Annotated in this window: 93 protein-coding genes, 1 tRNA gene and 5 pseudogenes; 59 read left to right on the top strand and 40 right to left on the bottom strand. The window is 41.0% G+C overall.

The window, feature by feature from the left end; translation table 11 throughout:
• The first annotated feature begins 244 nt into the window (after nucleotides 1-244).
• Nucleotides 245-889 carry a hypothetical protein gene (locus RMZ43_RS14490; RefSeq protein ID WP_322656271.1) on the top strand — a complete coding sequence of 215 codons (645 nt, stop codon included), beginning with the start codon at nucleotides 245-247 and terminating at the stop codon, nucleotides 887-889.
• 179 nt (nucleotides 890-1,068) lie between these two features.
• Entirely contained in the window at nucleotides 1,069-2,025 is a 957-nt protein-coding gene (gene uvsE, locus RMZ43_RS14485; RefSeq protein WP_322656270.1) for a UV DNA damage repair endonuclease UvsE, read from the top strand.
• 185 nt (nucleotides 2,026-2,210) lie between these two features.
• Here the strand turns inward: uvsE and RMZ43_RS14480 are convergent, their stop codons facing one another.
• Nucleotides 2,211-3,506, bottom strand: coding sequence for a chloride channel protein (locus tag RMZ43_RS14480; protein ID WP_322656269.1), 1,296 nt, complete (start codon nucleotides 3,504-3,506; stop codon nucleotides 2,211-2,213).
• Between the two features lie 202 nt (nucleotides 3,507-3,708).
• Between RMZ43_RS14480 and RMZ43_RS14475 the strand changes: the two genes are divergently transcribed.
• The 8 genes from RMZ43_RS14475 to RMZ43_RS14440 all read left to right on the top strand — a co-directional run bounded on the left by RMZ43_RS14475 (nucleotide 3,709) and on the right by RMZ43_RS14440 (nucleotide 17,756).
• Nucleotides 3,709-3,906: a hypothetical protein gene (locus RMZ43_RS14475; protein ID WP_118166258.1), complete on the top strand. Its 198-nt coding sequence runs from the start codon at nucleotides 3,709-3,711 to the stop codon at nucleotides 3,904-3,906.
• A gap of 383 nt (nucleotides 3,907-4,289) precedes the next feature.
• The gene (locus RMZ43_RS14470) at nucleotides 4,290-5,510 is read left to right on the top strand and encodes an ABC transporter substrate-binding protein (RefSeq protein WP_322656281.1); all 1,221 of its coding nucleotides are present in this window, start codon (nucleotides 4,290-4,292) and stop codon (nucleotides 5,508-5,510) included.
• Nucleotides 5,511-5,548: 38 nt separating this feature from the next.
• On the top strand, nucleotides 5,549-6,418 hold the full coding sequence (locus RMZ43_RS14465; protein WP_322656268.1) for a proline iminopeptidase-family hydrolase: 870 nt from the start codon (nucleotides 5,549-5,551) through the stop codon (nucleotides 6,416-6,418).
• 225 nt (nucleotides 6,419-6,643) lie between these two features.
• Entirely contained in the window at nucleotides 6,644-6,904 is a 261-nt protein-coding gene (locus RMZ43_RS14460; protein ID WP_322656267.1) for a hypothetical protein, read from the top strand.
• Entirely contained in the window at nucleotides 6,873-9,701 is a 2,829-nt protein-coding gene (locus RMZ43_RS14455; RefSeq protein ID WP_322656266.1) for a P-loop NTPase fold protein, read from the top strand. The genes RMZ43_RS14460 and RMZ43_RS14455 overlap by 32 nt, the downstream gene beginning before the upstream one ends.
• A gap of 205 nt (nucleotides 9,702-9,906) precedes the next feature.
• Nucleotides 9,907-10,815: a carbohydrate ABC transporter permease gene (locus tag RMZ43_RS14450; RefSeq protein WP_322656265.1), complete on the top strand. Its 909-nt coding sequence runs from the start codon at nucleotides 9,907-9,909 to the stop codon at nucleotides 10,813-10,815.
• Nucleotides 10,812-11,648, top strand: a complete 837-nt coding sequence (locus RMZ43_RS14445) for a carbohydrate ABC transporter permease (RefSeq protein ID WP_322656264.1) — start codon at nucleotides 10,812-10,814, stop codon at nucleotides 11,646-11,648. Before RMZ43_RS14450 ends, RMZ43_RS14445 begins: the two co-directional genes overlap by 4 nt.
• A 708-nt stretch (nucleotides 11,649-12,356) precedes the next feature.
• The gene (locus RMZ43_RS14440) at nucleotides 12,357-17,756 is read left to right on the top strand and encodes a translocation/assembly module TamB domain-containing protein (RefSeq protein ID WP_322656280.1); all 5,400 of its coding nucleotides are present in this window, start codon (nucleotides 12,357-12,359) and stop codon (nucleotides 17,754-17,756) included.
• Here the strand turns inward: RMZ43_RS14440 and RMZ43_RS14435 are convergent.
• Nucleotides 17,746-17,907 (bottom strand): hypothetical protein, encoded by a 162-nt coding sequence (locus RMZ43_RS14435; protein ID WP_322650831.1) that lies wholly within the window; start codon nucleotides 17,905-17,907, stop codon nucleotides 17,746-17,748. The genes RMZ43_RS14440 and RMZ43_RS14435 overlap by 11 nt on opposite strands.
• A gap of 102 nt (nucleotides 17,908-18,009) precedes the next feature.
• Nucleotides 18,010-18,918 (bottom strand): nucleotidyl transferase AbiEii/AbiGii toxin family protein, encoded by a 909-nt coding sequence (locus tag RMZ43_RS14430; RefSeq protein ID WP_322650830.1) that lies wholly within the window; start codon nucleotides 18,916-18,918, stop codon nucleotides 18,010-18,012.
• A gap of 518 nt (nucleotides 18,919-19,436) precedes the next feature.
• Here RMZ43_RS14430 and RMZ43_RS14425 point away from each other — a divergent pair.
• Nucleotides 19,437-20,024: a prolyl hydroxylase family protein gene (locus RMZ43_RS14425; protein ID WP_322650829.1), complete on the top strand. Its 588-nt coding sequence runs from the start codon at nucleotides 19,437-19,439 to the stop codon at nucleotides 20,022-20,024.
• 209 nt (nucleotides 20,025-20,233) lie between these two features.
• On the opposite strand, the gene RMZ43_RS14420 is transcribed toward RMZ43_RS14425, so the two are convergent.
• Complete coding sequence (locus RMZ43_RS14420) at nucleotides 20,234-21,151, bottom strand: polysaccharide deacetylase family protein (protein ID WP_322656263.1); 918 nt, start codon at nucleotides 21,149-21,151, stop codon at nucleotides 20,234-20,236.
• Nucleotides 21,152-21,628: 477 nt separating this feature from the next.
• On the opposite strand from RMZ43_RS14420, the gene RMZ43_RS14415 reads away from it, so the two are divergent.
• A complete protein-coding gene (locus tag RMZ43_RS14415; RefSeq protein WP_322656262.1) occupies nucleotides 21,629-22,141 on the top strand; it encodes a DUF3122 domain-containing protein in 513 nt (170 codons plus the stop codon).
• 148 nt (nucleotides 22,142-22,289) lie between these two features.
• Here the strand turns inward: RMZ43_RS14415 and RMZ43_RS14410 are convergent, their stop codons facing one another.
• Nucleotides 22,290-22,580: a hypothetical protein gene (locus tag RMZ43_RS14410; protein ID WP_322656261.1), complete on the bottom strand. Its 291-nt coding sequence runs from the start codon at nucleotides 22,578-22,580 to the stop codon at nucleotides 22,290-22,292.
• Nucleotides 22,581-22,699: 119 nt separating this feature from the next.
• Complete coding sequence (locus tag RMZ43_RS14405) at nucleotides 22,700-23,539, bottom strand: prephenate/arogenate dehydrogenase (RefSeq protein WP_322656279.1); 840 nt, start codon at nucleotides 23,537-23,539, stop codon at nucleotides 22,700-22,702.
• A 67-nt stretch (nucleotides 23,540-23,606) separates the two neighbouring features.
• Here RMZ43_RS14405 and RMZ43_RS14400 point away from each other — a divergent pair, with 67 nt between their 5' ends.
• From RMZ43_RS14400 to RMZ43_RS14390, 3 genes are all read left to right on the top strand, one after another.
• The gene (locus RMZ43_RS14400) at nucleotides 23,607-25,181 is read left to right on the top strand and encodes a pentapeptide repeat-containing protein (RefSeq protein WP_322656278.1); all 1,575 of its coding nucleotides are present in this window, start codon (nucleotides 23,607-23,609) and stop codon (nucleotides 25,179-25,181) included.
• Nucleotides 25,182-25,226: 45 nt separating this feature from the next.
• Nucleotides 25,227-25,817 carry a DUF1517 domain-containing protein gene (locus tag RMZ43_RS14395; protein WP_322650825.1) on the top strand — a complete coding sequence of 197 codons (591 nt, stop codon included), beginning with the start codon at nucleotides 25,227-25,229 and terminating at the stop codon, nucleotides 25,815-25,817.
• Between the two features lie 70 nt (nucleotides 25,818-25,887).
• Complete coding sequence (locus RMZ43_RS14390) at nucleotides 25,888-26,772, top strand: hypothetical protein (protein ID WP_322650824.1); 885 nt, start codon at nucleotides 25,888-25,890, stop codon at nucleotides 26,770-26,772.
• A gap of 515 nt (nucleotides 26,773-27,287) precedes the next feature.
• Here the strand turns inward: RMZ43_RS14390 and RMZ43_RS14385 are convergent.
• The 5 genes and pseudogenes from RMZ43_RS14385 to RMZ43_RS14365 form a co-directional block, all read right to left on the bottom strand.
• Nucleotides 27,288-30,107: an ATP-binding protein gene (locus tag RMZ43_RS14385; RefSeq protein ID WP_322656260.1), complete on the bottom strand. Its 2,820-nt coding sequence runs from the start codon at nucleotides 30,105-30,107 to the stop codon at nucleotides 27,288-27,290.
• 250 nt (nucleotides 30,108-30,357) lie between these two features.
• Entirely contained in the window at nucleotides 30,358-31,470 is a 1,113-nt protein-coding gene (locus tag RMZ43_RS14380; RefSeq protein ID WP_322650822.1) for a histidine decarboxylase, read from the bottom strand.
• Nucleotides 31,471-31,829: 359 nt separating this feature from the next.
• On the bottom strand, nucleotides 31,830-32,000 hold the full coding sequence (locus RMZ43_RS14375; RefSeq protein WP_322650877.1) for a CopG family transcriptional regulator: 171 nt from the start codon (nucleotides 31,998-32,000) through the stop codon (nucleotides 31,830-31,832).
• Nucleotides 32,001-32,559: 559 nt separating this feature from the next.
• The gene (locus RMZ43_RS14370; protein ID WP_322650821.1) at nucleotides 32,560-34,506 is read right to left on the bottom strand and encodes an amino acid transporter; all 1,947 of its coding nucleotides are present in this window, start codon (nucleotides 34,504-34,506) and stop codon (nucleotides 32,560-32,562) included.
• A 581-nt stretch (nucleotides 34,507-35,087) separates the two neighbouring features.
• Nucleotides 35,088-35,198, bottom strand: a pseudogene (locus RMZ43_RS14365) (Uma2 family endonuclease); the annotation flags it as partial.
• Nucleotides 35,199-35,296: 98 nt separating this feature from the next.
• Between RMZ43_RS14365 and RMZ43_RS14360 the strand changes: the two are divergent.
• Nucleotides 35,297-35,924, top strand: a pseudogene (locus RMZ43_RS14360) (ISKra4 family transposase); the annotation flags it as partial.
• A gap of 24 nt (nucleotides 35,925-35,948) precedes the next feature.
• Here RMZ43_RS14360 and RMZ43_RS14355 read toward each other — a convergent pair.
• Nucleotides 35,949-36,377: pseudogene (locus RMZ43_RS14355) on the bottom strand (ISKra4 family transposase); the annotation flags it as partial.
• Between the two features lie 101 nt (nucleotides 36,378-36,478).
• A pseudogene (locus RMZ43_RS14350) lies at nucleotides 36,479-36,949 on the bottom strand (Uma2 family endonuclease); the annotation flags it as partial.
• Nucleotides 36,950-37,159: 210 nt separating this feature from the next.
• On the opposite strand from RMZ43_RS14350, the gene RMZ43_RS14345 reads away from it, so the two are divergent.
• Together RMZ43_RS14345 and recR are read left to right on the top strand one after the other, a co-directional pair.
• A complete protein-coding gene (locus tag RMZ43_RS14345; protein ID WP_229497609.1) occupies nucleotides 37,160-37,510 on the top strand; it encodes a histidine triad nucleotide-binding protein in 351 nt (116 codons plus the stop codon).
• A gap of 165 nt (nucleotides 37,511-37,675) precedes the next feature.
• A complete protein-coding gene (recR, locus tag RMZ43_RS14340; RefSeq protein ID WP_244919309.1) occupies nucleotides 37,676-38,233 on the top strand; it encodes a recombination mediator RecR in 558 nt (185 codons plus the stop codon).
• Nucleotides 38,234-38,475: 242 nt separating this feature from the next.
• Here recR and RMZ43_RS14335 read toward each other — a convergent pair whose 3' ends face one another.
• Both RMZ43_RS14335 and RMZ43_RS14330 read right to left on the bottom strand, forming a co-directional pair.
• On the bottom strand, nucleotides 38,476-42,330 hold the full coding sequence (locus tag RMZ43_RS14335; protein WP_322654186.1) for a CHAT domain-containing protein: 3,855 nt from the start codon (nucleotides 42,328-42,330) through the stop codon (nucleotides 38,476-38,478).
• 188 nt (nucleotides 42,331-42,518) lie between these two features.
• Nucleotides 42,519-43,214, bottom strand: a complete 696-nt coding sequence (locus RMZ43_RS14330; protein ID WP_416212113.1) for a hypothetical protein — start codon at nucleotides 43,212-43,214, stop codon at nucleotides 42,519-42,521.
• Nucleotides 43,215-43,662: 448 nt separating this feature from the next.
• Between RMZ43_RS14330 and RMZ43_RS14325 the strand changes: the two genes are divergently transcribed.
• The 3 genes from RMZ43_RS14325 to RMZ43_RS14315 all read left to right on the top strand — a co-directional run bounded on the left by RMZ43_RS14325 (nucleotide 43,663) and on the right by RMZ43_RS14315 (nucleotide 46,855).
• Nucleotides 43,663-43,944: a hypothetical protein gene (locus RMZ43_RS14325; RefSeq protein WP_322654185.1), complete on the top strand. Its 282-nt coding sequence runs from the start codon at nucleotides 43,663-43,665 to the stop codon at nucleotides 43,942-43,944.
• A 325-nt stretch (nucleotides 43,945-44,269) separates the two neighbouring features.
• On the top strand, nucleotides 44,270-44,410 hold the full coding sequence (locus RMZ43_RS14320) for a hypothetical protein (RefSeq protein WP_322654748.1): 141 nt from the start codon (nucleotides 44,270-44,272) through the stop codon (nucleotides 44,408-44,410).
• Nucleotides 44,411-44,800: 390 nt separating this feature from the next.
• Nucleotides 44,801-46,855, top strand: a complete 2,055-nt coding sequence (locus RMZ43_RS14315; RefSeq protein WP_322654749.1) for a DNA polymerase III subunit gamma/tau — start codon at nucleotides 44,801-44,803, stop codon at nucleotides 46,853-46,855.
• A gap of 73 nt (nucleotides 46,856-46,928) precedes the next feature.
• On the opposite strand, the gene RMZ43_RS14310 is transcribed toward RMZ43_RS14315, so the two are convergent.
• The gene (locus RMZ43_RS14310) at nucleotides 46,929-48,335 is read right to left on the bottom strand and encodes a glycosyltransferase (protein WP_322654750.1); all 1,407 of its coding nucleotides are present in this window, start codon (nucleotides 48,333-48,335) and stop codon (nucleotides 46,929-46,931) included.
• Between the two features lie 626 nt (nucleotides 48,336-48,961).
• On the opposite strand from RMZ43_RS14310, the gene ebsA reads away from it, so the two are divergent.
• On the top strand, nucleotides 48,962-49,342 hold the full coding sequence (gene ebsA, locus RMZ43_RS14305) for a type IV pilus biogenesis protein EbsA (RefSeq protein WP_322647860.1): 381 nt from the start codon (nucleotides 48,962-48,964) through the stop codon (nucleotides 49,340-49,342).
• Nucleotides 49,343-49,441: 99 nt separating this feature from the next.
• Here the strand turns inward: ebsA and RMZ43_RS14300 are convergent, their stop codons facing one another.
• On the bottom strand, nucleotides 49,442-50,074 hold the full coding sequence (locus RMZ43_RS14300) for an RloB family protein (protein ID WP_322654751.1): 633 nt from the start codon (nucleotides 50,072-50,074) through the stop codon (nucleotides 49,442-49,444).
• Complete coding sequence (locus tag RMZ43_RS14295; RefSeq protein WP_322654752.1) at nucleotides 50,074-51,375, bottom strand: AAA family ATPase; 1,302 nt, start codon at nucleotides 51,373-51,375, stop codon at nucleotides 50,074-50,076. Before RMZ43_RS14295 ends, RMZ43_RS14300 begins: the two co-directional genes overlap by 1 nt.
• A 215-nt stretch (nucleotides 51,376-51,590) precedes the next feature.
• Here RMZ43_RS14295 and RMZ43_RS14290 point away from each other — a divergent pair, with 215 nt between their 5' ends.
• The 3 genes from RMZ43_RS14290 to RMZ43_RS14280 all read left to right on the top strand — a co-directional run bounded on the left by RMZ43_RS14290 (nucleotide 51,591) and on the right by RMZ43_RS14280 (nucleotide 56,530).
• The gene (locus RMZ43_RS14290) at nucleotides 51,591-53,510 is read left to right on the top strand and encodes a GTPase family protein (RefSeq protein ID WP_322654753.1); all 1,920 of its coding nucleotides are present in this window, start codon (nucleotides 51,591-51,593) and stop codon (nucleotides 53,508-53,510) included.
• A 279-nt stretch (nucleotides 53,511-53,789) separates the two neighbouring features.
• Entirely contained in the window at nucleotides 53,790-55,469 is a 1,680-nt protein-coding gene (locus RMZ43_RS14285; protein ID WP_322654754.1) for a hybrid sensor histidine kinase/response regulator, read from the top strand.
• Between the two features lie 176 nt (nucleotides 55,470-55,645).
• The gene (locus RMZ43_RS14280; protein WP_322654755.1) at nucleotides 55,646-56,530 is read left to right on the top strand and encodes a hypothetical protein; all 885 of its coding nucleotides are present in this window, start codon (nucleotides 55,646-55,648) and stop codon (nucleotides 56,528-56,530) included.
• A gap of 71 nt (nucleotides 56,531-56,601) precedes the next feature.
• Here the strand turns inward: RMZ43_RS14280 and RMZ43_RS14275 are convergent, their stop codons facing one another.
• Nucleotides 56,602-56,751 (bottom strand): hypothetical protein, encoded by a 150-nt coding sequence (locus tag RMZ43_RS14275; RefSeq protein ID WP_322647865.1) that lies wholly within the window; start codon nucleotides 56,749-56,751, stop codon nucleotides 56,602-56,604.
• Nucleotides 56,752-57,042: 291 nt separating this feature from the next.
• Here RMZ43_RS14275 and RMZ43_RS14270 point away from each other — a divergent pair, with 291 nt between their 5' ends.
• Nucleotides 57,043-57,414: a DUF2237 family protein gene (locus RMZ43_RS14270; RefSeq protein WP_322654756.1), complete on the top strand. Its 372-nt coding sequence runs from the start codon at nucleotides 57,043-57,045 to the stop codon at nucleotides 57,412-57,414.
• A 133-nt stretch (nucleotides 57,415-57,547) separates the two neighbouring features.
• Here RMZ43_RS14270 and RMZ43_RS14265 read toward each other — a convergent pair whose 3' ends face one another.
• Together RMZ43_RS14265 and RMZ43_RS14260 are read right to left on the bottom strand one after the other, a co-directional pair.
• Nucleotides 57,548-59,593: a hybrid sensor histidine kinase/response regulator gene (locus RMZ43_RS14265; RefSeq protein ID WP_322654757.1), complete on the bottom strand. Its 2,046-nt coding sequence runs from the start codon at nucleotides 59,591-59,593 to the stop codon at nucleotides 57,548-57,550.
• Nucleotides 59,594-59,610: 17 nt separating this feature from the next.
• Entirely contained in the window at nucleotides 59,611-60,171 is a 561-nt protein-coding gene (locus RMZ43_RS14260) for a chemotaxis protein CheB (RefSeq protein WP_322648100.1), read from the bottom strand.
• A gap of 704 nt (nucleotides 60,172-60,875) precedes the next feature.
• On the opposite strand from RMZ43_RS14260, the gene RMZ43_RS14255 reads away from it, so the two are divergent.
• The 5 genes from RMZ43_RS14255 to RMZ43_RS14235 all read left to right on the top strand — a co-directional run bounded on the left by RMZ43_RS14255 (nucleotide 60,876) and on the right by RMZ43_RS14235 (nucleotide 65,405).
• A complete protein-coding gene (locus RMZ43_RS14255; RefSeq protein WP_322647868.1) occupies nucleotides 60,876-61,376 on the top strand; it encodes a DUF2231 domain-containing protein in 501 nt (166 codons plus the stop codon).
• The gene (locus RMZ43_RS14250; RefSeq protein WP_322654758.1) at nucleotides 61,373-61,990 is read left to right on the top strand and encodes a DUF2231 domain-containing protein; all 618 of its coding nucleotides are present in this window, start codon (nucleotides 61,373-61,375) and stop codon (nucleotides 61,988-61,990) included. Before RMZ43_RS14255 ends, RMZ43_RS14250 begins: the two co-directional genes overlap by 4 nt.
• A 114-nt stretch (nucleotides 61,991-62,104) precedes the next feature.
• The gene (locus tag RMZ43_RS14245) at nucleotides 62,105-63,031 is read left to right on the top strand and encodes a cytochrome c oxidase subunit II (RefSeq protein WP_322654944.1); all 927 of its coding nucleotides are present in this window, start codon (nucleotides 62,105-62,107) and stop codon (nucleotides 63,029-63,031) included.
• A 13-nt stretch (nucleotides 63,032-63,044) separates the two neighbouring features.
• Nucleotides 63,045-64,706 carry a cytochrome c oxidase subunit I gene (gene ctaD, locus RMZ43_RS14240; protein WP_322654759.1) on the top strand — a complete coding sequence of 554 codons (1,662 nt, stop codon included), beginning with the start codon at nucleotides 63,045-63,047 and terminating at the stop codon, nucleotides 64,704-64,706.
• 96 nt (nucleotides 64,707-64,802) lie between these two features.
• On the top strand, nucleotides 64,803-65,405 hold the full coding sequence (locus RMZ43_RS14235; protein ID WP_322647871.1) for a cytochrome c oxidase subunit 3: 603 nt from the start codon (nucleotides 64,803-64,805) through the stop codon (nucleotides 65,403-65,405).
• Nucleotides 65,406-65,537: 132 nt separating this feature from the next.
• Here RMZ43_RS14235 and RMZ43_RS14230 read toward each other — a convergent pair whose 3' ends face one another.
• The 4 genes from RMZ43_RS14230 to RMZ43_RS14215 all read right to left on the bottom strand — a co-directional run bounded on the left by RMZ43_RS14230 (nucleotide 65,538) and on the right by RMZ43_RS14215 (nucleotide 69,088).
• Nucleotides 65,538-66,317 carry a hypothetical protein gene (locus RMZ43_RS14230; RefSeq protein WP_322654760.1) on the bottom strand — a complete coding sequence of 260 codons (780 nt, stop codon included), beginning with the start codon at nucleotides 66,315-66,317 and terminating at the stop codon, nucleotides 65,538-65,540.
• A 202-nt stretch (nucleotides 66,318-66,519) separates the two neighbouring features.
• A complete protein-coding gene (locus RMZ43_RS14225; protein WP_322647873.1) occupies nucleotides 66,520-67,356 on the bottom strand; it encodes a CheR family methyltransferase in 837 nt (278 codons plus the stop codon).
• A 234-nt stretch (nucleotides 67,357-67,590) separates the two neighbouring features.
• Nucleotides 67,591-68,121, bottom strand: coding sequence for a hypothetical protein (locus tag RMZ43_RS14220; protein WP_322654761.1), 531 nt, complete (start codon nucleotides 68,119-68,121; stop codon nucleotides 67,591-67,593).
• A gap of 400 nt (nucleotides 68,122-68,521) precedes the next feature.
• Nucleotides 68,522-69,088, bottom strand: coding sequence for an HD domain-containing protein (locus tag RMZ43_RS14215; protein ID WP_322654762.1), 567 nt, complete (start codon nucleotides 69,086-69,088; stop codon nucleotides 68,522-68,524).
• Nucleotides 69,089-69,256: 168 nt separating this feature from the next.
• Between RMZ43_RS14215 and RMZ43_RS14210 the strand changes: the two genes are divergently transcribed.
• The 5 genes from RMZ43_RS14210 to RMZ43_RS14190 all read left to right on the top strand — a co-directional run bounded on the left by RMZ43_RS14210 (nucleotide 69,257) and on the right by RMZ43_RS14190 (nucleotide 72,368).
• Nucleotides 69,257-69,832 carry a Uma2 family endonuclease gene (locus RMZ43_RS14210; RefSeq protein ID WP_322654763.1) on the top strand — a complete coding sequence of 192 codons (576 nt, stop codon included), beginning with the start codon at nucleotides 69,257-69,259 and terminating at the stop codon, nucleotides 69,830-69,832.
• Between the two features lie 369 nt (nucleotides 69,833-70,201).
• Nucleotides 70,202-70,942 carry an LmeA family phospholipid-binding protein gene (locus tag RMZ43_RS14205; RefSeq protein ID WP_322647877.1) on the top strand — a complete coding sequence of 247 codons (741 nt, stop codon included), beginning with the start codon at nucleotides 70,202-70,204 and terminating at the stop codon, nucleotides 70,940-70,942.
• Nucleotides 70,943-70,978: 36 nt separating this feature from the next.
• On the top strand, nucleotides 70,979-71,530 hold the full coding sequence (locus RMZ43_RS14200) for a DUF2231 domain-containing protein (protein WP_322647878.1): 552 nt from the start codon (nucleotides 70,979-70,981) through the stop codon (nucleotides 71,528-71,530).
• A 219-nt stretch (nucleotides 71,531-71,749) separates the two neighbouring features.
• Nucleotides 71,750-72,166: a DUF2809 domain-containing protein gene (locus tag RMZ43_RS14195; RefSeq protein ID WP_322647879.1), complete on the top strand. Its 417-nt coding sequence runs from the start codon at nucleotides 71,750-71,752 to the stop codon at nucleotides 72,164-72,166.
• Nucleotides 72,144-72,368: a DUF167 domain-containing protein gene (locus RMZ43_RS14190; RefSeq protein ID WP_322647880.1), complete on the top strand. Its 225-nt coding sequence runs from the start codon at nucleotides 72,144-72,146 to the stop codon at nucleotides 72,366-72,368. Before RMZ43_RS14195 ends, RMZ43_RS14190 begins: the two co-directional genes overlap by 23 nt.
• A 127-nt stretch (nucleotides 72,369-72,495) precedes the next feature.
• On the opposite strand, the gene RMZ43_RS14185 is transcribed toward RMZ43_RS14190, so the two are convergent.
• On the bottom strand, nucleotides 72,496-73,107 hold the full coding sequence (locus RMZ43_RS14185) for a glutathione S-transferase family protein (protein ID WP_322647881.1): 612 nt from the start codon (nucleotides 73,105-73,107) through the stop codon (nucleotides 72,496-72,498).
• A 196-nt stretch (nucleotides 73,108-73,303) separates the two neighbouring features.
• Here RMZ43_RS14185 and RMZ43_RS14180 point away from each other — a divergent pair, with 196 nt between their 5' ends.
• The 5 genes from RMZ43_RS14180 (at nucleotide 73,304) to RMZ43_RS14160 (ending at nucleotide 77,527) form a co-directional block, all read left to right on the top strand.
• The gene (locus RMZ43_RS14180) at nucleotides 73,304-74,008 is read left to right on the top strand and encodes an SOS response-associated peptidase (RefSeq protein WP_322654764.1); all 705 of its coding nucleotides are present in this window, start codon (nucleotides 73,304-73,306) and stop codon (nucleotides 74,006-74,008) included.
• A gap of 90 nt (nucleotides 74,009-74,098) precedes the next feature.
• Nucleotides 74,099-74,620, top strand: coding sequence for a photosystem I assembly protein Ycf3 (locus RMZ43_RS14175; protein ID WP_322647883.1), 522 nt, complete (start codon nucleotides 74,099-74,101; stop codon nucleotides 74,618-74,620).
• Nucleotides 74,621-74,751: 131 nt separating this feature from the next.
• Complete coding sequence (gene gatC, locus RMZ43_RS14170; protein ID WP_100899001.1) at nucleotides 74,752-75,042, top strand: Asp-tRNA(Asn)/Glu-tRNA(Gln) amidotransferase subunit GatC; 291 nt, start codon at nucleotides 74,752-74,754, stop codon at nucleotides 75,040-75,042.
• A 194-nt stretch (nucleotides 75,043-75,236) separates the two neighbouring features.
• Nucleotides 75,237-76,205, top strand: a complete 969-nt coding sequence (locus RMZ43_RS14165) for a glutathione S-transferase family protein (protein WP_322654765.1) — start codon at nucleotides 75,237-75,239, stop codon at nucleotides 76,203-76,205.
• 809 nt (nucleotides 76,206-77,014) lie between these two features.
• Complete coding sequence (locus RMZ43_RS14160; RefSeq protein WP_322654766.1) at nucleotides 77,015-77,527, top strand: hypothetical protein; 513 nt, start codon at nucleotides 77,015-77,017, stop codon at nucleotides 77,525-77,527.
• A gap of 80 nt (nucleotides 77,528-77,607) precedes the next feature.
• On the opposite strand, the gene RMZ43_RS14155 is transcribed toward RMZ43_RS14160, so the two are convergent.
• On the bottom strand, nucleotides 77,608-78,189 hold the full coding sequence (locus RMZ43_RS14155; RefSeq protein ID WP_322654767.1) for a thioredoxin family protein: 582 nt from the start codon (nucleotides 78,187-78,189) through the stop codon (nucleotides 77,608-77,610).
• A 142-nt stretch (nucleotides 78,190-78,331) separates the two neighbouring features.
• Nucleotides 78,332-78,547: a chlorophyll a/b-binding protein gene (locus RMZ43_RS14150; RefSeq protein WP_099101899.1), complete on the bottom strand. Its 216-nt coding sequence runs from the start codon at nucleotides 78,545-78,547 to the stop codon at nucleotides 78,332-78,334.
• Nucleotides 78,548-78,739: 192 nt separating this feature from the next.
• Here RMZ43_RS14150 and RMZ43_RS14145 point away from each other — a divergent pair, with 192 nt between their 5' ends.
• From RMZ43_RS14145 to RMZ43_RS14130, 4 genes are all read left to right on the top strand, one after another.
• Nucleotides 78,740-80,233 carry a thymidylate synthase gene (locus RMZ43_RS14145; RefSeq protein ID WP_322654768.1) on the top strand — a complete coding sequence of 498 codons (1,494 nt, stop codon included), beginning with the start codon at nucleotides 78,740-78,742 and terminating at the stop codon, nucleotides 80,231-80,233.
• A gap of 242 nt (nucleotides 80,234-80,475) precedes the next feature.
• Complete coding sequence (locus RMZ43_RS14140) at nucleotides 80,476-81,240, top strand: dCTP deaminase domain-containing protein (protein ID WP_322654769.1); 765 nt, start codon at nucleotides 80,476-80,478, stop codon at nucleotides 81,238-81,240.
• A gap of 60 nt (nucleotides 81,241-81,300) precedes the next feature.
• Nucleotides 81,301-81,759 carry a nucleoside 2-deoxyribosyltransferase gene (locus RMZ43_RS14135; RefSeq protein WP_322654770.1) on the top strand — a complete coding sequence of 153 codons (459 nt, stop codon included), beginning with the start codon at nucleotides 81,301-81,303 and terminating at the stop codon, nucleotides 81,757-81,759.
• Between the two features lie 24 nt (nucleotides 81,760-81,783).
• The gene (locus tag RMZ43_RS14130; protein ID WP_322654771.1) at nucleotides 81,784-82,356 is read left to right on the top strand and encodes a deoxycytidylate deaminase; all 573 of its coding nucleotides are present in this window, start codon (nucleotides 81,784-81,786) and stop codon (nucleotides 82,354-82,356) included.
• 53 nt (nucleotides 82,357-82,409) lie between these two features.
• Here the strand turns inward: RMZ43_RS14130 and RMZ43_RS14125 are convergent, their stop codons facing one another.
• Complete coding sequence (locus RMZ43_RS14125; protein WP_322654772.1) at nucleotides 82,410-82,946, bottom strand: P-loop NTPase family protein; 537 nt, start codon at nucleotides 82,944-82,946, stop codon at nucleotides 82,410-82,412.
• Nucleotides 82,947-83,291: 345 nt separating this feature from the next.
• Here RMZ43_RS14125 and RMZ43_RS14120 point away from each other — a divergent pair, with 345 nt between their 5' ends.
• The 6 genes from RMZ43_RS14120 (at nucleotide 83,292) to RMZ43_RS14095 (ending at nucleotide 88,297) form a co-directional block, all read left to right on the top strand.
• The gene (locus RMZ43_RS14120; protein WP_322654773.1) at nucleotides 83,292-83,915 is read left to right on the top strand and encodes an adenylate kinase family protein; all 624 of its coding nucleotides are present in this window, start codon (nucleotides 83,292-83,294) and stop codon (nucleotides 83,913-83,915) included.
• 297 nt (nucleotides 83,916-84,212) lie between these two features.
• Nucleotides 84,213-84,956: a ribonuclease PH gene (rph, locus tag RMZ43_RS14115; protein WP_322654774.1), complete on the top strand. Its 744-nt coding sequence runs from the start codon at nucleotides 84,213-84,215 to the stop codon at nucleotides 84,954-84,956.
• A gap of 255 nt (nucleotides 84,957-85,211) precedes the next feature.
• Complete coding sequence (pgl, locus tag RMZ43_RS14110) at nucleotides 85,212-85,934, top strand: 6-phosphogluconolactonase (protein ID WP_322654775.1); 723 nt, start codon at nucleotides 85,212-85,214, stop codon at nucleotides 85,932-85,934.
• Nucleotides 85,935-86,155: 221 nt separating this feature from the next.
• Nucleotides 86,156-87,019, top strand: coding sequence for an FHA domain-containing protein (locus RMZ43_RS14105; RefSeq protein ID WP_322654776.1), 864 nt, complete (start codon nucleotides 86,156-86,158; stop codon nucleotides 87,017-87,019).
• 277 nt (nucleotides 87,020-87,296) lie between these two features.
• Complete coding sequence (locus tag RMZ43_RS14100) at nucleotides 87,297-88,040, top strand: M50 family metallopeptidase (RefSeq protein WP_322654777.1); 744 nt, start codon at nucleotides 87,297-87,299, stop codon at nucleotides 88,038-88,040.
• Nucleotides 88,037-88,297 carry a hypothetical protein gene (locus RMZ43_RS14095; RefSeq protein WP_322654778.1) on the top strand — a complete coding sequence of 87 codons (261 nt, stop codon included), beginning with the start codon at nucleotides 88,037-88,039 and terminating at the stop codon, nucleotides 88,295-88,297. Before RMZ43_RS14100 ends, RMZ43_RS14095 begins: the two co-directional genes overlap by 4 nt.
• A gap of 43 nt (nucleotides 88,298-88,340) precedes the next feature.
• Here the strand turns inward: RMZ43_RS14095 and RMZ43_RS14090 are convergent, their stop codons facing one another.
• On the bottom strand, nucleotides 88,341-89,345 hold the full coding sequence (locus RMZ43_RS14090) for a 2-hydroxyacid dehydrogenase (protein WP_322647895.1): 1,005 nt from the start codon (nucleotides 89,343-89,345) through the stop codon (nucleotides 88,341-88,343).
• 119 nt (nucleotides 89,346-89,464) lie between these two features.
• Nucleotides 89,465-90,487, bottom strand: a complete 1,023-nt coding sequence (locus tag RMZ43_RS14085; protein ID WP_322654779.1) for a serine hydrolase — start codon at nucleotides 90,485-90,487, stop codon at nucleotides 89,465-89,467.
• Nucleotides 90,488-91,383: 896 nt separating this feature from the next.
• Between RMZ43_RS14085 and RMZ43_RS14080 the strand changes: the two genes are divergently transcribed.
• Nucleotides 91,384-91,468 (top strand) — tRNA-Ser (locus tag RMZ43_RS14080).
• Nucleotides 91,469-91,856: 388 nt separating this feature from the next.
• Here RMZ43_RS14080 and RMZ43_RS14075 read toward each other — a convergent pair.
• Nucleotides 91,857-92,219, bottom strand: coding sequence for a hypothetical protein (locus tag RMZ43_RS14075; protein WP_322654780.1), 363 nt, complete (start codon nucleotides 92,217-92,219; stop codon nucleotides 91,857-91,859).
• Between the two features lie 240 nt (nucleotides 92,220-92,459).
• Nucleotides 92,460-93,302, bottom strand: a complete 843-nt coding sequence (locus RMZ43_RS14070) for a hypothetical protein (RefSeq protein ID WP_322654781.1) — start codon at nucleotides 93,300-93,302, stop codon at nucleotides 92,460-92,462.
• Nucleotides 93,303-94,235: 933 nt separating this feature from the next.
• Here RMZ43_RS14070 and RMZ43_RS14065 point away from each other — a divergent pair.
• Nucleotides 94,236-95,399: pseudogene (locus tag RMZ43_RS14065) on the top strand (CapA family protein); the annotation flags it as partial.
• A gap of 893 nt (nucleotides 95,400-96,292) precedes the next feature.
• On the opposite strand, the gene RMZ43_RS14060 reads toward RMZ43_RS14065, so the two are convergent.
• Nucleotides 96,293-96,565 carry a hypothetical protein gene (locus RMZ43_RS14060; RefSeq protein WP_322647898.1) on the bottom strand — a complete coding sequence of 91 codons (273 nt, stop codon included), beginning with the start codon at nucleotides 96,563-96,565 and terminating at the stop codon, nucleotides 96,293-96,295.
• A 339-nt stretch (nucleotides 96,566-96,904) separates the two neighbouring features.
• Here RMZ43_RS14060 and RMZ43_RS14055 point away from each other — a divergent pair, with 339 nt between their 5' ends.
• Together RMZ43_RS14055 and RMZ43_RS14050 are read left to right on the top strand one after the other, a co-directional pair.
• Entirely contained in the window at nucleotides 96,905-97,867 is a 963-nt protein-coding gene (locus RMZ43_RS14055; RefSeq protein ID WP_322654783.1) for a glycosyltransferase, read from the top strand.
• Between the two features lie 118 nt (nucleotides 97,868-97,985).
• On the top strand, nucleotides 97,986-100,199 hold the full coding sequence (locus RMZ43_RS14050; protein ID WP_322654784.1) for an Ig-like domain-containing protein: 2,214 nt from the start codon (nucleotides 97,986-97,988) through the stop codon (nucleotides 100,197-100,199).
• Nucleotides 100,200-100,708: 509 nt separating this feature from the next.
• Here RMZ43_RS14050 and RMZ43_RS14045 read toward each other — a convergent pair.
• Nucleotides 100,709-102,331, bottom strand: coding sequence for a serine/threonine-protein kinase (locus RMZ43_RS14045; protein WP_322647902.1), 1,623 nt, complete (start codon nucleotides 102,329-102,331; stop codon nucleotides 100,709-100,711).
• Between the two features lie 339 nt (nucleotides 102,332-102,670).
• Here RMZ43_RS14045 and RMZ43_RS14040 point away from each other — a divergent pair, with 339 nt between their 5' ends.
• Nucleotides 102,671-103,525 (top strand): Rpn family recombination-promoting nuclease/putative transposase, encoded by an 855-nt coding sequence (locus RMZ43_RS14040; RefSeq protein WP_322654786.1) that lies wholly within the window; start codon nucleotides 102,671-102,673, stop codon nucleotides 103,523-103,525.
• A 25-nt stretch (nucleotides 103,526-103,550) separates the two neighbouring features.
• On the opposite strand, the gene RMZ43_RS14035 is transcribed toward RMZ43_RS14040, so the two are convergent.
• Nucleotides 103,551-105,626 (bottom strand): outer membrane protein assembly factor, encoded by a 2,076-nt coding sequence (locus RMZ43_RS14035; protein WP_322654787.1) that lies wholly within the window; start codon nucleotides 105,624-105,626, stop codon nucleotides 103,551-103,553.
• 771 nt (nucleotides 105,627-106,397) lie between these two features.
• A complete protein-coding gene (locus tag RMZ43_RS14030; protein ID WP_322654788.1) occupies nucleotides 106,398-107,111 on the bottom strand; it encodes a type 1 glutamine amidotransferase domain-containing protein in 714 nt (237 codons plus the stop codon).
• A gap of 450 nt (nucleotides 107,112-107,561) precedes the next feature.
• On the opposite strand from RMZ43_RS14030, the gene RMZ43_RS14025 reads away from it, so the two are divergent.
• Nucleotides 107,562-108,923 carry a lipid-A-disaccharide synthase-related protein gene (locus RMZ43_RS14025; RefSeq protein WP_322654789.1) on the top strand — a complete coding sequence of 454 codons (1,362 nt, stop codon included), beginning with the start codon at nucleotides 107,562-107,564 and terminating at the stop codon, nucleotides 108,921-108,923.
• 93 nt (nucleotides 108,924-109,016) lie between these two features.
• Here RMZ43_RS14025 and RMZ43_RS14020 read toward each other — a convergent pair whose 3' ends face one another.
• Entirely contained in the window at nucleotides 109,017-109,742 is a 726-nt protein-coding gene (locus tag RMZ43_RS14020) for a response regulator transcription factor (protein ID WP_322647907.1), read from the bottom strand.
• A 433-nt stretch (nucleotides 109,743-110,175) separates the two neighbouring features.
• Entirely contained in the window at nucleotides 110,176-110,301 is a 126-nt protein-coding gene (locus RMZ43_RS14015) for a hypothetical protein (protein ID WP_322647908.1), read from the bottom strand.
• A gap of 537 nt (nucleotides 110,302-110,838) precedes the next feature.
• On the opposite strand from RMZ43_RS14015, the gene RMZ43_RS14010 reads away from it, so the two are divergent.
• Both RMZ43_RS14010 and RMZ43_RS14005 read left to right on the top strand, forming a co-directional pair.
• Nucleotides 110,839-112,167, top strand: coding sequence for an ATP-binding response regulator (locus RMZ43_RS14010; protein WP_322647909.1), 1,329 nt, complete (start codon nucleotides 110,839-110,841; stop codon nucleotides 112,165-112,167).
• A gap of 35 nt (nucleotides 112,168-112,202) precedes the next feature.
• Nucleotides 112,203-113,327: a hybrid sensor histidine kinase/response regulator gene (locus RMZ43_RS14005; RefSeq protein WP_322647910.1), complete on the top strand. Its 1,125-nt coding sequence runs from the start codon at nucleotides 112,203-112,205 to the stop codon at nucleotides 113,325-113,327.
• A gap of 38 nt (nucleotides 113,328-113,365) precedes the next feature.
• On the opposite strand, the gene RMZ43_RS14000 is transcribed toward RMZ43_RS14005, so the two are convergent.
• Complete coding sequence (locus RMZ43_RS14000) at nucleotides 113,366-113,821, bottom strand: response regulator (RefSeq protein WP_322647911.1); 456 nt, start codon at nucleotides 113,819-113,821, stop codon at nucleotides 113,366-113,368.
• Nucleotides 113,822-115,343: the final 1,522 nt, after the last annotated feature.

Genomic DNA, 115,343 nt, shown 5'->3' with positions numbered 1-115,343 from the left:
AAAAAATTGACAAGTTGATCAAAAGATTATTCATTGCAACTGCACTTTAAATTCTCTAACCTTTAATCCCGTAGGGTCAATTGATATTAATTTTTTAATTTCAAAATCTTTAGATTGTCCCCTGTAGACAACAATTTACACAATTGACCCAAATTGAAAGACTTTTGTAAAAGTCGCATATTTCCGAAAATTAAATATTCGACTTATTGTCAAAATCAATAGTTTTTGAGGTTAGAAGTTTGAAATGATACTTCGCTCACTTCAGGTGTGGCTAGTTCCATTAGTTCTCACTTTCACTAGCATAAGCTCAGATGCAATGAGAGCTACAGCACAAACCATATATCCATTTACTGGCAACTATCGCACAACAGTTAACATTAAGCCGATCTCAGGCAACATTTCACAGGTATTTGAGGTAGGTTTGAGTGATGATGCCCCGTATGATTTAGGACTATATGAGGGTTTAACATATTCCGTGCTTGATGCCAATGGAAATCTGACTTTTAATAACAATCCAGAGGTATTCGGCGTCCAAGGTTTCCCACAGGGATATATTGTATTTGGTAGTAATATTAACAAGTTATTTGGAACAAGTGATGCTAGTGCTTCAGTGAATTTTGGAAATCTAACAGCGAAAGGCTCTGGCGTCGTAAATATCACCGATGGTGAAGGTATATTCAAAAATGCTACAAGCACACTATTATTCTCTGAAGAAGACATAGTTAACCTGGACTCAACTACTACCTTAAAGGGTCAGGCTTTAGTAAGCGGTTCTATCGAAGTTCCCCAAGAAGTTCCAGAACCAAAAACTATGATGCCACTGATTAGCATAGGTCTGATTGGAGCCAGTTTTATCGTGCGTAGGCGCTACCATCAATTCGCTGGATAAAGCGTGGTCTAATAAATGCAATAATTATGGCGAGACGATTGGCATAAAATTTTACCCCTTATAACTTTTCAAACATCCTCTAAGCCTTAAGACTTCATTCTTTAGGTACTTGTGAGCTAATGGTAAAACTTGTTTAAATCAAAAAATGGCTCAAAACAGGCAACAGTTAGTATTAGTTAATGACCGTAATCGAGTTTCCAAATTTACCTAATGCACAGCAGTGTCATAAAAGTACACTGCCTCATTTAGGGCTAGTTTGTATCACTTCTGACAAACAAGTGCGCTTTCGGACAATGACACGCACCCGATACTTAAAACTTTCCCAAAGCGATCGCAAAATTGCTCTAAGTGAACTGTATCGGCATAACTTACAGCGTTTGCATGACGCCCTTTCCTTTTGTGAACAGAATCAAATTCAGCTTTACCGGATGTCTTCAGCAATATTCCCTCTAAGTGACTTAGAGGACGAAATCGGCGCAAATATATTAGAAACAATGAGGGCTGATTTAGCAACAATCGGTGAACGAGCAAATGCATTAAACATAAGAGTGGTGTTGCATCCAGATCAATATGTAGTGCTGAGTTCTGATTCTCCCGAAGTGGTACAAGCAAGCATCAATAATTTAGCATGGCATGCACGTATATTTGACTTACTAGGCTTACCGCGATCGCCTTGGTCATTGATGAATATTCATGGTGGCAAATCTCAACGTCCTGAACAACTAGTAAAAGTAATTTCCGAGCTACCAGAAAACATCAAAAGCCGCTTGACGCTAGAAAACGATGAATACGCTTATAGCGCCGACGAAATCTTAGCAGTATGTCAGCAAGCTGGCGTACCGATGGTATTTGATGCCCATCACCATATTTGCCACGAAAATTTAGATAGCTACGATCATCCAAGCGTAGCATCCATGTTTTATGCAGCGCGAGAAACTTGGACAAATCCAGATTGGCAATTAGTCCATATTTCTAACGGTGAGCAAGCTTTCAATGACAGAAAACACAGCAACTTGATTACCGATATGCCCAACGTCTACCATCAAGCACCGTGGATCGAAGTCGAAGCCAAACAAAAAGAAGAAGCGATCGCACATTTGCGCTCTTGGTGGCTAATGAACAATAATTGTACCTAAATTAACCCAATACTTAGCTAGTTTTGAAGGTTTGTAGTAAGCACTTTAGTGCTTAGAAAATTAGGACTAAAGTCCTTACTACGAACTTACTCATCAACTTCCCTTCTTCCTTTGCGCTCTTTGCGTCCTTTGCGGTTCGTTCCTTTACCTTTTAAGCTTCCCTGACTAGACTACTGGCTACTCTTTCATTCAGTAGCTTCTCTCTGGGACTTCAATTGAGCTGCAATTAGGGGAACTTTGGGCGCAAGAAAAAACCCAATCAAACTGGCAAAAAGAATTGGTGTAAAAGGACTCAAATTAGCTAGTTTTGATAGTAACAAAGTCGTACTTATGGGTGTACGCGTTACAGCTGCATTGATAGCCGCCATTGTACAAATCATTGCAAGGGACGGATTAATCCCCGGAATTAAAACTGCTACTGCTTTACCAATACAAGCACCAGTGAAAAACAAAGGGATGATGAATCCACCGCGCCACCCACCTGTTACTGTAATGCTAATGGCAGCGATTTTACCAAGAGCAAGAATTAGGAGAAAAATAGCAGGAAAGTTAGTATTGAGGACTGACTCTAATTCTTCATGTCCAAAATAACGGGTTAGGGGTAATAAAGCTGCTAAAGTGCCAAGCCCGAACCCTGCTAGTGTTGTGTGTACATAAATGGGGCCGGGAATTCGGGCAAACAAATAATCGCAGCTCCGAAAAATGCCCATGAAAATCCATCCTACCACCGCCCCGATGATGCCGAACATGATAGCGATCGCAAAATCATCAATATTGTCTAGGTGGTACTGGGGAAACTGCCAAGTCGGCGCAATTCCTAAATGTGTAATTGCTGCAAATACCAAATAACTAGCACAACTTGAAACAATGGCTGGCATCAAGGCTTCGTAATATTCCACAATATGCTGATGGTGTAAAATCTCTAGGGCGAACATTGCACCGCCAAGAGGTGCGCCAAACAAGGCAGTGAAGCCAGCCGCCATCGCCGCTAAACTCATGGTTCTAAGGTCTTCACCCTGGAGTTTTAGGCGATCGGCAACCCAAGTACCAAAAGAACCTGTTACCTGTACCAGTGGTGCTTCAGGGCCAGCACTACCGCCTGCCGATATGCTGATTAGAGAAGCAAGAATCATTGAGGGATTCTTACGAGGATCTAGGCGTCCGCCACGAAAATGGATATTATCAACAATCACGGCGATTTCACCGGGATTTCCTAAAAAATGAATCACCAGCCCGATAACTAAACCAGCTAGTGGCATTACTATCAGAAGGCTAAAACCCTCAACTTTTTGCAACTGGTGAGTTAAAAGTTCTAAAACATTCCAGTACAACGCAGCAAATAGACCACCAGCAATACCTACAACAACCCAGCAGATCACCCACCGCGAAATCATCAAGGGATTACGTTTTACCAGTCCAAAAAGTTGAGCAAATGTCCAGCGTTGAGTTTGATTGCTAGCGGGAGGCTTTTTTGGTAACACTGCTTATTTCCTACTTATGAAACAGAGAATACAGAATATTTATGTTTTTTATAGTAGAGGCTATTTAGTTTAGTGAATCATCTTTGGTCTACAAGGGGCTATCGCTTTTTTCACTTATTGCTGTGTGAAATTAAGTCTCCAGATAGTGTGAAGCTGACTACAAAAGAACTTAAGCTTGGCGTATAAGTTTGGGGAAATAGTGATGAATAAGGAAACAGTTCCTAGTCAAGCTGAAAAGTCTAGTCCAGAAGGCGATCCATCGCAACTAGATCCAGAGGTACTAGACAAAATCAAACACCCGGCCAGAATAGACGATGTTATTCGGGAGCAATCACCAGAAGAACGTAAAAGTAACCCAGCTTTAGTACCAGAAATGATCGATGATCCAACTGATGATTGATTGGGTTTGCAAAAGAGTAATCGAAATGCTCTGATTCCCGACTTCTTAGAGAAGCCGGGAATCTTGTTAGTAATGTGTATCACTTGCCTTCAGTAATGAATCATTTGAAATTTCTGCGGCAAAAGCTAATTTTATTTTTTGTCAGTCCTTAAGTAAATATCACTCTCAATACTGCACGCTTTGTGCATTTTCAATTCGGCATTGGGTTTGGGGAAAAGGTTAAAGGGTAAAGGTTAAAGGTTTTTTCTTTCCCCTTCCCCTTTTCCCCTTAACCGACAAGTATTGATATCACTCTTTAGCAACAGAAGGTATAAGTTAAGAAAAAAGAGACTATTGGCTGTCTTGTGATCAAAAAAAGGTTGTTTAATTTTTTGGGACTGGTAATGGCGATCGCGATCGCTATTATTGCTTGTCAAAGCCTACAATTACCAAGGAAACCGCTAGCATCTACCGCAGTCACCATTAAACTCAGTGGTTGGGGAGGCTCTCCTGTTGAACAAAAACTCTTAAAGCAAGTACTGCAAGACTTTGAAGCCCAACATCCAACTATTAAGGTCAAATATGAAGTAATCTCCGACCAATATATGGATGTAATTAAAACTCGTCTGGTTGGGGAAGCCGCGCCAGATGTCTTTTATCTAGATGCGCTGGAAGCTCCTTTTTTAATGAGTCAAAATGTCCTGCAACCCTTAGATGCTTACATTACCCCCAAATTTGACCTATCGGATTTTGAAGATACCCTACTCGATAGTTTCAAATACAAGAATCAAATTTATGGACTACCCAAAGATTATTTTACCCTTGCTCTGTTTTATAACAAAAAAGCCTTCGCTGTCGCAGGCTTGAGTAGTCCACCAGCTACTTGGGGTGAATTACGTAACTACTCAAAACAATTGACAGGCAAACTTAACAAATACGGCTTTGGAGAAATTCCAGAATTAGCGCGTCAGGCTTATAAAATTAAAGCTTTTGGGGGACAACTCGTTGATCAAAATGGTTATGCTACCTTTGCCAGTGCAGCAGGTTTACAGGGTTTAGAGTTAGTGGTAGACCAGTATCAAAAAGACCGTTCCTCTGCTCAAAAATCTGATGTAGGGACAAACTCAGGTAGTGAAATGTTTGGTCAAAGTAAAGTGGCAATGGTGATTGAGGGAAATTGGGCAATTCCCTATTTAACTGAAACCTTTCCCCAAGTAGAGTTTGCTACCGCACCAGTGCCTACTATTAATGGCAAAAAAGGCACGATGGTTTTTACAGTTGCCTATGTGATGAATCATCTTACACAGCATAAAACCGAAGCCTGGGAGTTGATTGAGTATCTCACGGGTAAAGAAGGGATGCAAAAATGGACAAAAACAGGGTTTGCTTTGCCAACACGTAAATCAGTAGCAAAGAATTTGGGCTACGATCAAGACCAGATGCGATCGCCATTAGTAGCGGGTGTTGATTATGCTACACCGTGGCAAGTAGGTCAGTATTCATCTGCGATCGTCAATAACTTTGATAACCAATTTGTCAGCGCCTTATTGGGACAACAATCATTAAAGCAGGCGATGGTACAAGCACAAAAAGAAGCTAATCAGCAGGTTAAAACAATGGAGTAATTACGTATACTTGTTTAAAAAGTAAAAATATTAACTCCATGATGACAATTTCTGCGGTTGAAGACTCTATCTCGTTTCATGGTCATCAGGTATGGTATCGGATTGTTAAACCAGACCAAGAAGATTCTAAAAAGCTACCACTGCTATGTGTTCACGGAGGGCCAGGAGTACCCCATGACTATTTAGAACCATTAGAAGCGATCGCCACAACCGGACGTAGAGTGATTTTTTACGATCAATTAGGGTGTGGTAATAGCGATCGCCCTACAGATCCAAAATTGTATTCCATTGATTTATTCAAAGAAGAACTCTTCGCCATCCGCCGCGCCTTAGATTTAGACCAAATTCATCTTTTTGGGCAATCATGGGGTGGTTGTTTAGCACTCGAACATGCCCTTTCTCAACCCACTGGATTAGTTAGTCTGATTCTCGCTAGCACGCCTTCTAGCATTCAACAATTTGTAACTGAAGCTTATAGCCTAATGAATGAGCTACCAATCGAAGTACAACAGATCATTCGTAAGCATGAAGCTGATGGTAGCACTCAAGACCCCGAATACAAACAGGCAATGGAGGTGTTCAATCATTCTTTTCTTTGCCGAATAGACCCTTGGCCTAGCTGCTTGACTAGTGCTTACAGCAAAGTCGGTACAGAGTTTCGAGGTGCTGGCAAAATTATCGACTGGAATATTGAAGATCGTCTAAGTGAAATTATTGTGCCTACACTGCTGCTCTCAGGTCGCTACGATGAAGTTACACCCACTTGTGTCGAAACAGTTCATCGGGGTATTTCTGGCTCCGAGTGGGTACTATTTGAAAACAGTTCACACATGCCTCATCTAGAAGAGACAGAAAGATTTTTGCAAGTCTTGAGCGAATTTTTGAATCGTATCGAAACTGCCCTTTGAAGGAGGCAAGAGACAGCAGGCAGCTATGCTGGAGGAGCTTTGCAGATGGAGATTCGACTCCAACTGATTTGAAGCCAGTAGACTCTCGTTCAATGGGGGTCTTAAACTAGCCCGTCGGAGACATCGACAAACATTACACTACTTACTACAATTGGGTGTAAACTTGTATACTTTCAGTAGAAATTAATATAATTTTATAATTTTGATTAAATATTACGCATATTTATGGTTAACACAGCTAATTTAACAGGCAAAAACCAGCCAATTTTCCTCAAAAAGCAAGGTAATACTAAGATTTACGTATTCCGAACAGATAGCCCTTGGGATCTACCCTTTGATACTTTAGTCATCCCAGCTAGCCCTAGAGCAGATTTTCGAGGGAGCTTCGCACAAGCATATCTTAAATATTTAGGAGCTAAAAGCTATGAATCGCTCCTACAAGAGACGGTGGAAAATGCTAAAAAGTCACAAAATCTGGCTGGATAGAATCACACCTGATAAACCACTGCTAGTTCCCTTACCATCTCAGATTGTCAATCTCTTACCCCACAAAAGTGTAACTGAGCGCTTTCTGATCTTGACAACAGTAGAACCTGAACCCACTGTTGCCAATGCTTTTATCGCTGCTGAGGCAGTTATTGAAATGGCTGCAAAGCAAGGGCTTACTCTTTTAGTTATTCCCCTAATTGGTGCTGGAGTCAATGGTCTCGATCCTCCAGAGGTTGCTGTTGCTTTACTACAAGCCATACAAAAAGCACTGGTAGCCAAACAACCTGAGAGCCAAAAAATTCAAGAAATTACGATAGTAGCTCAACAACAAGCTCCTATTGAAGCCGCACGTCGCCTATTTCCAGAAAATTATAATTATTTAGCTCAAAGGCCATACAACGACTTAGCCCAAGGACAAGACCTCCTCAATATTCAAACCGAGGTTCATGCTTTAGCCGAGGTGTTGTTAATGCGTGATGTTGAACCACCACTAGCTGTTGGGATTCTGGGTGGCTGGGGTAGCGGTAAATCGTTTGTCATGCATCTCATGCAGCAAAAAATGAACGAGATTCGCAGTTTACGTGTGAATGCAGACAAAGCATGGGATAAACAAACTGATTCTAATAGTAGTGAGCTTTTTCCCTACGTAGGACACATCTACCAAATTAAGTTTGATGCTTGGACTTATGCAAAATCAAACTTGTGGGCAAGTTTGATGGAAACCATTTTCTTTGAATTAAACCGCCAATTAACACTAGAAAAACAACTAGAAGATGTAGGAATTAACCCTTTAAATGGAGGACAAATTTGGGAAGTATTGAATGATATGTCAGATGAAGAGAGACAGTCTTTGATTACAAAGGAGGTTGGTTCGTCCAACTGGGACAAAATTTTGTCTAATACAGAGCTAGAAGATCAACTTTTTCAAACTTTAGACAATGTAAAAGAAAAAGAGCAGAAAGATTTAACAACGAAAGAAAAAGTTCTAAGTAATGAGCAATTAGAATTAGAAAAAACAAAAAAACAAATTAAAAAAGAAGTAGCTGAACAGGTTTATAAAGATGATGCTCTCAAACCTGTCGCAGAAGAAATTAAAAAAATATTGGGTGCAAAATTTGATGATTTACAAGAACAATTACAAAAATCAGATGGTAATCAAATAGAAATAGATTATGACAATATTGATTGGCTCAAATCTAAAATTGATAAAATAAAGTTAACCCAACTAATAAATATAAAGACTTTAATAAAATGGGCACGGACAAACTGGAAGCTTATTTTTGCTTGCTTTCTGTTTATTATGCTCTCAATCTTGGCTCCCGTCGCACTTTCCAAAATAACAATTACAAATAATCTAGTTTCTAAGTTAACAGCTACGTTTGCATCTCTTATTCCAGCTATTATCACAGCACAAAGTTTATTAAAAACACTGCGAAATTGGTATGAACTTCTTGAAAATAGCTTTGATAGATACCGAAAAAGGTTAGAGGAACTGAGAGAAGAAAAACTTAAAGAAAAACTGAATAATCCCAAAATAAAGCAAGCTGAAGAAAGGATTAGGCAACTCAAAATTCAAGTTGAAGGACAACGCCAACGTTTAACTGCTATTCAAGATTTGTCATTTGGTGATTTTGTTAATGCCCAATTGGAGAAGGGATTATATGGTAAGCGGTTGGGGTTGATGCAGCAAGTGAAAAGTGATTTAGCAAATCTATCTCAACAACTATCACTACCACCTAAAACAAATTGTGAAAGATATACTAAAAAAGTAGAAAAACTAAAACCTATTTTTCCTAGAGGCCCAGCGCGGGTTGTACTTTATATTGATGACCTAGACCGCTGTCCACCAAAACGAGTAGTAGAGGTGCTGGAAGCAGTACAACTTCTAGTAAAAACACCTTTGTTCGTTGCAGTATTGGCAATAGATGTCCGCTATATTACAAGAGCTTTAGAGAAAGTTTACGCGGGTATTTTAAACCGAAATGGCGAACCTTCGGGTATGCACTACATTGAAAAAATTATTCAGATTCCTTATCAAGTAAAACCTATAGAATCATCAGCTTTAGCAGGTTATTTACGTGAGCAGATGCAAATAGATTTTGAAGGTGAAATTCTAGGTAATCAGGTCGAGACTTGGGAAAATGAATCACCATATTATAACAGTTGGGGTAATGAAAACTCTAGAGTGGTAAATGTCCAACTTCCAAACATAGTAAACCCATTTATTCAAGAGTATGAGTCAGAAGCATTACCACCACAGGCAATTAAATTTTCCCAAGCAGAGTTTGATATCGTACTAAAATGTTGTAAGTATATTGATTTGTCACCCAGAAGTCTTAAGCGACTGGTGAATGTTTATAAGCTAATAAAAATTATCTGGTTTCGCTCTAATCAACAGATACAAGCAGAGCAAAATCAGGATTTAATTACCCTGGTTATCTCATTCCTTGCAATGTCAGGTAGATATCCAGACATAATGCGTAGTGTTTTTTGCGAACTCAAGATCCACATAGAAGAACTAGAGACACAAAAGGAACAAAAAGCAAATACAACGTTTCAAGATTTCTTTACCAAATATTTAGATAATTATCTTTCCTCATACCAGAATAACTATTTGCGGCAAGAATATAAAAGGTTTCGTGATGATATGAATATACTACTAATACCAGTTAACCTAACGCTAAACCAGTCGGTATTGGAAACATTTAATATTATACGTTCATTCTGTTTTATTGGTGATATTGGCTATGATCCGCGTGATTTTATTTCAACTGCTGCATCTAATCACGAGTAAAACTCTATTTTCTTAGTAGTTGATAAACTTTTTGAAAGTCATGATTCAGAATAACTTTACCGAAACACTGCTGAGTAAGCAGCTAGAGTGTTGAGTAAAATCTCATTTAATGAGGTTAAATATTTTTTTACAGGAGTACGATAAATAATCATGCACAACCCATCGCTACAGTCGGGTTAGTGCGGGATTAAGTGGAGGTTCAGTAGTGTTTGAAATTAACAGGCGGCGCAGAAACCCCAGGTGGAACATCACCGAAGACTTTGCTGGGTACATGTTCATGATGCCCACTATCCTAGTTTTAGCGACTTTTGTAGTCTTACCCATTCTCTTAGCCGTTTTTCTTTCCTTGCAAAAAGTTCAACTCCTTGGCGGTATTGAGTACGAGTTCATCGGTTTTCGGAACTTCACGCGATTAGCTGAAGATGAAAGAGTTGGGATTGCTTTGAGAAACACAGCAGAATATGTCGCCATTGTTGTGCCAGTTCAAACTGTCCTAGCTTTAATTCTGGCAGTAACTCTAAATTCAGGGATTCGCGGTAAAAACTGGTGGCGTATCCTCTACTTTTTGCCTACAGTCACTTCTTCAGCAGTGCTGACGCTCATCTTCATGTGGATTTATAACACTGATGGGCTACTAAACGATTTTCTCGCTTTTGCAGGGCTACCCACTTATAACTGGTTGGGTAATCCAGAAGTTGCGCTCAAAGGGATTATGATCATGAACATTTGGTCAACTGCGCCCTTTTTCATGGTGATTTATCTAGCGGCGTTGCAGGATATACCCCAAACACTTTATGAGGCGGCGGAACTTGATGGTGCTAATGGGTGGCAGCAATTTGTCTACATTACTCTTCCCTTACTGAAACCTATAACCTTCTTTGTGGTAGCAGTGGGGGTAATTGGCACTTTTCAACTTTTTGACCAGTCTTACATCTTTTCTGGTGGTACTGGTGGGCCAAACAACGCTACTTTAACTGTGGTGCTGCTAATTTACCAAGCTGTGTTTCGGAATTTACAAATGGGATATGCAGCTGCGATCGCATTTTTATTAGCAGCAGTGATCATTACCATCACTTTAATTCAGCGACGACTTTTTGGAGGTGAACGGATTTGACTAACATCTCTGGCTTATCCTGGCTCAAAGTCTTGTTATACGTCTTGCTGATACTCTATGCGATCATTACTTTAATTCCTTTTCTCTGGGCAATTTCAGCATCATTTAAGCCGCTATCAGAGATTGTCAGTGGTGAATCCAACTTTCTCCCCAAGAATTTTACTTTTGACAACTACAGGCAAATCTTTCTCCAAGAACCGCTATTTTGGCGCTGGTTGTTCAACAGTGTAGTGATTGCCATCAGCGTCACGCTTTTAAATTTGTTGTTAAATTCAATGGCTGGTTATGCCTTGGCAAGACTGCGTTTTGTGGGTAAGCGCTTTTGGTTCTTCCTAATCTTGGCAATACTAGCAGTCCCAGCGCAAATCACCCTAATTCCCACATTTTTGATTTTAAAAGCGATCGGCTGGCTGAATTCTTACCAAGGCATGATTGTGCCCAGCATGGTTAATGCCACTTTTATCTTCATGATGCGGCAGTTTTTCGTTAATTTTCCTAAAGAACTAGAAGAAGCAGCTCAACTCGATGGCTTAAATACTTTTGGAATTTTCCGGCATATTGTCTTACCTTTAGCAAAACCAGCATTAGCAGCACAGGCAGTTTTTGTGTTCATGGGCAGTTGGAATAATTTTTTACTGCCTATAGTTATCCTATTTGACCCAGAAATGTTTACCCTTCCTTTGGGGCTGAACACCTTCAAAGGTCAATATATCAGCTATTGGAATTACATTATGGCGGCTTCTATGGTCTTCACTCTGCCAGCTTTAGGCATTTACGCTTTTTTTAATCGTTACTTTATTCAAAGCGTCACCTTTACCGGAGGAAAAGGTTAAACCAATTCGCAATGATGCTCCTACGGACGCTCGTTCCGACGTTCGTTCCTCACTAACGCTGCGCTATCGCTACCGCTTCGCTAACGCTAACGCAATTACGTCTTGTAACGGGGATTTTACCTAAACACAAAACGATAATAAAGTCATCACTACTTGGTAAGATTATACAAAGTTGAATTTTATAACCATCGCAGTATATACAAGAGTTCTCACGGAGTAGTTTAATATTCAATGTTTTCTTGTCTAAACTCTGAGAAATAATCTTTAAACAAATAAAATCTATCTTAAGATATTAATTATTCGTACAAAAGATAGTTGTTGGCAATATATATATTGTGAGAAAAAACATACTAATCATCTACTTTGCCTAACAGAAAGGAGGCAGAATTTGTCAGACAACTATTTGGATGACTATAGACTTTCAAAAGGTGAAGCAGAAAATAGCTTTAATTACTGCTCAGATTGAGGAAGTGCTAATTAAGTACCATACTCTAGATTAAATCTCCAAATTGAAAGGCGAGAAAAACTAATTCGGGTAATATGTTGATATTCAATATATTGCTTGTGACTGGCTGATACAACTGCTACTAGCACAGACTGTTTATTACAGCCATAAAGCTCAAAATTAAAGGCTTTTGACTTTTAACTTTAGCCTTGCGGTTCTGGCCTGTCTCTTGGCTTATTCCAGATAAAAGTATTGTAACGATGATGACGCACTCTCCAAAATCAGAAAATAACCAGAAACCACCTAATCGTCGTTTATGGCTCCTCCTCTTAGGACGTACCAGTTTGGCTCTCGGTGTAGTTTTCCTGGTTGGAATTGCAGTTGGTGCTTGGTGGGCTAGAAGCTATATATATAAAGATTTAGCGCCATTAGTACAGCAAAATCTCGAACAATTGCTTGGGCGACCAGTAAAAGTAGGGAAGGTTGAACGTTTTTCAATAAATAGTCTAAGATTTAGCTCTCTATCAATACCAGCAACTTCCACCGATCCAGATCAGGTAGTAGCAAAAGCCTTAGATGTGCAATTCTCGCCCTTACAACTCATCCTTACCCGAAAATTAGCATTAAATGTCACGTTAATTCAACCCAATGTTTACATCCAACAGGATCAGGATGGTCGTTGGGTTACAGCCCAAGTCAAGGCTGGGGAAGGAAAAGGTGCTATTCAAACTGACTTAGAGACACTTCAAATTCAAGATGGAAATGTAGAGTTATCGCCAGCTTCCGGGGCAACTAGACCGAAAGGGTCAGTAATATTAAATCAATTTGGTGGTATTGCCCGATTTTTTGATCAAAATCAACGAATTGATTATGACATTAATGGTCAACTTGCTAGGGGAGGCGCAGTTAAAATCTCTGGCGAAACACAAACAAAAGCTCAACAAACTAACCTCAAGCTGCAAGCACAAACTATACAAGCATCTGATATAAGTCGATTAATTGAGTTGCCAATTGCCTTGCAAGCAGGGCGAATAGAAGCTGACTTAGGAGTTCAAATTCCACCGAAACTGTCAGAAACAGCCGTTACAGGAACAGCTACAGCTAATCAAATCGTTGCTAAAATTCCTAAGATTCCTCAGCAAGTTTCTAATTTTAATGGCAGATTTCTATTTCAAGGTCAGACAGTTTCTTTAGAAAATCTGAATACGAACTTTGGCAAAGTTCCTATTGTGGCTAATGGAACAATTAATACCCAAACAGGTTTTAATCTCTCTGCTCAAATAAAACCAGTTAGCGCAAAAAATATTTTAGATACGCTGAATGTAAAATCGTCAGTCCCAGCTAGTGGCGAAATTCAAGCAAATATTAAGGTAGGCGGCGCACTACAGAAACCAGTCGTTAACGGTACATTAAGCAACACAAAACCTATTCAAATTGACCGCCTTCTCTTCACAGCCGTCAATACTGACTTCCGATTGAATGCATCTCAAACTGCTTCTCAAATTGCTGTCTCCAATCTGAAAATAGTCCCCGCAGCAGGTGGTCAAATCACAGGAGGCGGTCAAGCAAATATCGGAGCCAAAGATAATGTAATCTTTAATGCTCAAGTTGATGGTGTATCTGGGGATATACTAGCGCGTAACTATGGCGTTGCTCTACCGATCGCAGTTGGCAATATTTCAGCAAAAGCAGAAGTTACTGGTTCACTTGGCAAACAACCATTGAAACTTGATGTTTCCAGTGTTCAAGTAACGCCGCCAACCGGGGGGAAAATTACCGCCAGTGGTCAAGTTCAACTAGCGCCTCAAGGTCAAGTCGCTTTAGGTATTCAAGCTCAAGGTTTACCAGGAAATGCGATCGCTCAAGGTTACGGTATCTCAACCCCGCTTAATGTTGGTGGTATATCTGCTAACGCCAAAGTTACTGGTTCTCTAGGTAGCCCATTAAACGTAAATGTTGCTAGCGTTCAAGCAAATCCAGAGGTGGGAGGACAAGTCACAGCTAGCGGTCGACTTCAGCTTGCACCCCAAGGTAGGGTGGCGTTGAATGTCCAAGCACAAAATTTACCAGGAGATGCGATCGCAAAAGCATACAACTCTTCACCCTCCATCACCATTGGGAATGTATCAGCAAATGCTAATATTTCTGGTACTTTAAATAATCTGCAAACAGTAGCGCGGGTGCAAGCACCGAAAGCTACCTATCCCACTAGCGGACGAGTTGTTGTTACCAAACAAGGACAGAGTATCGTTTTCCCCGATGCTGTCGTGAACGTCGCAGGTGGGACAATCAGAGCTAGTGGTCAACTTGCACAAGAACGCTGGCAAGGAGTTGTCAACGCTTCCCAAATTCAACTCAATCGGTTCTCACCACAACTACGAGGACGACTTAATAGCAATATTCAGTTAGCAGGCACAACAAAATCTTTTCAGCTTGCAGATATTCGCGCTGGTGGACAAATCAGCCTTCCCCAAGGAGTAGCGCAGCTGGCAAAACCACTGACTGCACAATTTCAGTGGAATGGACAGCAGATTATCGTTGAGAATGCAGGTACCCAAGGAGTGACTGCTAATGGTGCGATCGCTATTCAGTCTCCACCAAATGGCGCACCCCAGATTGCCGGATTTAATTTAAATGTATTGGCGCAGAATTTCAACTTAAAAAATACAGGCTTTCAAGTTCCTGGAGACGTAGCATTAGCGGGGTTACTTGATTTTAATGGGCAAGTTACAGGTACCCCAGATGTACCGCAAGCTAATGGTAATATCCGGCTGCGGAATTTCAATGTAAGTAACTTGAAGTTTGACCCACTTTTAACTGGAAAAGTGAATTTTCAAGGCGGACAAGGGGCAAGTCTGCGATTAGCCGGGAAGCAAGATAGGATTGCCCTTAACTTAGGTGCAGATTATCGTCCGACTTCATTTTTAGTCAAGCGAGATGATGCAGTTACCACAGGTAGAACTGAGGGAGAGAACTTAATCATCAACGCTCAACAGTTTCCTATAGCTTTGGTTGGGGGTTTTTTACCGAACAATCAATTGAAACCTTTGGCGGGGCAACTATCGGGGAATTTAGTTGTTAATCTGAATAATTATGCCATTGCGGGAGACGTTGCGATCGTAGGGCCTCGTGTTGCCAGAGTTGCAGCAGACGAATTTCGCGGCAGCATCAATTATGCTGATGGTACTGCTAGCTTGACTAATGGTCAATTGCGGATTGCAGATAGCAACATCGCCCTGAGTGGAAATGTAAAAACAGGGAATGACCCGCAATTTCAATTCCAAGCTAATTTAGACCAAGCTAGAGTTGAAAGACTTTTACAAGCGTTTAATATCTTTGATTTTAAAGACCTTAATACCGGGTTGCAGCCTCCGAAGTTGGCTGGAGCAGAAGTACTTGATACCCAGCCTGTCAGTTTGCCCAATGCAGACTTGAAAACACAGTTAGCGTATTTCTCAAATATTGCAACATCCGTAGCAAAACAGCAGCAACAGGAAGCCAAAAAAGACGTATCTTTACCCACCCTTGCAGAATTAACGGGTGTTTTGAGCGGAGGAATTACAGCTAATGGCTCTTTAAAATCTGGGTTAAATGTCGGCTTTAATTTCCAAGGTGCTAATTGGCAATGGGGTGAATACTCCATTAATCAAGTCGTTGCTCAAGGCAATTTTGCTGATGGTGTTGTCACACTTTCGCCGTTGAGTGTTGGGATAAATCAAGGACTGGTGGCTTTTACCGGACAGTTAGGAACTGAGCAACTATCTGGAAAGTTGAATGTAGCAAGTCTACCTCTATCGCTTTTACAACCTTTTATAGAAAAATACCCGATAGATATAACTGGTAATGTCAATGCTGATGCGACCTTGGGAGGTAGTGTACAAGATCCGAGAGTTCAAGGGAAAGTGGCACTAGCTAATGCGACTCTCAACAAGCAACCTGTGCAAACAGGACAAGTAAACTTTGACTACAACAATGCTCGCTTAAATTTTGACAGTACCTTGTTAGTAACTGGAACCCAACCAGTTGCAATTACAGGTAGCATACCTGCTGCTTTGCCTTTTGCCAAAGTGCAACCAGATAGCAATCAAATCAGCATCAACGCCAGCGTAAATAATGAAGGATTGGCACTGTTAAATGTGTTTACCAACAATCAAGTCGCTTGGGTAGATGGTCAAGGACAAGTAGATTTAAACGTTCGGGGTACTTTAAACGAACCAATTATTAACGGAAATGCCACACTTAATAATGCAACTTTTCGAGCTGAAGCCTTATCTGAACCCCTAACGAATGTCACCGGGACAGCGCAATTTAATGGCAATACAGTAAATGTCCAAGGTATTCAAGGCACTTACAATAAAGGTCAAATAAATGCATCAGGTATCCTACCAATTCTTGAGCCTCAGCAAGCCCTAACGAATCCCCTGACAGTATCAATAGCAGACAAACTCAATTTTAAGCTTCCGGGACTGTATCAAGGCGGTGTAGGCGGCGATGTTGTAATTCGCGGAACAGCACTAAAACCTGTAATTGGTGGAGATATTCAGCTAAGTGATGGTCAGGTAATTATTGGAAATACTACTGCTAAGACAAAATCAGCAGCTACAGCTCAAACTAACGCTAACACCATAAATAGAGAAGAGGTTAAAGTTAATCTCCCACCTACAGCAGAGAATAATGCTGCTAGTAATCTCACACCTACAGCAGAGAGTAATGCTACCTCAGTGACTACAGCAGATACTAAGGCTAGTGCAGTAACTCCACCCAATTTACCTGTACAGTTTGCAGATTTAAGGTTAAATTTAGATAAAAATATTCGTGTTACCACTCAGTCACCATTCGACTTTATACCAGGAGGAGCCGCATTCAGTCAGCCGCTATTGAGCTTTGACGCCAAAGGTGACTTGACGATTAATGGTACATTAGCCAAGCCCCTTCCTGAAGGAGTGATTCGTTTGACAGGAGGACGAATCAGCTTATTTTCCACTGAGTTTACCTTGGCGAAAGGCTACGAACAAACTGCGCGGTTTAGTCCAAGTCAAGGACTTGACCCTACTTTGGATGTCCGACTTACCGCAATTGTACCGGAAACATCAGCAAGGAACAGTCAAACTTTGGAATCACCATTGTCTGCTGAAGTTAGCGATGTTTCTGCTAGTAACTTCGGGACTTTACGTACCGTTACCGTTCAAGCCAGGGTCAACGGCCCAGCTAGTAAATTGGGTGACAATCTAGAGTTGACGAGTGAACCTAGCCGTAGTAAAGGAGAAATAGTTGCTTTATTGGGTGGCTCGATTCTCAATTCTTTTGGTCAAAAAGCAGATGCAGGCCAAGGGCTGACTAATTTTGCTAGTTCTACTATTTTAGGTGGTTTGCAAGGAACTATTACTGCGATCGGACAGGCTGTTGGTTTCAGCGAATTTCGGATATTTCCCACCCCAACCACTAGTAATGAAAAAACAACAGCTTCAGTTCTGAATTTATCAGCAGAGGGTGTCTTTGACATCAATAGAAATTTCTCTGCCTCTTTATCACGGCCTTTATCTACAGATGAGTCTTTCCGTTATAACGTGCTTTATCGACTCAATGATGAAATTTTGATGCGAGGCTCAACTAATTTAGGAGATGAAAATCAATTCTTTGTTGAGTATGAAACTAGATTTTAGATAAATACAGTTCAACTTTCGTAGTGCCGGGGTAAACTGAACGTGCAGCCGGAATTCCCAAACTTGCAGCACAACGACGGATCGCTAAATCATTCATAATTACTTCCGTTCCAGAGTCAACAAGTCTAATTTTGAGAATAATTATTGCCATCTTCTAGGTTGTTCTTTGTTGGGGTATGTTGTCAAACACCCTTACGCGATGGCGAATTCAGTGAATACTCTTTTGGTAGTGATGACTGCATTTTAAGTTACTTTAATTCATAGATTCACAATCAACAAGAAGCCTATTTATTCCATCCATTATTATTGGAAATTTTTCTTCAGGTATGTTTAACTCCTGAAAACATTTATCTCTATACCTTTCTTTTTCAGTAAAATTAGTGATGGCTTTAACTAATGGCTTTTTTACTTCGTAGCTTTCTTCAGCTTTAGCGATCGCACATGCGGGTATTTCGTTATTTACACGCAATATTGCTAAGTCAATCAAATCTCTAGATTGTGTACTTGAATCGTTCCATCGGTCAGCATTAGCCATTAGTTTTGATGTAAATCTATCGCTTATACTTAAACAAGGAATTTTTGTCCATTCCGGATAAACAGGAGGATCTAAAGTAAAAATACCATTGGCTACAATTTCTACTTTAATAGTTGTTTCATTGACTACAGCAGCGAAACGAACACCATATTGATTTATTGTAGCGTCACCTAATTCGATATCTGTTGTACTTTGAAATAATGCTACAATTCCTTTATCGTAAATCAAATTTCTTAAATATCTGTAATTTTCAGTTCCATAAGGGAAGAGAAAATCAATATCTTTACTTAGCCTGTATTCATCATACTCTAATGTCAAGAGTGTACCACCGCCAAAGTATGCAGAAGCTTTTTTGAAAACTTCTGGATTGAAAGTATTAAGGATTTTAAGTATATTATTGTGATGAGCGAGATGAAACATTTCAAAATCCGGTAATATCCAAGAGTTATACTTTTTTGCTAAATAATGAATAAAATCCTTTTCTTCTGGTTTTAAATTGTTGAAAGTAGTTTTATGATGCCAATTGCGTTGATACAATTGAACAATTTCTTTCTCACTCATTTGATATACATTTTTTAGTTGCCAACCAATAGACTCTAGAAATGGTAGCTTTTTAGGATTGAGCATAAAATTAATAGATATATTCTTAATATAAACCTAATATACTGTTGCAGGCTTTGTTGAGGGTTTCCATTGCCTTAATTCTCGATTCAGAATATTTATTCAATGTCCTTCTGGCAATATAGACCTTTAGCGATGCCGATAGCGAGTTTTGCCTAGGGCACGCTCTTACGCTCGAGCGTCATAGCCCGTCGTAGACATTGCTATTCAAGTATCATTAGGAAAATCTTTGTATGGTTACAATATTACAAAGTGAAGTGCGGAATGTGGGGTAAAAGCATTCAACATAAAAAACCCTGCGATCGCGTGTGCTTGCGATCGTAGGGCTGGAGCTTATGAGGTGTCGCATTATGAAATCTTTTAGATTGTATGTAAAGATTTGAAACGGATTAAACAACTGTAGAAGGATATCTCGGTAATGCTGGGGTTATAGTTTGAAAATAGATTATGGAAACTAATTGTGCTTTCCAATACAAATGGTTAGTTTACACTATCAGAAAACTTAAATTTTAATCAGCTCAACCATGACCAAGAGAAACTTGCTTGGCAACGAAATTTTCACGTTAGACAATATTCTTTCACCAAAAGAATGTGCTGAGTATATTACGTTAACCGAAAACATTGGTTATACAGATGCTCCTATTAATACCATTCGAGGTTTTGAAATACGTCCTGACATTCGCAATAATCAGCGTGTAATTTTAGATGACCAAGAACGGGCTTTTGATTTATGGCAGCGTGTATCAAGTTATATACCCAGTACTATTGGCAGATGGCAAGCCATTGGACTGAATGAGCGTTTTCGTTTCTATCGCTATGACCCAGGTCAGAGATTTGCGCTTCATCATGATGGTTCTTATCGGCGACCTAATGGTGAGGAAAGTCTATTGACTTTCATGATTTACCTTAATGAAGGTTTTGAAGGCGGTGATACCCTTTTTCATCTTTCTCGCCGATACTATGAAGATTTACCTAATATCGCTGTGATTCCAGCAACAGGTATGGTTTTGTGTTTTGTCCATGACCTAGTACATGAAGGCGCTCCTATTATCCAAGGACGAAAGTACGTTTTACGCTCAGATATTATGTACCGTCAATTGAAATATTTTTAGATTTTTTCAGAGAAAGAACCACTGCCACCATACTGAACTTTAATTAACTCAGCAAATATATTATTTGCAATGGGTTAAGTGAACAAGTTTGTAGTAAGGACTTTAGTCCTAGATTTTTAAGCACTGAAGTGCTTACTACGAACCCAACAAAATTAATGAGACAGACCAATATTGATAGCAAAATTAGAGGTGTAACCAGCCCTAGCCTATCACTGATGATTTGGATGTTCATGATTTGTGGTAACAGATGATGCTGTTACCGCACTTTCTTCTTTGGCTTGCATTTCTAGCAATTGGGGAATCGTCACAAATCGATAGCCCTGCGCCTTCAAACCTGCGATCATCTCTGGTAAAGCCTTGACAGATTTGGAACGATTACCGCCTCCATCATGCAACAGTACAATTGCACCTGGTTTTGCCTGTTTCAGCACATTTTTGACCAGCATTGGCACTTGAGGCGAACGACGTTCAGCGTCTCCCGACTGTTCTGACCACATCATGACAGCGTACTTCTCGTTTTTGGCGTATTGGGCTAGTCCATTATTCAGAAAGCCGCCGGGGGGACGAAATAGAGTCGTTTTCTCTCCTGTCGTCTTGTAGATGATGTCTGCTGTACGATCAATTTCACTAGATGCTGTGGCTCCATCCATTTGAAAATACCAATGATGCCATGTATGATTACCAATTACATGACCATCAGCAGCGACTTGCTTGGCAACTTGGGGAAAATATTTCACCATTTGCCCAACCATGAAGAATGTCGCCTTAATATTATTTTTCTTCAAAATTTCTAAAATCTGTGCCGTATTTTTGGGGCTAGGGCCATCATCAAAAGTCAAAGCTATGACTTTCTCATTTGCTTTTAGTTTCGCTTGATAAATGATTGTTCCCTCAAAAGGCTTTGGCACTTCATTTATCTGGACTGTGGCTGGGGTGGGAGACTGAGCAGATGCACCCATTGCCCTATCTAAACTCGTTTTAGCAGTCTCGCTTTTTGGCTTTTGAACTCCCAATAGTTGGTCAAGTCTAGTTATGCCTACAAGCAGACTAATACTTACACTACTTACACCAACAGCCAATATAATAGTTAGTACCTTTAGTAACAGCGATAATTTCCGATTAGACACATTAAATCTCCTTAAATATTAGTCATTAGTTATTGGTCATTGGTCATTAGTCAAGAGTTACTCTCCCCTGCTTTTTCTGCTCCCCCCACTTTTTATTCCCTAATTCCCTGTTACACCACTCGTACTCGATTTTAAATTAATATATATCTTGCTAAAACAATAAAATAGCTTGAGACATCCCAGCTAAAGCTAAAGAAAGTCTCAATTTAATTTGCACTAATTGACCGCCTACGTACCAAAGTAACACTAGTAACCTAGATACAATAATACCTAGTGGATTTAATTGACCAATAAAGGCAGTATAACCGTAACCAAGAGAAATGCTAGTCCGTAAGTTAACAAAAGAGGCTAAAACTTTGCATACACCAGCTAAGGGACTGATAAATAAACAAACATCCCATTGCTTTTAGGGCAGGGGAGCAGGGAGCAGGAAGCGTCCTTATATCTGCTCCTAAATTGTGCTGTAAAATGTGTCAGATGAAGCGAAAATTACAACAATATTTTTGGCGTTGTGCCTTAGTTGTGTTTCTGGCATTAGCTGGATGTGGATGGAGTATGCAGTCAGCACAAGCACTGCTGCGTCAACACCATGATTCTCCTGGTGTCTTACACTACCACTCCCAAGTATCTATCAAAGATGAAAAAGGATATGCTTGGCAAGTCCTACTGTTCAAACAAAATTACAATAGTCCGGTAAAAGAGTTGCGATTGCGCTTGGTTGCTTTTCCGGGTGTTGTTGAAATTGCTCACCCCCAACCATTGTTGATTGAGACAACAGCAGGAAGATTGCTGAATGCATCGGATGCATATACTCTAAATGCACCCGTCCTTAATGTAGGCGAATATAACTTAACTGATATCTTACCAAAACTGCCAACAACTGATGCGCTCAAACTCTATGTGCCGCTTTCTAATGGACAGCAATTGGTTCTCAATATATCTAATACTGTAGTCACTGAGTGGCAATGGCTAGTTACAGAAATTGATTGACTTTATCCACCAATGCTAAAGTTTAATCAAAAGCATTCAACATAAAAATAAACCAATGATGATGTGGGGTATGATAACTGCCTTCAAGCCAGAAATCCCAGTCTTCATACACTGATAGCTTCCCACATCACACGTAACACTTGTAATATTAGTCTTGAGATTCCTCAGAAGTAGGTTCCGATTCGGCTTCAAGTTCTTCTGTTTGGACTTTGACTGGAGGTTTAACAGGTTTTGGCCCGCGTGCTAGGGCAGGATTTCCCTGCTGCCTGTTTTCTTCTCCATAAGATGCTTTTTTCCCCTTGTCGGATGAGCGGTTACGGCTCGGTTTTGAGCTTTTGGGGTTGGATTCAATAGAAGGTATAGAATCCGTATTTTCGGAATTGTTGTCAGTGCTCGCTTGGGCCTGACGTTCCGATTTCTTAATTGGGCGTTCTACCATTGTTGATTTTTGTAAATTTATCTGTATAGTACATCGGTTTTGTGAATATAAAACGTGCTTTTTTAGGCAAAACCTACGCAGTATTGGGTGCGTTGTAAATAATGTAACGCACCCTAAAACTAATCAACAAAATCAGGTCGTGCCTTTCCTGTTGATTTCAACTTTTGCTCTAAAGCTGCCCAATTTTCTTGCTCAATTAAGTTAGTCAACTCATCGAGATTATGACGATACTGTTGCAACGATCGCAGCAATGCCTGACGATTATACCGGGCCATCATCACACCCAACTCTGGATTCCCACCACCCACACGGCTGGTATCCCGAAAACCTGAACTTGCTAACTTTTGGGCTAATTCCAAAACATCGGGGTCAGTTTCACTCAAACAAGCAGCAATCAACGAAGAACTGACCATTACAGGTAAATGAGAAATCCAACTAACAGCGCGGTCATGTTGCTCAGGTTGACAATAGTAAATTTTAGCCCCAAGCGATCGCACAATTTCTTCCACAATCGTAATTGCACTAGTTTTGCTTGTAGCTATTGGTGTTAGTACATAAGGTTTATCAACAAATAAATCTCGTTGTGCAGCTTCTATGCCACTGTCTGTCCTTCCCGCCATTGGATGACCGCCGATAAAATTATCCCAAAGGGGAGAAATTGCCTTGACTATCCGTGCTTTCGCTGAACCCACATCAGTTACAACGCAAGAAGCAGACAAATGAGCGATCATTTCCTTAAATTGGGGCACAATAAGCCCTAGAGGTGTACAAATAAATACAACCTCTGCGGCTGCCAATAGGCTCAGATCAACGGATGCTTGATCAACACTGCCGAGAGCAACTGCCTTTTGACAAGTGGATTCACGGCGACTAACTCCTAAGATATGATGTCCTTGCGATCGCAAATCAAAACCCAAAGATCCGCCTATCAATCCCAGTCCTAAAATCCCAATATTCATTTTTGATTTTGACATTTCGTTTTTTATGATACCAACTATTAAAGTTGGCATCCAAGGGGTAGCATCAATGACTGTAGAGGAATTACTGGAACAATACGCGGCAGGAGTCTTAAACTTTAATGGTGTTGACCTCTCGGAAGCTAACCTGAGTGGGGCGAAACTCAGTAGCGTAAATCTTAGCGATGCCAATTTGAGTATAGTCAACCTGAGCGGCGCGAATCTGAGTGAAGCTAACTTGAGCAATGCCAAGCTAAATGTAGCAAGACTCAGTGGCGCAAATTTATCTAGCGCCATCTTAAATAATGCCAGTCTCAACGTCGCTAATCTGATTCGAGCGGATCTTAGTCGTGCTCAACTTAAAGGAACCTCATTGATCCGCGCCGAATTAGTTCGTGCTGATCTCAGTCGCGCCGATCTGTTGGAGGCTAATCTCACTAGTGCCGATCTGCGAGAGGCGACACTCCGTCTAGCTAATCTCCGTCACGCTAACTTGAGTGAAGCCCTATTAAAAGGCGCTTCCTTGACGGGAGCCAACTTGGAGATGGCTAACTTAAATGCCAGTGATCTTAGTCGTTGTGACATTAGCGGCGCAAATTTGCGAGATGCCGAACTCAGACAAGCGAATCTCAGACATACTAACTTGAGCGGATCAGATTTGAGCGGGGCGAACCTCCGATGGGCAGATTTAAGCGGTGCAAATCTCCGGTGGGCAGATTTGAGCGGCGCAAAATTGAGCGGGGCTACTTTAATTGGCGCAGATTTAAGCAATGCCAATTTAACGAATACAATTTTCATCCACGCCGATTTAACTCAGGCAAAATTAATCAGGGCAGAATGGATTGGTGCTGACTTAACAGGATCAACTTTAACTGGGGCAAAGCTTTATGCTACCTCTAGGTTTGGTTTAAAAACCGAAAGCATGATTTGTGAATGGGTTGATCTTAGCCCGGCAGGCGATCGCTCCATTATCCAAAACTTCCATTCCCAAGATTCACGAGATTTTTTTAACGAAACACCGCCAACAATCCGAATTATTGTTGATGCAGCCATAGAACACGAAGCCAATTTTGCTCTTGCTGGCGCTTATTATCAAATTGCTCAGGAATACCGGGCGCTGAAACAACCCCCAAGCATGGAAAGTGGGCCTCGTCGAACTGTTTTTACATTTCATGTAGATAGGGACGAAGCATTATTCCCCACTGCTTACATTGCGATTCTTCCCTTTCTAGATGCGGTATCTACCCAAAAGAATATTTCCAGGATGGTAGAAATGATTAACAATGAAATTATTGCAAACCAAAATTTAAAATCGCTAAAATCACCCCATATCGTAAAAGAATTAAATATTCTTGTAGAGCAAGCGATGAGTCAGGCTACAACAATTAAACAGATGAAAAAAAATCTCGAAGTAGCTGCGAAGTTAAATTTTTGTAAAGCACCAACCCAAATAGTTTTAACCAATTCTAGCGCCCAGACTTTAATTGCTCAGGACAATCCCCAGTTTGGAAAAAGATTTATTAATCGCTCTGTTCTGAATGCTTCAGCTTATAATGATACATCTAATGAAGCAACAAAATATATATTGCCTTCGTTAAATATGGTTATAGATTTTGTCAAAGGATTTCACTATATTGCTCATTAATTATTAAACTTATAAGTAATGAGAAAATAAAATTTGGAGGAAAGAATGCGCGATACCTTTAATAAAATGATCGGTCGAACTCGCTATGTAGTCTTACGCCTATTTCTGCACTTAGGGGGAGGCGAGGTAGCCCCAATTTTAGGAGTATTAAATAGTGTTGGACGAGATGCGATCGATGCCGATGGCGATTTAGAAGTTTTGGGAGAAGGATTGGTAGAAATTAGCCAAACCCTACTCCAATACGATGAATATTGGCTTTCTGCTGCTAACGAAGGTGACGTATTTTTTGATGAAGGTGAGGCAGGAGATTACGTGAATGAATTATTTACTGACTCTGCCCAAAGATATCTCAGTGAACCAAGTTACAGTTCTGATAGATCAAATGAACCTTTATCTATACCTGTAACCCAGAATATCATTGTGATGATTACAGCAGCTTATGAAGGAGAAGTACCAGAGTTGGAAACTGATCTTTCTAATATTCAAGCACTCAAGGAAGGCTTGAAAGCATTGATAAATTTGCATTATAAACATAAATTCCAAGCAATCCAAGTACATTTTTCGCCAGCACAGTTAGGCGATGAACTCACTAGCGACCAATTGTTGCAATATTACCCAGAATTGATTCCTTTATAATATGTTGGGTAGTCCGTACTTACTACTCGCATCGATAAATTGTTAAGCTCAGAGATAGGACAATAATCCAATGATCATGACCATAGTACGTAAATTTACAGCCGTTTTTTTAGCTCTGAGTTTGTGTATGACAACTGTTGCTTGTGGTGGAGGAAACGAAGCTAATCCCCCAGGTAGGAACGTTAGTCAAACCTCTACTAACACAAAGCTGAGTGACGGAGAGTATCAAATACAACAAGCTACTTATGACGATGCAACTGGTGAATACAGCTTGTTTTTACTTAACAATAATCCCCCAACCTTTGCAACCGAAAATTTGCAAATGGCACGGTTAACTGATGATGAAATCAAACAAGGTAAAAAAACCTATCTAAAGGTAGATAAAGGCCAACCAATTTTATATTTGACAGAAGACTTTAAAATTGAGTATGTCCACAACGTTACCGAGAATAAAACCAATCCTCAAACAGGACAGCAAGAGACAGTTGTAGTCCGTCGAGAAAATAGCTTCTGGGCACCATTTGCTGGATCTGTAGCTGGTAGCTTGGCTGGTCAGGCAATTGGTAGTATGTTGTTTAGACCTCAATATTATGTACCGCCTGTCTATCAATCAGGTCGAGGATTAACTGGCTTCGGTGGATATGGCGGAAGTTATGGCCAAGCAGTTGAAAGCTACCAAAGTCGCTATAATGCTCCACCCGCAGCTGTGAGAAATCGCACTGCATTCCGTAGTACGGGAACAATTAGAAGATCGTATCCGGGAAATTCAACTATACGTAACACACCGCGTAGCACTACAGGTAATAACCGTCCTTCTGGTTCTGGCTTCGGTGGTAGTACTTTACGACCTTCTGGCAGAGCCACTTCACCCAGACGCAATTCTGGTAGTAGTTTTGGTAGTGGGCGTAGTTCAGCACCCCGCCGCTCAACTGGTTTTGGTAGCAGACGCCGTTAAATAAATAGACTGCCTAAGAAGTAAAGGTAGTCTGGTGTATAAAGAAGTCGGAGAGTTGACCTATGAGCCTCCGGCTTCTCTTTATATATATACAATTTGTGAGGATTAATTATGACTTATTCGGTTAAATAATATGAAATGCTAAATACAAATATTGCTAAAAGAACAGGAACCATTTTATTAAAGTCTATTTGCTTTTTTTGAAGCATTTCCAAACAAGACATCGGAATCATTAGAGTCCAGAAGATAGTTGTTACCAAAAACATCACACCTGATAAAAATTTATCTTCTGGATTAGAAGTAGGATGACGTAAGGAAAATATTAACCAATTGCCTAGAAAATAGCATGTCATAAACAGGTAAACAATACTTAAAGTCAGTTGTATCTGATTCATTGTGAGTACTCCTGAAGTTATGTGAGCTTTAATATAGCCCAATCCAGATAAGACAGATACTCGTAAGTACACGGTAATGGCGTGTCCTTAACCAGTACCCATTTAAATGAAATATCCCTATCAATTTTCTCTTCCCCTGCCTCCCCTGCTCCCCCTGCCTCTTAGGGGAATTGTAATTATAAATTCTGTACCTTTATTAAGAGAGGAAATACATTCTAATGTTCCCTCATGTTTTTGAGTAATTATTTGGTAACTAATAGATAAGCCTAAGCCTGTGCCTTTCCCGACTGGTTTTGTGGTAAAAAAAGGGTCAAATAGTTGCTTTTGAATATTTTCCGGGATACCACAACCATTATCAGCAATAGAAATAACTACTAACTGCTGGTTAGGAATAAAACTAGTAGAAATGCAAATCTGGGGAATATTAGTAGTTTTTTCACCGACTATCGATTCTTCTAAAGCATCGATTGCATTTGCAAGAGTATTCATAAACACCTGATTGAGTTGTCCAGGGTAACATTCTACCAACGGTAAATTGCTGTATTCCTTGATGAGTTTAATCGCTGGATAATTAGCTGTAGCTTTGAGGCGATGCTCTAGGAGCATCAAGGTACTATCAATACCCTCGTGAATGTTTACCGTCTTCATCTCTGCCTGATCTAGGCGGGAAAAATTACGTAAAGATTGTACAATTTCTGTAATTCTTTCAGCACCAATTCTCATAGAAGTTAGTAACTTTGGTAGGTCTTCTATTAAGAAATCAATATCTATGGCTTGTGCTTGCTTTTGGATTTGGGCTACTGGGTTAGGATAGTATTGCTGGTATAGTTGCAGCAGTTCAAGTAAATCTTGGGTGTATTCATTGGCAGGGGTTAAATTACCATAGATAAAATTCACGGGGTTATTGATTTCGTGAGCTACACCTGCCACTAACTGCCCCAAACTAGACATTTTTTCACTCTGCACTAATTGAGATGCCAGCAGCCTTGCTTCTTGTTGTAATTGTGCTTGTGATTGTCGTAATCTTTCCTCTGCTTGTTTGCGTTTAGTAATGTCGTGGAGAATAACGACATATTCTTGAAAATCTTGATGCGGTCGGTCGGAAATAGAAATTTCCAAAGTTTGGACACCAGCTTTGTGGAACAGAGTGTGTTCACTTCGCTTTGTCCATTGCTCTGGATAGTCAGGAAATCCAAATATCCATTTGCTGAGGTGATTTCCTAGTAACTCAAATGGTTTGATATCAAAAATAGATTCAGTTGCTGGGTTTGCCTGCCTGATAGTACCCTGCTCATCCAAGACCAAAATACCATCCTGGGCAACAGTAAACAGGTGTTCGGCAGCTTCTCGTGCCTCTGTAATGGCTACTACTTGGGGTAAGGTTGTCCAACAGGCTATAGCTACTCCTATAAATGCAGCTGTCATCAACAACACAACGAATAGATTTTCATCTGTAGCCTTTGTCGCCGTGTTAAGGTTAGCACCAAATAACCAGCCCGTTGTGACTGCACTGCATATTAAGATAATTAGGATGCTTACCTGGAGTATAACAGAATCCTTAATAATTACCGAAGAGCGTGCGCGGTAATGTCGCCTCCACCAACTTAAATGAAAAGGCGGGAAGTTAACGTGGCGGATTAGCGCATCAATTCCGATAATCCCAATTGGAAACACTAGACCAATCAGAAAATTTATCCAACCCCAAGCAATCCCCCCCACCAATAAAACCACAATTTCTAACAGCAGAATGCCCAAGGATATTCGGGGAAACAAAACTTCTGGACGATTGCGCCCCAACCAAAGCCCTAAATGCAACAACATAAAGGAGGCAAACCAACCGATATTTCCCACTGCTACAATTTGGGTTACATTTGCCCAAATCAGATAAAGGGAGCAAAGCACCAAAGTTAAGCTCAGAGCAGGCACAAATACGCCCCGACGTGACACAGCAGAAAAGACTGGTGAGATATGGTTATCTAAGGCAAGTTGATACAAAATTCTAGGGCAATTAGAAACTACTGTTGCAGAACCTAACAGAGAAGCAGACACCAATAGAAAGGTGATGTTAATTGGCGCCCAGCTTCCCCAAAAGGGTTTAGAAGCCGCCACAAGATTCAAAAAAGCATTATCATCCAGACCTGGCGCTGTTGCTAACCGCATCATCACCCAAGACCCGCCGATAAAAATAAGTGGCATCATCCAAGCAGCAATATCCAGAAAGCGCAGCGTTTGCTTGGGATGACGGCTATCTGCGACAAAGGAAGAAGCCGTTTCACAACTGTAAGTAGCGTAGGAAACGAAAAAGAACCACTTTGCCCAATCCACAAAGCTCAAAGATGACCAACTGTTAGGAAAAAACCCAGGGCTAGCACTAGAGAAAGTTAACCAGCCAAGACCTTGTACACAAAAGGTAGTTAGTAGCCCAAAAGCTGGAATCGCAAAAAATAAATGCAAAATACTCAGCGCACGAGTACCACTAAACGCCACTACAAACGGCAGTAGCGTAAAGGCAATGTCTAAAAATAATTTAGGACAGGCAATGCCTAGTGATTCTAAATTCACTCTAATTAAATCAGTGAGAACGAGAGTATTAACTGATAAGTAAGAAACCCAGTTAAGAAGGTATCCAATAGCAGCATAGCGAGCTAGTCCAGGGTAGCGTTTGAGCAGATGGCTCACATAGTTGGGCGTTCCTCCTGCCACATTAATAGAATACATTCCTAAACGCTTGACCTGATAGTTAATCAGCATCCCGACAATTACAGCAGGTATCCAAACAAAAATAGCTTGTGAACCAAGAGCAGCATGAATTGCAGGAACTAATGCTACCCATGAAATATGAGCTGTCAAACCGAAGCCCCAGCTTTCAACAGCATTTAGGCTTCTAGTTAAGCGAGGGTATGAAGATTGACTTACAGATGTATTGTCTTGTTTGAGCATGATAGGCAATGCAAAGCTTTTTGGTTAACCTTATTAGCTAGAGTTTCCACCTCATAATTGTTCTGAAGGCAGACTTTTATTGAAGATGAATTATCCGCGAATCAATAATAAATTCCGGTTTATCTAAAGATTTATTTGATAAATAACTTTTTATAATTAGCGGATATAGGCTCTCATAAATATTTAGAAAAAAGTCAACTTTGCCAACAGCATCGTATGCTAATTCTACTCTGACTACTGGCGAATTACTTTACTCTTTACCTATTTTTGCCAAATCAAAATTTTCTGTAACAAGTTCTTCAACAAAATAATCTAGAAATTCAATGTAGTGATTTTGCATGATAATTGCATGTGCATAATCTCCTCTAGCTGCGAGTTGATACTTTTTCACCAGATTATCGGAGGGTTTATTGAAGACAACTGTATTTGAATAAGGGTTGAGAAATGGATTGAAGTCTCTTAACTTTAGTTGTGTATACAAATGCTCTGCTTTGGCTACACAATCAGCTACTTCTAATCCAAAGTTTGAACGCCTTTTGGAGATTTCATGCCATAAACAAAGTGAAGTATGGCCGTTGCGGCTACCTCCAATCGTCATATCCTGAGCGCCGATATACTCGATATCAGATGTGAGAGCTTCAACCAAATGTTTTTTAGTAATAATAATGCCACAAGGGAAAGGACTACCAATAAATTTATGTCCTGAGATTGACAGCGAACTGATAGGTCTGTTGAAATCAATCCAGTTCAAACGCAAGTAGGGAAGAAGCATTCCCCCTAAAGCGCCATCAACATGAATATAGAATTGGCTGACCTGTTTCATCTCCAAAACATTGAGAATCTGCTCAATATCGTCTATTGCCCCTGTAAAAGTAGTACCTAGATTAAGGCAAATAATCGCAGGCAGATTAGGTACAAGTTGCTTATAGAAATCACTATAGTCCATTTCTTCCGAAGGTGTTTGTACACCAATCTTGCGATACGGAACTCTAAAAAACCTAGCTGCTTTAGTCACAGAGTAATGTGAAGCATCTGATGCATACAAAATAGCATTAGGATAGTTTTCTCTCCCTAAGAGTATTCCGTATAAGTTACCTTCGGTTCCACTGGTAGTTACGTATCCCCACCAATCTTGAAGGTGGTATAAATTTGCAAAAAATTGCAACACCTCTTTTTCAAAATCTCGGGAATCAATTCGATAATGCGATTTAGTAAAGCAATCTCCTCCAAGGTTATTAATTGAGTATTTAAGAAAAGGTAATAAAAATGTATGATCGTGTTTTAAGTTATAGGGATACCCTAAATGAAACTCAGATGCTTCATTAAGAATTAGCTGATACTCAGAAAGAAAGTCAACATTCATTTTATTGTTCCAAATCTTGTTGTTAAGTAATTCTTTTAAACGCGTTCAAATAATCTAAAGTAGCTGTAGAACCACCAAGCGCATTTCTGCATCAGCAGCTTCTGTGCCAAAACCACCAGCTTGGACATTTACTTCTTGAAAGTTAACATTTACTTGTACATTTAATTACTGATACCAATTCTGTATGAAGATGCGCTCAACCATATTTAAGTACAAGGAAGAAAAACGAACCACAAAGGACGCATAGACACGAAGTGGCTTCCCGCAGGGTAGGACACAAAGAAAGAAACAATTTAAGAGGGTTTGGCGCAGCCTCACAAAGAAATGGTATGAGTAACTACGCTCTATAACTATGCTTTTCAATTTGTATTTGGTGTTGATTCAACAGTTAAAGAACGGATTAACTCTCGAATTACATCCGTTGCTGGTCGTCCTGTTATTGAGCAGTATTTCTCTAACGTCTCTGCTTCGCTTGATGTAAGATTGATTGTCAGGCGTTTGATAGCCCATTTCTTATTCACTGATTCAATTGACTCTACTTGAAACTATTTCTCTAATATCAATCATTCGAGCTGTTATCACAATGATAAAATTAATGATATTAGCTTTAAGAAGCTGTAAAGGAAACACTACTAACTTTGAAGCCGTAGTGAAGAGTTCAAATATAGTTTAAATTATAAAATTTAAGTATTTTATAAATAACAATTATGAATAGAGCATAAGCTAAAAGTTTTTCTATAATTAAGCATTCAGTGGAAATACTCGGTAACTACAGTAGAGGGTAATAGCCACCGCGTTTCTACTAATTAGCCAAATCATCATCTATCATAATTTCAATCACGATACCGCCAAACCAACAGGGCGGACGCATCATGTCAATAAGACTAGTCTATGAGAATAAATGAGAATAAACTCAAAAATAATCTCATTAATCCCTACTTATTGACAAAGATTTTAGGGATCACTTTGAGCCTTGGAAAATAAATCAAGCCAGAAATACTGATTTTTCGTTGGGTCTTATCGTGATCAAGAGTACTTTAGATGCGTTTGCCCTGCCCTGCCTCCCCCTCTCCTGCTCTCCTTTCTTCCTCACCCCCCGACATGAACGCCAGGACGTTTATGGGGATCTTTTTCAGCCCGACGGAGTACTTCACGGGTGACTACAGCAATATCACCTTCCCCAAACAAGATAAAACGCAGTAAATATTGTATGGGGTTGCCCTCAACCCAGCCGAAGTAAGCATGGGGAATTTTACCTGTTTGGTCACGAATATAAAGTAGTAAAGCCGCGATCGCATTAGGTACTGCTGCACTCTCAGCCCGGAGGATGCGGTAATCACCAACTTGCACCCCTCTTACTTTTATGATATCTGCAAATTCTGAAGCATCTGATACCTGAATCTCTAGAAAAAGAATTGGATCGTTGGGTGGAATATGATTGTCCTCGCGCACTTCTTTCTCTTTCATAAAATACTCTAGGACATCACCCGTATTAAATCGATTAGCAATTAAGCGTATTGCTCCCTGGCTCTCTTCGGCAATGAATTGACCAGCAAGTTCATCAACTTCAATCCGCTCTGCTCGTAGTTCTGTTGAACGCCAAACACGAGAAACCAACGAAGTAAAAATGATTGCACCAATGAAAAACCCAGCAATCCTAATACCTTCTGGTCTTTCGATGATATTAACAACAGTGGTATATAAAAATAACAGTGTGATAATGGCAAATACTAGTCTTGCTCGCTTCTGTCTGTGACGGTGGGCTGATAAGGTTACGGCAAAGGCGGCTGAGGTAATTAACACAAGCACACCAGTTGCATAAGCTCCACCTTGGGCTTCCACATTTGCTCTGAAGATAATTGTGACAACAAAGGCGATCGCTGTGTAGACTAATACCAAAGGTCGCGTTACTCGTGCCCAATTGGGTGCCATGCCATAGCGCGGTAGGTAGCGAGGCACAATATTCAGTAACCCTGCCATTGCGGATGCACCTGCAAACCACAAAATCGAAATAGTACTTAAATCGTAAATTGTGCCAAAGCCATTGCCTAGATATAGATGTGCCAGGTAAGCTAGGGCCCGTCCATTGGCTTTCCCCCCAGAAGCAAATTCTGCGGTTGGAATTAGTAAAGTGGTTATGAAGCTGGTAGTAAGCAAAAAGAAGCTCATAATTAGAGCAGCACTGGTAAGCAGCTTGCGTGTATTCCGAATCCGCCCTTTGGGATGGTGCGGAGTGTTGTTGTTGCTACCTTTTACCAGGGGCATAACGGTTACACCAGTCTCAAACCCTGATAATCCCAGTGCTAGCTTGGGGAATATAAGGAGAGCTATGCCAAATAATATCAAAGGGTTGGAATGGCGGGCAAAAAGTGCAGTTTGCCAGTTAGCGATCGCATTTGGGTGAGTTAAAATCTGATACAGGCCAAGGCCAACGATAATGAAGTTTAACAGCAGATAAACTCCCACTAAAAAGACTGCAATACCTATCGCTTCTCGGAAACCTCTCAAGAAAACTGCGCCTAGTAATGCAACTAATATTAGGGTAATTGCGATCGTCTGATTATGAAGCAAATTTGGCGTTAGCGGATTTTCGATAATATGGGCTGTAGCATCAGCAGCTGACAAAGTAATGGTAATAATAAAGTCAGTTGCTACAAAGCCGAGTAAGCACAGTACAAGTAATTTGCCTTGCCACCAAGGGAGCAAACGCTCTAACATTGCGATCGACCCTTCACCATGAGGGCTTTCGGCAGCAATGCGCCGATAGATTGGCAATGCTCCAAAGAGCGTCAGTAAAACTAGAATTAGGGTAGCTACAGGAGAAAGAGCGCCAGCAGCCAGTGCTGCAATCCCAGGTTGATAGCCAAGGGTTGAGAAATAATCTACACCAGTCAAGCACATGACCTGCCACCAAGGATGCTGGCGATGTAGTTCTTCCTTGCGGTAAGACCCTTTTTTCTCTGGTCGATGTTCTTCAAGCAACCAGTCGATTAACTGGCTACCGAGCCGTTTTGTTGAAAGAATTGATTTAGCCATCAAATACGGTTGTGTTGCAATCGGCTTTGTGATTTTTAAGCCTTTGTGGTTTATTAAAATTTTCAACTACAAAGGTATAGCATTATTATTGTATGTTAAGCATCCTGTCCGATTTGCAAAATATATCGTGGATGTTCGTAGCCGTCTAGGGTATCAAGTTAAATTGCAGATTTAAGTATATAAATAATCAATACTGTAACCGTATATTTTCGGTTTAACCCTTTCGTACCCTTTGTATCTTCAAGCTACATCAGTTATAAAAAAAGGTCATTGCTAAATAAGGCACTTACGCAATTAGTAAATTTGTCCTAAGAGATTGTTCTAAAAGAATATTTAAAAAGTCAGTTTTTTTGGTAACATCTAGGTCTTGTAAAACCAGGGTCTATGCATCTAATAATTTACTATGGTCGATGTCTGGCGACAAGAAGCAGAGCTTCTACGCACCTCTAATGATAGGGTTCAAGCAGGTGACTCACCCTTAATAATCATACTCTAGCTTGATGCGATGTCTACAACGGGCTACGCCTACGCACCTCAACTTTATCATGTATTTAAAGAGGGAGAATATCATCTAAGCGAAGTTATAAGCCAGGTAAAAGCGGCGAATTAATTGCTTGATTTAGTCGGTATTGTTGTTGAATATAGGTGTCTTCAACTAATTGACAAATGGTGAATGTAGGTTGTTTAGGCTGGGAGCATCCAGTTTTGGAAGATTTACCACTTATGCGAAAATGTAAAGGGAAATAACCCTGTGCGATCGCTGACAATGAACTAAGACAAAGAAGAACAGATCAAAGCCTGCTTACAAGAATTGTCAACACTCCTGTATGAAGAAGCAGACAAAAGTAAGCTGACAGACCTCGAAGGCATAGAAAAAACAGTTCGCAGTCAAGTATTAGAACTAGTCAGCCCAGAAATAGCCCTTTTTTTATCGAACAAGAAACTGGAACAATCATTTGGTAAAACCAGGAAAATAAAAAGTCTAGTAGGGGAATTGACTCTTAAAACCAAACAGCTACAAAGACTAGGTTTAAAAGCAAGAAGTAGGTTAAGTCCATTACTTCAAAAGTGTTGTTTGAGGCTATCAGCTAATGTTTCATATCAAAAAGCAGAAATTGAGATTGAGGCATTAACAGGAGTGAAAGTTGGTCACTCAACGCAACAAAAACTAGTTCTCGAACAAGATTTTCAACTACCGCTAGCATTGCAAGTAGTTTCAGAAGTGAGTGTAGATGGTGGAAAAGTCCGACTCAGAGGTAAACCTAAAGTAGGCTGTCACTGGCGAGACTATAAAACCGTTCGATTGCAAGGAATTTACTGTGGTGCATTTTTTGATGACAATCAATCATTAGTTAGATTATGTTAATAGTCAGCGTCTGGTTAACCCGTTAGTTTGTTTGGGAGATGGTCATGATGGGAGCATCCACTTTTGGCAGAAATACTTAAATAGCAAGCAAACCATTGAGATAAGCACAACGAACAGAAAGAATTTGGTTGACACTCTCAACATTCCACTGTGCGCCAGAAATTTTAATCCTAGCGCCAATCTGTTTAATCGCAGACTTAACCGCACCAGAACCAATAGAACAAAGTTGTTCAGCTTGGTAATAGCTATAGTTGACAATGCGGGAGCAATGTTTTTCAAGATAGGCAATAAAGTTCTTAACTTGTTTGCCCCGACAATGTTCACATAAAGCTTTAGCTTTTTCTAGTTGACCATGCCATAAAAAAGTTTTAGCAGCTTTGAGCCGCTTTAGAGAACTACCAACTTTATAAAGATTTTCCTTGAGATGATACCAATCTAATATTTCCCAACGCTGAAAATGCTCTCCTTGACCAAACTCTTTGACCAGATTCCACACGCCATCATGACGGGAACATCCACTTTTGGAAGAAACATAATTTTGATACTCCGAAAACCCTACTATATGGTTTATCTAAAAAAGTAAATCCGCCGAAAATGGATGCTCCCTTTAGGCTTACCAATAAATGCTACACCGCCCAATCCCCGATAATCTACAATCCAATATTCAGGAATGTCTAAAAGTGCATATTCTTCAACTTTCCGTGCATAGTCGGTTTCCCAGTTGGTGCTAACAACTTCCACCACCAATTTAATTGAGCGTCCCATTGTAATTACGGGTTCTCGCTCCCAAAGCGGTTAACCGTCAAGAACAGTTTCATCAAGAACTACAACATCAGGACGGCGAGCTGTAGCTGTATCTGCAAAAGGATAAATTAAACAAGTGCGAGGAATAAACCAGGGGAGTTGTTCTGCAACAAGGTAGATGCCAACTTGGGTTGCAATGCCACTTACCGTTTCGTGTGGCCCAGTGGGTTCCATATCAATTAGTTCTCCGTCTGCTAATTCATAGCGGGGATTATCTCGATATTGGGAAAGAAAATTTTCAAAAGTGAGGCTTTTCGGGGAGATATATGTTATGAAGTCAATCTCCTAAAGGCAAGTTGTTTTGATTACAAGTTAACCGCGATCGCTCTTAGTGTCTCCCTTTAAAAGAAAACTGCGACCCCATCACCGCTTTGGTTATATGTACTTCTAATGACAAAAACTCTTGCAAAAGTTTTTTGTGTAAATGATCTAGTCGCTACAGTAAACCTTTAAAATCTCTAGCAGATGATTAGGTAGATTGGTATGAGTGAAACTACAGAAACGATTTTCAGCAAAATTATTCGTCGGGAAATTCCTGTTGATATTGTTTATGAGGATGATTTAGCCTTGGCATTCAAAGATATCCATCCCCAAGCCCCTGTTCACATCCTCGTCATTCCCAAAAAACCCATTCCCACACTAGCTGATGCTGAATCTCAGGATCATGCTTTGTTGGGGCATCTTTTGTTAACCGCCAAACGTGTTGCTAAAGAAGCTGGACTGGAAAATGGTTATCGAGTTGTTATCAACACTGGTGATGATGGTGGCCAGACAGTCTACCACTTACATCTGCATATTTTAGGAGGACGGCAGTTGAACTGGCCGCCTGGTTGATAAAGCTATAAAACCAGATGAATTGTGTTTCTAGACGCGATTCATCACTAAATCAAAAACGTTTCCTTCCAAAATTCTGTAGGAATGTCATCATAGTTAAGGTAATCACACTCTGGAGATAAGACAACGGTTTACGCACGCCCTTTAGCACGGTTAATTGAGCAATTGCAACGCCTACCAGGAGTTGGCCCCAAATCTGCCCAACGATTGGCTTTGCATATTTTGAAGCGACCAGAAGCAGAAGTAGAAGCTTTAGCACATGCGCTGATTGAGGCAAAAAAACAGATAGGCTTATGTTCTGTTTGCTTTCACCTATCTGCTGAACCTGTTTGTGAAATCTGCCGCAATGCCAATCGTGACAACAAAACTATTTGTGTCGTGTCAGATCCCCGCGATGTGATTGCGTTGGAAAAAACCCGCGAGTACAAAGGCAAATATCACGTTTTGGGTGGGGTGATTTCGCCAATTGATGGAATTGGCCCAGAACAGTTGACTATACTGGCTTTGCAGCGCCGGGTGAGTCAGCAAAAACCTCAAGAAGTAATTCTGGCAATTAGTCCAAGTGTAGAAGGTGAGACAACAACACTGTATATCGGTCAGCTATTGAAACCATTTACCAAGGTGACACGGATTGCTTTTGGTTTGCCTGTAGGTGGTGATTTGGAGTACGCCGATGAGGTGACTCTGGCAAGGGCATTGGAAGGACGCAGGGAGTTAGATTAGGCTTAACTAAAGATTATAAACTAACACGCTTGGGTTAAAAATCTAGGACTAAAGTCCTTACTACAAACTTTTTCACCCCTCATAACTAATGCGCCCTTCTAACAAGCGGTAAGTTTTGTAGCGGGGTCTATCTTGCAAAGTTGCTCCTCTTGGGGAGATCCCAAGACCGCACTTTGCGCTAAATCCCCGTTGCAAAACTTAATTGCGAATTACGAATTACGAATTACGAATTACGAATTATTCTAATTCAGCTTACCTGTAATCGTGAATGCTGCCCAGTAGTAAGGATGATTATAAAGATTTTTATCTGATGCCATTTTACTATTTCTATATAGTTGTGTCGCTAAATAAGTTTGAATTCGTACTTCTTCAGGATGCAGATTATTCAAGACATCTTCATACCATTTTGTCAGTTCTCCAGCAGTTAATTCTTTCAGCCATCTGGTTGCTTCAGCTAAGGCTGTAACTGCTGATTTATTGGGCTGTAATCGTCGGTAAAACTCTATCATTACCAAGGCACTAGCTGAAGATTCTACACTCCAGAGAGTACTTACTACATGAGGAACGCCTTGACTCACAAAACCAGTAACTAAACTTACATATTCGCTGCTGATAGTGTGGTTGCTAGTAGTTAAGTTTTCACAGGCAGAGAGGGTAATCAAGTTGTAACTTGCCAGGTTTTGTTGGCAGATTTCATCTAGAGTAAGTTTGTCTTTACCTGCTAATGCTAATTCTGATTTTTTGGGTTCAGCCAGATTATTAATTACATTACCTGTAAAATGAAAGATATTGTAATTATTAAATAAGGCATTTTCAACAATATCTTTTGTGGCTTCTAAACCTTGAATTCGTTGGATATTATTGAACATCTGGCTAATAACTTCCGACTCAAGTTTGGCAAATTTCAACGGGGGGTAAGCTGTATTTTCTGGATGTTCAACACTGAGCAATAATTGGTTTTGCCACTGCCAGATATCTTCAGTTCTTATTGATAAACCGATTTTGGCACTAGGTAGATAAGTAACGCTGAAATTTGACTCCACATTCGGCAATGCTTCCGGTGATGGGGAAGGAAGATGGAAAAGGGTATGAATGGGCAATCTGTACAAGTCACGGTGAGGAATTAAAACCAGTTGGGTGATACCTTCAAGTTCCTGTGCAATTGTGGAAATATTCAGAATTTCATATAATTGAAACAGCTTCTGTTCCATATCAACTCGCCAAGAATGCTGGCTTTTACTTTCTTTATCTTGGGCCGTGGTGTGATATTCCTGGTATTGTTGATGCCAATCTTCTAGCCAAGTTTCAAATTCAATTAGGCGTTGTACTGCTTCGGGTAAAGGTAATTCATTGAGACGAATAGCGTCTTCTCCTAAAGGTATTGCCCCAGTATCTTGCATGGGTGTAAATAGGAGAATCGGTGATGGCGCTTGGTCTTTGAGAATAAATGTATGTAAGGCGACTGGACTAATATGCCAGTAAATAATTGCTGTTGTAGGATTAAATAGTTGTTGAATTGCGCCATAATAAGGCGAGTAAATATTATCATTCCAGCCATAAAGCAGCCAGTTTAAACAAGCATTTTTGCCTTGTTCGGCAATTTCCCAGGCTTCAACTAAATCACCGGACTCTACGGCTAAATCAACTGCTAATTGATCAAAGCCTGTAAATTTCAGGGCTAACTGTTTTTTACTTTCGTCTGAACGAGTTTCTTCACTCAGCAATTGCCGCAGTAAATCTGTACCACGTTGTAGTAATTCTTGAACTTGTGTTGTTTGTCCTAAACCCATCAGCACTTTACTTAGAGATTGTAAAACCTCTAGGTGCAATAGAGGAAAATATTCTAGTGTGAGGGTTAACAGCGCTTGATGATACTCAGATGCGGCTTTGCGCCAATAATCACGGGGATTAGTATTTTTTTTGCCTTGGTCATAGTAAGTATTAGCGATCGCAAAATGCAATCTACCCCAACCTTCTGGATGGGTATCTGTCCGCAGATGCTTTAACCCTTCTTCGTAGCTGGCTAGTTTCCCTTCGTAGCCGCCCTGTTGTAAGGCGGGATTTGTCGCTGTTATACTACTCGAAATCTGCAATGCTTCAGAGTTGACTAAATGACCGATCGCAGTTCCCCGACCTATCCAAGCTTCCCAATAATCTTGTTTTATTTGCAAAGCTTTGTCATAACAGGCGATCGCTTCGGCATATTGTTCTAAATAAAACAATGCTACTGCCTGATTATACCAAGCTAAGTGAAAGTCGGGTTTAATGGCGATCGTTTGTTGATAGGAGGCGATCGCTTCTTGTCTACGTCCTAAGTTGTCTAACGCTATACCCCGGTTGTACCAAGCTAAGTAGAAGTCGGATTGAACTGACAGTGCTTTATCCCAGGAGGCGATCGCTTCTGACCATCTTCCTAAATTAAACAGCACTACACCCCGGTCTATCCAAACTTCGTGATACTCTGGGTTAATTTCTAGCGCTTTGTCGTAAGATATAATCGCTTCTGTAAATTGTTCGCTTACAGCTAGAGCTATACCTCGGTGATACCAGTTTTCTTGGTCTTCTGGTTCCAAATGTAAGGCTTGATCATAACTAGAAATAGCTTCGGGTAGCCAACCTAATTTCAGCAGTGCCAAACCTTTGCTAGACCACGCTTCTTGATAATCTGCTTTGATTTCTATGGCTTTGTCAAAAGAAGCGATCGCTTCTTCAAAATATCCTAATTCTCCGAGAGTTCCCCCCCGGTTGTACCAAGCTTTGTAGAAGTCGGGTTTGAGTTGTGTAGCGGTTTCGTAAGATGCGATCGCTTCATCAAAACGTTCTAAATGGAACAGCGTCAAGCCTCGGTTAAACCAATATTCTGAAAATTCTGGTTGAAGTTCAATGGCTTGGTCATAAGATGCGATCGCGCCTAACAAATCGCCTGTTTTCGCTTGGCTTAGACCTTGATAAAACCACCCTTGAGCCTGGGTAACAGGATCATTGCCATGTTGCTCAATTATACCAGGGGAATTACTGCTTTGAACTGCCAAGTTAGAAGCAAGTTGCTGGACTAAATTGGTACTTTGATCCAATTTCACCCACAACTCATCTAATGTATTAGCCACATTTGGCTCTAAATTGGTCAAAGTGTTATCCCAGGTTTCTACTGAGGGAGAAGTTATTAATTCACTTCTTTGTCTAGTAGAGAGGAGATTTGCTTGTGTTGTATTTTGAACAATTTCATCACGATTATCGAACCTCAGTTGGGTTAATAAGGTGATTGAATCTTCTGCTGCCGGGAGAGGGAAATTTTCGGGTATTGTGGTTTGGGCATCATCCCTTTCATACTCCAATACCAGTTCCTCTAAATTTTCAGTGAATGTTTCCTCAAAAGAGGTATTTTCAGGTGCTGACGTTATTGGTTCAACATCTGGTTCATCATACTCCCATAATTGCTCACCTAAACTGCGGATTAACTCTTGCCCAGGCGAAGTTGGGATAATTTCTTCATTGGTTGTGATTTCTACCACATCTGGCTCATCATACTCCCATAACTGCTCGCCTAAACTGCGGATTAGTTCAAGACCTGGAGTAGTTTCTATTACATTTGGCTCATCATACTCCCATAACTGTTCGCCTAAATTGCGGATCAGTTCTTGCCCAGGAGTGATTTCTAAATCCTCTGCTGGATAATTCTCCTCATACTCTATCTGTGTAGGTGAGTTTTGCATCAGCCGGATGCCAATGTCATAAGCAACATCTCCAATTCTGCCAACACCAAGTTCTCCCAATTGCACCATCTTTGTTGCTAAAAGCGGATTTGGTGCTGGTGAAGCTAGCAAGCTTTCGCCAAACATCACCAACCAGTCTATCCAGCGTTCAGCCGGAATGCGATTTTCTACCCGTTGCAGATACCTCAATGCCCACTGTCGTCCTCGTGCTTGATGCACGCCTTCTAACAATTGGATAAACAATTGTTCCAGATCCGCATTGGTTAGTTCTGGTAGCATCTCCACCAGATTGTGTTCTCTCGTACCCTTGAGAGAACTAGCCTGCTTACTTGCAATGAGGCGCTTTAAAAACCTTCTAAGCGACTGCGATATCCGCCTGAGCATCTGCCACACTATTGGATTTTGTTTTTCTAGATTGTAGCCATCGTTGTGTTAAAAAAATCATCAATTACGTAAAAATCCATTAGATCGGGACAGGGCTTCCGTCGCAGGTTAGCAAAAAATATACAAAACTTCAAGAGTAGAGTATTACAACGTTACAATTCCCTGATTCGACTCTTGATGCCAACTAGTTAATTTTCTGTTTGCTCTGTAGTCGATTGACCAGCAGGATATAATTGATTGATTAATGCCTGGACAAGCAGTTCTGGCTCGTCTGTTTCGACGCCAAGCTGTTGAGCAATCTGCTGGCGTAAGTTTTCATCCTGCTGCAACATCACAAACAACTCTTCTAAGGTGACAGTTTGGTATTCTCCCTCTGGGGCCTCTGGGGGGTTCTCTGGGGTATCTACTGACTCTGATATGAAGTTAGTTGGCTCAGATGGTATCGTTGTGCTAAAAGCATCTGGCCCTTCATATTCCCAAATCGGTTCGCCTTGATTGCGTGTCAACAACTGCATTCCGATACTATAGGCAACATCTCCGATTTCTCCGATGTTCAACTCACCCAATTGCACTAAGCGTGCAGCTATTTCATTATTAGGTGTAGGTGATGCTAGCAATCTGTCGCCAAAACGCCTTAACCACCCAACCCAGTCTTCAGTTGAAATCCGATGTTCAATATTATGCAGCCACTTTTGCGCCCATGCTTCCCCTCGTGCTTGATGTACTCCTTGCAACAATTCGTTGAAAAGAAATTCCAGATCCGTATCGGTTAGGGGTGGGGCTGGTTCTTTTGGCACATTTCCTCTAGATTTTGAGGCAGTCTGTTTTCCACCGAACAAGCTCTGAAAAAGCTTTTTGAGCCATTGAAATAGCCGCTTGAGCATCTGCTGCACCATTGAGTTTTGCTTATCCTAAGATTGTAGCGATCGCACTGGACTATGGCGCTAGTTTAGTCATTAAAATTCTTTGGGCATTGGGCATTGACTTAATTATTACAAATATCTTGAATGGTTGTATGTAAATTATTGGAGGTTGCCCGAATTCAATAAACGACCGCCCGAATTCAATAAACGACTGCCCGAATTCAATATAGGAACTTATAACAATCTTATTTGAGTTGTGAAAATTTTTGTTATGGTCGTCCTTGGTCAGTTGTGATTACAAATGACTAATGACTAATGACATCTTCACGCCCAAATCTATGTAAAATTACTTATCAAGTTATTGACAAGTATAAAAATATACTACACATTCTAATAAGAAAGGCGATCGCGGACTCTTGGCCGAGGGCGATCGCCTTTCATTTAACCCCTACAATTGGAGTCAACTACGATGATGACACAATCAAAAAAGTTCGCCAAATCACAACAAAAGCAGTATTTACCTACTCAAGGCAACAACGCACCTCTTTTGAATCTATCTGATCAAAAGCCATTGCCAAAAAGAGAACCGATTAAACATTTATTGATTGGTTCACCAAAAGCCGTCACCAACACAATTCACTTGTTGCAAGTTCTCGGCTATGCCAACGTTGGTGATTGGAGTGCCTTACTACCAACAGGTAATCCACATGAAGTCATGAGTATTTTAAGCCGTCAGATTTTGATGCAATAACTCAGTCAAATACTATCTAGTCCCTTCCCCTTGGAAAGGCTACGGTGTACACACAAGTTGAATTACCCCCCTTAATCCTCCCGATATATTGGGGGGAAAAATAGATCCAGTTCCCTCACGCCACATGCTACCCTGCGGGAATGCTAAGAGCGAACAAGTCGGGCATTGCCCGCCCAACGCAGTGGCTCCCCTTTATAAGGCTACGGTGTACACACAAGTACTATCTGAAAGGGTTTCAGGCGTTATAGACCCCTTAAATTGTCATTACGAGCGCAGTGATAACGGAGCGAAGTAATCACATAATCCGGTAAGTTAAAGCGATTGCTTGTCTACAACACGCTCTTGCGTTCGTCGTTCCTCCTTGCTGCGGACAGGTTTTGTGAGCGATCGCACAATTCTATTGCTAGAGGACGAAACCAAGTGTCAGGTGGAATTTTACGACTTGTGTGTACACCGTAGTTTATAAGGGGAGCCACTGCGGTCTTGGGGTTTCCCCAAGTGGAGCAAGTGGCGTGAGGGTTAGGGTGGGGTAATTCGAGGACTGGTAGTGATTCAATAACTTATGCGTACACCATAGCCTTGGTAAGAAGAGGTCTATTTCTTTAATCTTCCCAATTTATAGAACAGATGTACTAAATGGTATGCTATAATTCCAATACGATTGATCTTGAAATCATAGTAAAGGATATGCTCTAGTTGCTTGCTTTCCTGAGTGCCAAAATTTACGGCATTAGTTGAGTGCAAGGCTATGGCAATTTGTACAAACAAAGCAGGTACAAGAGTCTAAAATAATTGAATCCTAAACTCGACTCGGTGCTAGTAATTACCTTTGAAAGGCATTGAAGTCTATATTTCCATGTCTTACGAACCCCTGCACCACAAATATCGCCCCAAAAGTTTTGCTGAACTAGTGGGCCAAGAGGCGATCGCTACCACCCTCACGAATGCGATCGGCACATCCAAAATCGCCCCCGCCTATTTATTCACTGGGCCTAGAGGTACGGGGAAAACTTCTAGTGCGCGGATTCTGGCTAAATCTCTTAATTGTCTCAAAAGTGACAAGCCCACTGCTGAACCCTGCGGTGTGTGTGAAGTTTGTCAGGGGATCACCAAGGGCTACGCCTTAGACATAATTGAAATTGACGCCGCCAGTAATACTGGTGTGGATAATATCCGCGAGTTGATTGAAAAAGCCCAGTTTGCTCCTGTGCAGTGTCGCTATAAAGTTTATGTAATCGATGAATGCCACATGCTCAGTACTCAGGCATTCAACGCGCTACTAAAGACATTAGAAGAACCACCGAAACACGTAGTTTTTGTGTTGGCGACAACAGACCCGCAACGGGTGTTACCAACAATTATTTCGCGCTGTCAAAGGTTTGATTTTAGACGCATTCAGTTAGAGGCGATGGTAAAGCATTTAAGTGCGATCGCATCTTTTGAAAACATTCATATTTCACCCGACGCACTAACCCTAGTAGCCCAACTTGCTCAGGGAGGGTTACGAGATGCCGAAAGTCTACTCGATCAATTGGGTTTATTAGCAGGTGAAGTGACACCGGATCGAGTTTGGGATTTAGTGGGGACAGTAAGCGAACAGGATTTGGTGGCACTGTTAAATGCGATCGCTCAAGATAAACCCGAAGCAGTTCTAGACTGTACTCACTACATTCTAGATCGTGGTCGAGAACCGCTAACTCTTCTGCAAAATCTCGCCGCCTTCTACCGCGATTTACTCATTGCTAAAACTGCACCCAATCGCCACGATTTGGTTGCTTGTACTCAGCAAACTTGGACAGCGTTGGTTGAGTTTGCTCAATACTTCGATATGAGCGTGATTTTGGCAGGACAAAAACACTTGCGAGAAGCTGAAGTACAAATTAAAAATACCACCCAGCCGCGTTTATGGTTGGAAGTAACATTACTAGGATTGTTACCCAGTGCGACAATTCAGCCACAAGCTCCAACTGTTACGCAGCGAGTTAACACACCTGTTGTATCTCCAAGCTATTCTCCAGCAGTTACCCAAAATCATGCAGTCTCTTCTTTATCGGTAGCTGAACCGCAAAAAAATCATAATTCTGCAAACAATCATGTAGCGGCTGCCCAAAATCAGCCCGTGACTTCATCTGTTTCAGTTGAACATCAAACAAATCACAATTCTCCTGCTAACTCAGTTTCACCACCAACTCCAGAACCTGTATCTGTACCCGTGTCACCTACGAACGTTGAACCAGTAACTTCAGAGGTTGTTGGTGAAGCAGAAGCAGAATATGACTTAACTCAGGTTTGGCAACAAGTACGTGCTAATTTTCCAATGCCTTCCAGGCAAGCTTTACTAGGGCAAATGTGCCAGCTAATAGAGTTTAACGGTACTGTGGCGCGTATTGCTGTTAAAGGGGCTAAATGGTATGAAACACTTAAATCTGATCTTCCGATGATGAAAGCAGCTTTCCAGAAGACTTTTCAACGTGAAGTTCAGGTAAATCTGGAACAAGTCAGTTCTGCAACTCCTACCTCAGCCAAAAAAAATCCACCCCCGAAAGACTCTACTCGCCCTCAGCAACCACCAACTCCCAGTTATAACCAGCAAATTCCGTCTCCAGCGCCAGCACCACAGCCAACCACTCCACCATCAGCACAAAATGGAAATGGTGTAAATAGAAATGGGGCAAATGGAAATGGCATAAATCGAAATGGCCAAAATGGAAATGGGGTACAAGCTTTGCCTCCAACTCCAAAACCAACACCCGTATCTGATTGGGAACCTGATGAAGTAGCGATCGCAGCTCAACGTCTGGCAGAATTTTTCAACGGACAAATTATCCGTTTTGCTGATGATTTCCCAGAATTCTCCGACTCCATGACTACACCTGAATGGGTAGAGGAAGCAGAAGTTGATGATGAATAAAAAAATGCAAAATTATTTTTGGTAATTTTGCATTTTTAATTTTTAATTTTTAATTTTTAATTCCCCAAAGGGGCTATTCCCCATGCCCTGTATGTAAAGTTTTCACCCATTTTAGGCGCTTTGGTCTTACCGACATCCGGGCAGTAGTACTGCTCATGACGACTAACCAGTGCAACATATATAAACTGCCACGCAGCGTTTGCACCAGCATCAGAAAATATGTAGAAGGTTGGAATTTCTGATCTTGACGTATGCGCCTTAAACCTGTAAACATCCCTACCATCGACATAGAAATGGACAAGCCTGTAATGGGGCTTAACATGGGTGGGCGATGACGAGCGATCGCCATTAATAAATCTGGGACTGTTGCTGTGGGTAAGATATACATAATCAGCATAAAAATCAGCAAATCCCAGCTTTTGCGCCATCCCATCCGGTTTTTGAGAATTAAATCCCAATAATCCAAATAGCGTTGATAACCGCCTTCTGCCCAACGGTTGCGCTGATGCCAAAGTGCGATCGCACTTGTGACTCCTTCTTCTTGCACTGCTGGATGGAAAACACACTCAATATCCCACTTATCCAGATGTAAGCGGATTGTCAAATCCAAATCATCGGTAATGGTTTCTTCATTCCAGCCACCACAGCTTTCCAAGGCTGAACGCCGGACAAATTGACCATTGCCGCGCAGTTCGCCAATGCCACCAAGGGCGGTTCGCTGTTGCTGAAACCAGGTATCAAGTGCCATTTCGGCCATTTGACCCTTAGTCCAAAAGTTTGTTTTAGCATTGGCGATCGCTTTTCGCACCTGCACCGCCCCCACCTTTTCTCTCTGAAATAAAGGTATTACCTGTTGCAGTAAATCTGGTGTTACCTGGGCATCAGCATCAAATACTGCTATGATATCGCCCTTTGTCAGAGGTAGTACCTGATTTAACGCCCCCGATTTGCCACCAGTAGCTTCTGCTGAACGCCTTAGTACTTTCAGTTGGTCATGTTTCTGTTGAAGTTCTGCTAATAAACGTGGTGTGCTATCACTGCTATGATCGTCAATTATCCATACTTCGTATTGCCCATTTGGATATTCCAGATCACAAAGATTTTTAACTAATTTAGCAATTACCGCTTCCTCATTTTTCGCAGCCACTAATACAGATACAGAGGGCAAATCGCCCTGTATTTCTTTTGGATAACGACGGGATTTAGTAAACACTACCACCAAGGCATGAAATCCTAGAATGGTGGTCAGTCCTAGAATAAATATAGAAGCCCAAGAAACTAAATGTAGAGCGATCGTGCTACTCCAAACGATAGTCAAGACTAGAGCCGCTTTGCGTCTACGACCTTGAAACCGGGGTGTTAGAGACACAGGATCAGTCTCTAACACCGACTCCTCGTTTGCTGATAGGTCAGACAACAAGGAGTTGAGCGGATCAAGCTCTTGATAAGAATCTTCTTCGGGCCAGGAATTCGCTGGCATAGGTTAGGTTGCTTGATTCAAAAACCAGTATTTGTCTACAGTTAGTAATTTTACGGACAAATATCCCTAAGCTACTTTTCCCGATATTAATCGGAATGGGCAAACTGCAATACCCGCTATCCCTAAGCCAAAAGCCGATGGGACTAACTTTGTTGTTACCGCTATTTTGCGTAATTACCTCGCATTAACCACCTTTGCTACTCTTAGACAGAGGCTTGATTCCTTTGATAGCCATTTAGGCAGGAAGCTTGTAGAGTGGGAATTTCTTCAATAAGAACTCCGATTTAGGCAAAGTAATAACAAGGTAGCAGCAGCTCGTCGTTGGGAGAAACAGCCATAATAACATCCACCACTTTACAGTGGGGATTTTTAATGTTATTTTTCCCAGCTTCGATAAAAGTTAATGCAGCATTATTCTAACCGAAATTTTAATATTTCTTAGCAGTAACTTCATTTTTGGGCATGGGAAAGAGGCAGAGGGGCAGGGTGCGGGGGGCAGAGGCGAAAATTCTTTTCCCATGCTCCCTCTGCTGCTCCCTCATCGCCATTCCCCACTATGTGCTTTAGATACATCTTTTGGGAATACTACTAACATCCACTAATATCCCCAGTTGGCATATTTAACAATGTCTATTGACCAACTCCAACTCCAGCCTGCCACTCAACAACAAGCCAGTGTTTATTTACCTTATATTCAGGGCACTAAACGCAATTTTTTACCTCTTGCCATTAGCCTTTATCAAAAAGGAGTCTTGGAGGGACAGAGGAAGATAGAAGGCAGTGAACATGTTCCCTTTGTCGCCTCTTGGAATGTTGCGACTTTACCCTCAGACTTAACCCGTTGCCGAATCCAGTTTGATGGCAATGCTGACCTGAGTTACGAACTAATGATGGCTAGTTTTGAGTTTATTAATTTTTTAATTGAAGTTATGGACAATTATAAACGTCATCGTGCAACCGATTTTTCACAACCGTTTTATCGCAAACTACTACGTATAGACGATTGATTAAACTGTAAAACATCGTTTCCAGCCAGTGGCTGGAAATGAGTATTTTAAATTTTTATGACAAGCAATAATTATATAAAGCTAATTAAAAAAATTTCTTTAACTATTCTTTAAACTTAATAAACTACTGATCAGTTTAGGCAAGCCACTACAGCATGGATTTGAATGCTCATATAATTCATTGCGTTCTATTTGCTTTGCCATCTTTTCAGCACGCTGAATTGCTTGTCCGGTTAACAATTTTAATGGTTTGGGATACAAGCACATTGATTTGTCGTAATCGGGTATATGCTTTTCGAGTAAATTAACTAACCTATCACGAGTGATTTGTGCAAAATGGTCTTGAAAGTGAATTAGATACCAGAGTTCAAAACAAGGATTTGTAATTGCCAGATTAATCTTTTGACTTTTAGCTCGACTTATTGCACTTTGCCAATTTGTCAGACTTTTTTCAATATGCTCATCTCCATCAAAAACAGCCCAAGCCTCATCTTCTTTACTCCACTGCTGGTTATCTTTTCTTTGCTGTCGTTCTTCTATAAGTCTTTCAATAATGCTACGTGGATCAGTTTTGTTTTGATGAGGCAATACAATAATATCTAAAGTTGATGAACGTAATTCATTACGGATACTATTAAAATAAATTGGTTCTGTTTTACTTCCTTCACAAGCAATTAGGATTTTCTGAGCAATATTCCTACTAGGTGGGCGACGATTTAACTTTTTTGGCACTACTTATCACCCTGTAAAATCATTTCCTCTTCAGATGGAAGAAATGGAACGGCTCCAAAACGACCATCTAAATAAGCTTTGTCAATTGCCAAATCATTTCGCACATGGAAATCAGTCAAGGGATACAATTCAGTGCTTTGGTCAGGGCGCTTTTGTGTAAACCAAATTTGATCACGACGTAATAAGTTATTTCTTTGTAAGGTATTATCATGACTTGTCAAAATCAGTTGAGCGTTTCTAGGATTTGTTTTAGGATTTTGAAATATTTTGATAATACTTTTTACAATATTAGGATGAATATTTGTGCCTAATTCATCAACAATTATCAATCCACTTATTCTCAAAGATGCTACTATGCGGAATGTTAAGTAAAATAAACGCTGAGTACCAAGAGACTCTTCATCGAAAAGCCACTGTATTTCGTTACCATCATTAGTGTTATGCACAGCATATACATTGTAGTCAGCCTGAGCATCAGATTTCTTTTTTAACTCTACTCTAGATAGTCCTGTGTCAAATTTCTGTACAATATTTAAGACTTCTTTAAGTAATTCATTGAATATATAAATACTACTATCTTGTATAATCGTAATCGAAACACGATCAAAATCTTCACTTCCTAAGTTAATTCCGCGCCATCCACTTGCTACCCAGTTAATAAAAGATTCAATTATATTTACTTTTAATTTTACTAATGTACTAATAAATAACTCATTTTCTCTAATATTATCCTGAAGTTGATTATGCGCTCCAGCAAAATCATCACCAGTTTTCCATATAAATTTTTTTTTACTTTCATCCCATTGACGATGAAATAAACGGCGCATACGCTTAGTTTTATTTAAAGTATAGTCCAATTTTTCTAAGAGTATATGATTCTGATTAAGTACTAGTGAATAAGTATAAATAGTATTATTAAATATAGTTTTTAACTCAAATTTTATAGGTTTTTGAGCATAGATACTATCTAATTTAAAAGGGTCTAGTTTTGCATATTTAAAGATTCTCTGCAATGCCACTGCTTCCTGTGTGCCATGTGCCATCATAAGCAATAAATAATCCAAAGCTTGGATAACATTACTCTTGCCTGATGCGTTAGCTCCAAAAATTGCTAGAACTGGTAAAAGCTCAATGTCCCACCCTTCAACATGATATCCAGGTGCAATTTCATGATCTGACTTTACCCGTTTGCGTTTACTACTTTGGCTTGTCTGACGATCGCTTTGTTTTTGAGCAACCGCACTTAGGGTTACAGGTTCTTTAATTGAGCGGTAGTTTTCGACCGTAAAATCTACAAGCATAATTTAACGCCTACAATTCAGTTGTTTGTGATTTATTCACGTAAATCTTATCTTAAAGGTAGGCAAATCTCCACTTTCACTACAACACATCACATGAACTAGCAGCCAGTGTAAGCTATGATTACACTTTAATACACGCAGTAATCCAGAACTCACTACCAGATTTAGATCGACAATAGGAATATAAGAAGTCTAACCAAGGCAGGTATAGGGCAATGGTGCGATTAAAACCGTGGCAGTGGGTCGTCTTAGCAATCCCGATCGCGTTTATCATTATTTTCTTACTGGTATCCGCCGGTTTGCAAATCCATGCGTGGGGCATTAACTGGATTTGGGGTGTATTCACCCTTTTATTCGTGGGTTGGCGTTGGCTATTAGTCAAATGGACTCAACCTGCTGTTAACCAAGTAGAAGCTGTATTAGCCCAAGTCCAAGAAGAACTCGAATCGACGGCAGAGGATGCAGTCGGGCTACCAGCTGGAAGTGATGTTACAAAGCTTGCAGAAGCTGCCCTTCAAGAGGTTCTGCAAGCAGCACAAAGCGATCGCCCGATTTGGGAAGATTGGCAAACTTTTTGGACGCGATGCCAAGATTTGGTTGTAGCGATCGCTCATATCTACAATCCTCAAATTCAATATCCGCTACTGAACATTTACGTCCCCCAAGCTTACGGGCTGATTCGAGGAACGGTGGATGATATGGATCGATGGATGCAAAAGTTATCCCCCGTCCTCAATCAGGTGACGGTTGGGCAAGCATACCAAGGATACGAAGTCTATCGGAAGTTAGAGCCATCGGCTCGGAAATTCTGGAAAGCTTGGAACTGGGCACAGTGGCTTTTAAATCCGGTAGCGGCAGTGGCTAAACAAGTCAGTAAGGGTTCTAGTAACCAAGCAACTCAGCAATTGTTGGGGAATTTGAGCCAGTTATTTCGAGAAGCTGCCCTGAGAAACTTATGTCAGCAGGCGATCGCACTTTACGGACGTACCACATTACCAGTTTCAGCAACCGTAGTTTCTACACCAACTCTACCCAAGGCAAAAACCCAAACCCTCCGAGAAATCCTGACTCAAGCCGAACCAGCCGAGGTAGTTGAGCAAAAACCCGTGAATATTCTGCTAGTAGGCCGCACGGGGTCAGGTAAAAGTAGCCTGATTAACACGCTATTTCAGGCGGATCTTGCAGCCGTTGATGTTTTACCTAGTACCGATCGCATTCAAAATTACCAATGGCAGACTGAAAGTGGGGAAATCCTAACGCTTTGGGATACACCTGGTTACGAACAAGTCAACCGTGCCGACCTCCGAAATCTGGTGCTTGATTATGCCATCAACGCAGACTTACTTTTGTTAGTCACCCCTGCGCTCGATCCTGCCTTGCAAATGGATGTAGACTTTTTGCAAGACATCAAAGCAGAAGTTGCAGATTTACCTGCGATCGCGATCGTTACTCAAGTAGATCGTTTGCGTCCGATCCGCGAATGGCAACCCCCTTATGATTGGGAATGGGGCGATCGCCCAAAAGAAATTGCCATTCGAGAAGCTACTGAGTATCGTGCAAAACTTCTGAAAAACTTTTGTAATCTAGTTGTGCCCGTGGTTACAGGTAAGGGCAAAACAAATCGAATCGCTTGGGGAGTAGAGGCGCTATCGTTAGGACTAATAGATGCGATCGCACCTACCAAGCAACTCCGTCTCGCCCGCTTTTTGCGTAACCTTGAAGTTCGCACCCTCGCTGCTGCTAAAATTATCGACCACTATACCTTCCAAATGGCGACAACACAGGGACTAACAGCATTGCTCAAAAGTCCCGTCCTCCAGTTTGTTTCTACGCTCTCAACCGGATCTCCAGCCCTAGCATATATGCTGGCACAGCAAATTCCCGTGGAACAGTTGCCGATTGTGATTGGCAAACTCCAAATGGGATATGAGCTTTTCTCGCTCTTGAATACAAGTAACCCCAACCCGCTCAATTTTGAATTGCTATCTCTCTGGCCGCTATTGCTAGAAAACTCCGCTTCACCCGATCGCAACGCCTGGGCATTTGGTCACGCCCTAGTGGAATACTGGACTCAAAATTTGACGGTTGAACAACTCCGGGAGCAATTTGAGTATTATCTGTCGATTGCCAAATAATTTGTCTGCATTGAATAATTAATGTCCATAAGCAATGTCTATAACGGGGTACACTTACGCATATTTCATCCTCATAATTCAGCTATTTAAGTATATCTACGAGGCAATATTTGTCAAAATTAATTATATTTATACCATAAGTACAAAAAACCAAAAATGCGGTAATGGGTCATACTCTCAACATCAAAGTTCAGATTACGATTAAGAGTAGGTGTCTGCTGAAACCTACCCGCCTTATCTGAGTTTTTACTCAGACATCCCTTTTGTTCGGAGTTATTTATGAAAAATATATTAGACATCTCCATCTCACAAAAACAGAATTCACATCAGAGTTATAGTATTTCGTCTTACAATAGACTGCTTTTGGTTGTGAAAGATTTGGCTTGTGTGCGGACTATTGAAGAAATTATTGAGATTGTGCGTTTGGCTGCTCGCGATCTGACTAATGCTGATGGGGTAACTTTTGTACTGCGGGATGGTGAATGCTGCCATTATGTTGATGAAAACGCCATTGGCCCACTTTGGAAAGGTATGCGTTTTCCGCTCAAATCTTGCATCTCCGGTTGGGCGATGCTCAATAAACAAGCAGCTGTGATTGAAGACATTTACCAGGATGCTCGAATTCCTATTGAGGCTTACAAAGTAACTTTTGTCAAGAGTTTAGTGATGGTTCCCATACGGATTTCTGAACCACTAGGTGCGATCGGAGCTTACTGGAGTAAACACCACCGAGCCACGTCCGAAGAGATAGAACTGCTTGAGATTTTGACCGACACTACAGCAGTTGCGATCGCAAACGTTCAACTTTTCCAGAAATTGACGAACCAAAACGCCCTGAAAGATAAATTTATTGCGATGCTAGCTCACGAGTTGAGAAATCCCGTTGCTCCCATTTCCAACGGGGTTCAGCTTCTTAAGTTGAAGTTAGGCGAGACTGGCGCAGTCGGACAAACAGTTTTAATGATGCAACACCAGATTAAGCACCTCTCGAAATTGATCGATGAGTTACTTGATGTATCGTCCATCACTTATGGAAAGATTTCATTAAACCTGGAGAAGGTTAATTTAGTAGAATTGGTTCACCAGAGTCTCAATGACCATGCACAAGCAATAAAGAGATTGAACCTTAATGTCGTACAAGACCTACCAAACAAGCCTCTGTGGGCTTACGTTGACCCGACCCGTTTCTTCCAAGTCTTTGGCAACCTTCTTGATAACGCCTTAAAGTTTTCCCAGCCAGATGGAACGATCTGGGTGGATCTCTCATTTATTCCAGGTGAAAATGGCTCAGGCAGTGTAGGAGTTTTATCTGTAAGAGACTCAGGCATAGGGATAGATCCGACAATCTTACCAGAACTATTTGAGCCGTTTACCCAAGCCGATCGCAGTTTAGACCGTTCGAGGGGCGGGTTAGGTTTGGGACTCTCGGTAGTAAAAAGTCTTGTGGAACTTCATGGTGGTAATGTTGAAGCCTCAAGTAAAGGGATCAATTTGGGAGCAGAATTCAAAGTTACTCTCCCTGTATGCGAAGAGATGACAGCTTGGCATAACGACCCGGAGATTATAGAAGCGGCTAAAAAATCCTTGAAGATTTTAGTCATCGAAGATAACGAAGATTCAGCCGTAACATTAAAAGCAGTACTTGAGTACTTTGGGCATGAAGTTTCCATTGCTAACAATGGAATTTCAGGAGTAGAAACTGCAAGGAAGTTTGAGCCTCAAGTGATTATTTGTGACATTGGACTTCCCGAAATGGATGGATTTGCCGTTGCACGGGAACTGAGTAAAGACTCCAAATTTACTCGCTCAATTCTGATTGCGCTTACCGGGTATGGTGGCCAGGAGGATAGAGAGCTTGCGCTTAAGTCTGGTTTTAAATGTCACTTGACCAAGCCTGTGGACTTTGAAATACTTACAGCAGAAATTGATCAATACTTTGATGGAGTATTATCAAGTTAACGAATTTTGCTACTTTCTCATCCTTACTTCAATTTCGCCGTTTTTCTCAAGAGTTACTTAGCACTCTTGAAGCCATGATCTGAACATAGCGGTTTGCTGCACAATCTGTCACGTAAAAACAGTAAATAACCTTAGATTTTCATGGATATATACCTTTACCCAAGTCACAACAATCCATGAGTGACAAAACTCAATACTTGTTGCAATTAGTAAAACGCAATGTCAAAGCGTATATTACCAACCCGAAAACGAAAGCTGTAATGGTTACAGGCTCAGTCGCAGAAGGGCTGTGTGATGAATACTCAGATTGCGACGTGATGCTTTATTATGATGAATTGCCTTCTGGAGAAGAGTTGCACCTTGCGCGTCAGCAGAATCAGGGTTCATTGATTGAGATTTTGGGCGATCGCCAAGAGGGTGCGATTGGTGAAAGTTTCCTTATAAACGGGATTGAATGTCAATTTGCTCATGCGACAATCGCACAATGGGAAAAGGAAATTTCAACCATCTTGGAGGATTTTGATGTTCAATCTCCGATAATGAAAGCGATGTCAGGAACATTAGTCGGAATTCCGTTGTATGGCGAAACGCTGATTGGGCAGTGGAAAGCTAAAATTGCAAATTATCCCGATGGACTCGCGCAAACGATGGTAGAGCATTATCTCAAATTTGTCCCCATTTGGGGAATGCAGTCCAAGCTTGCGAAACGAGATACAACACTCTGGTACTACCAAATCCTGGTTGAATCAGCCCAAAATCTTCTCGGTGTATTGTCTGGATTGAACCACTTGTATTACTCAACATTTCAATTCAAGCGAATGAGCAGATTTATTGACAAAATGGAGATTGCCCCTGAAAATCTTGCCTTTCGTCTCGAAGGCTTGTTTCGTCATAAAGCTTCTGTAGCTGTCAATGAACTTGAAGCAAATGAACTTGAAGCATTGGTTCGAGAAACCATAGAGCTTGTGGAGGTTAATATGCAAAGAGTGGATACTTCTGAAGCAAGACGGAGATTAGGTTGGAGACAGCAGCCGTGGAAACTGGGCGAATCAAATAGGTGAGGAATTCTAGCTAACAATCGTGTTGCAGCCTTTTCTCATTGCTTAAGCGTAACCCGTTTTAAACATTGTTTTTATTCTATTGAATTATCTGTTGTAGGCTTACCCGGATAAAAGCGATCGCTCAAAATTTCTACTGGACTGGGAATAATAGCTTTGTAGATTACCGCTATTACAAAAAAATTAACCCTCGGCTGATCACTGAGGGCTTTTTTGTTTGGCAAAATGGCATATCTCTAAATTAGACGATTGCTATGGTGTTTAAGTAGGATACATTCCATGCGAAAAGTACTGACTTGCATTACCCCTGGCTAACTACCAGGGGTTTTTATCAGAAATTCTACTGAGATATTACACCATTCTGAATAACTGTAAAGTTGACAATTTGATATAAGTAGTGATTTTAAAATTCACTACTTTTCCAAATTAATAAGAGATAGCGATTTTAATTCAACTAGAGAAGTGTCAATATAGGTTTATATCAAAGTGAAAAAATTAAGTGCAACTAATTAACAATGACAGAAGCTAAAAACGTAATCGGTGGAAACCTAGAAGCCTGCTGCACTTCTCCGATGACTGGGTTTTACCGCGACGGTTTTTGTCGCACAGGTGGTCAGGATTTCGGGTCGCACGTCGTATGTGCCGAAGTTACTTCAGAATTCCTGGAGTTCACTAAATCCCACGGGAACGATTTAAGTACACCTGTTCCTGGTTCTAATTTTCCTGGACTGAAGCCTGGCGATCGCTGGTGTTTGTGTGCTTCTCGCTGGCAAGAAGCTCTCGATGCTGGCGTTGCTCCACCCGTCGTCCTCTCTGCAACCCATGCTAGAGCTTTGGAAACGGTTTCCCTAGACGAATTAAAAAAACATGCCTTAACTTCGTCTTGATTTGAAATTGGGCATTGAGCATTGGGCATGGGAAAGAGGACTTGGGGACTCTTGAGAATTGGGGACAAGGGGAAAAACTTGTTGGAAGCTCTAAACCTTTGTCACCTTGTCCCCTCTGCTCCCCAATTCAAAATCAACCTACCGGAACTTCCACAGGTAGCTTTAATACATCGGCAACCATAGCAATCAATTTAGTGGGGTCAATTGGCTTAGATAAATGCTGCTGAAACCCTGCTGAAAGCGCTTCTAGGCGGTCTTCTTCTCGCGTATACGCTGTTAAAGCGATCGCTGGGATGCGTCCACCTTTTTCTGGTTCTAAAGAGCGCAGTTTGCGAATCAGCGTATAACCATCTTGCTCTGACATGCCGATGTCGCTAATCAAAATATCTGGTTTTGCTTGTTCAACCACTGCCAACGCTTCATCAACAGATGCTACCGCAGTGGCAAACGCCCCATATTCCTCAAACATAAAACTAAGAAAGTTACGGGTATCTGCTTCATCATCTACAACTAAAACTCTTAATCCAGCAAGAGGCGTCGATGCCACAGAGGAAGAACTTTCTCCTGTGGCTTCTCTACTGACTCTGCTAGCCCTATTGTCTTGTAGCAGTGGTAATCTCACAGTAAAGGTTGCTCCTTCTCCTGTGCCTGGACTTTCGGCAAAGATTTTACCTTTGTGCAGTTCTACTAGATGACGGACGATCGCTAGTCCTAGCCCTAATCCATTGTGCGATCGCGTTGTGGTGCTATCTGCTTGCCGGAAACGCTCAAATACGTTGGGCAAAAACTCGGAGCTGATACCAATCCCTGTATCAATAACTTGAATTTGGGCGTATTTGTAAGTTGTTTCTTGTTCTTGACAATAGATTACTGACAAATTCACATCTACCCTGCCACCTTTAGGGGTAAACTTAATAGCATTAGTTAGTAGATTCCAGACAACTTGCTGTAACCGGGCTGGATCGCCATAAACTGACCCGACTGAGGTATCCAAAACAGTATTTAACTTAATCTCTTTTGGTTCTGCTAGGGGACGCACTGCCTCTAGGGCTGCCTCCGTTACCGTGAGCAGATTAACCGCAGATACATTTAACCGCAACTGACCACGGATAATTCGGGATACATCTAAGATATCCTCAATTAGTTGCATCTGAGATATGGCGTTGCGTTCAATCGCTTCGAGGGCGCGGGAAGTGGCTTTTTCGTCAAGTTTCTTTGAGCGGAGGATCTTTGACCAGCCCAGCATTGAGGTTAAGGGTGTGCGGAGTTCGTGAGAAAGAACGGCGAGAAACTCATCTTTCATGCGATTTGCTGCTTCTGCTTCGGCTCTTGCTGTCTGTTCTCGAATTACTTGAGCGCGGACTTCTTCTGCTTGTTTGCGTTCAGTAATATCTTCGAGAGTGCCTACATATCCCAGCAATTCCCCTTGACCAGAAAGCATGGGTGATGAGCGAACTTGAACCCAACGGACAATGCCATGAGCAGTTTGAAAGCGAAACTCTTCAGAGTAATCACGACCTTCACGAATGTAGTTAGACCAAGTAGCAATTGCTCGTTCTCTATCTTCTGGATGAACAGATTCTAGCCATTTTTTTTGTAAACTCTCTGCCGCTTTCAAGCCACAAATTATTTGATAGCGAGGATTTGTATATCTACATCCTCCTTCAGTATCAATTTCAAAAATGCCAACGGGTGAACAAGTACTCAGCGATCGCAATCGTTCTTCACTTTGCCTGAGTTCTGCATTCACAGCTACCAGTTGCGCTGCTTGTTGCTTAACGGCTTCTGTTTTCTTAAATAGTTCTACGAATACTGTGACTTTAGAAGTCAAAATATTGGGGTCTAATGGTTTGAGCAAATAATCAACTGCACCCAAGGCATAGCCTTTAAATAACATTTGGTCGCTGGTGCTAAAAGCAGTGAGAAAAATAATTGGAGTGTGACGCGATCGCCCCCGATTGCGAATCAAGGTTGCAGTTTCAAAGCCATCCATCCCTGGCATTTGCACATCTAGCAAAATCACTGCAAAGTCTTGATGTAGCAGACACCTCAAAGCTTCTTCTCCAGAAGTAGCTCTCACCAAATTCTCTCCCAGTTTTTCCAGGATTGCCTCTAGTGCTAGCAAATTTTCTAGTTTATCATCCACTAGGAGGATGTTTACTTTGGGTTCCATCTGCATGGGTTTTTTTTCCGTGATTAATGACAAAGCTTAACCATTTGGGAAGCAATGTTTGAAAGTGTTAAAATCCAGTCTACTGCAACAGCAGAAATTGCTGCTTCTGGCATAACATCACTCTCAGCTGTGGCAGGTTCTTGTACGATAGTAAGCCCTCCCCGCGCTTTTATTTTCTTAAGACCTTGCATACCATCTTGGTTTGCTCCTGTCAATATTACACCAATAACTCGCTCATTATAGACATCGGCTGCTGACTCAAATAGCACATCGATAGATGGTCTGGCATAAGAAACAGGCTCATCAGTCGAAAGAGCAAAATGGCCAGGTTCAACCAATAAGTGATAATCTGCTGGAGCTATGTAGATATGTCCTGGTAGTATTTCGTCTTTGTCTTCCACTTCTCGAATCGGCAACGAAGTATATTCTTGTAATAACTCCTGAAGTGTGTTGTTAGACTCCTTGTGACGGTGTTGCACGATCGCGATCGGCACTAGAAAATCTGCTGGTAAATTACCCAAGAGAATTTTTAAGGCTGATAATCCACCCAAAGAAGTACCAATGACCACAATTTCAAATGCCACTTGTTTTTTCCTCACACCCGTTAGTGTGACTTGACGGCTCATTAAACCCTTTCAGCATTCTCCAGTTCCACCACAGCTACTAACTTACCTTGACTGGCTTTTATACCCATTAACCAAAATTATATATTTTTGTCATTTACATTACAATTAGAAATTTTATTATTGTGAAATACTTTACATAAAAAATATGATTTTTCTGGTTTTTTTGAATTTTAGTTAATGCTAGAATCGATACATTATAGAAATATATTTCTGCTAAATAACTAACTTTTACAAGTTTAATTATTATTGTTTTGACAATTCATAAAAATTTACTTAAGCTAAAGGATAGGTTAAGCAAATCAACAAATGACAGCGATTCGGTTTAGCTACATCAAAAATTGCTGTTGCAGACTATTGGCATGAGGAAATTAATCGCAACACAAATCATTCCCCAAAGGCAAGTTTACTAAATTTGTCTATCAAAAGCTAAGACATGATTAAGCGTATTGCGCCGCGCACATATTGAACAGATTCCGGTCAATTATAGATAGATACTTGTAGTGGTGTTAGTGAGTATCCATCAATCATTGAAGTTTAATTAGCCATTTTGGATTAAGGTCTTCTGGTTTATATCTCGTCAGGGACGGAATAAATCTAGAATCCAAAATTGCCAATCCAAAATTGATTGACCAAAGTGCGGTAGATATGTCCAGGAGAATCCAATGCTTGAGTATTTTACATCATTGAACGACCACAATTTGCCCTATCCAGATACGATTCATCCCATCGTTGTCCACTTCGTAATTGCGATGGTGTTGTTTTCCTTTTTCTGTGATTTAGTTGGCTATTTTACTGGTAAATCCAGTCTTTTTGAGGTGAGTTGGTGGAACATGTTAGTTGCCACGATCGCCATCTTTGTTGCGATTATTTTTGGTCAGTTTGAAGCGGGTTTAGCACAGCCTTACAGCCTAGCTAAATCGGTGCTGAACTTGCATACGTTGATTGGTTGGTCACTTTCGGGAATCATCACGGCAATTACAGCTTGGCGCTATGTAATTCGTGCCCGCAACCCGCAAAAAATATCAATTTATTATTTGGGAGCCGGACTAGTTTTAACTTTGATAGTTGGCTTGCAAGTATATCTCGGAGATGAACTTGTTTGGGTGTATGGATTGCATACAGTGCCAGTTGTGGAAGCAGTAAAGGATGGTCTGTTGCGATGAACTCAGAATTAATTGATCAATTGAGCGGCTCTCTAGGCGCAAACGGATTACCTTACACAATTCCCATTCATCCCAATTTAGTTCATCTGACAATCGGTTTGTTCATCATTGGAATGACCTTTGATATTGTCGGTGTTCTGTTCCCTTTTGAAAAATGGGTCTTCAAATATTTAGCAATTACTGTGGAACGTCAGAACTTATTTGATGTTGGCTGGTACAACATGCTAGCTGCCAGCATCATCACATTTTTCACAGTGGCAGCAGGCTTTTATGAAATGCTGTTGGCAACACCACCAGCTGATATGAAAAGTGCCTGGGGATTACAGGCAATGGAAACTATGCTTTGGCATGGTGTGGGTGGTGTGTTCTTGTTAGCGTTGATTGTTGTCCTGACCATCTGGAGAGGATGGCAGCGCTTCGTTTGGGCCAAACAAGAATATAAACACACAGATAGAGAAGTGCAATGGATCTATCTGTTGGCAGGCATAGCAATCATGTTCATTCTGTACGTCCACGGGACACTAGGGGCGCAAATGGCTGCCGAGTTTGGCGTACACAATACAGCAGATAATTTGCTGCGATCGCACCAAGACCTCAACAAAACACTCAAATAGTCATTTGTCAATTGTCCTTTGTCATTTGTTTCAAGTTACTAACCAATGACCAATGACCAATGACCTATGACCAATGACTAATGACCAATGACTAATGACTAATGACTAATGACCATGAAAATCCAGAAGATTTTAAATATTTTGACGCTGCTGACAGGCGCGATCGCAGTGACTGTTACGAGTCTCTGGATCGGGAAGCAGGCTTACTTTTGGCTTCCCCCCCAAGCAGCAGCTGAATCCCTACTAATTGATGATTTGATTAGCTTCTTAGTAACCCTTGGAGCCTTTATCTTCTTAGGAGTCACAAGTACTTTAATGTATTCTGTGATCTTCCATCGGGCAGTCAAAGATGACTTTACTGACGGCCCGCCAATTCATGGTAATGTCACCTTAGAAGTTGTCTGGACAGCAATCCCAATTCTGTTGGTGTTTTGGATTGCAGGCTACAGCTACCAAGTTTACGAACAAATGGGGATTCAAGGCCCATCGGAATTAGTTCATTTGCATAATCCGCTAGCAATGCAATCGGCTCATGCAGAACCAAAAGATGCACCAGCTAACGCTTTAGCGGAACCTGTAGAAAAAATCGACGTACTAGCTAAACAGTGGGCGTGGGTTTTCCATTATCCCGAAAGAGATATTACTAGTACCGAATTGCATTTACCAAGCGATCGCAGGATACGTTTAGCGCTGAAATCACAAGACGTTTTGCACGGCTTCTATATACCTGCATTTCGCCTCAAGCAGGATATTATTCCCAACCATGCGATCGACTTTGAATTTACTCCCATCCGCGCCGGCAATTACAGATTGACCGATTCCCAATATAGCGGTACATACTTTGCGACGATGCAGGCGAATGTAGTTGTCGAATCTCCTGAAGATTATCAGCAGTGGCTAGCACAAGCTGCAACTCAAAAGCCATCCGTTGCAAAAAATCAGGCAGCTTCTGAGTATGCCCAAACATCCAATCAATCAGTCCAAACTGGTTGGGTTACAGTTCCACCTGCTGCACCGACTCTAGTCAATTCACCTGGTTGAAAGGAAAGTAACTATGACTAATGTTCCTATTGAAGGTATTCTTTTCCCTGATGAGAAGCATAACCACGAATCTCCAAGTAATTGGAAAGAATACTTCAGCTTTAGTACCGACCACAAGGTAATTGGTATCCAGTATCTCGTTACCTCATTTTTCTTCTTTCTCGTTGGCGGTATCTTTGCGATGGTGATGCGGGGAGAACTAATGACACCCGAATCAGATTTAGTAGATCGCACCGTCTACAACGGTATGTTTACCATGCACGGCACTGTGATGCTGTTTTTGTGGACATTTCCCTCACTGGTTGGTTTTGCTAACTATTTAGTACCCCTGATGATTGGGGCGCGAGATATGGCATTCCCCCGCCTTAACGCCGTCGCCTTTTGGATGGTGCCAGTAGTCGGAATTATCATGATGGCTAGCTTCTTTGTCCCTGGTGGCCCAGCCCAAGCCGGTTGGTGGTCTTACCCACCAGTCAGTCTCCAGAATCCCACAGGTAACTTGATTAATGGTCAAGTTCTCTGGCTCTTAGCAGTGGCAATATCCGGCGTATCCTCAATTATGGGGGCAGTGAACTTTGTCACTACAATCGTGAAGATGCGGGCCCCAGGAATGGGCTTCTTTCGGATGCCCTTGTTTGTCTGGGGAGTGTTTAGCGCCCAGATTATCCAACTATTTGGACTACCTGCACTAACAGCAGGTGCGGTGATGTTGCTACTCGACCTCACAGTTGGCACGAGCTTTTTTGACCCCAGCAAGGGTGGGAATCCAGTTATGTTCCAGCATTACTTCTGGTTCTACTCCCACCCCGCCGTTTACGTGATCATTCTGCCTGTCTTTGCGATTTTCTCAGAAATCTTCCCAGTTTATTCACGTAAACCTCTATTTGGTTACAAAGTAGTCGCTATTTCATCCATCTTGATTGCAGGAGTAAGCGGCATTGTTTGGGTACACCACATGTACGTCAGTGGTACATCAGGCTGGATGCGGTTGCTTTTCATGCTGACGACAATGTGTGTGTCTGTCCCCACGGGAATTAAAGTATTTGCTTGGGTAGCAACTATTTGGGGGGGTAAACTGCGGCTAACTACCCCCATGCTGTTTGCCTTGGGTGGATTAGTCATGTTTGTCTTCGCCGGCATCACAGGCATCATGCTTTCCTCTGTGCCGGTTGATGTCCACGTTAACAATACCTACTTTGTAGTGGGACACTTCCACTACGTCCTCTACGGCACTGTGACGATGGGCTTGTATGCTGCCATCTATCACTGGTTCCCCAAAATGACTGGGCGGATGTACTCCGAAAGCTGGGGTAAAATCCACTTCTGGTTAGCCTTTATCGGCACCAACCTCAACTTTTTGCCCATGCACCCATTAGGATTGCAAGGCATGTTACGCCGAGTTGCTTCCTACGCCCCAGAGTATCAATTCTGGAATATCATCGCTAGTCTGGGCGGATTCCTCTTAGGAATGTCCACCTTGCCTTTCATCTTCAACATGGTGATTTCTTGGATGCAAGGCGAGAAAGCACCCGCTAACCCTTGGCGGGCAATCGGACTAGAGTGGTTAGTTTCTTCACCCCCCCCAGTAGAAAACTTTGAAGAAATTCCCATCATCATCTCCGAACCCTACGGCTACGGCAAATCAGAACCCTTGACATCCAACCTCCCAGAATAACGCCAAACATCGGGAAGACGCAAAAACCCTCCGCGTACCTCTGCGCTTCCCTCCGCGTTCCTTTGCGTTTCAAATTCCCCTCAAACCAAAAGCAAAATGGACAGTTATATCGATTCCCACGAATTGCACCACACAGCCGCAGAACATACCCACGACGAAGAAGGCAACAAGATGTTTGGCTTCATTGTCTTCCTACTATCTGAAAGCGTCATTTTCTTGAGTTTTTTTGCCGGATATGCCATCTACAAAACAACAACCCCTAACTGGCTACCAGCTGGTGTTTCGGGGCTAGAAGTAAAAGAACCGACAATCAACACAGTAATTCTTGTCGCTAGTAGCTTTGTAATTTACTTAGCAGAACGCGCCCTTCAACGCCATGACTTAGTGAAATTTCGCCTGTTTCTCTTGACAACAATGGCGATGGGTACTTACTTTTTGGTTGGGCAAGCGATTGAATGGAACGGCCTCGATTTTGGCTTCACTTCAGGGGTATTTGGTGGAACGTTTTACCTGCTAACAGGTTTCCACGGTTTGCACGTTTTCACAGGTATTCTGTTGCAGTCAATAATCTTGGTACGTTCTTTTATCCCTGGCAATTACGACACAGGCCACTTCGGCGTGAATGCGACTTCGTTGTTCTGGCACTTCGTCGATGTTATCTGGATTATTTTGTTTATCCTCATCTACGTTTGGCAGTAAATGAGAATGAGGGAGTAATTTCTCCCTCTGCTTGTTTCTCTTTAGACTAATTCAATTCATGATGGGTGAAGTGAAGACGCGATGAATCGCGTCTCTACAAATGGTGTGTTGTATTATTTTTTTAGATTGGTATTAGACTAAATAACTCGTATTTGGCACGATCGCAAAAAAGGCATACTCATACCAAGCAGTCCATAAGAAACTGCGAATCCATCGCTGGCGCTTTTCGGGAGTCAATTCATATTCAAATGCGCCACGAGATACATCAATGGAAGATAAGTGAGAGTTACAACCGCAACCGTGTTGATAAGTAAAACCGTATTTAGAAGCAATACTTTGTACCTTCATTTGAATCGCAAACACCTTACCTGCATGGAGTATGGCATCCCAAGCCCGTTTGTGTTCGATATCGCGCTGATCAAATCTTAAGGCGCGTTCTTCAAAAACATGATCGCGGTAAATTGGTGCTAGATGCACATGATAAAAGCTGGCAGGTAATTCATAACCAAACTCGTTGAATAAATCTATACCAATGCGAGCGACTTTTACTTCATTAGCATACTCTGTCCCTTTTGACTCCACATCACGGAGAATTTCTGCAAAGTTCGGATAGCTGTGTTTGAGAAAGTCTTGCCCAAAAAACTCTAGGGTTTCCCATGCCAATTGTGTAAATAGCTGGGAGAATGACGGTATCAAGTGAGCTATTTGGGGGCGATCGCTAAACAAGTCAACATCCCCATGCTCTAATTTATATAAGAACAACTGTGCCATCTCAACATAGCTCTGGGGATGGGAAACTCCGATACTTGTGGTTCCTCTAGCAATCTCTTGCCATATAGAAGGTAGTTGAGAAAGGTGAACCGCATTTTCTCCAGCAATGACTGCAACAGGAGGACATTCGAGAAGTTGCATCGACAATCTCCTTTAAGACTTTAATGTGTAATTTACCTTAAGCGATGTCTACGACGGGCTACGCCTACGTAACTTTACTCATAATATTTTTTTTAGAAAATACTTAGTGCTAATTAGAATACACTTTTAATTATATTCTCTCTATTTTTACGGTTAAATCCACCTACATCGCGTTCATCTGGTAATCCAAAAGGTCTAGATTTTAACCACCAGCTATTTTCTTATATAGTTTTTCCCCTTTAACTATTTCTTCATAGTACTGTTCATAAGGGGTGAACCTAATAGATTCTTGCCTTCCTAAACCCAAGATACCAAAGTTACTAAGGCTATTATAAAACAGTTCGTGTACCCGCTTTTGAAGTACCTGATTGAAATATATTAGGACATTACGACAAAGAATAACATTAAACTCATTAAAAGAACTGTCAGTTGCTAAATTATGCTGGGCGAAAACAACATTTTCTCTTAGAGATGCTCGAAAAATTGCGTTATCATAAGCTGCTGTATAATATTCTGAAAAAGACTTTTTACCGCCTGCTTTCAGATAAAGTTGGGTATATTCTTGCATCAGTTTCAGAGAAAAAATCCCACTTTTGGCATTTTGTAATACCTTCTCATTAGTATCAGTTGCATATATACGGCAACGGTGGTAAAGACCTTCTTCTTGTAGTAATATTGCCATTGAATAGACTTCTTCACCAGTCGAGCATCCAGCGTGCCAGATACGAATAAAGGGATAAGTTTGCAAGAAGGGAATAACTTGATTTCTGAAGGCGTGATAAAAGCTAGGATCGCGAAACATTGATGTGACATTCACCGTCAGAGCAAGCAAAAATCGTTCCAAATAGGCACGGTTGTGGAGTAACCTTTCTTGCAATGCAGAAACATTTGCTAACCCCTCTAATTCCATGAAGCCCTGAATTCGGCGCTTGAGAGAGGAAAGAGCATAATTGCGAAAGTCATAACCATAGTATTGATACACACCTTCCAAAAGCAGATGTATTTCTATATCCTCCAAGGTTGGCTTGGGCAAAGTCATAGTACGAATTAGCATATTATATTGAGCCAGTTTCGGTTATTTAAATGTGCTGGCAATACAACGAGTTAAGCTGCTTGGAGTTAGCCAAACCAATATTTCCCAAAACACCTGATTGAGAAAAAATTATTCACATTTTAAGTGGTAATATTTTTATAACCAAAGTGAATTTTACGCAGAAAATAGCTTGCTGGGTCTATTAGACTTTGATAACGATGTTACTTATGAGGTTTAGTTTCACCTAGTGGCTGTTATTCCTAAAGCAGCGATCGCTATTATTGAAATCCCAACTAGCCATCTCACCTGATAGCGTAGATTTCTAATCTCTTGGCTCAAATTTTCTCTCTGTGGTATGGGATATGGTTGAAGTTCTGCAACTTCAACAGCTACTTCTGGGGGTTTCTTTTGGACACTTTCAAAAGTCACCTGCGTATGTAGCCAATTAGTAATTAGTTGAGGACAGTTTTTCTTAAACCAATTTAAAGCCAAAGTTCTAAAAACTGGTTTGGACATTCGCGCAATTAATTTCATCACCCTGTTTATCGGTTTCACGCGAAGCTTTTGGTTGATCAGATTGACTGAGCCAACATCATAGAGACAATCCAGAATCATTTTAACAGTGGCTTCTTCACTGTTAATCAAGTTTTGCAGTAAAAGCAGAACATCGTGCATACGCTCTGCTTCAATAACTTTTTCTGTCAAGGTTTCTGGAGAACCTACTGAAGGAGTTACGGTTGTATTTAGGGCGTTTCGTCTTACTATTGTCATGTTAGTAACGTAGCAGTCTTAATAATTTAAGTACACCTGTCTACCGGGATAAAGATTTTTTATCTAGAGAAAGAACCTAAAAGCCAAATTTTTTTCGTGAGATACATGATTATATGGTGTCTGTAAAAGGGTTATTTGTCTAGTTTATTTAAAACTTTTATCTATTTCTGAGTAATTGAACTAGAACTAAGAAGTAGAAGCTCTTAGATTCAATGGAGCATTGGTTTTGAGTAAGAATTCAGCACGGGCTAAACGCCCCGCTACCGCTAACAGCAGTCAGAAGTCAGAATTTATCAGGAGTTCAGTATGATTGGGATATTCATTTATCAAATCTCCGTCTGATTCTTTAACTATTCTGACTCCTGTATTCTTACCGTTTTGAAAAACATATCTTCATTTTTTATTTAGATGCTAATACGTCAATTTGTGCAACAACCCGTTCTAATTCGTCAATAATTATAGTGGTTCCAGTCTTTCTGAAGGCATCTACAAGCGCCCGATAATACCAAAGAGTTCCTTCTTTTCCCCCATGAAAACGTTCCCAAAGTGATTCGCCCAAAACGCGATAATCTTTGAGAATAGATTGGGCGTTGTAAAGTTTATCTGCTAATGACACGAGCAGTACTGATGAGGAAGCGGTAGGAATATGAGCAATGTATGCCTCCTTGCGCTGTAGCCAAGGTGGTTTTGGAATTGTATCAGCATCAGTACAACCATCTACAATTGCTGTTACATTGTCACCAAAGCGACGGCGAATTTCTTCTCGTGTTGCAGCGCCACCTTGATCTTCGATCGCATCGTGTAAGAGAGCTGCGATCGCTTCATCTTCATTTGCCCCATATTCTAAGGCAATACTGGCAACACCTAATAAATGGGCAACGTAAGGAACACCTGAACCTTTACGAACTTGCTTCGCGTGCAGTTGGGTGGCGTAGGTAAGAGCTGTGGTAAAACGTTCTGAGAGCATTGCTTTGAAATAATAAAACAGCCTATAGTTAGATATTGCCTTGGTTTTAATGTCAATTTTATAACAAACTGCTCCAGACACAGAGAAAACAGAGCAGAAGACGGATATAGAAGTAATTGAATATCAACCTAAAATTGAGATATCTATCAAGCTTGCGATGGGATTATCATGACCAGCGAAAAAATAACGGTGCAGTCTTTGTATACTGTCACTGATGAAGAATTAATGCTGATGAGTTCGCAAAACCCAGAACTGCGGTTTGAACGCAATGCTAATGGAACGTTAGAAACTATGCCCCCAACTGGTGGAATTTCTGGGAATCGAGAAATAAAAGCAGGAGCTTATTTATTGACTTGGGTAGAAAGTCAGGATTTAGGTGAAGTATTTAGTTCAAGCACAGGTTTTAGATTAGCAAATACGGCAGTGCGCTCCCCCGATGCTGCTTTTGTAGCTAAAGGGCGTTTGCCAGAAGGTTGGGATCAAGAAGAAGACAAATTTATTAATTTAGCACCGGACTTTGTAATTGAAATTCGTTCTAAAAACGATAGCTTGGCAAAACTCAAAGCCAAGATGGAAGAATATATTAGTAATGGTGTTCAATTAGGATGGTTAATTGATAGTAAAAATCAGCAAGCTTTAGTTTATCGCCGGGATGGTTCAATTACTCAATATCCAGCTACGGCAGTATTAAGCGGTGAAGATGTTGTACCTGGTTTTACTTTGTCATTAAGAAAATTATTATAAAATCGACCATATTCTATATCAATTCGATACAAGAATGCGTCAACCCAAAAATTTATTATTTAAAACTAGACTACAAGCTTTATCCTTATACATATTTTGGTGAAACATTTAATTAAAATAATTAGTATAACGACTAAATTATCAAGATATCATCTTTCTTTTGAGCGATATTTTACGATAAGCTACTCTACGTTTATACCTGAAAAGTTCTGAGTAGAAAAGCAAAAATTGTGAATAGATAAAATATGTAATTATACTTTTAGATAGACAATATTTAAATCTAAATTACATCGCCAGATAGATAAGATTTTGATAAAGATTTATTTAGATTAAGTCAAGTATATGCTATTTATAGGAGTTAATTTAATAATGGCAGACAGTCCTGGGTTAGGAGAGCAGGCGCTGAATAAAGCGGCAGAAATAGGATTATCTAGCCAATTAGATGAAGTAGAAAATTTAGATGTAGACATCAAAACAGATCCTCTGAAACTAGTTCAGGGTGAAGTTGATGAAGTCACGATTGAAGGCGAAGGTTTGGTTATGCAGAAAGACCTCCGTATGGAGGAATTGGAAATGCAAATGACTAATGTTGCCATCAATCCTCTGAGTGTGGCTTTTGGTAAAATTGAACTCACTAAACCTACTGAAGCTAAGGCACAGGTTGTATTAACCGAAGCTGATATTAATCGCGCCTTCAACTCAGAATATGTGCGATCGCAACTACAAAGTCAAAAAATCCACGTTAACGGGCAACTCACTACTATTGAGCCTCAAAATGTAGACTTTCGACTACCTGGCGATGGGAAAGTAGCACTAAACGCCAGCATGAAATTAGTAGAAACTGGCGAAAATCAGCAAGTTGCTTTTTCCGCAGTTCCCAAGATTAGCGGCAATGGAAAAACTGTTACTCTGGAAAATGTCGAGTATGGCGAAAGTGAAGAAATATCGCCAGAGTTGACAAAAGCTTTGATAGACCAAACTAGCGAAATTCTAAATTTGAGTAACTTCGATTTAGATGGAATGAGTCTGCAAGTTAACCAACTAAAAGTAGAAGTAGGCAAACTAACCCTACAAGCTGAAGCTTATGTTGAAAAAATTCCTTCAGCTTAAAAATAAATAGTACGTTAATAAATTCAGGATACTAAAATGGAAACTACAGACACAACGCAAACAGGTTCAACACCCTTTCCCAATATTCCACCAGTTATTGAAAGTAACGATAGTGAGTATGTCGATAGCGGCGTACCAAGCACAGTTGCGATCGCAGGACATCCTTTACATCCCTTGAGTGTGATTTTTCCCATCGCCTTTTTAGCCGCCGCCTTGGGAAGTGACATCGGCTACTGGTTAACTCATGATTTCTTTTGGGCTAGGGCTTCGCTATGGTTAATCGGACTCGGATTAGCTGGAGGCTTACTCGCTGCTGCGATCGGTCTGAGTGACTTTTTGAAAATTGAACGAGTTCGCAAGCGCACCGCCGGTTGGGTGCATTTGATACTTAACGTTTCTATCCTGGTTTTATCACTCGTCAACTTTCTCCTGCGTTTGGGCGACGCTGAGTCCCAAATATTACCTTGGGGACTGTTAATATCGCTTGTTGTTGGTACACTGACTAGCGCTTCTGGCTGGTTTGGTGCTGAACTTTCCTATCGCCACAAAATCGGTGTAGTGGGCGCTGGTAGCAGAAGATATCCATAGCGTAATACGCTTGGGTTACAGGCTAAAAACTAAAACTAGTGTAGGTTGGGTTTCGTTCCTCAACCCAATATTATCAAGGCTTTGTTGGGTTTCGCTATCGCTCAACCCAAAGGTATTTATTCATCGTGAAGTAATTCGTAATTAAAATCCGAAATTACGAATTATTAAGAAATAGGAGTGCAGAGGCTAAAATTTTCGTTAGTCTTTAGCCTTGATAAAATGCTCAAACATCGTAACCAAACAATATTTATTATTCTTTCTCTGCTCATCGTTGTACCGATGGGCTTTTTGTTTAAGTACTACACTGGCCCTGCTCATCAGTGGTTTAATGACTACGGAGCAGCGATATTTTACGAAATATTTTGGTGTCTGTTTGCATTTTGGTTTTTCAGAAGTCGGGCGGCGATCATCCAAATTCCTATATGGGTTTTTGTCATCACCTGTATACTAGAATTCTTGCAACTTTGGCATCCGCCGCTATTAGAAGAGATTCGCGCCACTTTGATAGGTAAGTTGTTACTTGGTACTACCTTTGTTTGGTGGGATTTTCCTCATTACGTATTGGGTTCTGTTTTAGGTTGGTTATGGCTGCAACAATTACAGAAAATAGGTTATGCAAAAAAAAGTCAAGGTTAAACCTAATTCAAAACAGCAAAAAATTGAAGAACAACCTGATGGCAGTTTAACTGTGTATTTAAAATCGCCCCCAGTCGATGCTAAGGCTAATGAAGAGTTAATTAAACTATTAGCAAAAAAATTTGATGTAACCAAATCTGATATCAGAATAAAATCAGGTTTATCCTCTCGGCAAAAGCTGATAGAAATTGATACAGACTAGTAGTAGCTGCTTAATAGTAACCTTATTGAAAAATGCCTCCTGCTGAATGCGAGGCAATGTCCCACCCAATATATCCTCTAGCAAAGCCAAGAAACGAGAGACACAAATAAAAAGCAAAATCGAGTTTTTATGCTTGTGTAATACTGATATACCTTGGTTGAGCTTTGACTTTTTCTATCCAAGCTTGGATAGCAGGAAATTTTATTAAATCGAACCCACCTTCATCAGCTACATGAGTGTAGGCGAACAAGGCGATATCAGCAATTGTGTAACGCTCTCCTACAAAAAAAGTGTGAGAACTTAAGTGTTTTTCCATCAGGCTAAGTGCTGCATAACCGGGTTCACGTTTTTGCTTTATAGCTTCACTATATTCTTCAGTTTTACCTAAAATAGAAATCCAAAATCTTGATGTAGCAATAAAAGGTTCATGGCTATACTGTTCAAAACATAACCATTGCAGCACCTGCGCTCGTAAAAAGCGGTCATAGGGTAAAAATTCTGTACCTTCACTTAAATATACCAATATGGCATTTGATTCTGCCAAGTATTTTCCTGGCTCGATTTCAATAATAGGTATCTTTCCATTGGGATTTTTACTTAAAAATTCTGGTGTTCGAGTCTCGCCTTTCAAAATGTTAAGCTCTATCCTCTCAAAAGGCATACCTAGTTGTGTTAATAAAAGACGTATCTTATAACCATTACCAGAAGGTAAAAAATCGTACAGACGCAGTAGTTCCATGCTAAAATGCAGTTAAGAATATGTTGAGAATTAGAGGTTCAAAATACAATATCTTACCAAAATATTTTCCCAAAACCGGATGATTTTTTTGAAGATTTCGCTTAGAAGTAATAAATAAAATTATCTGGAAAAATAAAAAACATTATTCATTTCTAGATTGAGATATTTAATTTAGTCAGTGGTCGAGAATAAAAATATGTGTGGAAGATTTACTCTAAATCAGTCAGCAGAAGCTTTAGCTCAAGTTTTCCATGTCGTCGAGCCAGTTCTGGATTTAGCACCCGGATATAACATCGCACCGACGCAAATGGTGGCAACGGTGTTACAAAATCCCGAAAGCGAAAAGCGGGAATTTAAGCAGTTGTATTGGGGATTAATTCCCTCATGGGCGAAAGATGCGGGGATAGGGGCAAAGCTGATTAACGCTAGGGCTGAAACTGTTGCCGAAAAACCTTCTTTTCGTTCAGCTTTTAAGCATCGACGCTGTTTAGTAATAGCTGATGGCTTTTATGAGTGGCAACGGCAACAAGGCAAAAAGCAGCCATTTTATTTTCGCCTTCAAGATGGGCAACCTTTCGCTTTTGCAGGTTTGTGGGAGAAATGGCGTTCGCCTGCTAACGAAGAAATAATCTCTTGTACAATTTTGACAACCGCAGCTAACGAATTACTCCAACCTATCCACGAGCGGATGCCAGTGATTCTAGAGCCAGAAGATTACGATTTATGGCTAGATTCCCAAGTACAAACGCCCCAAACTCTACAACAGCTATTGCGTCCCTATCCAGCGCCAGCAATGACTGCGTATCCAGTTAGCACCTTGGTAAACAACTCTCGGCATAATAGTCCAGAGTGTATCATTCCACTCAGTGAGAAGAATGCACCCACAAATCAGTTAAATTAGCTATTGAGTGGACTAGAAATTAAATGAAGAAGATTTCCAATACCTAATACCCAGTCCCCAATCCCCAATCTCCAATCCCCAGAGACTACTATGCCAAGAACACAAAAGAACGATAATTTTGTTGACAAATCCTTTACAGTGATGGCAGATATCATCCTGAAGATCCTGCCAACCAACAAAAAAGCTAAAGAAGCGTTTGTTTATTATCGAGATGGCATGTCAGCCCAAGCAGAAGGGGAATATGCTGAAGCATTGGAATACTATGAAGAAGCTCTAACACTAGAGGAAGATACCAACGATCGCGGCTATATTCTCTACAATATGGGGCTAATCTATGCCAGCAACGGCGACCACAAGAAAGCTTTAGAACTGTACCACCAGGCAGTTGAGTTAAACCCACGGATGCCCCAAGCTTTGAACAACATCGCCGTGATTTATCACTACCAAGGCGAAAAAGAGAAAGAAGCTGGAGATAACGAGGCTGGCGAAGCACTGTTTGACCAAGCCGCAGACTATTGGATTCGAGCTATTCGCATGGCTCCCAATAACTACATCGAAGCTCAAAACTGGTTAAAAACCACCGGGCGATCGCAAATGGACGTATTCTTTTAGTCATTAGTCATTAGTTCTCTCTTACAAAGTTCTGATCGCCGGCTTCCGGCGCTCAGACTTTGCGCTTTGTCATTTGCTAAGGACTAATGACCAATGACCAATGACCCATAATCAATGACCAATGACAATTTATGATTGACCAAGAACAAGTTCATAAAGTAGCTAATCTTGCTCGTTTAGAATTAACTCCCGAAGAAGAAGAACAATTCACTACTCAGTTAGGAAGTATTCTGGATTACATTCAACAGTTAGATGAACTTGATGTTAGCAATGTGCCTCCAACAACGCGAGCAATTGATGTCAGCAACATCACACGAGAGGATAAATTGCAACCCTATCCTGAGCGAGAAAGCATCCTCAACAGTGCGCCTGAACAAGAAGGTGAATTTTTCAAAGTACCAAAAATCCTCAACGCTGAATAGTCAAAAGTCAAAAGTTTTAGATTCTTGGCCGTGCCGATTTTAGATTAAAATCGTTAAAAATTATTTCGGTTCATGCCCCGCCCCTTGCGATGCCTTGAGCAAGTCTTTGGCTGGGCGAAACAATCCAAAATCCAAAATCCAAAATCCAAACTTTAAAATTGTTTGACTGTTGACTAATAACTAAGGAGATAATTATGGGTTTAGGAATTCTTAAAGATGGTCAGTGGATATCTCGAAGAGATCAAGAAGACTCAGAAGGTAAATTTATCCGTCCATCAACTACTTTCCGCAACCATATTACAGCTGATGGTTCTAGTGGGTTGAAAGCTGAATCAGGACGCTATCATCTGTATATTTCTTGGGCTTGTCCTTGGGCGTGTCGCACCGCCATTCTCCGTCAATTGAAAGGACTCCAAGATGTCATTGGGTTATCAGTCGTTGCAGCAGAAATCGATCAAAATAGCTGGGAATTTGGTGATGAACCGGGGTGCATTCCCGATACAATCAACGGCACTCAATATCTTTGGCAACTTTATCTAAAAGCTGACCCTAACTATAGCGGCCGGGTGACAGTTCCAGTTTTATGGGATATCCAAAATGGGACAATTGTCAATAATGAATCCCGCGAAATCATTCGGATGTTTGATACAGAATTCAATGCTTTCGCTAAACAAAATATTAACTTTTATCCAGAACATTTACAAAAAGTAATTGACGAGATAATTGATACAATTTATCAACCAATAAATAACGGTGTCTACCGAGCGGGATTTGCTACCACTCAGGCGGCTTATGATGAAGCGGTAACGGAATTATTCACCGCTCTCGACTACTGGGAAAAAGTATTGGGAAATCAACGCTATCTTTGCGGCAATCAAATTACTGAGGCAGACTGGTGTATGTTCACTACTCTGTTTCGTTTCGATGTAGTTTATTATGTGCATTTCAAATGCAACTTACGCAGAATTGTAGATTATCCAAATCTGTGGAATTATCTCAAAGAACTTTACCAACTGCCGGGAGTTAAGGAAACTTGCAATCTTGACCACATCAAGCGGCATTATTATAGAAGCCATCCCCAAGTTAACCCAACTCGCATCGTACCCAAAGGGCCACTGATTGATTTTGATGCACCCCATAACCGGGATAAAATATTTGCTTGATTGTTTTGTTCGCTTGTCGTGTCATCGCTTCATGAGTATTACATGTAGCCCAGAACTTAGTACGATTCATCTGGGGTAAAAAATTTCAAAGCGTTAATTTTTACAAAATATACCTAATCCAGTACAAATACTCAAAATTACAGTAATTCGATAAGGTTTAGAGGATATTTGAAAAGTCCTTTTGTCGAGCTTGAAGACAATTAGGAGTGCTGTGGGGTTCTTCTTTTAAAAGAAGTTATAAAATTTCGTTTAAAGCGCCCAACATTAGAGGATGCTAAGAAATCCCCAACCACCCGGACTCCGTAAAGGCAGTAAAAAGGGGGCCATTGAATAATTAACTTGTGAGAAAGGTCTTCGTGAGTTTCTACGGTTATAACAGAAGGTGACATTAGGATACACTGGCTTTTAAATACACCTGAAGTTCAGCAGCAATAAACAAAATCGTTGCTGGTGAATTTCTGCCTAGTATCCTATTGCTTTTTGCTGTATGAAACTTACTCAAATCTACGACAAGCCTCCCTCAAGAAGGTTTCTTAACATCTAAAAAGACTCCCACTGTTTTGAGACTATAGCCTTAGAATATTTACAAGCTTTACTTACGAATTAGCTCTCTCTAGAGAAAGAAAGTACCGTTTTTGCTGTCTGAGCTGACATTCTACCTATTTCTATTGGTATCTGTGTAGCTTAACAAATCAGCGAATTCATTAATATTAAGCCTGTTTTACTATTTAGTTTCTTACCCTGGCCTATTAGACAGCTAGAGTGTTCTATTTAACTTTGTTCAATAGCTTTTAGCCCTTATCGCTCCCATGCTGACCCATCACCGCAAGCCCGTGTGCTTATCACTTATTTCCACTGACCTACCAATCTGGTCTGTTGTGGAAACTGCCGCGACATTGTATCAAAAAGATACTGATAGATTCCATTTGCTGCTGACCGCACCACCTCTAATTAGCTGTGAAGTAGAAACTGTGGTAAGTCCAGAGGATACACTTCCCCAAAGTAAGAGCAAAGCTTACGCCCCTAATAGTCCCAGAATTTTGTGGCTGGAGATTTCTCCTTACCGGGTCATCATGACTATGCAAGGTAATGCTCAAGTGAGTTACCGTCACTTTTGGGAACGGGGCGTTTATGGGATTAGTCGCTATTGGTTGCCAACTGAGTCATTGCAACCTAACAATCCTATTCGTTTACGAAATTTTACTAGTAGCCTAATTCTCAACGGACATCCCTTACCAGAACATTTGCGGCTGGAATATGAATTGTGGGCAGAAAAAGTTCAATTAGGATGCTACATACTGAATTTGGAAATTAAACATTGATGGTTATGGGGAGTAGGGAGTAGGGAAAAGTTTTACCAATACTCAATGCCCCATGCCCAATGCTTAATTCCAAATCTTTTTCAACCGAAATAACTGGGTTGGTTTCCAGGTTTCCATTTAATATTGCAACCAACACTCGGCTTTTGGTCGCTTGTAACAGGTTTACCCGCCAGTACTGCTTCAATGGCCGCACGTAAATCTGCGCCTGTTACGGGTTTACCATTGCTGGGGCGGCTATCATCTAATTGTCCCCGATAAACAAGTTGGCGTTGATCATCAAATACAAAAAAATCAGGTGTGCAAGCTGCGGTGTAAGCCTTTGCCGTTTCCTGGCTCTCGTCGTAACATAAGGTAAAATTAAACCCTTGTTCTGTCGCAAATGCTTGTAACGACTCTGGCGCATCATCTGGGTAATTTTTTGCATCGTTAGCACTAATAGCAACGATCGCTAAATCACTTGTAAAATAATCTTTTCCTAACTGCACTAATTCTTGTTGAATGTGCTTTACAAATGGGCAATGCCGACAAATAAACATTACCAACAACGCTTTTTTATCTGCGAAGGTGGAAAGTGAAGTTGCCTTTCCAGATACTACTTCCGGTAGATTAAAATCTGGTGCTTTTGTGCCTAATGGCAACATAGTTGAAGCAGTTAAAGCCATAGTTCACCCAATATTTTGACGCTGATAGCGGCTTTTGCTATCAGTATATTTTTACTCTAGCACTAATGTTTTTCATAATTTAAGAGACGGGAAATTTCCCGTCTCTTAAATTTGTTTAGAATTAAGTTATGGAAATTAGTTTTTATAGACTTGCCAAAACACCAACGATACCGTGTCCTGTGAATACTTCTAATGCTATTAAAGAGACAAAACCAATCATTGCTAGACGACCGTTGAGCATTTCTGCATAAGGAGTGAAGCCAGTGCGATCGCCTTGCTCATCTATATAAACTTTTGGCTCGATCGCAAAGTTGTTCAGTTTGCCTTGATCATCAATTATAGCAGTGTTTGTACGCATGGATTTTTCCCTGTCTTCTCTTTATGTAAATAACTGTAACAAAGTTATTAATTTTTGTAAAGCAAACTTGTTGATTTATAAGGTATTGGCTGAGTGTTAGGTAAACTTACAAAGCCTAGCTTTTAGGAAACTAGTACCAATTTCTATTTAGTGATAGAATAAAAGATTGTTAATTTTTATTTTTAGCCAATCATGACAGCAACGGGTAAGGCAACCCAATTCGAGTACAAAGCACTGTACAAGCCCAACCAGCTTATTTATGGTCTAGGTCAAACAGCAGTGATTACAGGATGGACGGTAAAGCAGGCGATCGCTAAACACCTGCAACCCGAAGATTATGCTGTAATTGGGCAACTATACTCGCCCACAAGAGGGATAAACTTACTAATTCGCAATTTGCTGTTTAATCCCCACGTCCGCTTTTTGGTTGTTCTCAATGCCACAAGGGAAGATAATAACGCGGGTGCTGGAGAGTGCTTGCTAGACTTTTTCCGTAATGGCTTTGAAGAAGGTGTGTGTGATACTGGGTTGCGTTGCTGGGTAATTCGCTCCCCTATCCCTGGATATATTGATCTTGAAGTGGAAGCTAGTGATTTAGAACACCTGCGGCATTCTGTAGATTGCAAAGAAGTTAAATCAATTGTTGAGGCAGTGAGTCTAGTTAAATCTTATGCCCAATTAGAAGCACTTTCTCCTTGGGGTTCGCGCTTAGAATTTCCCATGTCTCTCGTTGAACCAAGTGTTTTACCGGGGCCACGCTACGGACATCGAATAGAAGGAAAGACTATAGCCGAAACTTGGGTAAAAATCATTCATCGGATTAAGACAACAGGAACAATTAGACCAACTGGCTATGATGGGCAATGGCAAGAATTAATTAATTTAATGGCAATTGTTACTGATGAACCTCCTAAATTCTACTTTCCTGAGCCTAATTATTTGCCAATTGACCCTCCTTTTCTTGAAGAATACGTTTCGCAGATTTTAGATAATGCACCCTATCGAGAAGGGTTGAAATATACCTATGGTCAACGTTTGCGTTCCTGGTTTGAGCGCGATCAAATTGACCAGGTAATTCAGAAGTTAATTGGAGAAATTGATGCTGCTAGTGCAGTTATGAATTTATGGGATGTAAAAGACCATGAAAAAGGTGGTAGTCCTTGTCTAAATCATATTTGGTTGAGAGTGGTTGATAATGAATTATCATTAACTGCAACTTTTAGAAGTAATGATATGTTTGCCGCCTGGCCTGCAAATGCAATGGGATTGAGGGCTTTACAACAACATATTAGAGATGAAATTGCTCAACGTTCTGAGTATGACTTGAAAATGGGGCCACTCATAACTATTAGTCAGTCTGCTCATATATATGATGATACTTGGGACAATGCAGATAGGCTAATTGCAAATCAATACGCTGCAATCTTTAATCAGCGCAGCTATTATGACCCCTCCGGCAATTTCCTAATTGAGGTTGATGGTAAACAGATAGTCGTTACCCACACAACCCCTGGTAGTGGTGAGGTGATTAAGTTTTATCGTGGGAAAAAGCCCCTTAGCTTATTAAGAGAGATTTGTGCTACCTCTCCAGCAATTCAGCCTGAACATACTGGTTATTTAGGTATCGAACTGCAAAAGGCTAGTAACTGTATTAAAAGTGGCAATGCTTATATTCAGGATCAGTAAATTAAAAACTGTAATTCATATAAATAAGCCGCAATGCTAGTGTGGATATCGCCGTGTTAAATGTATAAATTAATTTGCAACACACCAGAATTTAAATTAAAATGCGTGTAATTAAGGTAGCCTTTTCATCAAGACAGTCAAAGCGTTCTATTTAGCTACTGACATGATGTGCTTGACTTTATAACTACATCAGATGTCTTTGTGGAAACTTCTGGTGCTTTGTGAAATTAGGGAGTATTGGGATGTCAGTCTTGAGTGATCGGGATATTATTAGGGAACTTGGCAGAGGTATACTTTTTCATCCTCTTAAGCCAGGTAGTATTAATGCTTGTGATTTATGTCTAACCGCTAGCGAGTATGCATACGCTATTGAACAAAAGCAACGTTTGACTATTGAAACAGAGCCAAAGAAAGATAAGCCTGGTGAGAAACAGCAGTTTTTCTACATACCACCAAGGGATACAGCTCTTGTGTGGACTGATGAATCAATTTGGCTAAATAATTATATGTGCGGTTTAATTAATTCGAGAGTGGGTCTAGTCTCTCAAGGTTTAGGACATCTTGGAACCAGGGTTAATCCTTCTTGGTCAGGTGTTTTATGTATAGCCCTTCATAATATTTCAAATGAGCCACTAAGAATTAATGTTAGAGATACCAATGAACCGATTGCCTATTTAATGGTTCAAAGATTAAGTTCACAATCTTCTAAGAGTGGAAATATAGATATTCCTGCAAGGCTTGATATTCTTAATGAACTACCTAATACTAATGAAATATATGCTTTTTTCACTCAAAGAAAAAATAAGTGGATGTCAGATGATAAAGTTCTATTAAAAAAACTTCTAGTTGAATCACATGAGTATATAAAACTTAAACGAGGATTTAGTGACATATTTCTAAGTGTTTTGGGTTCAGATCAACAGACTAGATGGACGGCAGTAGCTGCAATAGGAACAATCTTATCAGCTTTTTTTGCAGCACTCCCTTTATTTATAGTCAGAAAATAAAGCATTCTGTCAGTTCATTCATAGAAAAATGTGAATTTTTAGTGTAAAGCAACTATTAAAATGTACAAAGTATATGTATCTGGTGCATTGACTAATGTAGAAAATCCAGAAGAATCTAAGACACTTTATGAGAAAATTGGCTTACTTTGCGAAGAAATTGGTCTTAAAGCCTATGTTCCACACAAACAAACTGATCCCGTAAATAATCCTGACATTAGTCCTCGTGAAGTTTTCGACCAAGATAAGTATCAGGTAAACAATTCGGACTTAGTTATTGCCTACCTTGGCTCACTATCCTTTGGTGTTGGAATGGAGTTAGCTTTCGCAGAGACAAACAACATTCCTATTATTCTTCTATACGAAACAGGTAAAAAAATATCAAGATTTCCACGCGGTATTCCCACTGTGATTGCTGAAATACAGTTTCATGATCATGAAGATGCTTTGAATCAGCTTAAAAATATTTTACCGAAGTGGAACCCAGAGCATCCACAGTTTCCGTTGTCAGCAAGGCAGTAGAATAAAGTTTGAAATTGACACACTATGCAAGATATTTCCCTAATCGACGAACGCCATCAAAGGCCAACATGGGATGAATACTTTCTGATGTTGGCTAAACTTGCAGCCACTCGCTCAACGTGCCTTGCCTTTCCAGTAGGTGCTGTGATTGTGAAAAACAAGCAGGTTGTAGCAACAGGTTACAACGGCTCACCATCAGGTTCAGCTCATTGTACGGCTCAAGGCTACTGTTATCCAGGGTTAAGTAGCTGTGATGCTAGTAAAACTTTACCATCAAGGGCTGTACACGCGGAAGCAAATGCGATCGCACAAGCAGCAAAGCATGGGACTTCTACAGATGGTGCAAGTATTTACGTCACTTTAGAACCTTGTCTGTCTTGTTTAAAGTTAATTATCTCCGCAGGAATTAAGGAAGTGTTTTATGAAACTTCTTTCAATAGCGGCGAGAAAGCATTAGTGAGAGATTCTTTTGTGAATGAAGGTCTAGTCACCCTTAAACAGATTCAGTTATCTCAACTAACGGCACAACAAGCTGCTCAATTTCTCCTCAATCCGACATCTGTTGCTAGAACAGTAAGGTGTGTTCAGGAACTTTAACACACCCCCTAATTGAAGATTATTAAATCCAAAATCTCAAATCCTGAGATTGTTTAAGGTCGATAACTCCGGCGGATTTCTGTAATTTGATCTGCCACATCGAGAAGAGATGTTGGCATCTCTGGCCCTGTGAGAATGATATCGACGTGGGGAGGGCGTTTTGCCAGAAACGCTAAAACTTCCGTTTCAGGAATTAAACCAAAGTTAATCGCTAAACTTAACTCATCTAAGACAACGAGAGAATACTTACTCTCACACACTATTTGCTGTGTATACTGCCACAACTTTTGTAAAGCTTGATTTTCCGTATCGTCTAAATGCGGTGTATCAATACAACGAGGCAAATCACAGCGAATCCAATCTAAATTTTGTCCTAGTTGTATAGGTCGATCTTGTCCTTGACGAATACCTCCTTTGAGGAACTGCACTATTAATACTGGGGTTCCTTGTCCAGCTATCCTCAGTGCTTGCGCCATAACGCTTGTAAAAAAATTGCGATAGGAGCTAGTGAAAACTTGCACTAGTCCTTCCACTGGATATGGTAAGGTAAGGGGTGAATTTATACTTGGAGTTTCTAGCTGGGCAACCATAGGGTAAAGTTCAAAAAATTACAATAAATTAAAGGTTTGTGCTGGCGGTACTTATTACAAATCTGCCTATATAATCTATCTGTTTTTCACAGTTATGGTGAATTTGGCAAATTGCATTCTTAGTCAAACACTAGGTTTGTGCTGAAGTCAAGAGTTCTATTGATTTAGATTTACGTATGTTATCGGTAATTAATTGCAAAAATGAAAACATTAGAATTACAGTTCCAATTATTTAAAAAAGCTAGGCATAACGTCTGAAAATCGCTGAATGTTTAGATTTATCGGTTGTTTGGGCAAAACAGACTTAGCAAGTAGTGAATTTGACAGGATGAGGAGTAAATTGTTGTGAGATTGGTGATTCTGGGAGGTTCAGGATCGGGTAAAAGCACTCAAGCACAAAGGCTTTGTAGATACTTTGATATTCCTTTGATTTCTACTGGTGAGATTTTACGGGAAGCGATATCTGGCGATAGCCAGCTCTCTGAGTTGCAATGGTCGGAAACTGACCCCCGGACTTCTCTTTCGGTTTACGCTAGCCTGAGTGAACTAGGTTACCACGCCCGACCCTATATGCAAAAAGGGGAATTAGTTCCAGATGAAATGATTGTGGAATTGATCCGAATTCGCCTCAGACAACCAGATATTAGCTGCGATTGGGTGTTGGAAGGCTATCCCCGTACCGCCTTCCAAGCTGAAGAATTAGATTTTTTATTGGATAATTTAGAGCAAAAGCTAGATTGGGCAATTTATCTCCAAGTCCCAGAAGCTGTTATGGTTAGCCGATCCTTGGGGCGATCGCTACCAGATGACCAACCAGAAATCGTACAACGCCGTATAGAATTATTCTACGATCGCACCATTCCAATACTTGAATATTATGACCGTCGTCGCTGCTTGTTGACCATCAACGGCGACCAGTCACCAGATATGGTGCAGCAAAATATTTTGACTCTGCTTTCAGTTCCTTAGATAAAGAAGCAGGGGGCAGGGTGCAGGGTGCAGAGGGGGGAAAGAATCATAATTACTCATTAGACTTCTTTCATAAGTCGGGAAAAGGGGAAGGTGGGGCCCCCTCTGGGGATAAGGGGTGGGGGGAAGGGGAAAAAGTTCTGTATCGTCCTTTTCCCCTTTAACATGAACCCCTTTTCCCCAAGAGTGCAAAAAGCACTTTTGCAAGAGGTCTATTCTTACCCTTGCACCCTGCCCCTTTGTCTTTTTGCTCAATGGTAATCTTAAGGCAGTATTGTAAAACTTGAGGCAACTCCAATGGCTTGGCAGCGTCTTGACGGTCGTCTTGCTTACGAACTACGTCCGATCAGCTTTCACCCCAATTTCACCCGCTTTGCCCCCGGTTCTGTTCTCGCAAGATGCGGTGATACTCAAGTCCTTTGTACTGTTAGCGTTAATAAGGGAGTTCCGAAGTTTCTCGAAGGAACTGGTAAAGGCTGGCTAACTGCCGAGTACCGGATGCTACCATCTGCTACCCAAAAACGCCAAGAAAGGGAATTATTGAAATTATCTGGACGGACGCAAGAAATTCAACGTTTAATTGGCCGCAGTTTACGCGCAGCAGTGGATTTTGAGGCACTAGGAGAACATACGCTGACTGTGGACGCTGATGTGTTGCAAGCAGATGCTGGAACTCGGACAACAGCCATTACAGGATCGTTTGTGGCCTTGGCTCATGCTATTTCTAGATTGTTGCAAGAGGAGATATTGGAGCGATCGCCTCTATGTGGACAGGTAGCAGCAGTTTCCGTAGGATTACTGGAGGGAGAGCCATTTTTGGATCTGGATTATATCGAAGATGTGGCTGCAACAGTAGATTTTAACGTGGTGATGAATCAACATTTGGGAATCATTGAAGTCCAGGGAACAGCCGAAGAAGGCAGTTTTAGCCGGACTCACTTGAATCAACTGCTAGATGTCGCCCAAAAAGGAATTCAGGAATTGTTAATTGCCCAACGCGAAGCGATCGCTGACTGGGAATCACTATTTGTGATTAATTAATTTTATTAATTTTCAATAAGAATTAATTAATGTATCCTTTGTGGCGTTAATCAACCAAGTATCAAGTAACTGGGTGTAAATAAAATAATCATGAGAGTGGCTCCAAATCATTCGGGGTCGAATTCCCCATGATTTGTTCCTCCTGCTCCTGCCCCCTGCCTAATTCATGATGTTAAATGTTTCAAAAGTTAAAAAGGAGGATTGTAATAAGTTCGGTATTGTATTGCCAGAAGCCAGCAATATGATGATGAAGCCATGAACAAAACTGTTGAAGTTCTACCGGATAAGCCAGCGCTGGTTGCACGAGCGCTAGAATTAATTCTGTCGAAGTTAGAAACTGCCATTGAGCAACAGGGGCGGTTTAGCATTGCTTTATCTGGCGGCAGTACACCTAAACCGTTATACGAAGCGATTGCTAATCAAAAACTGCCTTGGGATAAAATTCATATATTCTGGGGGGATGAGCGTTACGTACCACCAGATCACCCCGATAGCAATGAACTGATGACGCGTCGGGCGTGGCTAGATCGTGTTGATATCCCAGCAGCTAACATTCACCCCGTACCAACTTTGGAAACCAATCCAGAACTGGCTGCTGCTAAGTATGAACAACAGCTTAAAGAGTTTTTCAATTCTTCTGGGGTCGAGTTTCCCTCGTTGGATGTAGTATTACTAGGAATGGGTGATGATGCACATACCGCATCTTTGTTTCCCCACACAGAGGCTCTCAAAGTACGCGATCGCCTAGTTACCGTGGGTAACAAAGACGGAAACCCCAGGATAAGTTTCACATACCCCTTCATCAACGCTGCGAAAACTGTGATTTTTCTAGTTGCTGGTGCTAATAAACGACCAGCTTTGGCGCAAGTATTTGCACCAGTAGCCGATGACTTCACTTACCCATCCCGCTTAATTCGGCCCCAAGGAGAACTTTGGTGGCTGCTAGATGCGGAAGCAGGTTTGGAACTTCAACATTGAACAAGAGGATGCGGTGAACTGGGAGTGCTGAGTGCTGTTAGCGGATAGCTAAAGTTGAGCCAGTGCTGAGTTAGGAGTTAAAAATACTTCCCCTGCTCCCCTTCCCCGTATCCAATTCATCGTTCCATCAGCAGTAATTGCTAGAATCTAAAGCTAGGGCCGCCCTCTGCTTGCCAGTCCTACCTATATTTATGATGATCTTGAACAAAGGCTAAATATCGATGATCGTCTGCCCTAATTGCAATCATCCCAACCCTGATGGCGCTGTCCAGTGTGAAGCTTGCTATACACCGTTACCTGCGACTACTAACTGTCCCAGTTGTGGGGCAACTGTGCAGGCAGATGCTGCATTCTGTGGTCAGTGTGGCTATAACCTTCACTCCGCAGGAGTTCCACACGTTCATACAGCAGTAGCTACTACAGTTACTCCCGATGTTCCTGTGGAAGTTCCGCCGTTAGTTCCACCCGATCCCCTGCTAGAACTTTTACAACCCGATGCCTTGGGTATAAGTGGTTCTACTAACTCTCATCCTCCCGAATCATCTTTACCAGCAACAGAGGTGGCAGCTCCACCAGAGGAATCTGTGGCTAAAAGCAGCCCTCCAGAACCAGCGCCAACGATCGCAGCTCAACCGGTAGTATCTATACAAAGTATTCCTACTCCACCACCCTTGGAACCAGCGCCAGCCCCTGAAGCCGAAGTACAACCAGCCGCACCAGCACCAACTGCAACTGTTGCCAGAACACAATTGCAGCAGGTTACAGCGCGGTTAATCCACGTTCAAAGCGATCGCTTAATTGAATTGCCGCAAAATCTCTCTGTGATTCATATCGGCAAGCCCAATGACCGGATTCCCCCTGATATAGATGTTTCAGGATTTCCCAATTCAGAAATCGTCTCGCGGATTCATGCAGATATTCGCGTCGAGGGAGATGCTCATTATGTAGAGGATGTAGGAAGTTCCAATGGCACTTACATTAATAATTTGCCACTTTTACCAGGAAATCGTCATCGCTTAAGACCAGGCGATCGCATCAGTTTGGGTAAAGGAGACTTAATGACATTCCTCTTTCAACTTGCTTAACTGATTCTCTATCAATTGTGACATCAGTCTAGGCATTTTCTGGCTATCCTCCGGCATCCCTTTGGAGGAGAAATAAATTAACCGCATCAAACAAGCGACGGATAACTATGTTGTTCTTGATAGCCCCATAGCCGTCGCTTTGATGTGCGAATTGTTGCATTGATCAGCAACTCCATTACCATAATAATTACACTACGATGGATGAAAATACACTGCCAATTTTAGATTTTGAATTGAAGGGAAAATCTAAAATCTAAAATTCAAAATTGAATGACCTATGAAAGAACCAAGTAAAAATTCTGAACCCTTGCTTACCAAAGAAGCCCCACCAGTTGTTGAACGCATGGGCCTAACCTGGCTAGTTGCAGCTGCGATCGCAACTGCTTTACTGTGGCAAATACCAGCAGGGGATTATATCTTATACCCATTTACGATCCTGGCAACTTGGTTTCATGAAATGGGTCACGGCTTAATGGCACTCCTCTTAGGGGGACAGTTTCAAAAATTGCAGATTTTTAGCAATGGTTCCGGTGTCGCAACCTATGGCATTCAGCCGGCATTTGGGCCAATTGGCCCGGCAATAGTCGCAGCCGCAGGCCCAATGGGGCCGCCTCTTGCCGGTGCAGGTTTAATTCTGGCTTCCCGCAGTTTTACAGCAGCAACCCTCTGTTTAAAAATATTAGGGAGTTGTTTGCTATTTTCCGCGTTAATTTGGGTACGTTCCTCCTTTGGATTGGTGGCAATTCCCTCACTAGGTTTCATAATCTTGGGTATTGCCCTGAAAGCACCTCGCTGGGCACAAGGATTTGCGATTCAATTTCTAGGTGTACAAGCTTGTGTGAGTACTTACCATCAACTAGATTATCTATTTAGTAGTTCTGCTGGCCCCCTTGGACTTTCTGATACAGCGCAAATGCAGCGATATTTGCTTTTACCTTACTGGTTTTGGGGCGGGTTAATGGCGATCGCATCTCTGGTGATTTTAGTCCAAAGTCTCCGCGTTGCCTATCGTTCAGAATGAAAAGACAGATTAGCGATCGCCCTTTTGCAGTAATGAATTCAACCCTCAGTATTTTGATTGCTGAATTAAATACAGAGTGTCTAAAAATACAAGCCTTAGTTAACCAGTTACAGTTACCTAGTTTAACTGTTAACCAACAAGCTGAAATTCTCGCAGAACTTTTAGCTGCTGCGGTTCATCTGCATAATCATTGTGACAAAGATTTTCAGACGCTAATTATTGAGGAAATGGAGAATTTGCCTGATGATCAGGGTTGACTAGTGATTTTAGTCCAAAGCCATTGCGATCGCTAACCATTGCCTAAGCTGGCACTTGAGCGCGAATTTCATTTGGACAAGAACGACCTTGTTCAATATCAGCAATATTAGCAAAAGTTGTTTCTGCAATATTGTGGAGAGCTTCTGCTGTAAAAAAGGCTTGATGTCCGGTAATCAGTACATTGGGGAACGTCGTCAGACGCTGGAAAATATCATCTTGAATAATTGCACCAGACAAATCTTCAAAGAACAATTCCGATTCTTGTTCGTAGACATCTACACCGAGATAGCCAATCTTGCCAGACTTCAATCCCTCAATTACTGCTTGAGTATCAATCAACGCTCCTCGGCTAGTATTAATTAGCATCACGCCTGGCTTAATCTGTTTTATAGCTTCAGCGTTAATTAAGTGATGCGTTTCGAGAGTCAAAGGGCAATGTAGGGAGATAATATCCGAGTTGGCAAATAGCTCAGGTAGCTCTACATACTTTCCACCTAGTGCCTCCAATTCGGGATTGCGATAAACGTCATAGGCGAGTATATGACAGCCAAACCCCTTCATAATCTGTCCTAAAATCAGACCGATTTTGCCCGTGCCGACAATCCCCACTGTGCGCTCATGCAAATTAAATCCCAACAGTCCATCTAGGGAAAAATTGCCTTCTCGGACACGGTTATAGGCTCGATGAATTTTCCGATTCAAGCTTAAAATCAATCCCACAGCATGTTCTGCTACCCCATAGGGTGAATAGGCGGGAACCCGCACAACAGTAATTCCTAAATTTGCTGCGGCTTGTAAGTCTACATTGTTAAACCCTGCACAGCGCAAGACAACCAGCCGAGTTCCTCGTGAAGCGAGAAGTTCTAAAGTTGGCGCGTCAACCTGATCATGAACAAATACGCAAACCGCCGGAAATCCGGCGGCGAGGATAGCTGTATCCCGATTTAAGCGAGGTTCAAAAAACACTAATTCGTGTTGGGTGCGAGAATTTGCAGCTGACAAAAACTTGCGATCGTAGACTTTTGTACTGAAGACTGCTACTTTCATGCAAAACCTCAAACTCTATACTGCACAATGTTCGACTACATAATACCTTGGCAGTTAGAGAAGCAATGTCTATGATGGGCTATTCGGCAGCTTTAAACACAAAACAATTTAGCATTGTTTCAAGGTAGATGACTGACTTTTGCTTGCTCGAAGTAACCATACATCACCCGAGAAACTTGACGAATAAAATCCCTGGCTCTAATATCATTATTCGGTCTTCGCACGAAAATACCTGCTAAATAACGCTTACCTGATGGCGTTTCAATAATACCCGCATCGCCTAGTACAAACCGTAAAGTACCTGTTTTATGGGCAATATTTGCACCATAACCTAAGCCAGATGGGAGCAAACTTTTATTATGACAACGAATCATAATACCTAAAACTTGGGATTGACTTGTATCAGAAATTAACTGATTATTTGTAATTAAAGCTGACAGTCGTACCAAGTCTTTTGCACTAGTTTTATTAGTTCCTTTAAAGTCTCCTAACATATTGTGAATCACAGTGCTTTGTAATCCCCAACTGCGAAACTTTTGATTTAATTTAGATGCACCGCCTAAGCGGTCGATAATCATATTTGTAGCAGTGTTATCGCTAATAGTCATCATCTTGGTTGCAGTTTGCAAGAGACTAAGCTTAGTTCCCACTCGTTGATACTGCATATTTCCAGACCCGCCAGCGACATGCTTTCGTCGCATCACTAAAGTTTCGTTTAGCTTGATTCTCCCTGCATCTACTTCCTGAAATAAGGCAATCAAAATCGGATACTTAATTGTGCTAGCAGCAGAAAAAGCTTTATCACCATTAAAACTAAAATAATCCCCTGTTTGTAAGTCCATAAAAAAGATTCCGGGAGTAAGGAATCTATAGTGAGCCATTAATGCTTTAATGGGAGTTCTTAGTTCTGATATCTCTCGCCCGAGAGGAACTACACCAGTAAATTTAGTAGTATTTATTGGGTTGACAGGATCGGTTAAAGGAACCGGAGGAATAAATTTAAGTTTTGGTAGTTGTAAATTAGATTGATTTGGACTCCAGTAATTTATGTTGCCAATTTGATTTGGATTTGGATTTGCTTTTACTGGGGACGATAATAAAATAATACTTGTAAGGCTCAGTAAGAGCGAGCGTATTTTCATGCAGTGCTGTGAGGAGCGTGTTGGATTTATTTACAGAGATTTTCCGAAGAAGTTAATCAAATCCGGATTGATTGACATATTAATCACTAAGATATCCAATGTCAAGAGATATTAATAAGAGATTTTAGGGAATGTTGTAAATAAGAATTGTAATAAAAAAACACAAGGGTAAATTTAAAAAATATGTTTATATTACATCAAATAATTATGTAATTATACAAATAATAAGAGATTATGATTGCGGTTGAAATTTTGTTAGCAATGATTTATACATAGCAATTGTGATAAAAAAGCACCCGCAGTTGAACTGATTAAAAAGTGGAAACTGAAAACTGAAAACTACAAAATGACTAATAATCATAGGCTATTGATTTTGTTTTATGGTTATTTGACTGATTTTTCGATTTTTGTCTGATTTCTCGCTTTTGTCGATTCAGACTGAAAGCTATATCCTATCAGCATTCCCACACCTGAGAACGTGATTAGTCTCCAGCGATCGCAATTCCGTTAGTATCCTCCTCCATAAGTGCAATTGAATTTTAGCCTGTGAAATATAATACATGGGATTTTAGAGAAAAAAAGGGACATTTTCGAGGTAATTAGGCTAGGTTCCCCAAGTGCGATCGCTTTTGTGCGAGTGGTTGAGATCAGAGGATGCTGATTAAAAAAATATTTTATAGAATAATAAGAGTGTTGTTATTTTTAAGTCATGCTGATGTAATAAGATAAGATTTGCGACGTCTTTTTCCATATCTACACACCTTAATTAGCCATCGGCGTTCCCGAACCATTCCGTTACGCAGATAGAGCGATAATGTTATAGTACTATAGGAAATATGCTAAAATTTCCCTTACTTCACGGCATTTGAATATTCAAATGTGTGAATAATATACCTGGAGAGGTGTCCGAGCGGTTCATGGTGACGCACTCGAAATGCGTTTTGGGGAAACCCAACGGGGGTTCGAATCCCCCCCTCTCCGTTTTTCCTTATTCTGTAAGCATTTCAATTATTTAAGCTTTAAGTTACTGATTTAATTAGTTTAAATTATATAAATAAATTAAGCTATGAATATACTTTATAGTTAGTTTCATTATCCTATGCCTTCACTTGTTCTTATGTTGTCTAAAGTTATTCAATAAGGTGTTGAATAAGTTATCCAACAACAATAGAACACATAAAAAAAGGGGGTTATTATCCCCCCGCCTTAACGCTTCACAGATTTTAAAGGCTAGTTATTACATCATTTTCAATAGGTCTATTACTTCACTGAAATGATTCTTAGCCTTGTACAGGTTGATTAAATTCTCTTACGGGTATCTATTGGGTAGAGACACCCTTTTACCTTCAATATAAGTACAATATTATACTTATGTTCCCTTAGTTTTTTGCCAATCTCCTAACGCAGCAATTACAAAGCTTGCTGCTGGATGATTAAGGAATTGCTCGAAAGCAGAAACACTACCTTCTGTTAATGCACTAAGTATCCGTGCGGCTAACGTAGGGTTGCTGTCGATTTGTCTGATAGTTTCTATAGCAATCGCCTCCTTGCCTTCTTTCGTTTCAGTAGGGTATGACTTTTCTAGCTGTTCAAGAATTTTTTGAACCTCAGCAACAGCCTCAACAAGGCTTTGTGGTTGTCCTCCGGTGTAGTAATTACCTTGGATAAAATCACGCCCAATATTTTGATTAAATTTACCACCGCTAGTATTGATTATGAAATCGCCTGCCATCGTCTTATCTCCTGATAATTAATAGTATTTTCTACATTTTAATTACTGGTATGTAACTTTTTTTATTGTAAATATAAAATTTGAATATAAATACTAAAAAGCAAGTATTAAAGCTTGTAATATATCCATAAACGCAATATGAAAAAATTTTTCATAAAATTATCCTTGCAGACATGATAACGCTAACTAGCATCTGCTATTGTATGTTAATAGTAATTCATCAACTTACTTTATCTAACATTATTTTTCCGTCCAATTATTTGTAAGTTCTCTTTCTATTTCAATAATAGCTTTTCCAATTGCAAGGTATATATTACGCGCTCTTGTTCTATTTTCTCTTTCTAGAAAAGATGAATCACTTCTTTTGATTTTATAGCGCCACCGTTTCAATTCATCTTGAAATAAATGAATAATATAGTTTTGATAAATAACATCATATTCATTATTGCCACAATCTCTAAAGTATTCTATAAATTGTGAACTATTAGAAATATTTATTGTTTCGACGGTGGCAGGCTTAACAATCAAATTATTAGAATATTCTTTTTCAATTTGGTTATAATTATTAGTTAATAAATCTATAAAAATTTCTTTTATTAATTCTTGTAAACTGATATTTTTATCTACATCAAAACATGATTTTACTTCTGGTTGATTGCGTAATTGCTCAGTTAATTCCTTTGCGAACTCAGATATTGCTGCTGAGGCTTCAGAGCTTTGATTTATGCTTTGCACTAAAATATCCCTAAATTCATCAAACGTCTTAATAATATTATTAGGGTTAACTTCTACTTTTCTATCTCGAATAGTGATATTTTTAGTACTATTATTTATAGCATCTCTTCCAATGAAGTCTCTTGCTATATTTTGCTCTAAACCACCACCTTTTGTATCAAATATTATTTGATGATTTGATGTTGGTATTGTTTGCCTTATTTTTACTAATTTTACTCGGCGATTAAGTTTATTTTGATTATCCAAGTATAAAAATATATCTAATAAAAATCCTGATAAAAATAAGGTTAATCCTAGTGTTGTTTTAACAATATTTATATTAAATGTACTGTGAATTAATGCCAGCAATAATGATATACAACAAGAAAATAATATTATAAACAATAATGAATATTTGGATTTTCTCGTGAAACCGATTATGTAACGGGTAATAACTATCGTTTTACTATACATTTTGTTTAGTATTTATACTTAAAAACCTATCATATTGTTACAGTGCTATGTAGAATATAAATCACTGCTTATGTGTGATTTTAATCAATATAACTACTACATATTCATGTTGTTTCGTTATTTTATAGTTTTAGTATTTGCTGTATCTTTGCTGTACTTGCTGATAACCATCAACTTCCACGATGATTGTCATATAGGACTAAAATTTAATTTCTGAAAAAGCTCGTCCTCAACTCGAAAAGTGTAGATTCTATATTCCCTAATCTCCATTCCCCCCTATTGCGCTTCGCGCACCATGTAGATAATTGTAAAAATCAAATATGATTCCTATACCAAAAGTAGTTATTTTATGTGCAATAAATATCCGAACGGTTTACCCATTGCGGTGAATAAAAACACGATTATTATCGTCTAACGGATGATAATAAAAACCTTAAGGTTTTTGTAACAAAAAAATAGACTATTAAGCGAAACTCAATTTTTTTGGAGATAGTGGTAAATCCTATGGGTTTGTAGAAGAAAACAACTAAATTTTCTACAGCCATCATACAGATCATCTCCTGTTAAGCTTCTTCTGGTGTGATCGCGATGCGAATATCGCTGTAACGGGAGTCCTCTTTCTCCAATAAAATAGATGATATATATGACTATTTACAAGTAAGGGCATACAGATGTCCATGCCTAAGTATATATATGTAACTGCTGTTGTGTAAAGCTGAATTATACTTCAGTATTTACTTAGTTAAACATTACCAAAAGTACATTAAAATATACACTGGCTACACAGGTTTTTGGGATACACTAATGCCATCGTGTGAGGAGTGAACGATGGTAAATCGCAGCATGGGGAAAGTACCCTCATTTATTGTTATCAGTGTCTGTTTATATCTAGGTATTAGTATAGGAATCGTTATCCGGCTTGGGCAATCACAGCGATTAAACGCTGCTACTACACCCACTAAACCTGTATCATTCCCATTAGCTATTCCTGTTACGCCATCAACAAAAGGACAAACCTTTCGAGAGACTATTACTATCAAAGCCGTTGGAGATATTATTCCCGGCACTAATTTTCCTAACTATAGATTACCCCGTTTTCGAGAGCAATTATTACCAAAGTCGGTGAGAATTCACTTGCAAGGATCTGATATCTTGTTTGGTAATTTTGAAAGTAGCTTAACTAATTATCCCTACACTACTAAAGATATTGGTCGAGGACAAGTCTTTGCCTTTCGCTCTCCACCTGGATATGCTCGGCTATTTGCTGAGGCTGGTTTTAATGTGTTTAATATGGCTAATAACCATGCAATGGACTTCGGCCCGGTAGGGTTCAAAGATACAAAGAAAAATCTTGAGGCTGTGGGCATTGCAACATTAGGTCATAAAAATCAAATTCTTTATCTGCAAGCTAACAATATCCCTGTGGCAATGGTCGGGTTTTCCCCTTATGAAATGTATAATTCCATCAATAATTTAGGAGCAGCCCAAGCACTTATAAAAGAAGCTAAAAATAAAGCCAACATTGTAATAGTATCGATGCACGCTGGAGCCGAAGGAACGGGGGCGCTACATGTTAAGAATGAGACAGAGTTTTTTTATGGAGAAAACCGAGGTAATTCGATTAAGTTTGCTCGAAACATGATTGATGCGGGAGCAGATTTAGTATTAGGGCACGGGCCTCATGTTCCGAGAGCGATGGAAATTTATAAGGGAAAAATCATCGCCTATTCTTTAGGAAACTTTCTGGGATATCGAACTTTATCTACAAATGCCCAGACGGGTGACTCGATGATTTTAGAAGTTAAACTTAACTCGGCGGGAAATTTGGTATCAAGTAAAATTATTCCCGTGCGGATGAATGGGCAGGGAATCCCTCAAATTGATCGGTATTTTCGGACTGTGAAACTTATGCGTTCTTTGAATACTCAAGCTTTTCCCAAAAATCCGGTAAAGATTAATAAGAAGGGTGAGGTTGTTGTACAGAAGAATAAATCTGACAATTCAGTTAATGTAGAAAAGCCCAAGAAAAACTTAACCTCTTCCCGACCTTTAAGGGCAAAAGTCCAAAATATCTATCCTAAAAGGAGAGAGATTTACAATACCTTAGCCAAACTACGAGGGTTCAATGCCCGTAGAACTGGGATGAATACGCCCTAAAGAAGTGAGCTTGGCAAAAATTTGCGCTAATAAAATACGCTCAGGCTTTTGACTCTATTTTTGCCAAACATCATGGAAGCGTAGACGCTCAAGGGCGGCTTGTCGTCAGACATCGCTCAAAGGTAGTCTCTTATATACTCTGTGTACAACGGACTTATTAAACAGCTTATTCGACCATGATATTACTGGAAATTCTTCCATCCGGCATAACTGTAGTTTCTGAATTTAAATGTCTATTTTGATTCTAAGTTTTACTTTTATCTCAGTAATTACCGATAAATTAAGTAGGGGTACAGAATATGGGGTTAAATGCTGGCAGATAGCGTGTCGGCATTTTCTAATTTTCTCTGCCAGAAAATTAGTTAAATTTTTATACCAAAACTTGACTTTCACAAATCACTACTTCTATTGTTTATCTAGCTTGTGTGATGTGACCATTACTGGATCAAAAGTGGAATATCACAATTGGCTGAGACTGACTGGTACTGTTTTATCCGCACGTCTCAAAACCTGTAATTTAGGGAAAAATGACAGCAGTTCAATTATGAAATGAAGCAGTCAATGACGATCTTTCAGATGATATACGCAATCCCACTGCACTTAGCTCCCTGAGTGTAGGAGAGAATATCATCACAGGTGCATTACCCGAATCTTTGCAAAACAATCTTGATGAGTTCTCATTTGTAGTTCCTCAAGGACTCACTGTCACCGCAATTCGCGTTACACAATTAATAGTTAGCTGGCTTTGGACAAAGGTCTTGCCCTTGCTCTAAAAGGCTGGGGCAAAGTTGGAAAGCGCTTAGAAGGCTTGGAGGCGCAATATTGTTTTTATCGATTAGGTAATTTTTAATACTTTCGGTTCCGTGCAAATCTCCGTCGAGTGAGATCCGAGACCTAACCGAGCTGGAAGCGATCGCTATCAGTGCCAGTGGCAGCGATACCTTGGTGCAGTTAGGCACCACCACACTAGCGACACTAACAGGTGTTAAGTCTAGTCTCATTATCTTAGCCGATTTCGTTACAGCTTAGACGCTTCCTTTCTCGACAGTGTTCGCTATTGTCGTGCTGTTTTTGCATGGAAATATCGGGCAGCAGATGCGCCAGCCTCAAGATAACCCCCTAATCTTCTCAACAAGAAAGGCAGAAGGCAGGAGGCAGAAGGAATACTGTCTTCGCCTTCTGCCCGTGACCAGAGGGAACATGTTCTTACGTCCCCCACCATAATCTCTGATTTGGTGGCCAAGAATTGGGCGGCTTTATTGCCCCGTTCAAATTCTTCCCTTCTGCCCTCTGCCTCCTGCCTTCTTTACTATCTAAACTTTCCATAGCCATTAGCTTCTATGTCTTCTAAACTAAATCGCAATTATTCAAATCACAGTATTGCAACGGTTTCTCCTAATTTCGCTGACGCTCTCTTGTCATCATCTACTGATTCCAAACCGCCTTTGGTATCGATCGTCATGCCAGTGTATAACCGCGATCGCTACTTAGAAGTGGCAATCAGCAGCGTGCTGAACCAAACCTACCAAGACTTTGAACTGTTGATTTGGGACGATGGCTCAACCGATCGCTCCCTAGATATTGCCAATCACTATGCTCAACAAGATGCTCGCGTTCACGTCATCGCTGCCGCTCATCAAGGTGCCGCTCATGCCCTCAAGGGGGCTTATGCTGCGGCTCAAGGCACCTACATTGGTCAGGTCGATAGCGATGATGCCTTAGATTTCCGAGCGCTGGAACTCACTATTGCGGTGCTGAACTCTCATCCAGAAGTGGGCATGGTCTACACCGATCATTGGACAATAAACGCAGGCGGACAGGTACAAGGGTTAGGGCATCGCTGCCAAATCCCCTACAGCCCAGACCGACTGCTAATTGACTTCATGACGTTTCACTTCCGGCTGTTGCGTCGCTCGGTCTATGAGCAGATTGGCGGCTTTCGGGAAGCGTTTGAATCAGTCGAGGATTACGACCTGTGTTTGCGCCTGTCAGAAGTGACCGAGGTTTGGCATTTGAATCAGCCGCTCTACTACTACCGTTTGCATCCGACCAGTGTCAGCAGCACTCGCACGATTGAACAAGTGCTGAAGTCGCAGCTTGCAATTAACGAGGCATTATTTCGACGCGGCTTGAGCGATCGCTATCAACTGCGGGTGGAAGTGCAAGCAAGATTCTTTATCGATCAAAAGCCAACCAATGCTGGTGCTGTACCTACTACCTCGCAGCGATTGCAGCAGTCCGATTCTATCCCCCACGAGGAGAGCGACAGGGCTTCTTATCCTTCTTACTCTCACGCTGCCTGAAGCCATTCCTGGCAATCGTTCCCCTCCCAAACCAGAGGTGGAACATCCCAACCCCAATGATTCCATTTGACCAGTATCTCGACCGATTAACTTGTTGATAGCTTAAGAGATTTTAATCATGGCAACGTTCACTGTAAACACCATCAATGACGAAAACGACACCAGCAACAACGCTGATTCGCTACGAGAGGCAATCATTGCCGCTAACAACACGGCAGGCGATGACATCATCATCTTCGATGTGGCTGCCAATTCTACCTTCCGCCTGACTAGTGCCTTACCAACCATTACGAGCAACATCAGCATTCAAGGCACGAGTGGCAGTAATCTCACCATCAGCGGCGATGTCAACAACAACGGCATTAACAACGCAGGCGATGTGTCATTATTTTCTGTCAGTCAAGGTATTGTGTCTATTGCGAACCTGACGCTAGCAAACGGTAGGGCGCAAGGCAGCAATGGTGTCAATGGTGCAGGGGGTAACGGTGGGTTTGGTGGTGCCCTATTTATTAACAACGGCACTGTCACCATCAACAACGTCAACTTCACCAACAACCAGGCGATCGGCGGTAACGGTGGCACTGGCAACAACGGTTTGAACGGCGGTGGCGGCAACTCCGCCAGTGGATTTATATTGCAGTCTGGTGGCCGCAACGGCGGGGATGGCGCCAACGGTAGTCCTGGTGGCGATGGCGGAACTGGCGGCTTTGGCAGCGGCGGCTTCGGCGGCGGCGGCGGCTTCGGCGGCTTCGGCGGCGGCGGCGCCTACGGCAGCAGCGATGGTGGCGCTTTTAACGGCGGCTTGGGTGGCAACGGCGGCTTGGGTGGCTCCGGTGGCTTAGGTGGCTTCGGCGCTGGTGGTGGCGCTGGTGGTGGTGGTGGTGGTGGTGGTGGTGGTGGTGGTAGCGCTGGTGGTGGCAGCGGTGGCAGCGGTGGCGCTGGTGGCAGCGGTGGCAGCGGTGGCAGCGGCGGCTTCGGCGGCGGCAGCGGCGGCAGCGGCGGCAGCGGTGGTAACGGCAGCGGCGGTACTGGCGGCAGCGGCGGCGGCGGCAGCGGCGGTACTGGCAGTACTGGCGGTACTGGCGGCGGCGGTGCGGGGTTAGGCGGTGCCATCTTCATTCGGTCAGGCAGCCTCACCCTTTTCAACACCAGCTTCACCAGCAACTCCGCCACAGGTGGCACCGGAGCGAGCAATGGAAAGGGCTTAGGCGGGGCGATCTTTGCTGTGACGCCTGACCTAGTGACTCAAGCAGGTGTGACGACAGCTCCCGCAGTCGGGAGAAGCAATGTTACCTTTTCAGGCAACACTGCCTCGAGCGGTAATAATGATGTCTATGGCACCATTAACACCATTTCCAATACCGCTCCCACTGCCGTCAATCTACTCAACCCTACCACCACGCTGGCAGAAAATACCCCCACTCCCTCCGCAATTAAGCTGGCCGATATCAGCGTCACTGACGACAGTTTGGGCAGTAACACCCTCAGTCTGAGTGGAGCTGATGCCAATTTCTTTGCCATTCAAAACAACGCCCTCTACCTCAAAGCCAACACCAGCCTCAACTATGAAGGTAAAGCAGCTTACAACGTCACGGTGAACGTGGATGACTCCACGGTGGGCAACACTCCCGATGCCTCAACCAACTATACCCTCACCTTGAGCAACGTTAACGAAGCGCCCATAGCCAATGATGATAGTGGCTTTACGGCCGGTGCAGGCATTGCTAAATCGATCGCCATTGCCAGCTTGCTGGGCAACGACACTGACCCCGATGCCAACTCCAACTTGAGCATTACCAATGTCACCAGTTCCTCAGGCACAGTTGCCATCAACGGCAGCAATATTGTCTTTACTGCCAATGCCAACAACACCAGCGGCAGCGCATCGTTTGTCTACACTCTCAGCGATGGCAACCTGACGGATAACGCAACGGTGACACTAGCAGTGGGCAGAACCATCAATGGCGGCAATGGCAAACAAACGCTGACTGGCACCGCAGGTGATGACATTATCAGCGGTTTCAATGGAGCCGATACGCTGAGTGGCGGGGCTGGGGATGATTTGCTCAACGGCGGCAATGGACCAGACGTGCTCACAGGAGGTGCAGGACGGGATACGTTTGTGCTGGCAAAAAATGCTGGAGGCGACACCATCACTGACTACACAGACGGGGCTGACTTCATCGGTTTGACAGGCGGATTGAGCTTTGGGCAGTTGACCATCAGTGCCAGTGGCAGCAATACCTCGATCCAGTTAGGCAGTGAAACGTTAGCCACCCTGACAGGAATCAACTCCAATCTGATTACCTCTGCTGATTTTGTCACTATCTAAGTTAAAAAATGCAATTGCAAAGCGCGATGTCTCATCAACTTAATTGTTGGGGCGATCGCGCCATTTTTTTGTCCACCGTCAAAACGCCCTCAACATGGGGTACAGCCGGGATACGTACAAATTGGAACAAGTTGTGAGTTTTGTAAAATAAAAGAGTTAAAACCATTGATTTAGCGTTGTTTTAAGCCGTGGTTTTGAGTTGTCGTTGTCAGAGACAATAACTCTACTACCGCAGCCCTATCTCTTCAAAGTTTACGATCGCACGCAAGCTGGGAAATTTATGCGAAGACAATAACTTTATTACATCGGCCCTCTCTTCATCCTCTTATTTTGGCTAAAGTATTGATTTAGAGAGAAGTTTTTTAGATGACGAGAATAGTCAAAAGAGTAAATAATAAATTTACCTAAAGATAAAATAATAAACAAAAAGATGTTTTTGTATTAGCAAGAGGCGTTCAATTTTAGATTGTGAATTTTAAATTTTAGATTGAATAAAAATTTAAAATTGACTAATTATTGTCATCTTGTAGCTTTTCCTGAGATTTCTGATCGTTCTGGGGTTGACTATCAGTCGGTGAATTTTGCTTATCCAGTGTCGGTACTACTACAGCAGAAGGATCTGACTGTTTGGATTCTGACTGTTTAGATTCTGTCGCTGGCGCTGTTGGTATAACCACAGGATTTGACGGAACTATCGGTTGAGGAGAAGCAGAATTCTGATTAGAAGCGGGTGAGTTATTTTTTGGTAGTGGTGCAGGAGAAGCACTACGAGATGAACGAATAGCCCGTAGTTTTTCGACTAACGAGGGGGTAGGCGAAACTTTAGGTGAAGGTGCGGATTGCTCAGAATCGCCGCGTTGTGATTTTGTAGGAATGTTAGGAGTTTCTTGTGGGAAAGAACGACGATTACGCCGACGCTGCTTGGAATTATAAACAGGTGCTGATTCGCTTCTTGAGGTGGTGTTAGTCTCTTCACGACTCTCTAAGCTAGGAACTTTTGCAGGTGGTTCTTGAGTTGGCTGTTCAAAAAGTGGTTTTGCGGTTGGCTGTGGCTGAGATTTGGGTAAGATGCTAGTGATGCCAAAACCCGCCGTAGCAGCAACCAGGGCTACACCTATACCAATGAATATTTGAGATGATCCCAGTTTTTTTGCCAGTACATTTTTTTTAGCCATGCCTGGGTTGGGCTGCGCCAAACCAGATGGTTTATGAATGCCATTCTGAGAAGTTTTCCCATTCCCAATTAAAGTTACTGCCTGCTGGGCAGATAAATTGACAGTTGGCACTGCATAAGTGGCTAAGGCTTGCGGTGTCATATTAGCCCCATTTCCAGGTAGCAGTTGTAACCACTCAGCAACTGTCGCTGGCCGAAAACGAGATTCCACCGCCATACCGCGCATTACGGTCTGGTTGACAGAAGCACTTAAGTGTGGTTGCAATTCGCGGGGGGAAGGCATTTGCTCGCGATCGCGCAACAATGCTGGCATAGGAACCTGAGCTGTCAGCAGTGCATACAAGGTTGCCGCTAAACCATAAACATCTGTGGCGGGTGTGCGCGGTGCTTGCGTCAAATACTGCTCAATAGGAGAATAACCTTCAGAAACCATACCTGTGTGAGTCTGCCTGACACTGCCATTAAATTCCCTAGCAATGCCAAAATCAATCAGTACTACTTCCTGGGTTCCTTCACGAAGGATAATATTATCTGGTTTGACATCTCGATGTAACAAACCGTTGTTATGTACTACCTGCAAGGCTGCACCAATTTGCCGGATGTAATGAATTGCTGTGGCTTCTGGTAAAGGTATCCCTGGTAATACAAATGCGTCTCCTAAGGTTTCGCCAGGAATGTATTCCATCACCATGTAAGGCAGTCCAGCCTCGACAAAAAAATCACTAACTCTGACTATATTTGGGTGAATACACGTAGCTAATCGTCTGGCTTCATCTTGGAATTGGCGCTCAAATTTTGCAAAATCAGGATGTTGTCGCAGCCGTTCATTGATGGTTTTCATCACCACCTCCTGGCCCAAGTAGTGATGCGTAGCTTTAAACGTAATGCCAAAGCCACCCCGCCCTATTTCTTGAATTAGGGTATATTTTCCATCTTGCAAAATTGTGCCTGCTAACATAAATCCTGAGTCCTGAGTGAGCAGATAAGTAGCGAGTCCTGAGTATTAAGGGATTCCTAAAAGATTTTCCCATATTTTTTGATATGGGGCAGGGTTTTTGCCTGTCTATCTTACGGGATGATTTAGTTGTTGGAATCCAAGTAAGAAAGACCTCCCTATAAACACAACAGTTTTATCTTTATAGGATAACGCGAGAGTCAAGAAATCCTGAAGTAGGAAACAGGCTCAATTTGTCTTCCACGCCTTTGATGTGATAAATAACACTTTACTTGCTACAATGCCAAAGAGCAATTTTGTAATTTTTAGTAAGTTAATAATTAGCATATTTCGGATATTTTAGTGAAACGCGACACCATTTATTACCAAATTTTTAAGCGATTTCCGTGGTTTATTTTTGAACTCGTTGATTACCGGATTGAACAGGCACAGAACTATCGATTTGAGTCTGTTGAGGTCAAAGAAACGGCCTTTCGTATTGATGGGGTCTTTTTACCTCCAGAAGGTGCGACACCCCGAATTATCTTTTTTGCAGAAGTTCAATTTCAGAGAGATGAAGCTCTTTATCATCGCTTCTTTACTAAGTCGATGATGTATTTGAACCGGAATCAATCTCAATATGATGACTGGTATTGTGTGGTAATTTTTCCATCACGCAGTTTGGAACCTAGTGATACAAAAACTCATCGATTATTTTTGAACAGCGACCAAGTGCAACGAATTTATTTGGATGAATTGGGCACTTCCAATCAGCAATCAATCGGCATCAATTTAATGCAATTGACAATCGCCTCAGAGAAAGCGCTCGCACAGCAAGCAAAGCAATTAATTAAGCAGGTACAATTAGAGTCAAAGGATGCACTGACGAAAAACGAAATAATAGATATCATTACCACAATTGCTGTTTACAAGTTTTCATCTTTGAGTAGAGAGGAAGTGGAAGCTATGCTAGGATTGACTTTAGAGCAAACAAGGGTTTATCAGGAAGCCAAAGCTGAGGGACGAGAAGAACAGAAAGCTGAAATGTTGTTAGAGCAAACGAGGATTTATCAGGAAGCGAAAGCTGAGGGACGGGAAGAAATATTAAAAGCAACTGTGCCCTTATTACTAAAAACGGGGATGAGCGTGGAGCAGATAGCTCAACAGCTAAATGTTGATTTAGAATCTGTCCAGAGCGCCGCACAGCAGGGCGCGTAAAATAATGTCCTGAATGCTCATTTTCTTAAAATCGCTGACCTATCCCTAAATGCACTTTGCTTTCTCCTTGGTCATTAATGCCATAGTCAGCCCGAATTAAGCCTAGTGGTGAATTTAAGCGCACTCCAGCCCCATAACCAAAACCATAGCCTGCTTTGCCTCGCACACCTGCTGGATCTCCTAATACAGTATCACCGGAGCCTAAGTCTGAGGCAAAATCGGCAAATAATACACCCCCTACGATTGGTAAGACGGGGAAGCGATATTCTGCAGAAGCTAACACATAACTGCGACCACTCCCGACATCTCCAGAATCGTAACCGCGTACTGAGTTGGAACCACCCAAGTTAAAGCTTTCGTAGGGCGGTAAATTACCAAGGACAGTACCAGCTTGCAGATTTACTGCAAATACTTGTGGTTGTTTGGTGTTAAATAACTGCACTGGCAAATATTGGCTGTAATTGGCTTTGAGGCGATTTAAGGAAATATTTCCTTGACCGATGGGGACAGATTGTTCTGTACTCAAACTCAAAACGGAACCTTTAGTGGGATTGAGGGGATTATCTCGTTGGTCTTTGGTGGCGGTGAAGGATACGGTAGTTAGGTCGTCAACACCAGTTCCACTCGCAGATAGGGGATTGCCTTGAGCATCGGTTGGGGTAATATTACCTTGGCGATCGCGAATACTAGTTCGGGTATAGTTTAATCCTAATGAGGTATTCCAGTCATCAATTGGTCGCTGTAAGCTGACACCACCACCAATTTGACCTTCTCGAACTTTGTCGCCGTTAGCAAGCTTAATCTTGTCGTCAAAGGTTTCCGAAAGTTCTTGACTACGAAAAGCATTCACAGTGTAACCTAAGCGATCGGGGTTAGTTATCCGATAGGGACTAATAAATTTGCTATTAAACTGCAAGTCTCGGCTACTTACACCAACATTCACACCGAAAGTATCATTAACACCACCAACATTCTGATCTTGATAGCTGATTGTACCTATCAACCCCTGATCGGCATTGTAACTACCACCCAAGTTAACACCACGCGCCCCAGTTTCTTTGAGTTGGTAGACTAAATCTAGTTTTGTCGCATCTCCTTCTAAGGCAACATTTACAGTCTCAAATAAACCAGTCCGATATAGCTGTTGTATGTCTTGTTTAACTATATTTTCTTGGAAGATTTGACCAGGTTTTAGCTTGAGTTGCTGTTGCAGGAAATCTGTTTTGGTGCGTCCTCCCACGGGATTACCCTTGCTATCAATGGTTTTACCCTCGTCGTTGACAAAGCGAAATTTAATATTACTCACCAAACCTTCAGCAACATTTACAGTGAGAATACCTTGAGAACTGGGTTTAATTGATAACACCCGTGCCAAATTATAACCATTGTCGGCGTACCATTTGTTAATTTGTGCTACTGCTTGCTGGAGTCCAGCAGGACTGATGGTTGTTCCAATTTGAGATTGTAACTGTTGTTGGGCTACTTGGTAGGTGAGTACTTTAGCACCAGATAATTGCAGCGAGCGCACAATCACCGGTTGCACTTGATAAACTACATTCAATCCAGCCTGTGTGCTAAAGCTATTCACACTGACATTGCTAAATAAACCTGTATCTAAAATTGCGGTTACATCTTTTTGTAGCTGGCTTTGACTGGTTTCTCCACCCACCTGGGTTTTAATTACTTTGCGAATGATTTGCTGCAATTCCTGATTGGCTCCTACTACCTGTACATCTGTAGCCGTAACTACTAAATAGTTATCTGTAGCAGGGGTTTGGGGACGAGAAGCAGAGGAAATAAGGGGGATTATTACTGATTGTTTTAGTGTTGCCTTGTCTACTGGTTTTAAAACTACTGTGGAGTTGTTGTTAACAGTTGTTGGCACTGGGGCAGTATTTTGGGAAAATTGTTGTGCAACTATAGTTTCTGGCGAAGCAATTGTTTCTATACGGGTGGGAGTATCTTCAATTACTGGCACTACTAAGTCATCAATTTTTGTAGTTGGAGTGACGGCTTTAGTCGGTGCAGCCGTTGCTTGCTGAGTAACATTGGCAGCAGCCAAAGTCGCTAAAGTCAAAATTGCAGTAGCAGAAATTTTCATAATATATAATATTTAAGCTAATTAACTGAGAGTTAGTTATACAAAAATACGGTTCAGTTAAGGCTAAAACTCTTTGTCAAACTCAATTTTTTTAACGTAGACGCTTCGGCTTGCCGCAGGCTACCGCCAAGGATGCCAAGGACGCAGAGAGAAGAAAGAAATGCTTAACTGAACTGTATTGAGTTATACAAAGGTTCAGGAATAGGGATAACACTAACTTCCAGCTTATTTGTGGATTTACCCATTCATACCTTTGTATATACTAGACAGTTAATTATCATTTTTTGTTTCACGCTAGCAGTATGAAATGCTCAGATCCCCATTTACTATTAATTCTGTACGCCTGGGTAATAAATATTGCTTTAAAAGTTGAAGGAATATAAGACTAATATTTGATTTATGAAAAAGCTCGGTACAGATCGAGAAGCCTAATTCCTTATTCCCTACTCCCCACTCCCTGCCCCCGTAAATAATTTCAAACATCAAATACGATTCTTATAGAGTTTTAATATTAAATATAGGACTAATGTTTGATTTCTGAAAAAGCTTGGTACAAATTAAAAAGCCTAATTCCCTATTCCCTACTCCCTACTCCCCGCCCACGGAGATAATTTCAAAAATCAAATACGATTCCTATAGTATTGTTATTCACTTCTAATAAATATTTCTGTTTATTAAAAGAAAATTATAGTGAGAAAGGAGTTACCATCGGCAACCCCTTTCTCACCATAATGATTCTTCTTGTTAAAGAAATATTATCTCTTGTTTTTTCTATTCGGCCCAACCTGCGCTTGAGGCAAGGCTAGGACTTTGCTGTTTCAGAAGTTCTACGACCTTTTCAGCAACACCTGTTGCTGAGGCTGGATTTTGTCCAGTAACTAAGCGATCGCTCACCACACTTTTTGCCTGAAAGTTCGGTGCTTTATCTACTGTTGCACCTCGCTCAATTAATTTTGCTTCTAACAGAAAGGGTACAATATCGGTTAATCCTGCTGCTGCTTCTTCTTCGTTGGTGAAGACAGACACTTTCTTTCCGGCTACTAAATACTCATTGTTTGAAAGTCGAATGTTGACCAACCCAGCAGGGCCATGACACACCGCAGAAACTACACCACCTCGTTCGTAGATGCTTGCTGCAATGCTAGCCAACTGAGAATTGTCAGCAAAATCCCACATTGTGCCATGTCCACCCGCAAAGAAGATTGCATCATAAGCTGATGGATCAACCTCACTTGGGTTCAAAGTATTTTCCACCTGTGCCATCTTCTCAGGGTTGTCGAGAAATGCAGCGTTCGCTGGATCATTACGATCAATCCCAATCATGGGTGCTTTCCCACCTTTGGGACTTACGTAATCAACAGTCAAGCCAGCTCGCTCGAAAACGGCGACTGGGTGGCTCACTTCTGGCAAATAGTATCCGGTTTCTTTGCCTGTGTTTCCCAAGGTGTTATGGCTGGTTAAAACAACTAGAACTTTCTGAGACATAAAGTTAGTTCCCATTATTAAATCAAAGATTGGCATCAGATAAACCTTCAAAGAGCTTGTGTTTACCTGATATAGGACTTCTATTTGATTGCCTGAAAAACCATAAGAGCTAACTGTATAAAGATTTAGCTCTCAGTATATTTAACAATAATCAAGTAGAATTCCTATAGCTTTATACTAACCCAAGTTGCGGTTTATCAAAATCTGGGTGCTTTTCATAGAACTCAGTGCTGAGTCCTGAGTGAATTAAGAAATACTCAGCATTTTTCTACTTGGTAAAAGTGCCGACACCACTTGCTTTATGCCGAGAAAGCTTTCTACCGCAGTGGCTACCCCTTGTTGAGTGGTCTTTCAAATCGAAGCCGAGGCATTGGCTAAACACTCCGCTAACGCTAAGGGAACTCGGCACTGTTCATGGCATGATACTCACAATACTTAATGCAAGATTCTATGAGTAATGTATCCCGGTTATCCCTAAGCTCTAACTCTCAAGCTGCAACTTCTCCTTTACACTTACTTGTATTAAGTAATGGTCATGGGGAAGATATCATTGCAGTTCGGATTTTACAAGAACTCCAACGACAATTAAACCCACCAGAAATCTTTGCTTTACCTTTGGTGGGTGAAGGACATGCTTACCAACAGTTGGATATTCCCCTCATCGGTTCAGTTCGCACTATGCCTTCTGGCGGCTTTATTTATATGGATGGCCGCCAATTAGCACGGGATGTACGCGGTGGTTTGTTACAACTTACCCTTACCCAGATAAAAGCTATTCGTCGTTGGGTGAGTTCTCAAAAAAAATTAGGTCATAAAAGAGCGATTTTAGCGGTGGGAGATATTTTGCCACTGTTGTTTGCAACTTTCAGTGGCGCTAATTATGCTTTTGTAGGTACGGCGAAATCTGAATATTATGTGCGGGATGAAGCTGGATTATTACCACAAAAATCTAAAGATATGCGTTGGGAAAACTTTTCTGGTTCAGTTTACCATCCTTGGGAACGTTGGTTAATGAGCCGTCGCCGTTGTAAGGCGGTGTTTCTTAGAGATGCACTGACGACGGAAACATTAAAACAATGGCCTATTCCAGCTTTTTATTTGGGTAATCCCATGATGGATGGTCTGCAACCGACCTTTTCACGCCAACAATTTTATAGTCAGGATAGCCAACAACAAGAGACAGTTCGACCTTTTGTAGTAACTCTTCTTCCAGGTTCACGTCCACCAGAGGCATACGCCAACTGGGAAGCAATTATGATTGTTGTATCTGCGTTGATGGCAAGTTTCCAAGAGCGAAATTCGATTTTCTATACTTCTAACCAAGTGATCTTTTTAGGTGCGATCGCTCCGGGTTTAGACTCTCATATTTTATCCCAAAGTGTCCAATCCCAAGGCTGGCATACTGAATCAATATGTCCTATCCAAATTGCTGATGCGAATATTTTGACATTTAAAAAAAGAAATGCATATTTACTGCTGACACAAAAAGCTTATAATGATTGCTTACATTTGGGAGATATAGCGATCGCTATGGCAGGTACAGCCACAGAACAGTTTGTCGGTTTAGGAAAACCTGCGATCGCAATTCCTGGTAATGGGCCTCAATATAACCGTGGCTTTGCTGAAGCTCAAAGTCGTCTTTTAGGCTCATCTTTGATTTTAGTTGAGCAGTCAGCAGAAGTAGCGAAGGTTGTACAGTCTCTATTCAAAGATCCTGATATTTTGCAAATTATTGCCGAAAATGGTCTACGACGCATGGGTAAACCCGGAGCAGCACTACGCATTGCAGAATGTTTACAGGAACGATTTTGATTGGGCATTGGGCATTGGGATAGTTATTCTCCTTGTCCCCTCATCTCCCTCTGCTCCCTCTGCTCCCTCTGCTCTTTCTGCTCCCCCATATCTTTATGCTACCAACCCAGAACGTAAAGCCCTTACAGCAGCTTGGGTACGGTCATCCGCACACAGTTTATTTAAAATATTACGAACATGGGTTTTCACAGTACCAACTGTAATGTAGAGTTTCTCGGCAATTTGCCCATTGCTACACCCAGCTACAATCAATTCTAGGATTTCTAGTTCTCGTTGAGTCAGGGGGTATGTTTCCAAAACTTGCTCGTATTCTGATGCCAATGCCTCAATTTTTACAGTCTTCGGCGTTTTATCAGAACCTTGGCTCTCTCCAGGAATACCTTGGCGCATCTTCCGCAATACCACGTTGGCAATTGCCGGATCAATCCAAGAATTACCACCGTGAGTCGCTTGGATCGCCTCAGTTAATTTACTGATACTTGTTTCTTTCATGTAATAAGAATCAGCACCCGCCGCGAAGGCTGCAAGTACAGCATCCTCCGTGTGATCCATTGTCAGGATCAAAATCTTGGTTGCCGATTGCCCAGTTTCAGCTTGGTGGCGTTTAAATTTGCGAGTGAGTTCAATGCCATCCATATCAGGCAAACCGATATCTACAACCGCTACATCTGGCTTTGCCGTTTCTAAAAGTTTTAGTCCTTGGGTAGCATTTGCTGCTTCGCCAATTACTTTTAATGCGCTGTGAGACTGTAATGCTGCTCGTAGTCCCATTCGCGTTAAGTCATGATCTTCAATTAAAATAATGCTAATTTCATTCATTGCTACACTCGCTCTTACGCTGTTTGCATCTTTCAAGGTATTACTTTTTGTAAGCGCTATCTTTTATTTTCCCAATCTAAAGATAGATGATCTTTCAATCACTCTGCATCCACCGATAGAAATAATCAACCTCCTATTTTTTAACATTTAGATAGAGAATAAATCTAGCTAGAGATATATAGATACTTGCACAATAAGTATGAAAGATTGAGGTTAATGCAAAACTGCTCCTCCCGTGCGAAAAATTCAGTTTTCAGTTGCCATGTTCCATTAGTTAATTACTATTATCTTGTATAAAGCTTACAAAAATGGACAAATTACAAAAGGTAAAAATTATCTCACGACAAAGTAAACGATGGTTTCGAGTGCTTTTTAACCACACCTTTGGATTCATTGGATTGATCCCTCTAATGGTTATCCTTATAGAAGAGAATTAGACGGCGTTAAAATTTGGTGCAATTACTAACAGCAAAGTAATTCGTTGTTCTTCGTGGGAAGCTTGCTGACCTGACTTTTCAGTGGATGTGGAAGACTGCGATCGCCACAAAAATACTAACACGGGTCTAGCGATCGTTAAGAAAATTGTCGAAATCTCAGGAGGTAGGATTACTTCAAATTCACAAATTGGTATAAGGAGCTACTTTTTTATCTACCTAATTAATCAATCCTATGAGTATAACTACTCAAGCTTATGGTACATAACAATGGTATGCAACTCTCACCAATGGGTGACGACGGTCGCTTGCTGACTCAATTACAATTGTTTTAAGCTTAGTAAAGTATTTTATTTTACTTTATATTAGCTATGTTTGCTGTCTTCAGACCAATAGTTTTTGGTTTGTTAATTAGCGAAACAGACTCATGATACAAGCCTATAAATTTATGGTAGTTATTAATTTTTAATTTGGAGCTAACTGACCTTCCCTAACTTTTTAGAGATGATGGTAAAGCTTAATCAGTATTGAATATTGTGCGAAATGCCTTAGTCAATAAAGTTACAGATTTTAGATGTCCGAAAATCTTATATTTTAATTAGATAATCTCAAAACAGGAATGTTATACATCAACCTATGTTTAGCGGCAAAAATAAAAACCGATGGAAGATACGCTGAAAATTTTGGTTGTAGATGATGATGAAGTAGACCGGATGGCAGTCCGTTGTGCCCTGACTAAAGCAGGTATTCAAATGGAACTATCTGAAGTAGCCGATGGCAATAATGCATTTTCTATTTTAAGCACTACTGCTTATGATTGTGTTTTCCTCGGCTATCGCTTACTAGATCAGGATGGACTAACCTTAATTCAACAGCTACGTTCTTCGGAACTTAAAGTTCCTTTAGTAGTCCTAACTGGTCAAGAAGATGAGCAAACTGCTGTCCAATTATTAAAAACTGGTGTTACAGACTATCTCTCTAAGTCTAGAATATCTCCAGAAAATTTGGCACAAGTTCTGCGGAGTGCGATTCGGGTTTATCGGGCTGAAATACAGGTAGCTTTAGCAAAAGATCAGCTTAGAGAAAGCCATGAACAACTTGTTCGTAAGAATCAAGAATTGGAGAGACAACAGCAACAGCTTCAAATGCAAAACTTCAAGCTATCAGAGGCATCAGTGCTAAAATCACATTTTTTAGCAACTATGTCCCACGAACTAAGAACGCCAATGAATGCGATTATTGGTTTTTCGCAAATACTGCTGCGTCCTAAGTTTGGTCAACTAACGCACCAGCAAGCAGATATGGTTGAGCGTATCTTAAATAATGGTAAGCATTTGCTAATGCTAGTCAATGAAGTTCTCGACTTTTCCAAACTAGAGGCAGGACGATTAGACTTAAAGGCGGAAATATTTGATGTCTTAAAAGTAATAAATCTTGCTGTAAGTGAAATGCGTTCTTTAGCTGACGCTAAAAACCTATCATTATTAGTGCAAACTGATTTGCAAAATAGTTTGGTATTTAATGATCCAGTTCGTGTCAAACAAATTTTAATTAACCTGCTCTCCAACGCCATTAAGTTTACAGAGTCAGGTGAAATTTGCGTTGAAGTTAAGGAACTACCTGCAAATCAAGTCACAATTATTATTCGGGATACAGGTATTGGCATAGCACCGAGAGATTTTAAACGTATTTTTGAAGCATTTCGACAAGTCGATCAAACTCTTACTCGGAAATATCCAGGTACAGGGTTGGGTTTGGCAATTGTAGATTCACTAGTGCGAATGATGGGCGGCAAAATACTTCTTGAGAGCAAATTAGGAGTGGGTTCAACGTTTAAAATTGAATTGCCGCGTCAAATCACTTTATCGGCTGTAGGAGGCGATGCTCCACCGATAGATAGCAACCAGGTTTTTTCCTCTACTAAAAATCCGCATCATTCATCTTCTCAAGCTAGGCAAGCACCAATAGGATATCCTAAATTTAAACTATAAATTACTTTCAAAAAACTAATAAAAATTGATAAATTATGTCTGTAGTTGAAAATAATAGAATTTATCGAATTCTCGCAGTTGACGATACTCCAGATAATCTCATTTTGGTTCAAGCAATTTTAGAAAGTGAGGGGTATGAAATTCATTTAGTTTCAGATGGAATAAAGGCTTTGCAGCAAGTTGAACAATCTCCACCCGATCTGATTCTGTTAGATGTGATGATGCCAGGGATAGATGGTTATGAAGTCACACGTCGGATTCGGAATAACCCAGCAATTAGTTATATTCCAATTCTGCTGATTACTGCCTTTCACGAATCCAGCGTTGTCGAAGGTTTGGATGCTGGTGCAGACGATTTTATTCGTAAACCATTTGATACTGATGAACTATTGGCAAGGGTGCGATCGCTATTGCGTCTCAAGCACAGTTTGGACGAACAACAAAAAATGGCCCGCCAACGCGAAGATTTTGTTTCCCGTCTGACTCATGATTTGCGAACTCCCTTAGTAGCCGCCGATCGCATGTTGAATTTGTTTGAGATGGAAACATTCTGCAAAATTTCGCCGGAAATGAAACAGGCGATCGCAGTTATGATTCGCAGTAACCAAAATTTGATGGACATGGTAAACACCCTCCTTGAAGTCTATCGCTTCGAGGCAGGTAAAAAAACGTTGAATTGGGAAGAATGCGATTTACGTGAAATATCTCAAGAAGTAGTCAGCGAACTAAGTCCTCTAACTAGTGAAAAAGGTTTGACTCTGAAAATAGATACTCGTGAATTAGATCCACAGGGCAAAAACGCGGGTATTATTATGGGCGATCGCTTGGAACTACGGCGAGTGATAAACAACCTGATCGCAAATGCCATCAAATTTACAGATACAGGAGGCATCACAATCCGCATTTTTGAAACACCACTTAATTCAGAAAATGCAGATTCGGTAACGATCGAGATCCAAGATACAGGATATGGGATTGCGCCCGAAGATCAGGCAACAATTTTCGAGCGATTTCGCCAAGGCAAACATAAACGCTCAGGTAGTGGTTTAGGACTACATTTATCCCACCGAATTATAGAAGCGCACGCAGGAACTATCAAAGTCACCTCTGAACTAGGTAAAGGTAGTTTGTTCACTATGCAACTACCTAAAAACATTTAAGTCTTTCACCTTTGCCTTTATATTTTTATGCTCGACTGCTAATCTTGGCAAAGCTTCAAAGCTGGGTAAGGGGTGAATTTTCTTGCCAGCTCATGGCGGATTATAGCCTCTAATTCCTCGATCATATAAGGCTTGCTGATGTAATCATTGAATCCTGCCTTGAGAATACGCTCACGATCCTCCGTGCTAGCTAAAGCTGTGACAGCTACCACCGGAATTGCACAAGTTAGGGGTTCAAGCTTTAGATGACGCACAACATCCATACCGCTAAGACCTGGTAATAAAATATCCAATAAGATTAAGTCTGGTTGATGTTCTTTAGCTACCAGCACCGTTGCAGAAGAATCCGTTTGACAAATGAATCTATAACCCATTGACTCCAGAGCATAACTAATTACCAGGAGACTATCATCATCGTCTTCTACTGCCAGAATCAAGGGCTGGTAAGAGTTTTGCTTATTTTCATCACTCATGAATGAATGTGTCAAATACATCTCTTCTCCAGAAGATTTTATTAGGATTCATCATCTTTACTTGAGAGATATAGGACGTATATTTGATTCTTTGAAAAAATCAGTATACCCTGAAAAGTCTTCTTCCCGACTCCCCAATAGAGACACGATTAATCGCATCTCTTCCTACTCCCTGTCTATCGCGCTTCTGTACGAGACGCTTCTCCTGTGGGAGACGCTTGTCTGCGACACGCTCCGCGAACGCGAACGCGCACCATGCAAATAATTTCAAAAATCAAAGCGGACTGCTATACAAACTAGGCTTACTGCGAATAATAGAATAGTACTCAGTTAGGATTGACTCGTGTTTTGCTTTTGCCTAGTTGATAATTCTAATTCATACAAAAATAGCTGAGGTAAGAAAACCTCAAGCAGATAAGTTGAGTAGATACTTTTCGATTATACGCAAAATTACAGAAGATTTTTTGTGGGCTTTGGGCGCATCCGCTTTTTGTTGCTCTAGATCAGGCTTTCAGCAGGAATAATATCGGTCAAACACGTCAGAAAAGCTTTACTAAAGTTAGCGATCGCAGTTCTTCTTGACAAGAAAAAGCAACTTACAACTAAACCTGTGGTCAATCCTGCTGCTACTGAACGACCACGAGACGATAATGAAAAGAATTAAACCTTATAATAATTTTAGTTTGTGTTGGTTATCACAATCTTTCTTTAAAGAAGATTCAAACTTTTGAAGTGTTTTTGTAAGTGAGGCAAGCGCTACCATAGCAACTAAGCCAATCTAATATTATCTTTTGACTTGCAGCCCCCGACCTATGGGGGATTTCTCTTAGTACGTACTGAAGTATCTAACTATTTTTTAAACACACTATAGATAGATGAATTGAAATCAAAGTAATTCTAAAATAAATATGGAAAACACTGGTATATATGTATATATGGGGTGTGGCTCTTAGCCATGCCTTTTTTATTAGTAATATCAAGCAAGGAAAACCTATAAATAATTAAGGTAATCCTTACTCTGCGAGCTTTGAATATAACTTTATCTTAATATTAGATTACGGAATATTTAGTCTAATGCTAAAGGAATAAGCAATATTATCAAACTCTATTAAGTTAATTTTATTAAATATCATTTATAAATAAGTTTAGCAACAAAGAATCACTACTACCATATAGGGATTGATATTAGTATCATTCTATAGATAGTAGAAATAACTATTTTACAAAGTTATTATTCAGCCTGTTAATGCCTGAAAAACGTGTATGCGCCCTGGAATAATAACCAGGGTCTTTTTTTATCAAAACTCAGATAAGTCAAAAATAGACTCTCATCGGAATAGAGGTAAATTGACTCTTCGAGTCATTTCCCAAGGAGAGCCAGTAGTATATCAGCTTTTAGAATATTTAGATCAAGTTTATGGCAAGATGAAGTAAAGCAAGCGCTCAGTCTGAATTCATCTTGGTGTAGTCCCAATACTTGTCGGGTTTTGGAGAAAAGAGCGCAGTTAAGACTAGCTCAACAAATAGCCGCAGCTGCAATGCT

The sequence above is a fragment of the Nostoc sp. CmiVER01 genome, assembly GCF_034531135.2.
GTDB lineage: Bacteria > Cyanobacteriota > Cyanobacteriia > Cyanobacteriales > Nostocaceae > Nostoc.
Note: the sequence above shows the minus strand (reverse complement) of the source record. Positions and strands in the feature narration are given on the sequence as shown.

Excerpts from the sequence above, each read along its gene's own strand:
- RMZ43_RS14490 (WP_322656271.1), top strand. The coding sequence starts at position 245 with ATGATACTTCGCTCACTTCAGGTGTGGCTAGTTCCATTAGTTCTCACT.
- uvsE (WP_322656270.1), top strand. The coding sequence starts at position 1,069 with ATGACCGTAATCGAGTTTCCAAATTTACCTAATGCACAGCAGTGTCAT.
- RMZ43_RS14475 (WP_118166258.1), top strand. The coding sequence starts at position 3,709 with ATGAATAAGGAAACAGTTCCTAGTCAAGCTGAAAAGTCTAGTCCAGAA.
- RMZ43_RS14470 (WP_322656281.1), top strand. The coding sequence starts at position 4,290 with ATGGCGATCGCGATCGCTATTATTGCTTGTCAAAGCCTACAATTACCA.
- RMZ43_RS14465 (WP_322656268.1), top strand. The coding sequence starts at position 5,549 with ATGATGACAATTTCTGCGGTTGAAGACTCTATCTCGTTTCATGGTCAT.
- RMZ43_RS14460 (WP_322656267.1), top strand. The coding sequence starts at position 6,644 with ATGGTTAACACAGCTAATTTAACAGGCAAAAACCAGCCAATTTTCCTC.
- RMZ43_RS14455 (WP_322656266.1), top strand. The coding sequence starts at position 6,873 with ATGCTAAAAAGTCACAAAATCTGGCTGGATAGAATCACACCTGATAAA.
- RMZ43_RS14440 (WP_322656280.1), top strand. The coding sequence starts at position 12,357 with ATGACGCACTCTCCAAAATCAGAAAATAACCAGAAACCACCTAATCGT.
- RMZ43_RS14435 (WP_322650831.1), bottom strand. The coding sequence starts at position 17,907 with ATGGCAATAATTATTCTCAAAATTAGACTTGTTGACTCTGGAACGGAA.
- RMZ43_RS14430 (WP_322650830.1), bottom strand. The coding sequence starts at position 18,918 with ATGCTCAATCCTAAAAAGCTACCATTTCTAGAGTCTATTGGTTGGCAA.
- RMZ43_RS14425 (WP_322650829.1), top strand. The coding sequence starts at position 19,437 with ATGACCAAGAGAAACTTGCTTGGCAACGAAATTTTCACGTTAGACAAT.
- RMZ43_RS14415 (WP_322656262.1), top strand. The coding sequence starts at position 21,629 with ATGAAGCGAAAATTACAACAATATTTTTGGCGTTGTGCCTTAGTTGTG.
- RMZ43_RS14410 (WP_322656261.1), bottom strand. The coding sequence starts at position 22,580 with ATGGTAGAACGCCCAATTAAGAAATCGGAACGTCAGGCCCAAGCGAGC.
- RMZ43_RS14405 (WP_322656279.1), bottom strand. The coding sequence starts at position 23,539 with ATGAATATTGGGATTTTAGGACTGGGATTGATAGGCGGATCTTTGGGT.
- RMZ43_RS14400 (WP_322656278.1), top strand. The coding sequence starts at position 23,607 with ATGACTGTAGAGGAATTACTGGAACAATACGCGGCAGGAGTCTTAAAC.
- RMZ43_RS14395 (WP_322650825.1), top strand. The coding sequence starts at position 25,227 with ATGCGCGATACCTTTAATAAAATGATCGGTCGAACTCGCTATGTAGTC.
- RMZ43_RS14390 (WP_322650824.1), top strand. The coding sequence starts at position 25,888 with ATGATCATGACCATAGTACGTAAATTTACAGCCGTTTTTTTAGCTCTG.
- RMZ43_RS14385 (WP_322656260.1), bottom strand. The coding sequence starts at position 30,107 with ATGCTCAAACAAGACAATACATCTGTAAGTCAATCTTCATACCCTCGC.
- RMZ43_RS14380 (WP_322650822.1), bottom strand. The coding sequence starts at position 31,470 with ATGAATGTTGACTTTCTTTCTGAGTATCAGCTAATTCTTAATGAAGCA.
- RMZ43_RS14370 (WP_322650821.1), bottom strand. The coding sequence starts at position 34,506 with ATGGCTAAATCAATTCTTTCAACAAAACGGCTCGGTAGCCAGTTAATC.
- RMZ43_RS14345 (WP_229497609.1), top strand. The coding sequence starts at position 37,160 with ATGAGTGAAACTACAGAAACGATTTTCAGCAAAATTATTCGTCGGGAA.
- RMZ43_RS14335 (WP_322654186.1), bottom strand. The coding sequence starts at position 42,330 with ATGCTCAGGCGGATATCGCAGTCGCTTAGAAGGTTTTTAAAGCGCCTC.
- RMZ43_RS14330 (WP_416212113.1), bottom strand. The coding sequence starts at position 43,214 with ATGCTCAAGCGGCTATTTCAATGGCTCAAAAAGCTTTTTCAGAGCTTG.
- RMZ43_RS14325 (WP_322654185.1), top strand. The coding sequence starts at position 43,663 with ATGATGACACAATCAAAAAAGTTCGCCAAATCACAACAAAAGCAGTAT.
- RMZ43_RS14315 (WP_322654749.1), top strand. The coding sequence starts at position 44,801 with ATGTCTTACGAACCCCTGCACCACAAATATCGCCCCAAAAGTTTTGCT.
- RMZ43_RS14310 (WP_322654750.1), bottom strand. The coding sequence starts at position 48,335 with ATGCCAGCGAATTCCTGGCCCGAAGAAGATTCTTATCAAGAGCTTGAT.
- ebsA (WP_322647860.1), top strand. The coding sequence starts at position 48,962 with ATGTCTATTGACCAACTCCAACTCCAGCCTGCCACTCAACAACAAGCC.
- RMZ43_RS14295 (WP_322654752.1), bottom strand. The coding sequence starts at position 51,375 with ATGCTTGTAGATTTTACGGTCGAAAACTACCGCTCAATTAAAGAACCT.
- RMZ43_RS14290 (WP_322654753.1), top strand. The coding sequence starts at position 51,591 with ATGGTGCGATTAAAACCGTGGCAGTGGGTCGTCTTAGCAATCCCGATC.
- RMZ43_RS14285 (WP_322654754.1), top strand. The coding sequence starts at position 53,790 with ATGAAAAATATATTAGACATCTCCATCTCACAAAAACAGAATTCACAT.
- RMZ43_RS14280 (WP_322654755.1), top strand. The coding sequence starts at position 55,646 with ATGAGTGACAAAACTCAATACTTGTTGCAATTAGTAAAACGCAATGTC.
- RMZ43_RS14270 (WP_322654756.1), top strand. The coding sequence starts at position 57,043 with ATGACAGAAGCTAAAAACGTAATCGGTGGAAACCTAGAAGCCTGCTGC.
- RMZ43_RS14265 (WP_322654757.1), bottom strand. The coding sequence starts at position 59,593 with ATGCAGATGGAACCCAAAGTAAACATCCTCCTAGTGGATGATAAACTA.
- RMZ43_RS14255 (WP_322647868.1), top strand. The coding sequence starts at position 60,876 with ATGCTTGAGTATTTTACATCATTGAACGACCACAATTTGCCCTATCCA.
- RMZ43_RS14250 (WP_322654758.1), top strand. The coding sequence starts at position 61,373 with ATGAACTCAGAATTAATTGATCAATTGAGCGGCTCTCTAGGCGCAAAC.
- RMZ43_RS14245 (WP_322654944.1), top strand. The coding sequence starts at position 62,105 with ATGAAAATCCAGAAGATTTTAAATATTTTGACGCTGCTGACAGGCGCG.
- ctaD (WP_322654759.1), top strand. The coding sequence starts at position 63,045 with ATGACTAATGTTCCTATTGAAGGTATTCTTTTCCCTGATGAGAAGCAT.
- RMZ43_RS14235 (WP_322647871.1), top strand. The coding sequence starts at position 64,803 with ATGGACAGTTATATCGATTCCCACGAATTGCACCACACAGCCGCAGAA.
- RMZ43_RS14230 (WP_322654760.1), bottom strand. The coding sequence starts at position 66,317 with ATGCAACTTCTCGAATGTCCTCCTGTTGCAGTCATTGCTGGAGAAAAT.
- RMZ43_RS14225 (WP_322647873.1), bottom strand. The coding sequence starts at position 67,356 with ATGACTTTGCCCAAGCCAACCTTGGAGGATATAGAAATACATCTGCTT.
- RMZ43_RS14220 (WP_322654761.1), bottom strand. The coding sequence starts at position 68,121 with ATGACAATAGTAAGACGAAACGCCCTAAATACAACCGTAACTCCTTCA.
- RMZ43_RS14215 (WP_322654762.1), bottom strand. The coding sequence starts at position 69,088 with ATGCTCTCAGAACGTTTTACCACAGCTCTTACCTACGCCACCCAACTG.
- RMZ43_RS14210 (WP_322654763.1), top strand. The coding sequence starts at position 69,257 with ATGACCAGCGAAAAAATAACGGTGCAGTCTTTGTATACTGTCACTGAT.
- RMZ43_RS14205 (WP_322647877.1), top strand. The coding sequence starts at position 70,202 with ATGGCAGACAGTCCTGGGTTAGGAGAGCAGGCGCTGAATAAAGCGGCA.
- RMZ43_RS14200 (WP_322647878.1), top strand. The coding sequence starts at position 70,979 with ATGGAAACTACAGACACAACGCAAACAGGTTCAACACCCTTTCCCAAT.
- RMZ43_RS14195 (WP_322647879.1), top strand. The coding sequence starts at position 71,750 with ATGCTCAAACATCGTAACCAAACAATATTTATTATTCTTTCTCTGCTC.
- RMZ43_RS14190 (WP_322647880.1), top strand. The coding sequence starts at position 72,144 with ATGCAAAAAAAAGTCAAGGTTAAACCTAATTCAAAACAGCAAAAAATT.
- RMZ43_RS14185 (WP_322647881.1), bottom strand. The coding sequence starts at position 73,107 with ATGGAACTACTGCGTCTGTACGATTTTTTACCTTCTGGTAATGGTTAT.
- RMZ43_RS14180 (WP_322654764.1), top strand. The coding sequence starts at position 73,304 with ATGTGTGGAAGATTTACTCTAAATCAGTCAGCAGAAGCTTTAGCTCAA.
- RMZ43_RS14175 (WP_322647883.1), top strand. The coding sequence starts at position 74,099 with ATGCCAAGAACACAAAAGAACGATAATTTTGTTGACAAATCCTTTACA.
- gatC (WP_100899001.1), top strand. The coding sequence starts at position 74,752 with ATGATTGACCAAGAACAAGTTCATAAAGTAGCTAATCTTGCTCGTTTA.
- RMZ43_RS14165 (WP_322654765.1), top strand. The coding sequence starts at position 75,237 with ATGGGTTTAGGAATTCTTAAAGATGGTCAGTGGATATCTCGAAGAGAT.
- RMZ43_RS14160 (WP_322654766.1), top strand. The coding sequence starts at position 77,015 with ATGCTGACCCATCACCGCAAGCCCGTGTGCTTATCACTTATTTCCACT.
- RMZ43_RS14155 (WP_322654767.1), bottom strand. The coding sequence starts at position 78,189 with ATGGCTTTAACTGCTTCAACTATGTTGCCATTAGGCACAAAAGCACCA.
- RMZ43_RS14150 (WP_099101899.1), bottom strand. The coding sequence starts at position 78,547 with ATGCGTACAAACACTGCTATAATTGATGATCAAGGCAAACTGAACAAC.
- RMZ43_RS14145 (WP_322654768.1), top strand. The coding sequence starts at position 78,740 with ATGACAGCAACGGGTAAGGCAACCCAATTCGAGTACAAAGCACTGTAC.
- RMZ43_RS14140 (WP_322654769.1), top strand. The coding sequence starts at position 80,476 with ATGTCAGTCTTGAGTGATCGGGATATTATTAGGGAACTTGGCAGAGGT.
- RMZ43_RS14135 (WP_322654770.1), top strand. The coding sequence starts at position 81,301 with ATGTACAAAGTATATGTATCTGGTGCATTGACTAATGTAGAAAATCCA.
- RMZ43_RS14130 (WP_322654771.1), top strand. The coding sequence starts at position 81,784 with ATGCAAGATATTTCCCTAATCGACGAACGCCATCAAAGGCCAACATGG.
- RMZ43_RS14125 (WP_322654772.1), bottom strand. The coding sequence starts at position 82,946 with ATGGTTGCCCAGCTAGAAACTCCAAGTATAAATTCACCCCTTACCTTA.
- rph (WP_322654774.1), top strand. The coding sequence starts at position 84,213 with ATGGCTTGGCAGCGTCTTGACGGTCGTCTTGCTTACGAACTACGTCCG.
- pgl (WP_322654775.1), top strand. The coding sequence starts at position 85,212 with ATGAACAAAACTGTTGAAGTTCTACCGGATAAGCCAGCGCTGGTTGCA.
- RMZ43_RS14105 (WP_322654776.1), top strand. The coding sequence starts at position 86,156 with ATGATCGTCTGCCCTAATTGCAATCATCCCAACCCTGATGGCGCTGTC.
- RMZ43_RS14100 (WP_322654777.1), top strand. The coding sequence starts at position 87,297 with ATGAAAGAACCAAGTAAAAATTCTGAACCCTTGCTTACCAAAGAAGCC.
- RMZ43_RS14095 (WP_322654778.1), top strand. The coding sequence starts at position 88,037 with ATGAAAAGACAGATTAGCGATCGCCCTTTTGCAGTAATGAATTCAACC.
- RMZ43_RS14090 (WP_322647895.1), bottom strand. The coding sequence starts at position 89,345 with ATGAAAGTAGCAGTCTTCAGTACAAAAGTCTACGATCGCAAGTTTTTG.
- RMZ43_RS14085 (WP_322654779.1), bottom strand. The coding sequence starts at position 90,487 with ATGAAAATACGCTCGCTCTTACTGAGCCTTACAAGTATTATTTTATTA.
- RMZ43_RS14075 (WP_322654780.1), bottom strand. The coding sequence starts at position 92,219 with ATGGCAGGCGATTTCATAATCAATACTAGCGGTGGTAAATTTAATCAA.
- RMZ43_RS14060 (WP_322647898.1), bottom strand. The coding sequence starts at position 96,565 with ATGAGACTAGACTTAACACCTGTTAGTGTCGCTAGTGTGGTGGTGCCT.
- RMZ43_RS14055 (WP_322654783.1), top strand. The coding sequence starts at position 96,905 with ATGTCTTCTAAACTAAATCGCAATTATTCAAATCACAGTATTGCAACG.
- RMZ43_RS14050 (WP_322654784.1), top strand. The coding sequence starts at position 97,986 with ATGGCAACGTTCACTGTAAACACCATCAATGACGAAAACGACACCAGC.
- RMZ43_RS14045 (WP_322647902.1), bottom strand. The coding sequence starts at position 102,331 with ATGTTAGCAGGCACAATTTTGCAAGATGGAAAATATACCCTAATTCAA.
- RMZ43_RS14035 (WP_322654787.1), bottom strand. The coding sequence starts at position 105,626 with ATGAAAATTTCTGCTACTGCAATTTTGACTTTAGCGACTTTGGCTGCT.
- RMZ43_RS14030 (WP_322654788.1), bottom strand. The coding sequence starts at position 107,111 with ATGTCTCAGAAAGTTCTAGTTGTTTTAACCAGCCATAACACCTTGGGA.
- RMZ43_RS14025 (WP_322654789.1), top strand. The coding sequence starts at position 107,562 with ATGAGTAATGTATCCCGGTTATCCCTAAGCTCTAACTCTCAAGCTGCA.
- RMZ43_RS14020 (WP_322647907.1), bottom strand. The coding sequence starts at position 109,742 with ATGAATGAAATTAGCATTATTTTAATTGAAGATCATGACTTAACGCGA.
- RMZ43_RS14010 (WP_322647909.1), top strand. The coding sequence starts at position 110,839 with ATGGAAGATACGCTGAAAATTTTGGTTGTAGATGATGATGAAGTAGAC.
- RMZ43_RS14005 (WP_322647910.1), top strand. The coding sequence starts at position 112,203 with ATGTCTGTAGTTGAAAATAATAGAATTTATCGAATTCTCGCAGTTGAC.
- RMZ43_RS14000 (WP_322647911.1), bottom strand. The coding sequence starts at position 113,821 with ATGTATTTGACACATTCATTCATGAGTGATGAAAATAAGCAAAACTCT.